The following is a 115,343-nucleotide window of genomic DNA, read 5'->3' on the forward strand; positions in this document are numbered from 1 at the left end:
CGACCCACGTGCCGCTCGCCGACGTCCTGCGCGAGCGCATCATCGACGGCGACTTCGCCCCCGGTTCACGCCTGTCGGAGTCTGCCCTTGCCGAGCAGCTGGAGGTCTCGCGCAACACGCTCCGCGAGGCCTTCCGCGTGCTCGCCGAGCAGGGGCTGGTCGAACACGTGCCCCACCGCGGGGTCTCCGTCGCGGCGCCGGGCATCGCGGACGTCATCGACATCTACCGCGCGCGCCGCGTGATCGAGTGCACGGCGCTGCGGCAGTCCGAGCCGGAGCATCCGGCCGTGCAGCTCATGCGGGACTCGCTGGCGGATGCCGAGGAGCACCTCCCCGCCGAGGACTGGCGGCGGGTGGGCAGCGCCAACATGGCGTTCCACGATGCGATCGTCGCCCTCGCAGACAGTCCGCGCCTGGCGCGCACGTATCGCGACGTCGCTGCCGAGCTGCGCCTGGTGTTCCTCGAGATCGACGATCCCCGCGCCCTGCACGAGCCGTTCGTGCGCAAGAACCGCGTCGTACTGAAGGCGCTGCTGGAGCGCGGTCCCGCGGCAGCCGCCGACGAGCTCGAGCGCTACCTGCTGGCATCCGAGCGCACGGTTCTCGGCGCGTTCACCCGCATGGGGAAGGCGTAGCCGAGCGCATCGGCCTGCCTCACCCCTGACGAACGGACAGCCTTCCCCTCGACGAACGGACAGCCTCCTTCGGACGATCGGAGGGGTCCTCACCCGCGGTCCAAGTCGACCCGCCAGACCGCCATCCAGTTGCTTGACAGGGTCCAGAAACCCTCGTTACGTTGAGCGGGTTTCGGAGCCGACGGTTGTGCAAGGAAGCTCGCCCACTCCGGAGCCCGTCCGCCAACCAGGCGAACGGAATCGCTCAGTACACAAGGAGCACTGCATGCGAATCAACAGAAGAATCGCGCTCGCCGCCACCGCGGCAGCCGCACTCAGCCTCGGCGCGGCCATCCCGGCAGCCGGAGCGACACCCACCGCCGACTCCGGCATTCCGACCTACCAGGAGTTCGCGTCATCGACCTATCGCGATATCGACGGCGGCTACGTCGTCAACGGCGACGAGTTGATCTCGGGTCAGGGCGAGCTGCACACGTTCTACGACCAGCTCCTCGGCTCGGACTCGCTCAACGAGGGACTCATCGTCAACACCGTGGGCGGCGTCGATGACCGGTGGTCCGACGCTCAGGTCGGAAACCTCACCTATTGCGTGAGCACGAAGTTCGGCACCCGCCACGACGACATCGTCGCCGCGATGACGAGTGGCGCGGCCCTCTGGGAGTCCGCCTCGTCGAAGATCGACTTCGTGTACGTGAGCAGTGCCGACGGCAGCTGCACCACGCGCAACAAGTCGGTCCTGTTCTCGGTCGAGCCCGTGAACACGTCGCAGTACATCGCGCGGGCGTTCTTCCCGAGCACGCCGGACCGTCAGATGAACGTCCTCGTCGACGACTCGATCTGGTCCTCCGGCTCCTGGACGCCGACCAACATCCTCGGACACGAGCTCGGTCACACGCTGGGCTTCCGCCACGAGCACACCCGCCCCGAATCGGGCACCTGCTTCGAGGACAACAACTGGCGACCGCTGACGGCGTACGACTCTTCGTCGATCATGCACTACCCGCAGTGCAACGGCTCGTCCGATGACCTGTCGATGACGAGCACCGACCGCGCGGGCGTCGTCGCCCTCTACGGAAACTGAGACAGCTCGCCACAGAGTTCGCTGGGCCCGGTCGTGTTCTCGACCGGGCCCAGCGTCTGTCCGATGGTCAGGCCGCCGGCGCCGATCCCCGCACGACGAGCTCCGTCGGCAGAATCGTCAGGGGCGCGGGATGCTTGCCCGCGAGCTCATCGATGATGAGCCCTGCGAGCATCTCGCCCTGCAGGAACATCGGCTGGCGGACGCTGGTCAGATCGGATGCGGCGGCGAGTGCGGAGTCGTCGAAGCCGATCACAGCGATGTCCTCGGGCACCCGCAGTCCCGCCGATCGCAGCACGCCGATCGCACCGCGCGCCATCAGATCGCTGGCGACGAAGACGGCATCCGGTCGCTCGGGCTGCGCAAGAAGCCGCTGCGCGGCATCCGCTCCGCCCTGCTCGCTGAAGTCGCCGTCGATGATCCCGGCCGGCTCCAAACCCGCCTCGTTGAGGGCCGCGAGGAATCCGTCGCGACGGTCCACGCTCACCGCCATCGTCAGCGTCCCGGTGATCGTCGCGATCCGCCGCCGTCCGAGAGCGATCAGGTGCCTCGTGGCATCCTCTGCTGCCTGCACGTTGTCGACGTCGACGATGAGATCCCGCTCGCGCACGCGCGCGGGGCGGCCGCCGAAGACGACGGGCACGGCGTCGGCGATGCGCTCGACGAACGAGTCGCTGGCGTGGTGCGAGACGATGATCGCCGCGTCCACGCCGCCGTTGCGCACGAAGCTCGTCATCTTGTCGCCCGGGTCATCGCTCGCGATCAGCAGGTTGAGGATGTAGTCGGACGAGGCGAGGCGGCTGCTGATGCCCGCAACGACGGATGCCAGGAACGGGTCGCCGAAGAACCGCGTGGTGTCCTCGGGGACGACCAACCCGATCGCATGGGTCTGTCTGCTCGCGAGCGAGCGCGCGGCCCGGTTCGGCGCATAGTGCAACTCGGCGATGGCCTTCTGCACGGCGGCGAGCGCCTCAGGACTCACCGCGGTCGATCCGTTCACGACGCGCGAGACGGTCGAACGCGAGACACCGGCGACGGCGGCGACCTCTTCGATCGTGGAACGGGGCATCGTCCAGGCCTTCTCGGGTGAGCTCAGATCGCCCGGGCGGCGATGATGCGAGCGTACTCCCGACCGCTCTGCTTGATCGTGCGCTGCTGCGTCTCGTAGTCGACGCGCACGATGCCGAAGCGCTTGGCGTACCCCCAGGCCCACTCGTAGTTGTCCATCAGCGACCAGTAGAAGTAGCCGCGCACGTCGGCGCCCTGCTCGACGGCATCCAGCGTCGCCGAGACGTGATCGCGCAGGAACGCGACTCGATCGGCATCCGCCACCTCGCCGTCCTCGCTGACCACGTCGTCGTAGGCGACGCCGTTCTCTGTGACGTACAGCGCCACGCCCGGCGCGTACTCCTCGCCGACGCGCACGAGCAGACGGGTCAGCCCCTCGGGCTGCACCTCCCAGTCCATGTCGGTGCGCGGCAGGCCCCGCTCGACCCAGTGGATGCCCTCGTTCGAGGGGAACGGCGACGCGGTCTCGCGCTGCTGGCCCTCGGTCTCGTGCGGGTTGCCCTCGGCATCCGGCTGCGGGTGACCCGACAACAGCTCGCCGTGGTAGTAGTTGATGCCCAGCGCGTCGAGGGGGCTGGAGATGACGTCCAGATCCTCGGGGCGGACGGCCTCCTGCCAGTCTGCGACGGCGGCCGGATCGACCTCGCGGATGTCGCGCACGATGTCCGCCGGATAGGCGCCGCGGAAGATCGGGTCGAGGAACCAGCGGTTGAACTGTCCGTCGATGCGGCGTGCGGCGTCGACGTCGAGCGGGTCGGCCGGGTCGGCGGCATCCGCCACCGTCAGGTTCAGAGTGATGCCGAGGTCGAGCTCGGGGGCGCGCTCGCGCAGCGCCTGCACGGCCCGCCCGTGGGCGAGCAGCAGGTGGTGCGAGGCGAGCAGGCCGTCGCGGATGCTGGTGCGACCCGGCGCGTGCACGCCGGCCGTGTACGAGAGGAACGACGAGCACCACGGCTCGTTCATGGTGGTCCAGTGCTGCACGCGGTCGCCGAGGGCGTCGTGCACGCTCAGCGCGTAGTCGACGAAGCGGTCGGCGATATCACGGTCGGTCCAGCCGCCCTGCTCCTCGAGGGCCTGCGGCATGTCCCAGTGGTGCAGTGTCAGCCACGGCACGATGTCCGCGGCCAGCAGCTCGTCGACGATGCGCTTGTAGAAGTCCAGGCCCTGCGCGTTGACGGCGCCGCCGTCCGGACGCACCCGCGACCATGAGGTCGAGAAGCGATAGGTCTGCAGCCCGAGTTCCTTCATGACCGCGACGTCGTCGGCGTAGCGGTGGTAGTGATCGCAGGCGACGTCGCCGTTGTCCGCGTTCACGACCGCGCCCGGAACCCGGGCGAAGGCATCCCAGATGGATGCCGTGCGGCCGTCTTCGAAGGCTGCGCCCTCGATCTGGTACGCAGCGGTGGCGGCGCCGAACAGGAAGCCCTGGGGAAAGGTTCGCGTCATCGTGCCATCATCTCATCTTTTCGCCTGGTGTGGGAGCGCTCCCATGCCAGCGATCGACCATATGGCCCACGGAGACGTCAGCACCGCGGGAGGATGCCGCGTTCCTGCAGCGCGCCGAACCAGCGACTGAAGGATGCCTCCGTGTCACGGACGCCGTGAAAGCCAGCATCGTGCAGCTTCACCGTGCTCATCAGTGCGGGAGGCGGCGGCTCCTGTGCCCCGGCAGCGAACTGGAAGTCCGCGTATCTGTGTGACCGGCCGACGAGCTCTGCAAGTGTTAGTGGCCGCAGACTGTGCCGTGCGACGATCTCGTCCCACAGCGCCTCGCGATGCAGCAGGTACTCGGACACCTTGAAGCGGTCGTCCTCGCCCTGCTCGACTCCCAGGCTGGCCGCGAAGGAGGGCCAGAGGTCCCTCCAGGTGAAGACCTCGCCGTTCGAGATGTTGAAGCACTGGTCGCGCGCGGTGGCCGCGCCTCCAGCCCACACCAGGGCGTCGGCGAGCACCTCGACGTCGAGAGCCTCAGCCACGTACGACGGCCCGCCCGGATAGGAGAAGGGCAAGCCCTCGGCCGCGCGGATTGCCGCGTACGCGCCGATCACCGGCGGGAGGTTCATCGCCACACCGTGGGTCGGACCGACGACCAGCGGAGGCCGGAAGATCGTCCAGCCGTAGCCGTTACGGGCGGCATGCTCGCGCCCCCAGTCCTCCTGCAGCCAGTAGAAGTTCTCATGCGGGTCTCGCGGTTCGCGCTCACGCGACGGCACTCTGATCGGATGCAGATGCGCCCCGTACGCCTTCGTGCCCTGAAGCCACGAGACGTGCTGCACGCTTCCCGCGGCGACCAGCGGTACGAGCGCGCTCGCGAACATCTGCAGGTTCGTGCGCATCTGCCCCTCGTCTCGCCAGCCCCGCACGAGATCGGGCAGTTCGTGCACGGCCGCGTAGACGATGTGCGTCACATCGGAACGGCCGGCCAGTGCCTCGCGCGTCGCATCGGCATCCGTCAGATCCAGCGAGATGTGCTCGACGAGCCCCTCGCCCATCAGTTCGGGCGATCGTCGGGAGACGGCGAGGACCTGCTGCCCTGCCGCGGTGAAGGCATCGCATGCGGCGGCTCCGACGAGCCCGCTCGCACCGAAGACGGCGACGGTCATGATCAGTCCTCGTCGAGGTGCACGATGGACTTCACGATCTGTGCCGTGGCGATCAGCTTCTCACCGACGCGCACCGTCACGGTGAGAAAGGCCGTGTTGCGACCTCGCCGCACGATCTCGGCCCGGATGCGCACTTCGGAGCCGATCGGAACCGGTCGCATGTACGAGATCGAGAGCGAACTGGTCATGATGACCTCGTCGTCGCTCAGCGTCGGGAACATCGCATACGCGGCCGCGCAGTCGATCGAGGTCGCGATCATGCCCCCGTGCAGCATCAGCGAGTTGTTCGCGATCGGGCGCTCGCAGACCAGCATCAGACCGGCATCCGGATTCCCGGGCTCGGCCTCGCGCAGGCCCATGTGCTCATGGATCGGTGTGCGCAGGAGGACTTCGAGGTCGTGGTCCTGGCGCATGGGCCGCAGGCGGGTTCCGGTCATGACGACACCGTGCGCGCCAGCAGCGCATCGTACGCGAGCGCATCGGTGAGACCTGCCAGCCGGTCGGCGACGGACGCGCGCTTGACCGCCATCGCGCCCGCGGTGTCGATCACCTCGACATCTGCATCGACGACGAGGCCTGCCGCGATCGACTCCGCGCGTGACAGCGTGCGTCCCGTGTACGCGAGCGCCGCGGCGAAGGCGGGCGAAACCGCCGTCGCCAACAGCCGGAAGGCACCGGTGGCGAGCGCGGTCGCGCCGCCGCCGGTCGAAAGGGTGGCGCCGGCGGATGCCACGACGACATCGGCCGCCAGCACGAGGGCGACGCCGAATCCGGTGACCGCGCCGTCGACGGAAAGCGCGACCGGGGCAGGGTGACTCATCAGCGACAGGGCCAGTGCGTGGAAGTCGGCGGCGGTCTCGTCTGCGGCGAGCTCATGCTGCCAGGCTCCAGCCGCACCTCGGATGACGACGGCCTCGCGCGCCTTGGCTGCACTCTTCAGCTCACCGGTCAGGCGAGCACGTGCCTCACGGTCGAGGGATGTGATGTCGATCGTCTGCATGATGTTCCCTTTCACTTGCCCGTGAAGACGGCGCGGCGCTTCTCGAGGAACGCATCGATGCCCTCGTAGTGGTCCTCGGTGGACAGCAGGATGCCGAGCTGCGCGCGTTCGTAGTCGAGTGCGTCCGAGATGCCGGTCTCCTCCGACCTGCGCAGTGCCGCCTTCGCCGAGCGCGCGGCGACGGGGCTGTACTTCGCGATCCGCTCGGCGGCGGCGATCCCCGCCTCGACGACGAACTCCGCGGGCACGACCTCCGCGACCATGCCGAGGCGGCGAGCGGTCCAGGCATCGATGTTCTGCGCCTGCAGCACGAGCTCGGCGGCCTTGTAGCGACCGGCGACCCGAGCCCAGCGCTGGGTTCCGCCGGCGCCGGGGAGGATGCCGAGGTTGATCTCGGGCTGCCCGAGGATGGCGTTGTCGGCGGCGATCACCAGGTCGCAGCTCAGCGCGATCTCGCACCCGCCGCCGAGCGTGTAGCCGGCGATCGCCGCGACGCTGGGCTTCGGGAACTGCATGATGCGTGCGAAGGCCTGCGAGCGCCTGGACGCCATGTATGCGGCCGGGGTGTTGGCCCGAAGGTCGCGGATGTCGGCACCCGAGGCGAACAGCTTCGGTCCACCGGTGAGCACCACGGCACGCACCTCGGCGTCGAACTCCGCATCATCGAGCGCCACCACCAGCCCGTCGAGCACTTCGTTGCTGAGCGCGTTGCGCTGGGCCGGCCGATTGATCGTGACGACGAGCACGCTTCCGTGCCGCTCGGTGAGCACGGGCTGATCAAAGGTTTCCTCGGTCATGGTCCTGTCCTTCCTGGACGGTCAGTCGTCTTCCACGACGATCAGGTTCATCTCGGATGCCGCGATGACGGCACCCGATGCGTCTGCGAACACCGTGCGGATAACGGTGAACACCAGGGCCCCGCCGCTGCGCTCGCGTCGGTCGCGGCTGATCACCGCGGTGCGCGCGATGAGGCGCTCGCCGAGGGCGAATGCGCGTGCGACAGTGATCGTCTGCTCTCCGTGCAGGGCTGGGCGGTCACTGGCGACCCAGTCCGCGCAGTCCCTGACCGGGTACGGCCGTCGGATGCCGTCGTTCGCGTCGTCGTCCGGCAGGAAGCCGACAGCGGTGAGCATGAACGGGTAGGTGGGCACGGCGAAGCGGGCGCCGACGGCTTCCTTCACTGCGGTGAGCGTCGCGGGCGTCGGGGAGACCGCGACTTCCGCGACGAGCTGCGCGCCCTCGGGAAGCCGCAGCCTTTCGGCGTCGACCTCCGCGCTGTACTGCAGCGACACGGCATCGCGGCCGTCCCCCCGCGTGACCCGCGCAGAACCCTCACCGTCGACGTGCAGCGTCCCGACGTCGCCGACCGGCAGTGGCGCGATGAACCGTGCAGCCAGCGTGTACGCGTCGTCGGGGACATCCAGCTGTCCGGCCGCCCAGCCGAGCACGAGCATGCCCTGCGCGATGGCACTGTCGAGGCCGCCGGCTCGGGCCGCCTCCTCATCGAGATGGATGGGATTGTCGTCTGAGGATGCTGCGGCGTACCGCGCGATGCTGTCGTGATCGAAGAGCATCGTCGGATCCGCGATGGGGGTGATCTCCACGCAGCGCGCATCGCCGACATGGATGCCGTCGGGGCGCACCTCGATCTCGGATCCCACCGGCACAGGGGCGACGAAGCGCACCGAGACGGCATCGGCGTCCAGCGCCTCGATGGCCAGGCATGCCAGCAGGTGCCCGTGCGCGATCGGGACGCCGAATCGTGTGCTCGCCGCGTACTCGGGGTCGGTGTGCAGCGGATTCGCGTCCGTCGTCAGCTCGCCCCACCGCGTCAGCAGTTCGGCGTCGATCATGCTGCCGCCTCCCACCGGATCACGAAGCGCACCCGCGACGGGCTCGCGTCGACTCCCGGCGTGCGCAGATCCACATCGAAGGTGACGACGGCTCTGCCGGCCCTGTCGGTGCGGGTCCGCACATCGCAGCGGTGCTCCGTCGTCCCGCCGGGCTGCCATCCATCACCGGCGGCGCTGTCGATCCCGAGCAGAACACCGCCCGGTGGCAGCGACCGCCCGCGCGCGAAGGCCCGTCGCGCCTGCGCGATAGCGAGCCCAGCGGGCTTGGGTGCGTCGGTTCGGAGCAGCCGGGCGTACTCGGCGACGTCCACCGGGTCATCGCGGACCCAGGCGCCGTCCGTCGAGAGCTCAGCCGTCATCGCGATCACTTCCGGAAGGTGTCGACGTACGCGGCGAGCGCGGGCTTGGTGGCCGCGGAAGCCTGCGCCCATGACTCGAACTCGAGGGTGGTGGCGATGTCGCTCTTCGCGGCGATCTCGACGGCAGCCTTGATGTCGCGGGTGAGCTGCGAGTCGATGGCGGACCAGCGCGAAGCGAGCTTCATCGCCTCTGCCATCGGGTCGTCCGCGAAGACGGTCGCGACCCCCGCATCCACAGCCTGCTGAGCCTTGACGTTGCCGCCGTCCAGCAGCATCTTCAGCGCCTTGTCCTTGCCCATCGTCTGCACGAGGAACCAGGTGCATCCGCCGCCTGGATGCAGACCGATGCGCGAGAACGTCGCGGCGAAGACCGAATCGGGCCCGGCGACGCGCACGTCGCACACCATGGCGAGGTTCAGCCCTGCTCCCACCGCGGGTCCATGCACTGCCGCGATCACAGGCACGCCCAGATCGCGGATCGACAGGAACGACGCGTAGACCTCGTGCAGGTCGTCGCGGAGCTGTGCGACCGAGCGGGAGGTGTCGCCGAAGATGGCCGGCATGTCGGCGCCGCCGCAGAACGCCGACCCCTCGCCGGTCACGATGACGGCGCGGGTACCGGGATCCGCCTTGACGGAGCTCACCGCGTCGAGAAGATCCGCGCACAGCTCCGGAGCGAGGATGTTGCGGCGGGCGGGGTCGTTCAGCACGATGGCGCGAACACCGTCGTCGTAGGTGTCGATGCGTACCTTGCTCATCGCGTCTCCTCTGCAGTGATCCACGCCCATACGGCGTCCTCGTCCTTCGCCAGCAGCTCGAGACCGAGCCCCCGCTGCCATGCCGCAGCCGTGCCGGCCTCATCCCGCCACGCCCAGATCCGTCGGGTCGAAAGGTGAAGCGGATGCTCACGGGTGATGCCCATCGCGGCATGCAGCTGATGGGCGCTGCGCGCGCCGAGCGTCGCCGCCGTATCGAGCACGGCACGGGCCGCCGCCACGCGGCTGCCTGCATCCGCCCGCCCTGCGCCCACGGCGGCGACGGCCTCGGCCACCGCGACGCGCGCCAGCACGAACTCCGACAGCAGCTCGGCGAACAGTCCGGCGACCGCCTGGAACTTCAGCAGCGGACGCCCGAACTGCTCGCGGGTCGTGATGTGCTCATACGATTGGGCGCACGCTGTCTCGAGCGCCCCGATCGAGGCGACGGCGCGGAAGAGCGCGAGCTCGGCATCCGTCGCGGCGTCTGCGAAGACGACGTCGACAGCGGCCCCGTCGAGCGTGAAGGTGTCGCGCGGCTCTCCGGCCAGGTTGCGGCCCGGCGTCCATGCACCGGCGTCGGCTGGCACGAGCGCCCAGACCTGCTCGCCCTGACTGACCGCCGAGACCAGCACGTGCGCGGCCTCCCGACCCCACGGCACCCGCGGGATGCTGCCGCTGATGACGCCGTCGACGATCGTCGCATCGCCCCCGCCGGCCACGGTGACGAGTCCCAGGGCATCGAGGCCGGTCCGTCCGGCGCGAGCCAGAGCACGAGTCGCGGCGATGCTCTCTGCGACCGGCGCCGAGACGGCCGCACGCCCGAGCGCCTCGATGATCTCGGCGGCGTCCGACAGCTCGCCGCCTTCACCGCCGACGGCCTCGTCGACGGAGACGCGCAGCCAGCCGACCTCCGCCATCGATGCCCGCAGCTCCGCCTGGTCCTCGGGCTCGCCCGCCTGGCCGTCGAGCATCTCGTCGGCTGCGGATCCGACCTCTCCGCGCTGCCTGCGGATCTCCGTGAGCAGCGCGGGCGCTCCCCGGGAGACGAGTGTCTTCAGCACCTCTGATGTGCCACCTCGGATCGTGAACCCTGGCGAGGACAGGATGCCACCGGCGAGCAGGGCGGCAAGTCCTTCGCCGTCGGGGTCCGGCTCGACCGGGGTGACCTCGCGCGCGAACTCGACAACGGCCTTCTCGAACGCCGTGCCCAGATCCTTCTGCACCGCGGCATCCGTCACGGGCGATCCGCCCGCATCGATGTCGAGCGCGACCCGCACGGCCATGGCCCGCAGCGCGGCGAGGCGCGCGTACACGCGGCCCACTGCCATGGCCGATGCCTGCCCCTCCGGCGAGGCGGCGAGCTCATCGCGCGCCGCGGCCAGCAGCGGGTAGGTGCTCATGACCCGCTCGATGCCGCCGCGCTCGAGCGACAGCTGGCTGGTGACCTGGGTCCAGCCGTTGCCGATCTCACCGAGTACGTGATCGTCGTCGACGAAGACGTCGTCGAACGTCACCTCGTTGAAATGGTGCTCGCCGGCGAGATCGAGGATCGGACGCACCTCGACGCCGTCCGCCTGCATGTCGACGATGAACTCGGACAGGCCCTCGTGCTTGACCCCGGACTTGTCCGTGCGGGCGAGCACGTAGGCGTGGGTCGCGTGATGCGCCTGGCTGGTCCAGATCTTGCGCCCGGCGATGCGCCATCCGCCGGCGACTCGTGTCGCCGTGGTGCGCACCGAGGCGAGGTCGGAGCCGGCCTCGGTCTCGCTCATGCCGAGGCAGAAGACCAGCTCGCCGGATGCGATGCCGGGCACGTAGCGGCTCTTCGCGACCTCGGAGCCGTAGCGCAGGAGCGACGGTCCGATCTGGCGCTCCGCGATCCAGTGACCTGCGACGGGGGCGCCGGTGCGCAGGATCTCCTCTGTCACCACCAGGCGGGCGATGCCGGGCCGGCCACCTCCGCCGACCTCCTTTGGCCAGGTGATGCCGAGCAGCCCGCGGCGACCCATCTCGCGGCTGAACTCAGGATCGTACGAGCGCAGCCAGGAGTCGCAGGTCGGGACGAAGCCCCATCCGGTGATCAGGTCGCGCACGCTCGCGCGCAGATCCTGGGTGTCATCGATCATGGTCACTTCTCTGCTCCTTCGTTCTCCAGCGCTCTGGCTGCAACCTGATATCCGCGTCGCGCAGCTGACTCGAGCACCGCTCTGGCCACCTGACGCTCCTCGTCGGTCACAGCCTGGCGCTGCGTGAACCGGGACATGTCGGCGCCCAGACTCTCGACGTGCGCGAGGAAGGCAGCTGCACCGGGCGTCTCTGCGACCTCTTCGACATGCAGGTCCTCACCCAACCGCACGATGCCCCATCGCGTGTGCAGCCGGACCAGTGTGTCCGGTCCGGGCGCCGCGGTGACGTGCTCGACCGCGCGCTGGAATCGCTTGAGGTCGGTGGCACCGGTGAGCAGCACGAGCTCGCGGGCCGAGGCTGCGATGTCGGGGGCTCCACCTCCACCAGGGAGGCGCACCTTCGGGTTGTCGCGGCTCTCGCCGATGAAGGACGAGTTCACCCGCCCGTGGATGTCGACATTGCTCGCGTCGAGGACGACGCGATCGAAGTGCCGCCCGCCCGCGAGCAGGACGGCGGCGGAGTCGCCGAGCCAGCTGTAGGCGTTCGCGTAGGCGGCGTAGTCGGTCGTGCTGGTGGGCACCTCGTCCCCTGCAGCCCACGTGGCGACGCCTGCTTCGAAGACCTGGGAGAACGGCGAGCCGTCGAGCGCGTGCGCGACCTGCCCGGCGAGCACCGGCCAGTGGAACCCGGTGAACACCCAGCCGCCGCGGCGGAACTCTCGCGCAGCACGCACGAGGAAGTCGATTGCCGTCGCATCGCTCATCGTTCTGCTCCCTTCACGCGGTCGAGCCATTCGGTGAAGCCCTCAGCGGTCTTCGAGTGGTCGGCGTAGTCGATGTAGGCGCCGACGTCTCGCCCGTACCTTCCGACCGCGCCATCCGGCGCGACCGCGCCCGGCTGCACGACGACGGCGTCGAACAGGTAGCCGGGAAGGGTCACCCCGTGGGCGCGCACGTCGGCGGCATCCGTCAACTGCTCGACCACCAGCACGGCGGCGCGGGATGCCGCAGCCGCGACGGGCACCTCGCTGACGGGACCGTTGATCCAGGCGTTGCCGTCCGGGTCGCAGCGGTCGGCGTGCACGAAGGCGATGTCGGGCGTGATCGCCTGGACGACGTTCGCCGAGCCGAATCCGGTGGTCACCTGCTCGACGCGTCCGCGGCTCCAATCCTCGGTGAGGAAGCCCGTGCCCTCCAGCCCCGGGAAAGGCATGAACGGCACGCCCCACGCGCCCGCGGTGAGCGCTGCAGTGAACATTCCCAGGCTGACTTCGTGAAACGCCACCGGGGAACGACCCGACTCGGCCAGTCGCCGGAAGTTGTATGCCGCGAACGGGCCGACGGGACTCCAGCAGTGCCCGAACGTGGCCGACGCCGCGACGCCGGCACCGATCAGCTGATCGAGCAGGATGCCGCCCGAGCCGATGATCATGTCGAGTTCGCGGCGCTGCTGACGGATGATCTCGTGGCCGACCGCGAACAGCTGGGAGCCGAAGTTGCCCAGGTAGACCGAGTCGCCATCGTGCACGTGAGTGCGCACGGCGTCGTCGAGCTTCAGGACGGGAAGACTCATGCGTACGCCTCCGGAAGCATGTGCAGTCCGGGCCCGATGTGCGCCCCGCCGTCGATCTGGATCAGCTGCCCGGTCATGAGCGCCCCGGCGGGGCTGGCGAGGAAGGCGACCAGCTCGGCGACCTCTTCGACACTGGTCGGGCGGCGCATCGGCGTGGCTTTTGCCACCAGATTGCCGAGCACATGCATGCTCGCCTCGTCGCTGAGCGCGCTCGTCACGACGGTTCCCGGACCGAGGCAGTTGAGTCGGATGCCCTCGGTCGCCCATTCCAGGGCGAGGGACCGCGTCATGCCCAGCACTCCGGCGCGGGCGGCGATGGAATGGGTCATGCCCATGCCTCCGCGCTCGAGACCCGACAGCGAGATGTTGACGACGCTGCCGCTGTTCTTCGCCAGGAAGCGGTGGGCCTGCTTGGTGATGTGGAACACCGCAGTGAGGTTGAGGTCGATGACCGAGTTCCACCCGTTCGCGGAGATCTCATCCGCGGGGGCGAAGAACTGTCCACCCGCGTTGTTGAACAGATGATCGATGCCGTGCGTCTCCCCGACCTCCTCGACGAGCGCGGTGACCGCATCGTGATCGCGCACGTTGACGGCGCGCGCCTCGAACCGGTCGGGTTCTGCCGCAAGTGATCGCGTCTCCTCGAGACTCTCGAGGTGACGCCCGGCGCCGGTGACCCGGGCGCCCAGTTCGATGAGGCGCAGCGCCGTGGCACGGCCGATTCCGGAGCCGGCTCCTGTGACCAGGGCCGACAGGCCTTCGAGCGCGCCGTCGCGCAGTACGCGCCCGGAGTTCTGTGCTGCACTCACGCGATACTCTCCTTGTTCGTTTCGTCGGTCATGGCATCGCGGCGGGGAATCCGACCGCCTGAGAAGGTGACGGGGAACTGCGGCACGGCGCGGCCAGTGGCGGCGATGTCCGCGACCGCGCCAGGCCGGTCGGCGTGCAGCGCGGCGAGCGCATCGTCGACTGTGCGAACCGGCGCTGCGGCGACGCCGATGCCGCGCATGGTCTCGAGCACCTCGTCCGCCGTGCGCCGCGACGCCCATTCGGCCAGGGGCTGCTCGAAGCGCGCTCGGTCGCCGAGGCGCTCGGCCAGCGGGCCGTCCGGCGCGCTGCTCAGCATCCGCACCTCGTCCCAGGTCTTGTCGAGTCCCGCATAGATGTACACCGGCCCGTCTGCCGCTTCGAAGACCGTGGACGGAGCGGTGGCGATGTCGCGGCTGCCGCTGCCCACCGGGGGCGGAGCGCCGTCCGAGACGGTCAGCGTCGCCGGACCGCACAGGGCGCTGAGCGCGACCTCGATCATCGGCACATCGATGAGCATGCCTCCGCCGCGCGCCGCATCTGTGAGCGCCATCGCCGTGGAGATGCCGGCATACAGACCGGTGAAGACGTCCGTCGGATAGCCCGAGGAGATGCGTGCAGAGCCGTCGGCATCCGCATTCAGCATCGCGAAGCCGCTGTCCGCCTGCACGACCGCATCCAGTGCCGTACGCGGATCGTCGATGCCGTACGCCGAGACGATGGTGACGACCAGGCCGGGGTGGCGCGCGTGCAGCGTCTCCCAGTCGAGGCCGAGCTTGGCTCGCGTGCGCGCTGCGAAGTTCATGATCACCGCATCGGCGTCATCGAGCATCCGCTCGAGTTCGGCCCGCCCCGCGGCATCCGCGATGTCGAGTCGGATCGACTGCTTGCCGGTGTTGTACTGCCGGTAGTAGACGCTGCCCTCGCCGGTGTCCCCCAGCAGGCGTGACGGGTCACCGCGAAGCGGCTCGACCTTGATCACATCGGCGCCGAAGTCGGCGAGCAGCTGCCCGCACGCGGGGCCCGCGATGTATTGACTCAGATCGATGACGCGTCTGCCTGCCAGGGGTCTCGGGGTCATCGCTCCGCGCCCGCGTTCTCTCGCCGCATCAGCTGCGAGGGTCGGTATCGGCTGTCGCCGAACGCGGCGAGCATCGACCTGAGTCCGGCATGGACCTGCTGCACGCCGACCCTGTCGGTGTATTCGAAGGGCCCGCTCGGGTGGTTCATGCCCAGCCGCAGTGCGACGTCGACATCCGCCTTGCTCGCGGTGCCCTCCTCCACCAGGAAGGACGCCTCGTTGGCCATGCAGTTCGCGAGGCGATCCGCGACGAGACCGGGGAGCGCCGGCACCCGCACGCTTGTCGCGCCGAGCGCGGCGAGCACGAGTTCGACGCCCCGTCCGGGCACGACTCCGGCGACCGCATCATCGACGACCTCGACGAACGAGCCGTGGATGCGAGCCCACTCCGCGCCCGCGGGAAGCACCTCGAGCCATCCGGCATCCGAGCTGTCGACGACCACCGGACCGGATGACGCGAGCTGCGCGACCGCCTCGATGTCGGCCTCGGTGGGAGGGAGATGGCAGGAGTACACCGTGACGTCGGCCGCGCCTGCGGACTGCTCCGCGGCGCTGGGGCCGGCCCACGCGATCGAGGCCTGTCCCGACGGCGCCGGGCGGGTGACCCGCTCGATGGCGGCGCGGGGCTTCTCGACTGCGTAATCGTAGAACCCGCGACCGGCCGCACGGCCGGTCATGCCGTTGCGCACCAGTGCTCGCACGCCCGGGATCGGACGGTACTTCGGATCGCCGAACTCGCGCAGGGCGGTCTCGGATGATCCGAGGTGGGTGTGCAGCCCGGTGAAGTCGAGCAGCGTGATCGGGCCCATCGGATGGCCGAGGGCGCCGGATGCCGCGGCATCCACGACAGCCGGTTCGACACCCTCCGCGACCAGGAGCTGTGCCTCGTAGTACAGCGGCCGGCAGACACGGTTGACGATGAAGTTCGGGGAGTCCGCGCACGTCACCGCGGTCTTGCCCACTGCCACGACCAGCTCGACGAGCCTCGAGACCACGGCCGGGTCGGTACCCGCTCCGCGAATGACCTCGACGAGCTTCATCTTGGTGGGCGGATTGAAGAAGTGCATCCCCGCGACGCGAGTCGGGTCGCCGAACTCCTTGCCCATCTCGCCGACGCTGAGCGAGGAGGTGTTGCTGGCCACGATGAGCCCGGCAGGAGCCGCCGCAGCGACTTCCTTGAGCAGCGCCGCCTTGGCATCCATCCGCTCCACGATCGCCTCGATGAACAGATCCGCGTGCGCGACAGCCTCGGCCAGCGGGGCACCCGAGACCGCGACGACAGCGCCGTCGGCGGCCGACTCCGCAGCGATGGCGTCGACGCCGCCCTGGGTCAGTTCGGGGGTCATGTCCGAAACGATGACGTTCGCGCCGGCCTGAGCGAACACGCGTGCGATGCCCCGCCCCATCGGGCCCATACCGGCGACGGCGACCGTGAGGCCTTCCAGCGTCATCAGCTCACCACTTCGATGACGGTGGCGATCCCCTGACCGCCGCCGACGCACAGGCTCGCAACACCATAGCGGGCGCCGCGCGCACGCAGCTCGTGCACGAGCGTCCCGATGATGCGGTTGCCGCTCTGACCGGTCGGATGCCCGAGCGCGATGCCGCCGCCGTTGACGTTCACCTTCTCAGGGTCCAGCCGCAGTTCGCGCACGTTCTGCACGATCTGGGCGGCGAACGCCTCGTTGATCTCGAAGAGGTCGATGTCGGCGATGTCGAGCCCGGCCTTCGCGAGCGCCAGTGGGATGGCGCGCGTCGGGCCGATGCCCATCATGGTCGGGTCGACGCCGACTGCCGCCATGCCCAGAATCCGGGCCAGTGGCGCCGCGCCCGTGCGCTCGATGTAGGAGTCGCCCGCGACGACGATCGCCGCGCCGCCGTCGGACATCTGCGAGGAGTTCCCGGCGGTGACCGTTCCCCCCTCGACGAACGCCGGAGCAAGCTTCGCGAGCCTTTCGATGGAGGTGTCGGGGCGGTGGGTCTCGTCCTTGGCGAGGCTGCCATGATCCGTCTCGATCGGGACGATCTGGCTGTCGAAGCGCCCGGCATCCCAAGCCGCGCCGAGACGCTGGTGGCTGCGCAGCGACCATTCGTCCTGCGCCTGACGATCCACACCGAAGGTCTTCGAGATCTTCTCGGCCGTCTCGCCCATGCTCATCCCGCTGATGGGGTCGCTGCCGCCGTCGCGCCAGCCGTCGATCAGGGTGATGTCACCACGGCGCACGCCCTCCCAGCGCAGCGTGTACGGCGCCAGGTAGGGCATCGTCGACATGCTCTCGCCCGCGATGGCCAGGTTCACCTCGGACTCGCCCAATCGGATCGACTGGGCGGCGAGGCCGACAGCCTTCATCCCGGAGGCGCAGGCCATGTTGATCGTCTGCGCCGGAGTCTGCTCGGGCACGCCGGCCTTGAACGCGGCCTGACGCCCGGGGTTGGTGGCATTTCCCGCCTGACGGCAGTTCGACATCACGACCTCGCCGAGTTCCGCAGCATCCACTCCCGCTCGCTCGAGAGCTGCGGCACCGGCGATGCCCCCCAGTTCGACGACGCGCACGTCGCGCAGCGAACCGCCGTACTTCCCGTGCGGCGTGCGCACAGCGCTGAGAATGTAGACGTTCTCACTCATGATGTTCTCTCCTTCGAGTACGGGACGCGCAGTCGCTCAGGCGGTGACGACGCGTTTGGATTTATGGGTGCTGCGCTCGATCGAGCCGTACGGGACGGCTTCGACGACGCAGCGCACCGTGAGTTCGGCGCGGATCGCATTCTCGAGACGATGTGCTGCGTCTGCGTCATCCGCCGGCAGCTCGGCGCGCAGCTTGATGCCAGTGGCGAAACCCGTGTTCGGGTCCTTCATCGAGTCATCCAGCACGATCTGGTGCTCGCCCGAGGCGCCGGGGAACTTGCGCACGACGGCTTCGACCGCACTCGGGAACAGGTTCACCCCGCGGATGACCAGCATGTCGTCGGCACGTCCGCGCACCCCACCTGGCAGACGTGAGAGGGTGCGTCCGCAGGCGCACGGCTGCGAATCCCGAACGACGACATCGCCGGTCCACCAGCGCACGAACGGGGTGGCCTGCTTGTCCAGGTGCGTCAGCACGAGCACGCCGGGCGTGCCGTCGGGCACGGGTTCACCGGTCTCGCCGTCGACGACCTCGGCCAGTGCGAAGTCCTCGGCGATGTGACCGCCGGACTGCTCCTCGCACTCCCAGGCGATGGGCTGGAACTCCAGCGAGCCGTAGCCGTCGAACACCTTCGCGTTCCAGGCGCGCTCGATGAAGGCGCGGGTCTCGGGAACCGCGCCGCCCGGCTCGCCGCCGACCTGGATCCGCCCGACGCGATTGCCCGACAGCGGGCGACCCAGCCGTTCGGCGGTCTCGGCCAGGTGCAGCATGAACGACGGCGTGCCGCTGACGGCGGTCGTGCCGTAGGTCTCCATGACGTCGATCTGCCGCTCGGTCTCACTCGAGCCTCCCGGAATCACGGTGGCCCCGATGCGCGCATACGCGTTGGCGACGCCGAGTCCGCCGACGAACCACGCGAAGCCGAACAGCACCTGGTAGATGTCATCGGCCCGGATGCCCTGGCTGTAGGCGGATCGTGCGTACAGATCGCTCCAGCGGTCCAGATCGGCGTTCGTCCAGCACACCGGCGTCGGGGCCGAGGTGGTGCCCGAGGAGAAGTGCACCCTGGCCACGTCACGAAGAGGCGCGGCCAGCATGGAACCCCACGGCGCGTCCTCGCGCAGGCTCTGCACGTAGTCGGTCTTGCTCACCGTCGGAAGAGAGCGGATGTCGTCGAGGCTGCGGACGCTGCGGGGGTCGAACCCGGCATCCGCCCACTGACGGCGGTAGAACACGCTGTTCTCCCCGACGTGGACGAGCTGCGTGCGCAGCTTCTCGAGCTGGAGCTCTCGCAGGCGCTCGCGGTCGAACGTCTCGACCTCATGCCAGTAGCGTTCCGAATGCGGGTGACCAAGCGTCATTGCCTCTTCCCTTCTTTCCTCTACGCGGAGACCGCGCGAAGAGCTGTATCTCTGTAGAAAGCCGCGATGCGCGACATCTCCTCATCACTGCTGGCGCCCGGCCGGAACCACATGGGGATCCAGTTGAGTGAACCGAGCAGCGATTTCGCGGCGAGCGACGCGTCCGTGACGGCGAACTCACCCGACTCGATGCCCGCCTGAAGCACGGTGACGAATCGCGACTCGTAGCGACGCCGCAGCGCGATGATGGCATCCGTCGTCTCCCGGTGCGAGAGCAGTTCAGGCGCGTTGCGGTACTGCACGAGCTGCACGGCAACGCGCTGCGAGTTGGACGCCTGCATCATCGCCAGCGCGTGACTGTGCACCATGCGACTCAGCTGCTCGGACGGAGGCACGCTGTCGTCATCCGCCACCGGGTCGATCATCGCGAGCAGGTCCTGCATCCCGTGGAAGGCGACATCGAGGAACACCTCGGCCTTGCCCCGGTAGTAGTGATACACGCGCCCCTTCGTCGATCCGAGGGCGTCGGCGATGCCGTCCATGCTCGTCGCATTGAACCCGTGCCGGACGAACTGATCGGCGGCCGCCTTCAGCACCGCCTCCCGGCCCTCCTCTGCCGGGCCCGGTCGCCACAAGCGCGTCTGCTGTTCCTGCACCATCTCTGTGCTCCCCTTCAGGCTCATTGCACGAATGCGAGGGGTCGGATCGGTGACCCTGTTCCCCCGCGGATCGGCAGCGGCGCCGCGATGAAGTAGAACTCGAACGCCTCCGCATTCGCCAAGGGTGCCAGGTTCATGGCCTCCATGATCGGAACGCCGCTCTCGACCAGCAGGTGAACATGCACCGGCAGCGTGGGCGCGGGCATGCGCTCGAACGCGACAGTGTCCGCTCCGGCCGCACGCACGCCACGCGCGGTGAGCCACTGCGCTCCGCTGAGGGTGAGCCCCGGAGCACCGGTCTGCGTGCCGAGGAAGGCCGCGTTGTCACTCCAGAGCTGATCCCATCCATAGCGGAAGAGCACGATCGAGCCGGGCTCGGGCGCCTGACGATCCGCGAACCAGTCCTCCAGGTGCGCATCCGTCACCCCGTCCTCCGGCACCGTGTCCCGGCCCCACAGCAGCGTGAGGTCCACCAGATGCCCGGGCCCGAGGACCGGAGCCATCTCGTGGATGGACTGCACGGCGACGCCGTCCGCGTAGGACTGTCCGACGGTGATGTCGTGCCCGCCGTACACTTTGCCCAGCTTCGACACATGCGCGAAGCCGTCCATGTGCGTGCCGACGTGCCCGCTTGTCGTGATCATCTCAGCAGCGGCCGAGACGCCCTCGGGATACATGACCTCGCCGTGCTGCTTCGTCAGCGAGAACGAGTACGGCGGGTGGTTGGGGTGATGGGGGATGCCGGTGTGCAGCTGGTGCGACAGGTCGTACACCTTCTGCTCGCCGGACGCCGGCCATTGCACGGCCAGGTCCCAGCGATTGGCGAACTCGGCACTCATTGCTCTGAGGCCTCCTTCTTGATGAAGCGTCCGAGCACCAGCCGCTGGATCTCCGATGTGCCCTCATAGATCTGCAGGATCCGCTGATCCCGGTAGAGGCGTTCTGCGCGCGTGGGCTTGCAGAAGCCGTCGCCGCCGAACACCTGGACGGCGATGTCGACGGCGGCATGCGAGGCCTCGCTGGCGTACAGCTTCGCCATCGCTCCGAGCACGGCGACGTCTTCGCCGCGGTCGTATGCGGTTGCCGCCTCGGTCGTGATCATGCGCGCAGCGGTGAGCTGAGTGGCCGAGTCCGCGATGGGGAAGGAGATGCCCTGGTTGTCGATGATCGGCGTACCGAACGTGTGCCGGCGCACAGCCTCACGGCTGGCCTCGTCGTATCCGGCGAGGCCGACGCCGACGGACTGCGCGGCGACCGAGATGCGGCCGGCGTTGAGAGTCTGCATCGCGAGTCGCATACCTCGGTTCAACTCGCCGACCATGTCCTCGTCGCCGACCAGGGTGTCGAGCTTGAGGTTGCTGGTCTGGGTGCCGCGGATGCCCATCTTGTCCTCGAGGTGATCGATGACGACGCCCTCAGCCTCCTTGTCGACCATGAAGGCGGTGATGCCCCTCGCCCCGGCAGCCGGGTCGGTCAGAGCGAACGCCACGTAGTAGCGGGATGCCCCACCGTTGCCGATGAAGATCTTCTCGCCCTTCAGCCGCCACTTGTCGCCCTCGCGGGTGGCGGTCGTCTTGATCTCAGCCGCATCGCTGCCTGCACCCAGCTCGGTCAGTGCGAAGCTCGTCGCCTCGCCCTGTGCCATCGCCCGCAGGTACTTGTCCTTCTGGGTGTCCGTGCCGACGAGCACCAGGGGCGTTCCGCCCAGTGCATAGGCGGTGAGGATGGCGCCGGTCGACGCGCAGCCGCGTGAGATGCGCTCGATCACGGCGCAGGTGGTCGCGAACGATGCACCCTGCCCGCCGTACTCCTTCGGGACGAAGATCCCGGCGAGGCCGGAGTCGACCAGCAGCTTCACGCTCTCCCACGGATAGCGCTGGTCCCGGTCGAGTTCTTCGGCGAGCGGCTCGAAGTGCTCGACCGACAGCTCCTCTGCGACGGCCAGCCACTTCGCTGTCTCCTCGTCGGCTTTGGGCTCCCAGATCACGGTCATTTGATGTCTCTCTTTCTTGACGGAAGTCATGGTCGTTCCTGGCTGAGCACGGTCCGCGCCGGCGGGCCGTCACTTGCCGGCTCCGTCGCCTTTGGTCGGTTCATCGCAGCCGCGATCGCACGGAACCACCCGGCCAGGCCGTCCTTGGAGGTCAGAAGCACCAGTGCCAGCACTCCGCCGAGGACGATCTTGTCGATGTCGCCTCCGAAGGAGAAGTGCTGCTGCTGCACGACCAGGATGGCCGTCGCGAAGAGCGGTCCGAACAGGATCCGCTTGCCCGGAAGGATCACTGCGGTCAGCATGAGCAGCAGGAAGAACTGGTCGAGCAGGTCCGGGCCGACGTATGCCCGCTGATAGGCGTAGAGCCAGCCGGCCAGGGCACTCGCGGGAGCCGACAGCATGAAGACCAGTACCCGCGTCTTGCGTCCGTCGAAGCCCATCGTCGCGGTGAGCTCCGGGTTCAGGTGAGTCATGCGCGATGCGAGGCCGAGCCGCGAGCGACGGAATCGGGCGACGGCGTAGAGCACCACGGCCAGCGCGACGAGCGCGACCGGATAGAAGGCCGCCGCGCTGCGCAGCTCCATGCCGCCGATGCTCAGGAACGGCATGCCGACCAGGCCGTCCGATCCGCCGAACAGCGGAACGTTGGTGACGATCGCCGACGCGATGATGGCGGAGGCGTAAGTGACCAGGGAGAACACGAACTCCCTGGTGCGGATCGTCACCATGCCGAGCAGCAGGGCGATCGCCATCGAGATCAGCACGGCGACGATCAGCGACAGGAACGGGTCCCACTCCGCCTTGATGACCAGAAGCGCGGTCGTGTAGGCGCCTGCGGCCCAGAACACGGTCTGTCCGAGGCTCACCTCGCCCAGGTCGGAGAGGATGATGTCCATCCCGTATGAGGCGATCGCGAAGATCGCGATCAGCGTGAAGGTCGTGTAGATGCGGTTGCCGCCGCCGAAGGCGATGGGCAGCACGAACATGGCTGCGAACACCACGACGGCACCGATGACATGACCGAGCGGGGACGTCAGGAACTTCTTCATGCCCTCACCTTCAATCCCTGGGGGCGAACGACGAGGATGACGAGCATCACTGCGAACGCCGCGGCCATGGCGTACGCCGGAGAGACGTACGCGCCGAACAATGCGATGAACAGGCCGAGCCCGATACCTGCCACGAGACCGCCGATGATGCTTCCGATACCCCCGAGCACGACCACGAGGAACGTGATGATGACCTCTTCGAAGCCCATCGAGGTGAGGATCGGATGCCGTGGCCCGATCAGTGCGCCAGCCAGCGCCGCCGAGGCGACGGAGAACACGAAGACGCCGGCGTACACCTTTGCGGGATCGATGCCGTAGAGGCGGGCGAGGAACGGATCCTCGGCGACTCCGCGCACCATGCGCCCGACGCGGGTCTTCTCCAGCACGAACCAGGTGATCGCATAGAGGGCGACCGCGGCGATCACGATGAGCACCTCCTGCATCGTGACGTAGGTGTTCAGCACGTACAGCCGCTGCTTCATCGATTCGCTGGCGATCTGCTGCGGGTTGCCTCCGAAGAGGATCGACGAGCCGCCGGTGATGAGATAGCCGAATGCCAGCGTCACGAGCATGAGGTTGACGAGGTTCTGGCCGATGACCAGCTTGCGCATCATCACGTACAGGACGAACCCGACCAGGCCGACGACGACGAGCGCGATGGGCACCGCGATGAAGTACGGAAGCCCGAGGGACGACATGCACCACCAGGTGACGAATGCGCCGATCATGTACATCTGGCCGTGCGAGAAGTTCACCAGGCGGGCTGCGCTGAGCAGCACGGTCCAGCCGACTGCGAGCAGCGCATAGCCTGCGCCGAGCGCAACGCCGTTCACCAGTTGAGTGAGGAACTGGATCATGATTCCTTCAGCCCTCCCAGGTAGGCGCTGACGGTGCGTTCGTCTTCACGCATCTCGTCGGCGGTTCCGGAGGCGAGGATCCGCCCCTGTTCGATGAGTGACAGCCGGTCGGCGACCTCGAGCGCAGCACGCACGTTCTGCTCGACGAGAAGGACCGCGAGTCCGCCCTCGGCGAGTTGCTTGACGTGCGCGAGCACCTCCATGACGAGCTTCGGAGCGAGCCCCACGGAAGGCTCGTCGAGGATGAGCAAGGTGGGGGCGGCGCGCAGCGCGCGGCCGATGGAAAGCATCTGACGCTCACCACCCGACAGCGTGCCCGCCTGCTGAGATGCGCGCTCCTCCAGCCGGGGGAACAGCGCGTAGATGTCATCGACGGAGTAGGTCCGGCCGGCCGTGTTCTGGGCCCGCACCATCGAGAGGTTTTCGTACACCGTCATGTCGCGGAACGCGCCGCGCATCTCCGGGACGAGCGCGATGCCCTGACGTGCGCGCAGGTCGGCGCGCATCCGGGACACGTCCTCGCCCATGAATCGCACGGTGCCGCCGACCTTCGGGGTCGCCCGCGACCATCCTGCGATCGCATTCACCAATGTGGACTTGCCTGCACCGTTCGCGCCTGCGATGGCCAGCAGCTCGCCGGGGGCGACGGTCAGACTGATGTCCGCGACCGCGACGGAGTGCCCATACCTGACGGAGATGTGCTCCGCTTCAAGAACATTCGTCATGCTGTCTTTCCTAGATAGGCCTCGAGTACGGCCGGGTCCCGCTGAACCGCAGAAGGGACGCCGTATGCGATGGTGTTGCCGCGGTCGATCACCAATACCCGGTCGCAGACCTCTGTGACGAGATCCATGTGGTGCTCGATGAGGACGACGGCGATGCCTTCGTCCCGCAGACGCCGCAGCAGGCGTGCGAGAGCGCGCATGTCATCACCGCCGATCCCCGCACCCGGTTCGTCCACCAGGAGCACGTCCACTCCGGCGCCGTATGCCACGACGATCGACAGCATCCGCTGCAGTCCGTGCGGCATGTCATCCGGGAGCATGCCGTGGTAGAGCTCTTCGATCCCGAAGGAGACCAGAAGCTCGCGCGCCGATTCGGCGCGGCCCCGGCGGCGGCGTGCCTCCTTCCACGGGAGCAGAGTGCTCTCGAGCAGCGAGGACGACGAGGATCCGTCGCTCTGGAACGCCGACATGGCGTTCTCGAGCACGGTCAGCTCTCCGAAGAACGAGTTGTTCTGGAAGGTGCGGCGAAGACCGCGTCGAGACAGCTCCTGGGTGGATGCCCGGTCCATCGGCCGCCCGTGAAGCAGCACTGAGCCGGTGCGCTTCACGGACGCCGTGATGCCCGCGAAACTGCTGCTCTTGCCCGCACCGTTGGGTCCGATGATGCCGAGGATCTCTCCCGCGCGCACCTCGAAGGTGAGGTCCTGCAGCGCGGTGAACGCGCCGTACTTGACGGTCAGTCCTTCAACGCTGAGGGCGGCCGGCGCCTCGGCATCCTGTCCGAGTGCGCCGCTCTCCGCCAGGGATGTGCCGGACGCCATCGCCTTACTCCTCCCAGATCTTCTCGGGAATCTCGATCTGGTCGAGAACCGTGATCTCCTGCGCGGAGACCTTGAACGCGTACATCGGGAAGATCTGCTGCCCCTTCTCGGTGAAGCTCACATCGCCGAGGATCGTGTTCTTGAAGGAACCGCCGTGGATCTCGTCGGCGACCTTCTGACGCTCTGCGGAGCCGGCGGCGGTGACCGCCTGTGCCCAGACCTCCACCGACTGGGCCCCGAGTGCCGCGAACTTGTCGGGGGTCGCGCTGTTGTCCGCTTCGAAGCGCTTCATGAAGGTGACGTTGCGCTCGTAGGATGCCCAAGGCTCGGCGTCCGGGAAGTACAGATCCGCCGAGATGGTGTCGACGGCATCCGCTCCCGCGGTCTCGACGACGGTGTGAGACACGGTTCCGGTTCCGGCGAAGTACGGGAAGCCGATGTTCGAGGCGCCCAGTTGCTGCATCAGCGCGGGCTGGCCGGAGGACTCCGCTGCATTGGCGCTGTACACGGCGTCGGGCTTGGCCGCGAGCACGTTCGAGATCGCGACGCGGAAGTCGGTGTCGGTGTACTCGAACTTCTCTTCCGCGACGACCTCGACATCGCTGGGCAGGTTCTTCTTGACGAAAGCGCCGGCGTCGAGGCCGTAGGCATCGTTCTGCAGCAGCATCGCCACGCGCTTGGCTCCGACTGTGTCGGACAGGTACTTGGCCGCGGTGTAGCCGCCGATCGCGTTGCCCGCGTTCATGCGCACCGCCGTCTCGTCGGCGCCGCCCAAGATGCTCGCGTTCTGCGGGATGCTGGTGATGTTCAGCACGTCGGCGCGTACCGTGATGGGCTGGATCGCGAGCGTGACGGGGCTGTTCCAGCCGCCCATGATCACGTCGACGCCTTCGTCGATCAGCTCGGTGGCCATCGAGACGCCGGTCGCCGGGGTGCTCTGGTCGTCGCGGGAGATGACCTCGATCTTGCGACCGTCCACGCCTCCCTCGTCATTGATGATGTCGACCTGCGCCTGGACGCCTTCCAGAACGTTCTTGCCGTTCGGTCCGGCCGCGCCGCTCAACGGCACGAGCACACCGATCTTGAGCGGCTCGCCGTCGCCGGCACCCGGGCTTTCCGTCGATGCGCTGCAACCTGCGAGAACCATCGTGGACGCGAGAGCGATTATCCCTACTCCGCGGTAAACGTTCGCCAACTTCATTGTCGTCTCCTGATGCTAGGGGGCAACCTACTACGGCGTAGGTTGTCGATAGATGCAACCATCGCAGGTGGACACGCGTTCGTCAACCCTGGGTTGAATCACCCCTGACCCAGCCCGCACGGAATGATCGAAAGCCGGTCGGCTACGCTGGCCAGGTGAATCCCGAACTGGCCCACGCCGAGTCATTGATCCGCTCGATCCCGGACTATCCGTCACCGGGAATCCTGTTCCGGGACATCACCCCGCTGCTGGCGGATGCTGCCGCGCTGAACGCCACCACCCGTGCGCTCATCGAGCCGTTCGCGGGCACCTTCGACGTCGTCGCCGGAGTCGAAGCCCGCGGCTTCATCCTCGCCGGCGCGGCAGCCATCACGGCGAACACGGGCTTCGTGCCGATCCGCAAGGCCGGCAAGCTGCCGCAGCCCGCGGCATCCGTCGACTACGCACTCGAGTACGGCACCGCGACCATCGAGATGCACGATGACCTGCCCGAGGGCACCCGCATCCTTCTGATCGACGACGTGCTCGCCACCGGCGGCACGCTCGCCGCGGGACGCAGGATCATCGAGCAGCTCGGCTACACGGTCGCCGGCGTCAGCGTGCTGTTCGAGATCGCCGGCCTCGGCGGGCGCGAGCTGATCGGCGACGTGCACACGGTCTTCCGCTCCGCCTGATCCCGCGTCGACTCAGAAGTGTCAGGACAGGGTCAGGACGCGGCCGGCGGCATCGCGAGGTCGGGTGGCGCATCGCCGCGCTCGATCGCCGCGCGGATGGATACCGCGGCATGCGCCAGGCTGCTCACCGCGACGAGCTGGCGCGCGCGGGCGTTCACGGCGAGCAGCATCCGCCTGGCCACCTCATCCGGCGACCCCATCGGACCGAGTGCTGCGACGTTGCGGCCGGCCAGCGGCTCCAGCGCGTCGGCATACTCCATCAACTCGTCCACCTCGTAGTCCAGCCCGACCTCCGCGGCCTGGGCGAGTGCCGCGACGAGCCCATGAACCGCCGCGCCCGGATATCCGCGCCAGTCCCGCCGTCTCATCAGCTCGAAGGCACGCTCCTGGTACTCGGCGACATCCGCACCATCGGGTTCCGAGGGGACCTCGAGCGCGAAGGCCTGACAGGCATTCATGACCTCGAGGACCGACACGTCCTCGGCATCGATCACGTCCGTCAGCGACCGGATCTCGGCGACCGACGCGCGGTACACGTCCCGCAGCACGAGGATCAGTCGCGCCCGATCGAGGTGGCGCTGCTCGTAATCTGCCGTGGTGCGGTTGCGCAGCCGACCGGACGGCATGATGCCCACCCTGATCCAGTGCTTCAGCGTGGTGGTGCTCACGCCGCTCTCCCCCGCGAGCTGTCTGAGCTTCACGTCCGCCCCTCCCGTCGCACGGAATCCGTTCCCCTGACATGTTGGAGAGCGAACCCTCGTCGCACTCTCCACGATGCGCAAGCTGTGCGAAGACTCTAGCGTGCTTATGCACGGGTCTCTCTCACCCGCGGGGGGACGCGCGTGAGAGTCCGAGGGCTGGGGAATCCTCGAATGTGTCCGGGCGGGGTACTGAGGGGTGCGAATCCGCCCGGGCACAACTCCGTCGGCGCCGCTGACTCCGGACGATCCCGCTCACCCGGATCGCCTAGAATCTCAGGTATGCCCACCATCGTCGTCGACGTCATGCCCAAGGCCGAACTTCTCGACCCGCAGGGGAAGGCCGTCTCCGGAGCCTTCGCCCGCCTCGGCGTCGAAGGCTTCAGCCAGGTCCGCATCGGCAAGCGCTTCGAACTCACCGTCGACGGCGAGGTCACCGACGAGGTGCTCGCGGAAGCCCGTCGTCTGGCCGAGGACGTGCTCTCCAACTCCGTGATCGAGGACGTCGTCGGCATCGAGGTCGCGCAGTGACGACGCGCATCGGGGTCATCACGTTCCCCGGTTCGCTGGATGATCGCGACGCGCAGCGCGCCGTGCGCATCGCCGGCGCCGAGCCGGTCGCCCTGTGGCACGGTTCGCACGACCTCGAGGGTGTGGACGCGCTCGTGCTTCCCGGCGGGTTCAGCTACGGCGACTACCTGCGCTCCGGTGCGATCGCTGCGCTGTCGCCGATCATGGCCGAGGTGAAGGATGCCGCGGCATCCGGCATGCCCGTCCTGGGCATCTGCAACGGATTCCAGATGCTCGTCGAGGCGCACCTGCTGCCGGGCGGGCTGATCCGCAACGACCACCAGCACTTCGTGCGCCGGGACCAGAAGCTCATCGTCGAGAACGCCGACACGGCCTGGACCAGCGATTTCGAGCAGGGCCAGGAGATCGTCATCCCGCTGAAGAACGGCGAGGGCGGCTACATCGCCGCCGACGACACGCTCGACCGGCTCGAGGGCGAGGGCCTGGTGGCGTTCCGCTACGCGGGCGTGAACCCGAACGGCTCGCTGCGCGACATCGCCGGCCTCACGAACGAGCGCGGCAACGTGGTGGGGCTCATGCCGCATCCCGAGCACGCCACCGAGCCCGGCTTCGGGCCCGACACGAACCACGCGATGCGCTCCGGGATCGACGGGCTGGGATTCTTCACCAGCGCGATCGCCGCAGTCGCCCGCGCCGCCGCGTAGTCGCCCTCCCCTCTCCCACTCCGCACTTCCACTCCTGACACCGCCGCACGCGCGTGCTAGTTTTTACGTCGTCGCGCCCGGCGATCCCGGGCAAGTCACAAAGGAGTGAACGTGAGACGACGTACCCGCGGCCTCATCGCCGCAGCAGCATCCGGAGCCACCCTCATCGCCGGAGCCTTGACAGTACCGGCGGCGACAGCCTCGCCGCCCGCTGACGACGGCCCCACCTCGGAGGGGACCTCCGTCCAGCGGACCGACAACCGTCCGGGCCCGCTGACCGAACGTCAGAATGAACGACGCAAGGCCGCCCAGCGCCTGATCCTCTCGGGCAAGGCCGCTCCCGATGAGGGCGGGGCCGTCGCGCTGAACGCCGAGGGCGACAAGTACTACCAGGCCACGCTGACCGGCACCGGCCGACTGTTCACCATCCTGTCCGAATTCGGCGATCAGGGCAGCGGCAAGCTCGGCACCACGCCGGGGCCGCTGCACAATGAGATCCCCGAACCGGATCGCACCCTGAACAACAGCACGCACTGGCGCGCGGACTTCAACCGCGACTACTACGAAGACCTGTTCTTCGGCGACGGCGACCCGGCCACTTCGGAGCAGTCCTTCGCCGACTTCTACTCCAAGCAGTCCTCGGGCGCCTACACGGTCGCCGGCGAGGTCGGCGACTGGGTGAAGGTACCCGGCAACGCGTCGTCTTACGGCGACAACGCCGTGGAGGACCTCGGCGGCACCTGGCAGTTCATCACCGACTCCGCGAACGCCTGGTACCAGGCGCAGCTGGATGCCGGCAAGAGCGTCGACGACGTCATCGCCGAACTGAAGTCGTTCGACGTCTGGGACCGCTACGACCACGACTCCGACGGCGACTTCGACGAGCCGGACGGCTACATCGACCACTTCCAGGCCGTGCACGCCGGCGAGGGCGAGGACGCCGGAGGCGGCCTTCAGGGTGAGGACGCCATCTGGTCGCACCGCTGGTACGTGAACCAGGACGACTTCGGGGCAACCGGACCTGCGGGCGCGGAGTTCGGCGGCACGCAGATCGGCGACACGGGCATCTGGATCGGCGACTACACCGTCGAGGCCGAGAACGGCGGACTGGGTGTGTTCGCCCACGAGTTCGCCCACGATCTGGGCCTGCCGGACTTCTACGACACCGCCGGTGGCGAGAACTCGACCGCGTTCTGGACGCTGATGTCGAGCGGATCGTGGCTGGGAGACGGCACCGTCGACATCGGCACGACTCCGAACTACATGGGCCCGTGGGAGAAGCTGCAGCTCGGCTGGCTGGACCACGCGGTCGTCGATCCCGGAGCGAGCGGCGACTTCACGCTGAGTCCGGCGGCGCGTCAGCAGACCGGCCAGGAGCAGGCGCTGGTCGTGGACGTGCCCGATGCCGTGACGACCACCCGGATCGTGGAGCCCGCGGGCGGTCATGCCTGGTGGACCTCGAGCGCGGACGATCTCAACACCACGCTCACCCGCACGCTCGATCTGAGCGCCGTGCGCTCCGCGACGGTGACGGCGAAGGCCTGGTACGACATCGAAGCAGGCTATGACTTCCTGCGCGCGGAGTACTCCACCGACGGGGGCGAGAACTGGACGGCCGCCGGCAAGGCGCTGGACGGCAGCTCCAGCGGGCGCTGGACGAATCTGCGCTACACGGTGCCGGGCGGCAGCGCCGACACGCTGTTCCGCTTCCGGTATCAGAGCGACGCGGGTGTTCATCTGGCGGGCGCGTTCCTCGACGACATCGTCGTCAAGAGCGGCGGCACCACGCTGCTCAGCGATGATGTCGAGGGCGGCGAGAACGGCTGGACCGCGGCAGGCGGATTCGCCATCAGCGACGGCACGCAGACCTCGAGCGGCGACCGGTACTACCTGGCCGAGAACCGCACATACGTCGACTACGACGCCACACTCGAGACCGGTCCGTACCAGTTCAGCGAGGGCCTGACCCGGCCGGACTGGGTGGAGCACTTCCCGTTCCAGGACGGGCTGGTGGTGTGGGCCATCGATGAGTCGTACGACGACAACAATACGATCGACCACCTCGGTCACGGCCTGGCCCTGCCCGTCGACGCCAACCCGGTGCCGATCATGTACCCCGATGGGACGATGCCGAGCAACCGGCGCCAGCCCTTCGACGCCGCGTTCGGCCTGAACCCGCTCGACGCGGTGAGCCTGCACAAGCAGGTCACGGTCGGCAAGGGCAAGAGCGCGACCATCGAGACGCTGGCCGCGAGCTCGACGCCCGGCATGCAGAACCCCACGTTCAGCGACCTGGACACGCATGCCTTCTACGACGAGACGAACCCGCTGGGCGGCGTGCTCGTGGCCGGACACGGCACGACAATCACCGTGACCGGGCAGACCACGGGCGGCACGATGACGGTCTCGGTGGCCAACCCCGCCGAGTAGTCGCAATCGCACACGAGTCGGGCCCGTCCCTTCGGGGGCGGGCCCGATCTCTGCGCGGACGACGTCGGATCAGATGCCGGCGGGCGGCCAGACGCCGATGATCACGGCCATCACCAGCACGGTGACGAGCTCGTGCGCGATGTTCAGCGTGGTCAGCTTCGTCGAGCGTCCCTCGAAGGCGTCGTGCGTGATCAGGCGCGCTGCGGTGAAACCCGCCCAGAGGGTGACCGCCGTAACGATGGCCGCCCAGAAGTAGGAGCCCTCGTAGAAGTGCCAGGCGATCGATGACGCACCCGCCAGCACCCAGGCGGTGATGAAGCTGACGATCACCGTCGTGATCATGGGCCACAACGGTCCGCGCGACGGCTTGTCGAGGTCGACACCCGCCAGGCCCGCCCATCGCGTGCCCATGACACCGCGGGCGTACCAGATCGCCCCCACGATCATGCTCGACACCGTCGCGACCAGCACGGCCCAGTAGTTGATCTCCGGAACAGTCATGGGAGCCTCCTTGCTCTGGCCCTCAGGCTACTCGCGCGCTCCACCGGCTGACCAGCCTTCGCTCGGGCGGTCAGGCGATCCGGTCGGGCATTCAGGCGATGCGGCCGGGCGGTCAGGCGATGCCGCCTCCGTCGACCACGAGCGCTGAGCCGGTGACGTACGATGCGTCATCGCTGGCGAGCCACACGACTGCGGCAGCGACCTCGCTGGGCTGACCCATCCGGTTCAGAGGGCGCTCGGCGGCCTCGGCGAGGAAGCCGGCCTGGTCCTGACCGAGCTGCTTCGCCTCGTCGCGCAGCATCCCTGTATCGACGTCGCCGGGGTTGACCGAGTTGACGCGGATGCCATCGGGGCCGTGATCGATGGCCAGCGCGCGGGTCATGTTCACGACTGCCCCCTTCGAGGCGCAGTACGAGATCGCCTGGCCGCCGCCCTTCAGGCCCCAGCCTGAACCCGTGTTGACGATCGAGCCGCCGCCGTTCGCCTTCATGACCGGCACGACGTGCTTGCACATCAGGAAGATGGCGCGCACGTTCACGCCGAAGACGCGATCCCACTCCTCCACCGTGGTTTCGACGGCGGTGGTGCGGCGGATGATCCCGGCGTTGTTGAAGACCACGTCGACACCGCCGAAGACCTCGTCCGCAGTGGCGACCACACGGATGATGTCCTCTTCGCTGGAGACGTCGGCGGCGATCGCGATGGCGGTGCCGCCGGCTGCCCGGATCTCCTCGGCGACCGCCTCGGCGGCCTCGGCGTTCAGATCGACCACGGCGACCGAGGCGCCCTCGGCGGCGAACGCGAGGGAGGTCGCGCGGCCGATTCCGCCGGCACCTCCGGTGACGATGGCCTTCTTGTTCTCGAGTCTCATGGGATGGTTCCTTCCGGGGTGAATCAGGGAGTGGTTCAGAGGTCGGTGTCGGGGGCGGCGACAGCGTACAGGCTGGTCGTCGCGACCCCGGTGACGATGCGGATGTGGCCGGAGAGGCGGGCATCGATCTCCGCATCGCCGGTCTCCACGATGAGCGGCAGCCCGTGCAGGTCGATGAGCTTCTGCTCCGGGGCGACGACCATCAGCGGGTCCTCACCGAGGGCGCGGATGACGGACGCGGACAGCTGCTGGTTCCCCCGACCGAGCAGGAAACCCTGCCCGCCGATCACGGTGACGACGGCCTGTGCGGGACCCTGTGCGACCTCGGCGAGCAGCTGCTGCTCGCTGCCGGCGGCGAGCAGCAGGCGTCGGTCGAGGATCACGTCGACGCCGAGCGGAGATTTGCGGATGCCGAGCTGACGTGCGATCTCGGCGGTCGTGCTGCCGGGCCCGAGCAGGTAGCGGGTGTCGGGCCGCATGCGACGCACGACGCCCCGTGCTGCCGCCGCCACGGCGGCGACCTCGGATGTCGGAGTCGCCGCTTTGCGCGACTGCGTGCGCCCGATCCGGAACGGCACGCGCAGCATCCCGTGCAGCACGGGATCCACACGGGCGTGGCGCATGGCCACCTCGTCGACGTCGAGCACCTCGCGGTCGGCGGTGGGCAGGACGCCGTCGATCCACTCCGCGGCGAGCGCTCCGGCGGCGCGGGGGCTGACCGCGAACACCGGCGAGTACATCTTCACTCCCGCGGGGATGCCGAGAACGGCCGGCGGCGCAGCAGCCGTCCGTGCGAGCCCCGCCGCGGCATCCCGCAGCGTGCCGTCACCTCCGGCCACGAGGATCAGGCCGGCTCCGGCGGCGGCCAGCGCCGCGACTGCGGCCGACGTGTCCGCGGCAGCCGTCATCCCGGACGACGGACCGGATTCCGTCGAGTGCACCACCCAGGGCACGAGGCCCGCCGAGCGCACGGCATCCGCACCCATGGCGTCGGCCGCCGTGGCGATCACGAGGGACGGACGCCGCGCGGCCAGCACCTGCATTGCGATTCTCGCCCGCTCCCGCGCGCGGGAGTGCGCGCCGCGGGCCACCGCGAGGCGCTGCACCTCCGCGCCGTCGGAACCGGCCAGGCCCGCGGGCCCGCCGATTCCGGCGACGGGGTTGACGACCAGCCCGATCACGACGCGGCAGCCCCCACCGGCGTGCGCTGCGCGACCGCATCCGCCGGGATCTCGCCGAAGTACTTGCGCCGATAGGCGCGCCAGGTGATCGCCCAGCGCTCGGGGTCATCGAGATCGTCATGGTGGGTGTGGTGCACCGTCTGGTTGTGCGGTGCGGTGCGCACGAGCTCGGGATTGTCCCGCGCCTCCTGCGCCACCTGGGCGAGCGCTGCGACGTATTCGTCCAGCTCGGCCTTCGAGTAGCACTCGGTCGGTTCGAGCGTGAACGGCTGCGGCACGATGTAGGGGTGGTGGCTGGTCCAGTAGTGGAAGCCGTAGTCCGCCATGCGGATACCGATCTCCTCCGAGGAGATGCCGGTGTCCTCGAACAGCTCCTGCCATGAATACCGCACCTGCTCGATGCGTCGGCGGCCGACCGCGTACGGGGCGGACGCACCGGGGATCTCCAGCACCTTCTTCATCAGGTAGTTGTTGTTCAGCACCGCGATCTGCGAGGCCGTCAGCATGCCCTCGGCACCGAGCGACATGATCCACGCGTACGCCCGCACCACATGCAGGATCACACCGTGAGCGGGCGCGACGTGCCCGATCGACAGCGCACCCGGCTCACGCACGACGAACCGGCCGTCGACCTGCTCGACGCGTTGACCGGGCAGGAACGGTGCGAGCGCGGCGCTGACCGCGTTGGCCGCGGCCCCCGGCCCGCCGGACCCGTGCGGCGCAGCGAACGTCTTGTGCAGGTTGAACTGGCAGACGTCGAAGCCCGCGTCACGGGCACGGGTGATCCCGAGGATGCCGGCGGCGTTGGCCTGGTCGTACGAGGCGAGTGCACCCACGGCGTGCGCCGCATCCACCCACTCCTTGATGGCGGGGTTGTAGATGCCGGTGTCCTCGGGGTTGGTGACCATGATGGCCGCCGTGCGCTCGGACAGAGCGGCCTTCAGCGCGGCCAGATCGGGGTAGCCGTCGGCATCCGGGTAGACGGTGATGATCTTGTAGCCGGCGACCTTCGCCGCTGCGGCGTTGGAGGGGTGGCTGAAGATCGTGGTGATGATCTCGTCGCGCTGCTCGCCCTCTCCGCGGGACTCGTGATAGGCGCGGATCATCGCGACGTTGGTCCAGATGCCGGCCGAACCGCCGGGGGATGCCAGCGACACCGAGTCCATCCCCGAGATCTCGGCCATCAGCCGTTCCAGCCGCCAGATCATCTCCAGCGCGCCCTGCGTGTCGGCGGGGTCCTGCGCGGGGTGGAGAGCGCGCAGCTGCGGCACCTCGATGAGCTGGTCGTTGATCTTCGGCGAGTACTTGATCGTGCAGGTGCCCTGACCGATGTCGACGTTGAGGTCGGATCCGAGGTTCTCCTGCGACAGGCGCAGATAGTGCTTGAGCACGCGCATCTGCGCGATCTCCGGCAGGGCCGGGGCGGCGGGTCGGCGCATGCCCTCCGGGAGGGCTGCCACGACATCGCCGACGGCCGCGCGGACGGCAGGCTCGACAGGGATGATCGCGATGCCGCGCTCCCCCGGCGTGGACAACTCGAACACGATGGGTTCGTCCCAGCTGGCCTGTTGGAATCGGCGGGGGCTGTTCTTCGGTGCGATGGGAAGGCTCACTTCGACTGCTCCTTGCTGAGGTCCTGGGCGATCACGGCTGCGACGGCAGCCGCGAGGCGGTCGATGTCGGCGGCGGAGGTGACGTCGGTGACGCAGACGAGCAGCGTGCTCTCGTCGACGACCACTCCGGGCTCGATGCCCTCCCGACGCAGTGCGTCGACCAGATCCGCGGCTGCTGAGTGCTCGAGGCGCACGGTGAACTCGCGCAGGTGCAGCGCATCGTCGCCGAGGCGGATGCCGGGGATCGCGGCGAGGCGCTGCTGCGCGTAGCGGGTGCGGGCGAGCAGCAGCTCGCCGTGCTCGCGCATTCCCTCCGGACCCATCAGTGACAGGTACACGCCGGCGGCGATGCCCCACAGGGCTGCGGCCGTGCCGACCCATTCCTTGCCCTCCTCGCGCTGGGCGAAGGAGGTCCGCTCATAGGCGACATCGCCGAAGCCGTACTCTCCGGCGACGTCGGTGGACTCCAGGCCGAACAGCCGCGAGGGCATCTCCATCACGAATCGCGGGTCGTCGTGCACGGCGATGAACCCGGCGTGGGCGCCGCCGAACCACTGGTGCAGGCCCAGCGACTGGATGTCGCCGGTGACGATGTCGGCGCCCTGCATGGCGGGCGGGGTGAGCACTCCGTAGCCGACCGGGTCCGTCCCGACGACGACGACCGCGCCGGCCGCGTGCGCGATCTCCGCGATGGCCGCCAGCTGCGCCTCGACCGCGCCGGTGAAGCTCGGGGTCTCCACCCACAGGGCCGCGACATCATCGGTCAGACTCTCGCGCAGCGCACCGAGGTCGGCGGTGCCGTCGCGGGTCGGCACGAGCTCGACGGCGAGGTCCGCCCTGGTGTAGTCGACGACCTTGGAGAGCTTCTCCGGCAGAACGTCGCTGAGCGCGAGCACGCGGCGGCGGCCGGTCAGACGCCCGGCCATGGCCAGACCCGTCGCGGTGGCCTGGTAGCCGTCGTAGGTCGGCACGTTCACCACGTCCATCGCCAGCAGCTCGGCCATCAGAGACTGGTACTCGAACAGCGCCTGGAAGCGGCCGTGATCCTCGTAGGGCTCGCCGGCGTAGGCGGTGAGGAACTCGCTGCGGCGGATCACCTCGTCGACGACCGCCGGCACGTAGTGGTTGTAGGTGCCTGCGCCGAGGAAGCTCAGACGCTCCTCGGTGCTGCGGTTGCGGCCCAGGATGCCGCGGACGTGGCGCGCCAGATCCTGTTCGGCGGGCAACGGTGCCGGCATGTCGAGCGGGCGGCGCAGGCGCAGCTCCTCCGGGACGTCGGCGTAGAACTCCTCGACGGACGCCGCATCCACGGCGTCGAGCATGGCCTGCTTCACGGCGGGAGCCGTGTTGGGGATGTACGGGTGGACGAATGCTTCGGTCACGGCATCCTTCATTCGTTGGGAGCGGTCAGGGAGATGAACGGGACGGACGCCGCGTGCGGCGACGCGATGACGGCTGCACCGTAGCCGCCGAGTTCGACGACACCGGCTGCATCCGCCCCGGTGAGCAGGTCGACGCCCGATGCCGGGAGCGCGAACGCGACCGGAGCGGTGCCGTGGTTGAGCAGGAACGTGTAGTCCGTGGTGCCATCGGTGCGGGTGACGGCCTCGGCATCCACGTCCACGTGCCTGCGCGCGGGGAGTCCGGCGCTGCGCAGCACGTCGCGGAACACGGTCAGCATGCCTTCGGGTTCGAGCATGGTGCTGACGTACCAGGCGGAGCCGGAGCCGACGGTGCGGCGGGTGATCGCCGGGCGCCCCTCGAGCACACCGGATGCATGGACTCCACGCACCTCGACATCGGCGTCCGCCTCGATCCACTCGGCCCAGCAGGGCACGTCGATGGTGTCGCCGTCGTAGAACGCGCGTTCCACGACTCCGTCGGCGAGCGGCCACTGCTCGTCCACCTCGATGCCGAGCAGATCGCGCAGCGGGCCGGGCGCTCCGCCCTCGTGCACCTTCTCGGTGGCGTCCACGACGCCGGAGAACGGACCGACCACGACGTGTCCGCCGTTCTCGACGAACGCGCGCATCGCGTCGGCCTGGGCCTGGTCGGCGATGTAGAGGTTGGGGACCACCACGACGTCATATTCCTCGAAGGGACCGGCCGCGCGGACTGCGTCCACCGCGTGGCCGAGCGTGTGCATCGCGCGGTGCCACGCGCGGGCCTGGTCCGCCCACTGCAGTCGCTGCGACGGCAGCGACTCGACCGCGCTCGACCCCCACCACGAGTCCCAGTCCACGACCAGCGCCACACGGGAGCGCACCCGGGTGCCCCGGACCTGCTCGAGTCGCTTGAGCTCGTTGCCGAGCGCCTTGGTCTCCTGGAAGCTGCGGGAGCGCTCGCCGCGATGCCCGAGCATCGAGGAGTGGAACTTCTCCTGCCCGTATCTGGCCTGGCGCCACTGGAAGAACATCACGGAATCGGAGCCGTGCGCGACCGCCTGCAGGCTCTCGACGCGGATCTTCCCCGGGGCCTTGGGCACGTTGACGTCGCGCCAGCTGGTGGCGCTGGCCGATGACTCCAGCAGCAGCCACGGGCGGCCGCCCTTGAGCGAGCGCATCAGCCCGTAGTTCAGCGCGGCCCCGACGTGGGAGGCGGGGTCGGCGGGCTCGGGGTAGGCGTCGTCGGTGACGATGTCCTCGCGCGCGGCGAAGTCCCAGTAGTCCAGGTCGCGGAACATGCTCATGAAGTTGGTGGTGACGGCGATGTCGGGAGTGACCTCGCGCAGCACGTCGATCTCGAGCTGGAAGAGCTCGAGCATGGCATCCGAGGAGAACCGCTCGAAGTCCAGCAGCTGCGTGGGGTTGATCGGACCCGGCGCCGTGCGGGGCACCTCGATGTGATCCCAGGAGGTGTAGCGCTGACCCCAGACGTTCACACCCCAGGCCTCGTTCAGACCGTCGAGGTCGCCGTAGCGGTCTGCCAGCCAGCGACGGAAGTGCCGGCTCGACTCCGAGCACCAGCAGCGGGAGACGTGGTCGCCGTATTCGTTGGAGATGTGCCACATCGCAAGGCCCGGGTGCTCGCCGTAGCGCTCCGCCATCGCACGGGTCATCCTGGCCACGTTCTCGCGCCAGATCGGAGAGGAGGGGCAGTACGTCTGCCGGGAGCCGAACTCGAGGCGGCGCCCCTCGGCATCCCAGGGGCCCATCTCGGGGTGCGCGCGCAGCAGCCAGGACGGCGGGGTGGCCGTCGCCGTCGCGAGATCGATGCGGATGCCTGCCGCGTGCAGCAGGTCAAGGACGCGATCGAGCCAGCCCCAGTCGTACACGCCGGGCTCCGGCTCGAGCTGCGGCCAGCTGAAGATCGGCAGGCTGACCATCGTGACGCCCGCCTCCTTCATCAGGCGGATGTCCTCGTGCCAGGTCTCCTCGGACCACTGGTCCGGGTTGTAATCGCCGCCGAAGGCGAGAGCGTCGATCCGGACTTCCCGGACGCGCTCATCGTCGCGGTGCTGGGTCACGGGGGCTCCTCTCTGAGACTGATGGACAACAGAACACTGTCCAATGTATTCTGTATACAGTAAGCGTATGGCGTAAGCGTCGGAGGGTCAAGCTCTAAGCTGACGCTGGGAAAGGGATTCATCACTATGGCCATCGAGCGCAAGAACCTCCGTTCGCAGGTGCGGGACGAACTGCTCGCGCGCATGCGCACGGGCCTGGCGAAACCCGGAGCCAGCATCAACGAGGTGCAGCTGGCGGCCGAGCTCGGCGTGAGCCGCACACCCCTGCGCGAGGCCCTGATCGCGCTGGAGTCCGAGGGACAGATCACCAGCGAGAACGGCAAGGGCTTCCGGTTCGTTCCGCTCAGTGCCGGCGAGTTCGAGGATCTGGCACCGGTCATGGCCGCGCTGGAGAGCCTGGCGCTCGAGCTGTCCCCCGTCGACGAGCTGAAGAAGGTCGGCGAGCGTCTGGTCGAGCTGGCGGATGCGTTCACCGACGAACTGGTCGAGCACCGTCTCGTCATCAGCCGTGACGACGAGTGGCACGCCGTGATGCTCTCGGCCTGCCCCAACAAGCGCCTGCTCGACGTGATCGAGAGCGTGCGCGGGTCGTTCCACCGCTACGAGTCGCTGCTTGTCGCCGAGGACGTGAAAGTCGAGCGCGTGGCAGCCGAGCACGCCGAGATCGCCCGCAACATCGCCGCCGGTGACATCCCCGCCGCCGCCGAGGCGCTGAAGGCGAATTGGATGCACGGCATGCGCCGCATCCTCGACAACTCCTCCAGCGCCTACTTCACCGCCTGATCGCGCGGCGGCGCCGTCAACCCTTGACCGCACCGCCGAGGAGACCAGCGACGAACTGCTTCTGGAAGATCAGGAACAGGATCAGCAGCGGCAGCGTCGCCAGCAGCGAACCCAGCATCAGTCCGGAGTAGTCCACCCGGCTGAGGCCGATCATCGTGTTCAGCGCGACGGGGATCGTGTACTTGTCCTCGGTGTTGAGCATGAGCAGCGGCCAGATGAACGAGTTCCACTGGCTGATGAACGTGTAGATGATCAGCGCCGCGAGCTGCGGGCGTGCGACGGGGAGCACGATGCGGTAGAACGTGCGCAGCTCCGACGCCCCGTCGATGCGGGCGGCCTCGACCAGCGTGTGCGGGAAGTCCAGGAATCCCTGCCGCATCAGGAAGATCCCGAACGCATTGGCCAGGAAGGGCACGATCAGCGCCTGGTACGAATCGATCCAGCCCAGGCTCGCCATCATCTGGAACAGCGGCACCAGCAGCACCTGCATGGGGATCATCATCGTCACGAGGATGACGCCCAGCAGCACGCCCCGGCCGCGGAAGCGGTAGGTCGCCAGGCCGTAGCCGCACATCACGCTGATCGCGGCGCTGAAGACCGTGTAGAGCACGGCGACCAGGACGCTGTTGAGCATCACCTGCCCGAATCCGATGGACTCCTGCAGTCGGGCGAGGTTCTGCCAGAACTCCCCGCCGGGCAGCAGCGGCAGAGGGGTGACGAACAGGTCGCTCGTCCGGTGACTGGAGGCGATGACCATCCACAGGAAGGGCACGAGCGACAGGATGCCCGCACCGATCATCAGCAGGTAGACGGGGCTGCGCAGGATGATCCGTCGGGCCAGCGGCTCACCGCGCCGGCGATCCGGCATCCCGGAGCGTCGGTCCCTTCCGGTGGTGATCAGCTGAGTGCTCACGGCTTCTCCCTCATGATGCGGAACTGGACCACCGCGATGATCCCGGTGAGGATGACGAGCATCCAGGCGATCGCGCTGGCGTAGCCGAAGTCGAACTGCTGGAAGCCCATCTTGTACAGGTACAGGACCGGGGTGAGCGTGGCGTTGTTCGGCCCGCCGCCGGTGAGGATGTAGTTCTCGTCGAACAGCTGCAGCGCGCCGATCGTGGAGGTGACGCTGGTGAAGATCAGCACCGGACGCAGCTGCGGCACGACCACATGCCGGAAGGTCTGCCACCTGCCGGCGCCGTCGATGCGCGCGGCTTCGTACAGCTCCGGTGCGATGGCCTGCAGCCCGGCGAGGATAATGACCATGTTGTAGCCGGTCCAGCGCCAGGTGATCGAGGCGATCACGGCGACCCGCGACCACCACTCGTTGTTCAACCAGTCGATCGGGGCGGCTCCGAGCAGCCCGAGGAACTGGTTCAGCAGCCCGCCGTCGGTGGTCATGATCACGCGGAAGACGACCGAGTAGGCCACCAGCGTGGTTATCGCGGGCAGGAAGACGATGAGCCGGAAGCCCGCGCGGAAGCGCAGCCAGGACTGGTTCAGCAGATAGGCGAGCCCGACGGCGAGGGCGATCATGATCGGCACCTGCACGATCAGGATGAGCCCGGCGTTGAACAGACTCTTCGCCACGAGCGGGTCGCGGAGCATCCGCGTGTACTGGTCGAGGCCGACAAAGGTCGAGACCCCGCCCTGCGTGCGGTAGAAGCTCTGCAGCAGCGACACGACCAGGGGGTAGGCGAAGAAGATCGCCATCAGCGCCGTGGCGGGCAGCGCGAACCACAGGCCGGGTCGGTGCATGCGCGCGGCGAACAGACGCCCGGATCGGGATGCCCCGGATGCCGGAGCGCCCTGTCGGCTCTCCTCCGCCCCGCCGCCGCGACCTTCGTCGGCACCGAGGCCGCGGCGGATGCCGCGACCCCGGGTCGTGCTCTGGAGGGTCATGTCAGCCGGCGACCTTCCGACCCGTCGAGTTGGCGATCTGCGCCGCGGCGTCGTCGAGCGCCTTCTGGGGGTCCTCGCCGTTCAGCACCGCTGCGGCGACGGCGTTGGAGACGGCGTCGGATGCCACCGACTGGTCGGAGGTGAACGTGATGGACGGGATCTGCGGCGTCAGCTGGGCGAACGTCTGGAACACCTGCTGTCCGCTGAAGTACTCGCTGGCCTGCTGGAAGTAGTCCGACTGCAGGGCCGGCAGGTGGGCAGGGAAGAGCCCCTCGTCCTTCATCATGCTCGCCTGGTTGTCGGTGTCGGCGAGCACGAAGGCCATGAAGTCGGCGGCCAGCTGCGGGTTCTTCGCCTGTGTCGGGATGGCGAGTCCGGAGCCGCCGTTGTTCGAGGTGGGTGCTCCGCCCGCCGCGAAGACGGGAAGGTCGCGCACGGCGTATTTCCCGGCGAGCTCGGGCGCTTCGCCCTCGAGCGTGCCGATCCACCAGACGGCCTCGGGTGTGACGGCGGAGTCGCCGTCCTTCGCGCTGGTGACGCTGGCATCCCAGCCCTTGGCGTTCTTGATCAGCCCCTTCTGCTGCATGGTCTGCAGCAGAGTGAGTGTGCGCACCGCCTCGGGCGAGTTCACGGTGATCTCACCGGCGGCGTCGAACAGGCCCTGCCCCTGCTGCTGCAGCATGATCGAGAACGGTCCACCCGAGGAGAGGTCGGCGGTCAGCAGCGTGTGGCCGGTCTTCGCCTTGATGGCCTCACCGGCCGCGACGAGATCGTCCCAGGTGGTGATGGATGCCGGATCGATGCCGGCGGAGGCGAAGTAGTCCGTGCGGTAGAACAGCCCCACCGTGCCGGAGTCCCAGGGGGCGACGCGCAGCGCGCCCTCGGCATCCGTTCCGGAGTGCCACTTGAACGGGTCGAAGTCGGCCTTCGCGTCGCCGAACACGGGCGTCAGGTCGGTGAAGCCCTTCGGGAACTGCGTCAGGTAGCTCTGGTTCTTGTCCGTCTCCAGCGTGATGATGTCGGGCAGCCCGGTGCCGGCCTGAAGCCCGACGGACATCTTGTCGTAGGCGTTGTCGTAGCCGATGTCGACGACATCGATGGTGGTGCCCTCATGGGTCTTCTCGTACTCCGCGCCGAGCCGCTTGAGAGCCGTCGCCGCGACGTCCCATGACCAGATCGTGATCTCGCCGGTCGCCGTGGCGTCCTTCTCGAGTTCGGCGCCGCCTGCAGCGGGTGCACCTCCGCCGAATGCACATCCCGACAGGGTGAGAGCCGCCGCCGCTGTCAGGGCTGCGGTCCACATCACACGTCGCTTCATCATGACCTCCTTGTCACACGTAATTGAATATTGAATACAGTACACGCATGGCGACGTGCCCGTGCCGACGTGACGCGCTCAGGTGAGGGCGACCGCCAGGTCCACGAACAGCGCGGCAGACCACCCGAAGGAGGTCGTCGCCCGCTCGGCCTTGAATCCGGTGAAGGGGTTGTAGTACTCGTGCGGGCCACCGCCGTGCACGACGAGGCGGGCGGTCTGCTCGCGGAGCTCGCGGGCGCGCTCCGCGTACCCCGAGAGCTCGAGCCCCTCGGCCACCAGGACGCTGGTGTTGATCCAGACAGGTCCGCGCCACATCCTCTCGGGAGAGAAGTCCGGGTCGTCGGCGGCGACGGTCGGCAGGCCCCAGTCCAGGCCGTAGCGGGCCGGGTCGTCGACGGCGTCGCGCAGGGCGTCACGGATGCCGTCCGGCAGCGTTCCGGTGCGCAGCGGCATGAGTCCCACGACGGTGTCGGAGCGGATCTCCTCCCCCGCCCCACGGGCGAGGAAGCGGCCGGTATCGGCATCCCACATCCCGTTCAGCAACTCCTGCGTGCGCTCCGCGCGGGCGAGGAAGCGGTCGGTGTCGGCATTCGGCTCGTAGCGACCGAGCAGAGCGGCGATCTCGCGGTCCTGGCAGACCAGATACGCGGCCAGGTCGGGAGCGGCCGTGGGGATCGGGCCGTCGAAGATCGGACTGTCATCCAGACCGGACGAGTACGGATGCCCGTACTCCGGCATCCCGTCGCCGTCCAGGTCCGAGACGGCGAACCACCAGTCCTGCGATCGGATCACCCGCCCCAGCTGTTCGCGGGCCCAGTCCGGGCGGTCCTCCGCCTCCAGCACCTTGCGCAGCGCCCAGGCCGCGAGCGGCGGCTTGGTGAGGGGCACCGGCTGCGACGGGTCGGCGATCTGCGAGCCCGCGCGACGCAGCGTCGCCCGGTCGCTCTCGGGCAGGTCGTCGCTGGTGGCGAGGATCCCCTCCTCGTGCACGACGTCGGGCAGCTGCCCGTCAGCACCGGGGAAGCGGAAGGCGATGTCCAGCTGCTCGCGGGCGAGCTCCGGGTCGCCGTGCCGCAGGCCGACGGCGATGAAGTATGCGTCCCACTGCCAGAGCCCGACGTAGCCGATCTTCGACGGCACGACCGCGCGCGCGTCACCGAGGGCGGGCAGCTCGACGATGTTCGCACCGAGCACCCACCAGCAGAACGCGGTCATCTGCTGCAGGTCCTCGCGCACCCGAGGGCAGCGCGCGAACCACTCCAGCCACAGCCGCTCGCTCTCGGCGAGCGCGGACTCGTGATCGCCCGGTTCGATCGCGATCGAACGGTCGGGTGCGATCCGGATGCGGATGCCGCCGCCGGCGAGCGGATGCCGCTCCACCCGACCGTCCCGATGCCGCAATGTCGCGTGTACGCCGTCGCTCCCCGCGACGCTCAGGGCAGCCGGACCGTCGAAGGCGAGGGTGGCGACGGCCGAGCCGGTCTCCGAACCGAAGGCGATCCGGTGCGGCTGCACGTCGCGGACCGGCAGCACGGCACCGGCGGCATCGGTGACCGTCACCTCATCCAGCACGCGGCAATCCTCGAGGCGTCTCTCGTACTCCGAGGTGTGCACCCGCACCCCGTCGTCGGCGCGGAACACCAGCACGCGCGAGCGCGGCAGGGTGAACGGCGCGGTGACCAGGTCGAGGTGGCGTCCGGCGAGGACTGCGAGCCGGGCGGCATCCGGCATGTCGGCATCCGTCATCTCAACGGCCGCCCAGACCGGACGCGGCCATGCTGTTGAGGATCTTGCGCTGGCCGATCACGAAGACGATCAGCATCGGGATCGTGGCGATCGCGGATGCCGCCATCACCAGCCCGTAGTTGATCGACCCGTGCTGGCCCTGGAACGACGTCAGCAGCAGCGGCACGGTGAACAGGTCCGGCGAGTTCAGCAGCACCAGCGGGAACAGGAACGCGTTCCACACGCTCAACGCCGTGATGATCGCCAGCGCCGCAAGACCGGGCCGCAGGTTCGGCAGCACGATGCTGAAGAAGGTGCGCAACCGGCCGGCGCCGTCGACCAGCGCCGCCTCCTCGAGCTCCTTCGGCAGCGAGAGCACGAACTGTCGCATCAGGAACACGGCGAACGGGTTGGCGATCATGCCCGGCACGATCAGGGCAAGGTGCGAATCGACCCAGCCGAGGTTCGACATCAGCAGATAGAAGGGGATCAGCGTCACCTGTGCAGGGATCATCTGCGTCGCCAGGAAGACGATGAACAGCACCTTGCTGCCGCGGAATCGGATCCGCGCGAAGGCGTACCCGGCCATCGACGCGGTGATGAGAGTGCCGACCACCACCAGCGCGGTGATGTACGCGCTGTTCAGGTAGGCCTGCCCGAACGGGACGGCATTCCAGGCATCGGCGTAATTGGAGACCGTCCATGGGTTGGGCAGGAACTCCAGCGGATTCTGCAGCAGCTGGGGAAGCGTCTTGAGCGAGGTCAGCAGCATCCAGATGAAGGGGAACACCATCGAGATGCCGGCCCCGACGAGAAGTATGTGCAGCACGACGGCACCGGTGCGGCGCCGCCCGGCGCCGCCGAAGCGGCGCGGGTGCGTGCCGGGGGCGACGATCGCGATCGTCGACTCCGTGGGCGGAGACTGACGCCCGTCGGTCAAGCGTGGTGTCGTGGTGCCGCTCATGCGGGATCATCCTCGTAGTGAACGAACTTCTTCTGAGCGGCGAACTGGATCGCGGTGATGACGAGCGTCAGCACCAGAAGGATGATGCTCGCGGCGCTGGACGGACCGAACTCGAATCGCCCGAAACCGAGATCGTAGATGTGGTAGACGATCGTGCGGGTCGCGTTGTCGGGGCCGCCGCCGGAGACCAGCACGTAGACGATGTCGAAGGTCTGCAGCGACGAGATGAACGCGATCACCGACGAGAAGAACACGATCGGCGAGAGCAGCGGAAGGCGGATGCTGAGCATCAGCCGCACGGCGCCCGCGCCGTCGATGCGCGCGGCCTCGATGACCGAGGGCGAAATGCTCTGCAGCCCGGCGAGGAAGATCACCACGTTCAGGCCCAGCGAGGACCAGATGGTGACGATGCACACGGCGAGCAGGGCCAGCCTGGGGTCCTGCAGCCAGTTCGGCGGATCGATGTGGAAGATCTTCGCGATGGTGGTGGAGAGCACCCCGTCGACGCGGAACATCTGCTGCCAGATCATCGCGATCGCGACGGTGGCGGTGACGACCGGGGAGAAGAACAGCACGAGGTACAGGGCGCGCGTCTTCAGCCGCTCGAGGGCGACGGCGACGATGACCGCCAACCCCAGACCGATCGGCACGGTGACGACGGCGATGATCAGGGTGTTGAGGATGGATCGTCCCAGCAGCGGATCCTGCAGCTGCGAGATGAAGTTGTCGAAACCTACCCAGCTCAGCTCACCGAGCCCGTCCCAGTGGGCGAAGGCGAGCACCAGGCTGGCCGCGAACGGCAGGACCACGAACAGTCCCATCCCGATCAGCTGCGGGCCGACGAAGGCGTAGCCCCACAGCCGGTCGCGGCGACGCCACGCCGCCTCTCGACGCAGGGGTGGGGCGGATGCCGCAGGGGTCGCCTGCGGCATCCGCTCCTCGGTGAGCTGAGTCACTCTTACTTACCCGACCGTTCCTTGACGAGCGTCGCCACGCTGTCGAGGCTCTGCTGAGCGTCGGTCTTACCCTCGTAGAGCTTCTGGAACTCCTCGGCGACAGCGACGGGCAGCCCTGGCACGCGCGCCTCGGCCGGGTAGTCCTCGAATCCGATGTCGCGCATGTCGAGGAAGGTCTGCGCGTGGGCGGGGTAGCCGTCCTCGAGCACGACCTCGTCGGCGCCCTTGATCGACGGCACCGCGTTGCCGCCGCCCTTGAGGCGGAAGACCTGGCCCTCCGCGGAGAGGAACTCGGTCCAGAAGGTGAACGCAGCATCCTCGACCTTGGTCTTGCCGTTGATCGCGAGGAAACTCGTCGCGACGCCGGTCGGCGCGGGCTCGCCGTCGGGCGTGGGCCAGCGCACGATGTCGTACGCGTCCTCGACCCCGGCGGACTTCACGGTGCCGATCGTGTAGCGCCCCTGCACGAAGAATCCGGACTTGTGCGTGACGAAGACACTGTCCGCACCTGCGCCGTCGGGCAGGGTGTCGGCGACCACGAAGGTGCCGTCCTGGAACAGGTCGCCCAGCTGCTGCATGGCGGCCACCGTGTCGGCATCCGTGTTCCCGACGAACTCGCCGCTGTCACTGTACGGGGCGTCGACACCCTGCGAGGACAGCCAGCTCCAGTGCGTGGCCCAGTAGTTCCAGAACATCGACCCGGTCAGCTTCGCGTCGTGCAGCTCTGCGTTCATCTCGAGGAACTTCTCAGTGGTCCATTCGCCGTTCTCGGCGAGGGTGGCCGGATCCTCGGTGACACCCGCCGCCTTCAGCGCCTCCTTGTCGTACCAGAGCACGTCGGGGTTGGAGTCGTTGGGGGCGGCGTAGATCTCATCGTCGTGCTCGGCGGCGCCGAACAGGCCGGGGAAGAAGTCATCGACCTTGGTCTTGCTGTTCTCCGAGTTCATCAGCGTCTTCAGCGGCATGAGGCGCTTGGAGTCGACGAACTGGCCGATCATGTCATCGCCCACGTAGAACACGTCGGGTGCCGTGTTGCTGGTGAGCTGGGCGAGGAGCTTTGAGTGGTAGTCGCCGTAACCGGCAACGGGCTGGAACTTGACTTTGATGTCCGGGTGGCGCTTCATGAAGTCTTCGTTGAATTCCGTGTACCGGGTGAGTTCGTCAGGCGTTCCCCAGGTCGACCACACGACCGTGGCGTCGCCGTTCGCGTCGACACCGCCGCCGCCTGCTCCCCCACCGCTGCATGCGGCGAGTCCCAGCGTCAATGCGCCGACGGCGACGCCTGCGAAGTACTTCAGATTCTTCGAGCGGGACATTCCGCCACCTCTCTTTCGTCATTGGAAGAGCCGGTCTCCCGGCGCTGTTCGATCTCTCAGTATTCTGTATACAGAACACAGAGATGTCAATATCCGTGACGGAGCCGAGACGTTCGTACCGTTGTCTGGGACTGCGAGCCCCATCACTCGCACGGACTAGGGTCGAGGTGTGAGCCTCCTCGTCACCGTCCCCACCGATCGTGTCGCCGCTGATATCGGCGCCCTGCCCGCAGACGTCGATCTTCGCGTCTGGGACCTGAAGTCGCCTGCCCCGGCCGAGCACATCGACATCGTCGTCCCGCCGTACATGGGTTCCACCGGCTCGCTGGATGCGCTCGAGGGGCTGAGCATCCGCCTCGTGCAGAGCCAGTCGATCGGGTACGACGGCGTCGCCGACATCCTCCCGTCCGGCATGCCGTTCGCGAACGCGGCCAGTGTGCACGAGCCGTCGACGGCCGAGCTCGCGGTGGGCATGATGATCGCCGCGCAGCGGCAGATCCCCCGTTTCGTGCGCGCGCAGGATCGCGGTGAGTGGGCGCCGGTCTTCGCAGAGAGCCTGGCCGACCGTCGAGTGCTGCTCGTCGGATTCGGCGGAGTGGGCAAGGCGATCGCGCAGCGCCTCGCGCCCTTCGAGGTCACCATGACCGCCGTCGCGCGCAGCGCGCGGACCGAGCGCGTCGAAGGCATCGGAGACATGGAAGTGCGCGGCATCGATGAACTGCCGACGCTGCTGGCGGATGCCGAGATCGTCGTGCTGAGTCTGCCGGGCACCGCCGAGACCCGCCATCTCTTCGACGCCGAGCTGATCGGTCGGATGGCACCAGGCGCACTGCTCGTCAACGTCGGCCGCGGGCCGCTCATCGATACGGATGCCCTCCTCGCCGCGCTGGACGACGGCCGCATCCGCGCCGCGCTCGACGTGTTCGAGCAGGAACCGGTCCCCGCAGGGCATCCGCTCTGGTCGGCCCCGGGCCTGCTGATGATCCCGCACGGCGGCGGCGCGTCCACGGCGATGAACCCGCGCATGGCGAAGCTGATCCGCACCCAGATCGAGCGGATGCTGGCCGGAGAGCCGCCGGTGAACGTCGTCATCCCCGGCTGAGCGGCGCGCGGCATCCACTCGCACCTCGCTTCTGAAGGATGTCTCCACTTCTGAAGGTCGTTCAGGGCGCCAGCATCCTCCAGAACTGCATTCGTCCTGAAAACGCGCCGCGAACCGCATCCGCCACGTCCGGATCGAACCGTTTCGATCCCTGCACTACCGCTACTGCAAGCGCTTACAGTAGCCTGGTGCCATGGCACAGCTCGAGCAGATCGCGTCTCCCGGTTCCGAATGGTGGCGCAGCGCCGTCATCTACCAGATCTACCCCCGTTCCTTCGCGGATGCGTCCGGTGACGGCGTCGGCGATCTCCCCGGCATCACCAGCCGGCTCGACGATCTGAAGAGCCTGGGCGTGGACGCGATCTGGCTGAGCCCGTTCATGACCAGCCCGCAGAAGGACGCCGGTTACGATGTCGCCGACTACCGCGACGTCGACCCGCTGTTCGGCACGCTCGCCGACTTCGACGAGATGCTGAACGCAGCGCACACCCGCGGCATCCGCGTGATCGTCGACCTGGTCCCCAACCACTCCTCCGACCAGCACGTCTGGTTCCAGCAGGCTCTGAACTCGGCTCCCGGCAGCCGTGAGCGCGCCCGCTACGTCTTCCGCGACGGCCGCGGCGAGAACGGCGAGCTGCCCCCGAACAACTGGGAGAGCGTGTTCGGCGGCGGCATGTGGCAGCGCGTGACCGAAGCCGACGGCACCCCCGGCCAGTGGTATCTGCACATCTTCGACGCCACCCAGCCCGACTTCGACTGGACGAACGAAGAGGTGCGCGAGGAGTTCCGCAGCATCCTGCGCTTCTGGCTCGACCGCGGCGTCGACGGCTTCCGCGTCGACGTGGCGCACGGCATGGTGAAGGAGGCCGGCCTTCCCGACTACGCGCCCGTCGCCGACGCCGACTCCATGGGTGGCGGCGAGCAGAACGTGCCGTACTGGGGCCAGGACGAGGTGCACGACATCTATCGCGACTGGCACAAGGTGCTCGGCGAGTACGACGGCGACCGCGCCCTGTGCGGCGAGGCGTGGCTGCCGACCCTCGAGAAGACCGCCCTGTGGGTGCGGCCCGACGAGATGCACCAGACCTTCAACTTCCCGTACCTGATGACGCCGTGGGATGCCGAGGCGCTGCGCGTTGTCATCCGCGAGTCCCTCGAGGAGTTCGGCAAGGTGGGCGCGCCCAGCACCTGGGTGCTCTCGAACCACGACGTCATCCGCCACGCCTCGCGCCTGGCGCTCACCGCCGACAGCCCGCAGGGCGAGGGCATCGGCCCGAAGTCGGTCGGCAAGCCCGACCCGGCCATCGGCCTGTCACGCGGTCGCGCGGCCACGACGCTCATGCTCGCCCTGCCCGGGTCGGCGTACGTCTACCAGGGCGAGGAGCTGGGCCTGCCCGAGGCGATGGAGATCCCCGACGAGTTCCGTCAGGATCCGACGTGGTTCCGCACGAACGGCGAGCGCTACGGTCGCGACGGATGCCGCGTGCCGCTGCCCTGGACGGCATCCGGCGACGCCTATGGCTTCAACGACACAGGTGCCTCCTGGCTGCCGCAGCCGGACGAGTGGGCGCGCTTCGCGCGAGACGTCGAGGAGGCTCAGCCGGATTCGACGCTGAACCTTTACAAAGCCCTGCTCGCCGAGCGACGCGCGCGCTCGCTGGGCTCCGGCTCCCTGGTCTGGGATGACGTGGATGCCGCAGCCGTGGCGTTCCACCGCGGCGACCTGCACGTGGTGGCGAACCTCGGCTCCGAGCCGATCGAGCTGGGCGATGGCGTGACCTTCGTCATCCGGAGCGAGCCGTTCGCCGGCACCGCGCTGCCGCCGAACACCGCCGCCTGGTTCACCCGGGCCTGACCAGAACCCGTCTATATGGCGCAAACTGCCCTGATTCGCGAGAAACTGGGGCGGTTTGCGCCATATAGACGGGCAGTGATGGGAGGAAGGGGCCGACATGGTGAGCATCGATGAGGTCGCCAAACTCGCAGGAGTCTCGACCGCGACCGTGTCGCGTGCGCTCAGCGGCCGCGGACATGTGTCGCCGGCCTCCCGCGAGCGCGTGCACATCGCCGCCGAGGCCCTCGGCTACGTCGTCTCCTCACGGGCGTCCAGCCTGGCATCCGGCCGCACCCAGAACGTGGGTGTGATCGTGCCGTACCTGGACCGATGGTTCTTCAGCACGGTGCTCTCCGGTGCCACCACCGCGTTGATGCGCGCCGGCTACGACATCACGCTCTACAACATCACCGCCGATGCCGCGGTGCGGCACGAGGTCTTCTCCACCTTCCTGCGCCGGCAGCGGGTGGATGCCGTCGTCGCCGTCTCGATCGAACTGGACGCGGACGAGACCGATCAGCTGCTGGCTCTCGGCCTGCCCGTGATCGCGATCGGCGGCCCGCATCCCCGGTTGCACACGCTCAACGTCGACGACACGGCCATCGCCCGGCTCGCCACCGACCACCTGCTCGCGCTCGGACACCGCGAGATCGCGCACATCGGGGCGAACCCCGAGTTCGACATCGACTTCCACATCCCGACCCAGCGGCGGCTCGGCTTCGAGCAGGCGCTGGCGGATGCGGGGGTCGTCCCGAACCCGGCATTCCTGGAGCCTGCGGACTTCACGGTCGACGGGGGTTTCCGTGCCGCCAAGCAGCTGCTCGGCAGACCGGGCCCGCGGCCGACGGCCATCTTCGCCGCGTCCGATGAGATGGCGATCGGCGCCATCCTCGCCGCACGCGACCTGGGCTTCCGGGTACCGCAGGATCTCTCGATCGTCGGCATCGACGGACACGAGCTGGGCGAGTTCTTCCAGCTGACCACGGTCGACCAGTTCCCGATGGCGCAGGGCGAGCGTGCCGCCGGTGCGATCCTCGCTCAGCTCGAGGGCGTGGATGCGCCGGTCAGCGGCGACCTGCCCTTCGAGCTCATCGTTCGCGGCACGACCGCCCGCCTTCAGGAGCCGTAACCGCGGTCCGCCCGCCGCGGGTGAGATCTCGCCTCACAGGACGGTGAACTCCGCCGCCAGCAGATCCTCCTCGCGCGACGACGGCCCCACGAGCAGCGTGAAGTCGCCGGCCTCGACGACCCGGTTGCCGACGGCGTCCACGATCGTGCACGCGCTCACCGGCAGCTCCAGCGGCACCTGCACCGACTCCCCCGGCTGCACGGTGACCTGCCGGTAGGTCTTCAGTTCGCGCACGGCCCAGCTGACCGAGGTCACCTCGTCGCGCACGTACACCTGCACGGTCTCGGTCGCCGGTCGCGCGCCGGTGTTGGTGAGGGTGACGGATGCCGAGATGACGTCGTCCGCCCCGAGCGCCGTCGACGCCAGCGTCAGGTCCGCATACGCGACGGTCGTGTACGACAGACCCTGCCCGAACGCCCAGGCCGGCGCCTGACTGAGGTCGGCGTAGCGGTCGCCGTGCTGACCGCGGATCTGGTTGTAATACGTCGGCTGCTGTCCGGCGTGTCTGGCGAACGAGATCGGCAGCCGGCCGGACGGTTCGATGGCGCCGGTGATCAGCTCGGCGATCGCCCGACCGCCCTGCATGCCCGGGTTCGCGGCCCAGATCACCGCGGCGGCGCGCTGAACGGATGCCGGCAGCACCAGCGGCTTGGATGCCATCAGCACGACGATCACCGGGGTGCCGGTCTCCACGAGCGCGTCCAGCAGCGCGATCTGCCCGCCGATGAGCTCCAGCGTCGCGGTGGAGCGCCCCTCACCGTAGAGTCCGCGGGCGTCTCCGACGACGGCGATCACGGCATCCGCGTCACGGGCCGCGGCGACCGCCTCGGCGATCTGCGTCGCATCGGCAGGGACGGGCCGCACCACAGGCGGGCGCGGCTGACCGTCGGGCCAGGTGGCACCCGCGGGGTCGGGCTCGAGGGTGAGGATGTCGGCGCCACGCGCGTGCACGACCTCCCACGGGGCGACGTCGCGCATCCCGTCGAGCACGGTCGTGATCATCTCGCGCGGCTGACCGTCCAGCCAGCCGGCCTGGCCCGAGCCGCCTGCCCAGTCGCCGAGCTGCTCCTGCGCGTCATCGGCGAGTGGACCGACCACGGCCACCCGGCCGGTGTGCTCCGGCGAAGGAGACCCGCCATGCGGGGCCGGCGAAAGGGGAAGCGTCCCGTCGTTCTCGAGCAGCACCAGCGAGCGGCGGGCGACCTCGAGGTTGAGGTCGGCATGGGCGGCCTGACCCACCACGGCCTCGAGACCGTCCTGCGGCATCCGCGGGTCCTCGAACAGCCCGAGCTCGAACTTCAAGGTGAGGATTCGGCCCACTGCCGTGTCGAAGTCTTCGGATGCCAGCATCCCCCGCGCCACGGCCTCCAGTGCCCCCTCGAAGAATCCCGGCGTGTTCATGACCATGTCGTTGCCGGCCTTCACCGCCGCAGCGGCCGCGTGCGCGTAGTCGGGCTGCACGTGCTGCTCCCATACCATCCGCCCGACGTTGTCCCAGTCGGTGATGAGAGTGCCGGTGTAGCCCCACTCGCCGCGCAGCACGTCGCTGAGCAGCCAGTCGTTGACCGTGATCGGCACGCCGTCGGTGCTCTGGTAGCCGAGCATGAAGGTGCGGCAGCCTTCGCGAGCGACCCGCTCGAACGGCGGCAGGAACCACGAGCGCAGCTTGCGGCGCGAGATGTCCGCCTCGCTGGCATCCCTTCCACCCTGCGTCTCGGAATAGCCGGCGAAGTGCTTCGCCGTGGCGAGGATCGCCGTCGGATCGTCGAGACCGTCGCCCTGATAGCCGCGCACCATCGCTGAGGCGAGCTCGCCGATCAGGTGCGGATCCTCGCCGAACGTCTCGTTCACGCGGCCCCAGCGCAGGTCGCGCGCGATGCAGAGCACAGGCGAGAACGTCCAGTGGATGCCGGTGGCCGCCACCTCGACGGCGGTGGCGCGGGCCACCTTCTCGACCAGGGAGGCATCCCACGACGCGGCCATGCCGAGCTGGGTCGGGTAGATGGTCGCACCGGGCCAGAACGAGTGGCCGTGGATGCAGTCCTCCCCGACCAGCAGCGGGATCCGCAGACGCGTCTGCAGCGTGAGTTCCCCCGCCGCGAGGATGCGATCGGGCGAGGTGTGCAGGATCGACCCCACGTTGCGCCGCAGCACGTGGTCGGCGAGGTCGTCGCGTGCATCGAGCTGGAGCATCTGCCCGACCTTCTCGGCCACGGTCATGCGCGAGAGCAGATCGGCGACGCGGTCGGGTATCGGGAGGGACGCGTCCTGGTAGGGGGCGCGGGTCGACGTGGTGGAAGTGCTCAACGTACAGGTTCCTTCGGATCGTTCTCGTATGTCTGCGGTGCACTCGAGGTGCGCGCGGCGGAGGCCGGGTCTGGCCGCACGACGGTGACCGCGTCGTTCACGTCGAGCCCCTTCTTCTTCATGGCGCGCGCCCGCTCTCCCGCCGACCGCAGCCGCGGGTTCACGTACTCGTCGATGCCGAAGTTGATCAATGCGAGGGCGACGCCGATGAAGGCGATGCACAATCCAGGCGGCAGGTACCACCACCACTGGTTCTGCCGGAAGGCACCCTGCGCCGACGCCCAGTTCAGGATGGTTCCCCAGTTGTAGGTGTTCACCGGGATCACGCCGATGTACGACAGTGTCGTGAGTGTCAGGATGGCCGCGGTCACTGTGCCGACGAAGCTCGCGGCGATCAGCGCCATCAGGTTGGGGAGCATCTCCACCGTGATGATGCGCCGGAGCGGCTCGCCATTGGCGCGGGCCGCCTGAATGAAGTCCCGGTTTCGCAGCGACATGGTCTGCGCGCGCAGCACACGACCGCCCCACGCCCACCCGGTGATGCCCAGCACGGCCGCCACCAGCCACAGCGGCGGGTCCTCGAACATGGAGGCGACGATGATGATCAGGGGCAGGCCTGGGATCACCAGGAACACGTTCGTCAGCGCCGACAGCGATTCGCTGCGCCAGCCGGTCAGGTAGCCGGCGATCACGCCGATGGTGATGGCGATGACGGTGGCGATGATCGCCGCGAGGAAGCCGACGACGATGATTCCGCGCGTGCCGTGGATCACCTGGCTGAGCACATCCTCACCGATATGCGTCGTGCCGAGCCAGTGGACGGCCGACGGCGGCTGGAAGCGTGCGGTGTTGTCGACCTTGGTGGGCGGGTACGGTGCGATCACATCGGCGAAGATCGCGACGAGCACGAAGAAGCCGAGGATCACGAGCCCGGCGATCGACTTGCCGTTGCGGAACATCGCGAAGGCCGAGACGATCCGGGTCCAGAACGACGCCTGACGCGGTTCGTCGAGAGGCTTTGCGGTGCGCACGGTGAGCGTGGCGTTCTCTGCGGGAGGGGTCATGGCTCAGGCCTCCGTCTGGCGGGTGCGCGGGTCGAGGAAGGCGTAGGCGAGGTCGGCGAGCAGGTTCGCGACCAGCACCGACAGGGTGATCACGAGGAACACGCCCTGCATGAGCGCGTAGTCCTTGGCGTTCGTGGCGTCCAGCAGCAGCTTTCCGACGCCGGGGTAGCTGAAGACCATCTCCATCACGATCGTGCCGCCGACGATGAAGCCGATCGACAGCGCGAAGCTCTGGATCTGCGGCAGCACCGCATTGCGGGCGGCGTAGCCCCACAGCACGCGCCTGTTCGGCATCCCCTTGGCCTGCGCGACCATGATGTAGTCCTCGTCGAGCACCGTGAGCATCATGTTGCGCATGCCCAGCATCCATCCACCGAGCGAGGCGATCACGATCGTGATCACCGGCAGCGCGCCATGGTGGATGACCTGGCCGACGAACTCGAGCGTCCATTCCGGCCGCACGCCCACCCCGTACGCCTTGCCGATCGGGAACCAGCGGAGGTTCACCGAGAAGGCCGCGATCGCCAGCAGGCCCAGCCAGAAGTAGGGGATGGTGCTGAGGAACGTGGTGATGGGCACGAGTGCGTCCAGGCGGCTGCCTCGACGCCAGCCGACGACTGCGCCGCCGATGGTGCCGATCGCGAACGAGACGATCGTCGCGAAGCCGACCAGGCCGATCGTCCACGGCAGGGCCTGGCTGATCACCTCGGTGACGGGGCGCATGCCGTGCAGCAGCGAGATGCCCAGATCACCGCGCAGCATCAGACCCCAATAGTCGAGGTACTGCTGGATCAGCGTCTTGTCGGTGTCGAGGCCGAGCAGGGCGCGCAGCGCATCGGCCGCCTCCGGGGAGACGTTGCGGTTGCGGGCGAGGTACTGGCTGACCGCGTCGCCCTTCATCATCCGGGGCAGGAAGAAGTTGATCGTGATCGCCGCCCACAGGGTGAACAGGTAGAACAGGGCGCGGTTGGCGAGGAAGCGCCACGGCACGCGCGATCGGCCGTGGGCGACGGTCGCGGTGGTGCCGACCTCGAGGGCATCGGCCCGGGGGTGCTCGATGTCGGCGAGCTGGGGTTCGACGGCGGTCATCGCGCACCTCCTGCGGTGGACGCACCCTTCGACGCGTCGCTTCGCTCCTTGCTCAGGAACCAATTCTCCGGGTCGGGGGATGCCGCACGCAGCTCCTGCGTGTACGCGTTCTGCGGGTTCAGGATGACGTCGTCGGCTGGGCCCTGCTCGACGATGCGGCCCTGGTTGAGCACGATGATCTCGTCGCTGAAGTGCCGGGCCGTGGCCAGGTCATGGGTGATGTAGAGCACGCCGAGGCCCTCCTCGCGCTGCAGGTCGGCGAGCAGGTTCAGCACGCCGAGGCGGATCGAGACGTCGAGCATCGAGACCGGCTCGTCGGCGACGAGGAGTCGAGGCCTGGATGCCAGTGCGCGGGCGATCGCGACGCGCTGGCGCTGGCCACCGGAGAGCTCGTGGGGGCGGCGGTCGATGACGGCATCCGGGATCAGCTGGACCCGCTCCAGCAGCCGGCGCACCTCGCGCTCGGTGTCCTTCTTCGGCACGACGTCGTCCAGGCGCAGCGGACGCTCGATGTGGTACCGGATCGAGTGGTACGGATTCAGCGACGCGAACGGATCCTGGAAAACCATCCGCAGCTGCTGGCGGTAGCTGCGCAGTCCCCGGCCGCGGCGCGGGATCGGAGTGCCGTCGAGCCGGATCTCGCCGCTGGTGGGCGTCTCGAGCTGGGTGAGGATCTTCGCGATCGTCGACTTGCCGCTGCCGGACTGGCCGACCAGTCCGATGGTGCGGCCGGATTCGAGGGTGAACGAGACATCGTCCAGGGCCTTCATCCGGCCAGCGCCGCGGACGTTGTAGATCTTGCTGACGTGGTCGAATTCGAGGATGCTCATCGGACCACCACTCCTCTCTCGCCGGTGAGGCGGGGGAAGGACTCCAGGAGCCTGCGGGTGTACTCGTGCTGCGGGTCGTTCCAGATGCGCTCGGCGCTCTGCATCTCGACGATCTCGCCCTCGCGCATGATGGCGATGCGGTCGCTGATCTCCAGCAGCAGCGGCAGGTCGTGGGTGATGAAGATCACCGAGAAGCCGAACTCGTGACGCAGCTGGGAGATCTGACGCAGGATCTCGCGCTGCACGAGCACGTCCAGTGCGGTCGTCGGCTCGTCCATGACCATCAGCTGGGGGCGCAGGGCCAGCGCCATCGCGATCATGACGCGCTGGCGCATGCCGCCGGAGAGCTCGTGCGGGAAGGAGCGGATGCGGTCGCGCCCGACCTTCACGATCTCCAGCAGCTCCTCGACCTCGGCGCGGCGCTGCCGACGGGTCATCTCGGGCCGGTGCACCTCGAAGACGTCGGCGAGCTGCGAACCGATCGTGGCCACTGGGTTGAGGGCGTTCATGGCGCCTTGGAACACCATCGAGATCTTGTCCCACCTGAAGCGTCGCATGTGCTCGGCGTCCAGCTCGTTGACGTCGATCCTCTCGCCGGACGCGTCATGGAACACGACGCTGCCTCCGGTGATGACCGCGGGCGCCTTGAGCAGACGCTGCACGCCGTACGCGAGCGTCGTCTTGCCGCATCCGCTCTCGCCGGCAAGGCCGAGGATCTCGCCGCGCTGCAGTTCGAGGGTGACGTCCTTGACGGCCGCCACCGGCGGATCGACGTCGTACACGACCGAGAAGTCGCGCACGGAGAGCAGGGGTTCGGGCATGGGTTTCGCTTTCAGGCCGGGACGGATGCCGAGGGCAGGGGGCGGGGGCGCTCCACGCGCGGGGGCGCGCAGAGCACCACCCTGTCATCAGCTCGCCGGCTTCAGCTTCGCGAGGATCTGCACGATGCCGGGCTGCGTCGGATCACCCGACGCGTACTGGTCATCATCCGACGGCCAGCCCACGTAGTTGCGGGTGTTGAACTCACCCAGCAGCGGGTGCGCGCCCAGCGGGATGGCGGGGACGTTCTCGACGAACGCCTTCTGCATCACGGCGACCGCGGCCTGGCGATCCTCGTCCGATGATGCGTTGGCGTAGGTGTCCAGAGCCTCGGTCACGGCCGGGTCGTCGAAGCGGCCGAAGTTGAACTGCGCCTTGTCATCGACGATCCACTTCGGGTCCATCGTCGAGGTGTACAGGCCGTACGCGTTGCCGGTGTCCTCGAGCCAGTGGATGATCGCCTGGAACGTGCCCTCCTGGCGAGCGGCATCCCAGCCGCCCCAGTCGGGCTGGTCGACCTTGACCTCGATGCCGAGCGCTTCGTTCAGCTCCTCGGCGATCAGCGCCTGCTCGGTGTTCCAGTCGCTCCAGCCGGCGGGAACCGAGATGGAGAACGAGACGGCCTCTCCGTCGGGGTCGACGAGCTTCTTGTCCTTCCACGTGTAGCCGGCCTCGGTGAGGATCTGCTTGGCCTTGTCGACGTCGACCTCGTAGTTCGCGTCCTTGTACTCCGGGACGATCTCATCCGAGAGCAGGTCGCCGAGTCCGGTCACGTTCCAGACTTCGTCGCTCGCACCCTCGCGGGCGATGTCGACGTAGGCGGCGCGGTCGATGGTCCACGCCAGCGCTTCACGCAGCGCCACGTTGTTGAAGGGCTTGGTCTGCAGGTTCATGAACAGCGTGCCGGCGCCCGCGGTCGGTGACACGAGGAACTGATTGTGCTCATCCGCGGCGAGGTAGCTGTCCTTGATCTGCGGGATGAACGCCTGCGCCCAGTCGGCCTCGCCGGAGACGAGAGCGGTGGTGAGGGCGGCGTTGTCGCCGTACGAGACGTAGTGCAGCTCGGGCACGGTCGGCTCGCCGCCCCAGTAGTCCTTGTTGGCGGTCAGCGTGACGGACTCGGTCGACCAGTTGTCGAGCACGTAGGGGCCGGTGCCGACGGCGAGGCCCTCACCGGTGAGCGGGTCGGTGTTCGGGTCGGCGATCTTCTCCCAGATGTGCTTCGGGACGATCGGGGTGTGCAGCACGCGCGACTGGGCGGTGTACTTCGAGTCGCCGAACTTCAGGGTGATCTTGTCTCCGTCGACGGTCGCGCCCTGGTACTTCAGACCGGAGGTGTCGCTGAGCTTGCCGCTCAGGAACTGATCGAAGGTGAAGACGATGTCGTCGCCGGTGAAGTCCTCGCCGTCGCTCCACTCCACGCCGCTGCGCGGCACCACGGTGAGTTCGGTGTAGTCGTCGTTCCATTCCACGGACTCGGCCAGCCACGGGGTGGTGCCGAGGTCGCCGGTCGGGTTGACGAGCGCGAGAGGCTCGAAGATGACCTTGGCATAGCCGTACTTCGATGCCGAGGAGTCACCCAGATACGGGTTGTGCGACTCGGTCGTGATGGCGCCGTCGGGCTTGGCGATCGTGAGGGCGGCGCCGGGCGTTCCGGTGTCGCCCTTGTCGCTGGACGCGGGCGCGCATCCGGCGAGGGCGCCGACACCGAGGGCGGCGATCGCGGTGAACGCGAGTACTGATCTGCTGAGCTTCATTGCTTCTCCTAGGGCACTGGTCTTCGTGTCGGGGGGTGAGCGGCTTCGCTCGGGCGTGACATTCACTTACTGGCAAGAAAGTGAATTGTGAGAAGATTACCTACTGGTCAGTAAGCTTGCAACCGGAAGTCACCAGACCGTTACACTCGCCGAAGGAGGAATCGTGGCCAACGACACCCCGCGCACCCGCGCCGCGCAGCACAAGCGCATCGAGATCCTGAAGGCCGCGGTCGAGATCTTCGGCAGCAAGGGGTCGACCAACGGAACCCTCGCCGATGTCGCTGAGCAGGTGGGACTCACGCACGCCGGGGTCCTGCATCATTTCGGCTCCAAGCAGAGACTGCTGCTCGAGGTGCTCGCCTATCGGGACCAGGCGGATGTCGCCGAACTCGCCGAGCAGCACATCCCCGGGGGACTCGACCTGTTCCTGCACCTGGTCCGCACGGCGTACGCGAACGCGCGCCGCCCTGGCATCGTGCAGGCCTACACCGTGCTTTCGTCCGAGTCGGTCACCGACGGGCATCCGGGCAGGGAGTATTTCGAGGATCGCTACACGATCCTGCGCGGGGACGTGTCCGAGGCGTTCGGGCTGCTGTGCGCCTCGGAAGGCGTCACGGATGCGGATGCCGTCGCGGCGGCATCCGCATCGATCCTCGCCGTCATGGACGGGCTGCAGCTGCAGTGGCTGCTGCACCCGGAGGTCATCGACCTCGGCGCGACCAGCGAGTTCGCCATCCGCGCGATCGTCAATGGAGTGCTGAGACCGGGCCCGGCCCTGGAGTCCTACCGGCGACCCTGAGCGCAGGCGGTTCAGGCGGCGAGGGCGCGCGGCGCGACGCGGGACAGCGTGAGGTGCAGGAGCATCGTCGCGGCGAGGACCAGCGCGGACACCGGCACCAGGCCGTCGGCGGGGAGTCCGGATGCGAGCAGCGCACCGCCCAGCATCCCACCCAGCGCCGAGCCGAGCTGCATGCCGCTGCCGTTCAGGGCGAGCACGAGCGACATGGATTCGGGGGCGAGGTCTCCCAGGCGGGACTGCAACGCCACGCCCGAGCCGCCGTTGAAGAACGCACAGCAGAAGAACCACACGAAGGCGGCGACGGCGCCGCCGACCCCGGGCAGCAGCAGCCCTCCGGTGCCGAGCAGTGCGACGCCGATGAGGATGCCGATGATCAGCGTGATGACGTGGACCGGGTCGAACCGGTCGGTGGCACGACCGGAGAGGATGTTGCCGATCAGGCTGACGACGCCGTAGCCGAACATGGCCGCGATGATCGGAGCACCCTCGCCGATCCGGGGCCCGAAGATCAGGGTGGCGTAGGTGAAGCACAGGTAGCTCGCGCACATGATCCCCGTCGCGACCAGGATCGACCCGATCAGCGCGGGGCGTCGAAGCGGGCGCAGGGTCTCGCGCAGCGAGAGCGCGGGCAGATGCAGTCGCGGCACGTTGATCAGGATGCCGACCAGCGCCACCGCCCCGACGGCACTGACCAGATACAGCGGCAGTCGCCAGTCGTCCAGTCCGATGATGAGACCGACGGGCACGCCGAGCGCGGTGGCGGCGAGGAAGCCGCCGAGCACGAACGACAGTGCGCGTCCGCGCCGTTCGGGGGCGGTCTTGGCGAGCACGTAGGCGCTGACCACGGCGCTGAGCAGGGCGCCGCCGATCGCGGAGACGATGCGTCCGGCCATCGCCTGCGCGTAGGTCGGCGCGACGGCGACCAGCAGATTCCCGACGATGAAGACGGCGAGCGATGCCGCGATCACACCCTTGCGCTCCCAGCCTCCGGTCAGCGCACTGAGGACGGGACCGGCGACGGCAGCGGTCAGCGCGAAGATCGCGACGAGCTGCCCCGCTGCGGCGTCGGAGACGTCGAGATCGAGCGCGATCTGCGGCAGCAGACCCGCCAGCACGTAGCCGTCGATGCCCATCGAGAACGTCGCCGTCGCGAGCCACAGCAGCGCGCCGAAACCGGCCGGGCGCGTCTCATCCTTCTGCACTGATCAATCAAACCAGAGCGGAGCGCCTCGGCTTCACCGGCATCCGCCCGCAGACGCAGAACCGGCCCGGACTGTGCAGTCCGGGCCGGTTCAAGTCGCTGTATCAGAGCGGGCGGATGTCCATCGCCTGCATGCCCTTGGGGCCGCGCTCGGCTTCGAATTCCACCTTCTGGTTCTCGGTGAGCTCCTTGAAGCCCGAGCCCGAGATCGCCGAGAAGTGGGCGAAGAGGTCGGCAGAGCCGTCATCGGGAGCGATGAAGCCGAAGCCCTTCTCCGAGTTGAACCATTTCACAGTGCCAGTGGCCATGTGTTTCTTCTTCCTTTTGTGTTGGCCGTCGAGACGGCCGTAAGCGCCGCACCGGAACGTCCGGTGGGCACGATTCCCGTGAGACGGGTACGTATGGGGCGATCGCAGGCGCCGGATCCGGCGAGCGAAGCGCGTGGGGCGATGGTGACTGTCGCCCCGGGGTGAGAGAGATTCACCGGGCCTCCGGAGTGGAGGACATGCCAGCGTATCACGTCTACCTGCGAGAGCGACTTTCGCAGGGACTAGGCTCACCCCCATGAGCATCGATCTCGAAGCGCTGTACGTCGATCTGCACAGCAATCCCGAGCTTTCGTTCCAGGAGACCCGCACCGCCGGCATCGCCGCCGCGCATCTGCGGGAGCTGGGCCTCGACGTGCAGGAGGGCATCGGCAGGACCGGCGTGGTGGGCGTGCTGACCAATGACCCTTCACTTCGACTCGCTGACGCTCGCTCAGTACAGGCGACGGGCTCAGGGCCCCGGGGGCCCGTGGTGTGGGTGCGCGCCGACATGGATGCCCTGCCGGTCACCGAGGAGACCGGACTCCCCTACGCGTCCACCGCCGTCGGCGTCGACCCCGATGGCGAGACGGTCGGCATCATGCACGCCTGCGGGCACGACATGCACGTGACCGCGATGATCGGGGCGGTCGAGCGGCTGGTCGCCGAGCGCGATCAGTGGTCGGGCACCCTCGTGGTGATCATCCAGCCCGCCGAGGAGTACGGCGAGGGCGCGCGCGCCATGCTCGACGACGGCGCCCTGAACCGATTCCCCCGACCCGATGTCGTGCTCGGTCAGCACGTCGGCCCGCTGCCCGCCGGCGTGATCGGCGTGCGCCCCGGACCGCAGATGTCCGCATCCGACGGGCTGAAGGTCGTGCTGCACGGCCGTGGCGGCCATGGCTCGCGCCCGGAGTCCACGATCGACCCGATCGTGATGGCCGCGTCGACGATCATGCGCCTGCAGACCGTCGTCTCCCGCGAGGTCGCCGCCGGCGATCCCGTCGTCGTGACGGTGGGATCGGTCCACTCCGGCACGAAGAACAACATCATCCCGGCGGATGCCACGCTGCAGCTCAGCCTGCGCTATCCCGACGATCAGCAGCGCGAGAAGGTGCTCGAGAAGGTGCATCGGGTGATCCGGGCCGAGTCCGCCGCATCCGGGGCCGAGCACGAGCCCGACATCACGACGCTGCACACCCTGCCCGCGACGATCAACGATGCGGATGCCACCGCCCGGGCGGTGGCCGCCTTCCACGCCGCCTTCGGCGAGCAGGCCGTGATCGACCCGGGACTGATCACCGGCAGCGAGGACGTCTCCTGGTTCGCGCGGGATGCGGGCGTGCCCCTGGTGTTCTGGTTCTGGGGCGGCGTCGATCCGCAGCAGTTCGCCGCGGCGACCGCGAAGGGCACCCTCGACAGCGACATCCCCACCAACCACTCGCCGTTCTTCGCACCCGTCATCCACCCGACCATCGAGGTCGGGGTGACCGCGATGGTGGCCGCCGCCCGGGAGTTCCTGGCCTGACGCGGGCGCCTCAGGCCTCGATCACCCGGTGGTTGATCTCGAGGGCCTCGCGGTGCAGTCGCTCCATGCGCTTGTCGAGCTCCTGGGCGGCATCCGAGGCATCCGTCAGGCTCTGCACGAGGTGCGCAGGAACGCGTCCGTCGAACTTGTAGTGGATCTTGTGCTCGAGGCTGGCCCAGAAATCCATCGCGATCGTGCGGAACTGCACCTCGACGGGCACCGCGACCGGCCCCGTGGACAGGAAAACCGGCACCTCGACGATGGCGTGCAGGCTGCGGTAGCCGTTCGGCTTGGGGTTGGCGATGTAGTCCTTCACGATGCGGACGGTCACGTCGTCCTGCGTGGTGAACAGGTTGAACAGGCGGTAGACGTCGCTCTCGAAGCTGCAGGTGATGCGCACGCCGGCGATGTCGGTGATCTCGGCACGGATGCTGTCGAAGTCGGCGTCCACGCCGCGGCGGGCCACCTTCTCCACGATGCTGTCCGGCGTCTTCAGCCGGCTCTTGACGTGCTCGATGGGGTTGTACGCGTGCATGTGGGTGAACTCGTCGCGCAGGATCGAGATCTTGGTCTCGACCTCGCGCATCCCGAACTCGTACTCGCGCAGGAACCGCTGAAACGCATCGCGCAGCTGCCTCGCCTCGGCGATCGCGGCATCATCGACGGGGACCGTTGTCATGCTCCCGACGTTACGCGCGGGTGATCGGAATCGGCTGGGCATCCGCGTGATTCCGCCGCTGTTACGCGACGCGCGAACGCCTGCCGATTCAGGCCTGCGAGGGCTGCGGGGCGTCGGATGCCGGAGGCACCGGCGGCGCGACCGGCGCATCGGCCACCGGCGGCGCGACCGGCGCATCGGCCACCGGAGGCGCGACAGGAGCATCAGGCACCGGAGGCGCGACAGGAGCGTCGGCCGCAGGCGGCGGAACGGGCGCACCGGCCACAGGCGGCGCGACGGGCGCTCCATCCACGGCACCGTCGTACTGCGGAACCGGCTGGTACCCCTCGCCCTGTGCGGCCACGCCGTGCGTGGCGGGATCGGCGGGGTCGTACGCCACGGCCGAGCCCTGCGCTCGCACCTTCGACGCCGCGATGAAGTACTGCACGACGCTGACCACCGTCAGGATTGCACCCGCGGCCAGCGGATACCAGAAGATGCGGAAGGAGTACTCTCCGTTGGCGTCGGGCTGGGCGAAGGCCACCTGGAAGAAGGTGATCGCGGCGCCGACCACGAAGAGCCCCGCCCACAGCACGACCATCCAGCGCATCTTCTTCAGCGACGACTGGGTGATGTTGCCCTTCTTGTCGGTCTTGGGCTGCAGCAGACCCTCCTGCTTGCGGGTGAGCAGCGCGAAGATCAGCGCGAGCACGAGCAGCACGACGGCGACGATCAGCACGATCAGCCAGCCGATGTAAGTGGGGTCGCCTGCGGTCTTGAGGTAGCCGTTGAACTCGTCGACGGTCGTGGAGTACGCCTCCAGCGCCGCGTTCAGGTCGTTCTCGCCCTGGGCCAGGGCATTCTCGTCCTGGGCCACGATGGCGGCGGAGATGGCATCGGAGCCGGATGCCATCTTGCCGGCGTGCCCGGCGAACTTCGTGGCGTAATCGGCCACGGCGGCGTCGGCCCGGTCGGCGATCCCGGAGAAGTCGGACTTCGCCGTGTTCGCGGCCGAAGTGAAGGCGTCCGCGGCGGCAGCTACCTCTTCGAGCGAGGTGGACTGATCGGAGTAGACCGTGCCGAAGGCGTCCACCGCGATGCTGAGGGCCTCATCGACCGCGATCAGATCGTCTGAGGTGTCGGCCCAGGCCGGGGCCGCGGCTCCCACGAGAAGCATCACTCCCGTGACGATGGCCACCAGGGCCAGGCGCGCGCGCTTCGCGATAACAGTCATTCGGAGTTCCCCCTCAGCCCGCTCCGCGGGTCGTTCATGTCGCGGCTGTCACCGCTCGAACAGTCTATGGGAACCCTGGGAGGATGCTGAAGCCGCGCAGCCGTCAGGCGTCGCGCGAGCGCCAGAGCAGCCAGACGAAGTACGGCGCGCCGATCAGCGCGACCACCAGGCCCGCCGGCAGCTGAGCGGGGGCGAGCACAGTGCGGCCGATGGCATCCGCCACCCCGACGAGCACGGCCCCGAGCAGCACGGCGACCGGGATCACGCGCGTGTGACGGGCGCCGACCAGCGCCCGTGCGGCGTGCGGGGCGACGAGCCCGACGAACCCGACCACGCCCACCGCCGAGACGCTGAGGGCCGCGAGCAGTGCCGCCGCCGCGAGCAGGGCGAGGCGGGTGCGCTCCAGGCGGATGCCGACCAGACGGGGCGTGTCCTCATCCATCGCCAGGATGTCGAGGTCGCGACGCTGCATGAGCACGAACGGCAGGGCGATGACCAGCACGACCGCCAGCGGGACGACCTGCTCCCAGATGCGCCCGTAGGTCGTGCCCGAGAGCCAGGTGTAGATCTTCGGAGTGTCCCAGGGGTTCGCGCGCAGCAGCACGAACGTGGTCAGCGCGGTCGTGCCGTACCAGACGCCGATGCCGATCAGCACGAGCCGGTCGGCGCTGAGCCCGCCGCGCCACGCCAACGCGTAGACGAGACCGAAGGCCAGCAGTGCGCCGACGATCGCGGCGACGAGCATCCCGAAGGTGGATGCCGCGGCGCTGGTCACCACGAGCACCGCACCGAGTCCCGCGCCGCCGGTGATGCCAAGGAGTCCGGGCTCGGCGAGCGGGTTGCGGCTGACCGCCTGGGTGATGGTTCCGGCGAGGCCGAGCGCGGCGCCGGCGAGCACGGCCGCGACCACGCGCGGCGCGCGCTCGTCGAGGGCGAAGGAGACCAGCGGGGGCGCCTGATGCTGGAGCCAGAGCAGGATGTCACCGGTCAGCAGCGGGGTGGCGCCCACCAGCATCCCGATCAGGATCACGGCGGCGAGCACTGCGATGCCGACGATCACGACGATGCGGAAGCGGCGAGCGCTGCGCACGCCGAAGCGGATGCTGGGCGGCCGGCGGGTCGGTCCGGCATCCCGCAGTCGGCGGGCCATCACGATCAGCACCAGGGCGCCGAGCAAGGTGGTGGCCACGCCGGTCGGCACGGCGATGGCGCCCTCGGCGCCGATGATCGCGCGCAGCACGGCATCCGCTCCGATGACCACTATCGCGCCGATCAGGCCGGTCGCCGGGATCAGGAGCGCGTGCCGGCCGAGAGCCGGGACAAGGCGCGACAGCAGCCGGGCGAGCACCGGCGCGCAGAGGCCGACGAAGCCGATCGGTCCCGCGAGGGTCACCGCCGCGGCGGTGAGCAGCACCGACAGCAGGATGCCGATGATGCGCGTGGAGCGGATCGGCACACCCAGTGAGGAGGCCGTGTCGTCACCGAGGGCCAGCACGTCCAGCCGGCGGGTGAGCGCGAAGGCGAGCGCGATGCCCACCACGATGACGGGCGCGGCGCGCAGGAACGAGTCGATGCTCAGCTGCGAGAGACTGCCGCTGCCCCACGCGAACAGACCCTTGGTCTCCTCGTCGAAGAGCACCAGCAGCGTGGAGGTGCCGGCCTGCAGCGCGAGCGCGAGCGCGGAGCCGGCGAGCACGAGCCGGGTGGTGGAGGATGCCGCGCCGCCGGCGAGACCGAGGACCAGACCCGCGGCGAACAGCCCGCCGCCGACAGCGACCACCCCGGATGCCCAGAACGGGATGCTGATCCCGAACGCGGTCACCGCGGTGATCGCGAAGTACGCCCCGGCGGTGACGCCGAGCGTGTCGGGCGAGGCCAGCGGGTTGCGCGCGAGCGACTGCATGAGCAGACCCGCGACGCCCAGGGCCAGCCCGACGGCGACACCGGCGGCGAGCCGCGGCAGACGCGAGCCGAACAGGATGTCCGGGTTCGCGAACACGGCACCGCTGGTGCCCTGCGTCAGATGCCAGGCGGATGCCAGGACGAGCACGACCAACAGCCCGACGAGCGTCCACACGGCGACCGCCGTGCCCCCGCGACGGTCGGTCGTGGACACTACGGGGGTCGACACGCCGGATGCAGACCGAATCACGGCATCCGGTTCGACATCTGGCGTGTCGGCCCCCGATCCGTATGCGGAATCGGGGGTCGAGCCGGGCGCGCGATCGCTCACTTCGTGATGACGTCCACGTACGCGTCGACGATCTGCTCGGCCGAGCGCGGTCCGCCGAAGGTCCAGATGCCACCCGGGAACGCGTGGATGCGGTTCTCCTCGACGGCGGGGATGGATGCCCAGGCCGGGTTCTTCTTCGCGGCGTCGATGAAGCTCTCCGAGTCGGGGTCGGCGGTGCCGGTGTGCAGCAGCATCGCGTCGCCGATCGTGGTCATGCCCTCGATGTCGGTCTGCCCGAGGCCGTAGGCCGCGTCGACCTCGCCGGTCCAGGCGTTCTTCAGCCCGAGCTCCTCGCCCAGCTCGCCGATCAGCGACCCCTGGCCGAACGGGCGCAGCGAGACGTTGCCGCCGTCCACCCAGCCGTCGAAGAACACGAAGGGCGCATTCTCGAGCGAGGCGCCGGTGACGGCCTTCTTGCCCTCGGCGAGCTTCGCCTCGAACTCGTCCTTGACGACATCGGCGCGCTCGCTGCGGCCGGTGGCCTGGGCGATCAGGTCGAAGGTGTCGAGCATCTGCGTGATCGGGTCCTTCGCATCGGCGCCGATCGTCGCGAGCACGGGCACGCCGTACTTCTCCAGCTGGGCGATGATCGCATCGTCACGCGTGTACGCCTCGACGATCACCAGGTCGGGCTCGGTCGCGAACAGCGCGTCGAGGTTCGGCTCCTGCCGCGTGCCGACGTCCTTGACGTCCTTCGGCAGCTCCTCCGCGGTGTCCCAGGTGCGGTAGCCGTCGGCATCCGCGACTGCCACCGGCGTCAGGCACAGCGAGAGGACGTCCTCGACCTGCTGCCACTCCAGCACGGCCACCTTCGTGGCGGGCTCGTCCAGCTTCACGGTGCGACCGAACGCGTCGGTCAGCTCCACCGGACCGGTCGAGGTGGTCGTGCTGTCGTCGGCGCAGCCGGCTCCGCTCGCCGTGGACGTCTTCGCGTCGGTGGTCTTGTCGGGCGCGGCCTGGGTGGTTCCGCAGGCGGTGAGCGCGAGGGTCAGTGCGCCGAGAGTCGCGAGGGCGGCGAGGGACTTCTTCATCGGTGGGGCTCCGGGGTTCGGGGTCAGGAGATCAGGAGGGATGTCAGGCGGACGATGTCAGGCGGAGAGGGCGGCGAGCGCGCGACCGGCGCGGTCGTGGTGGCGTCCGCGCGGCGCGACGTGGACACGGCCGGTGCGGCCGTCGATGCTCGCCTCGATCGGCAGACCGTACACGTCGGTGAGGTTCTCGCTCGTGAGCACGGCGGCAGGTGTTCCGGCGGCGTGCACGCGGCCCCGGTTCATGAGCACGACCTCGTCGGCGATGGAGGCGGCGTGCCCCAGGTCGTGCAGCACCACGCCGACGGCGGTGCCGCGATCGGCGAGATCGCAGATCAGGTCGAGCGTCTCGATCTGGTAGCGGAGGTCGAGGTGGTTGGTGGGCTCGTCGAGTAGCAGGATGCCGGTGCCCTGAGCGAGTGCGGTGGCCAGCCACACGCGCTGCAGCTCACCGCCGGAGAGCTCGTCCACGGCACGGTGCGCCATGGCATCCAGCCCCGTCAGCTCCAGCGCATGCGCGATGGCCTGCCGATCGGCATCCGTCATCCCCGCGAACCTGCCGCGGTGCGGGTGACGACCGTAGGCGACGACGTCGTGCACTTCGAGGCCGGAGGGGTGCGGGCGCGACTGCGAGAGCATCGCGACCGTGCGTGCGAACTCCTTCGCTGTCAGCGCCGCCGCGTCGCGGGCGCCGCCGGCCCCATCGATGCGCACAGTGCCGGAGTCGACTTTGTGCAGCCGTGCCAGCGCGCGCAGCGCCGTGGACTTGCCGCTGCCGTTCGGTCCGATCAGCGCGGTGACCACACCAGGGCGCAGGTGCAGCGACATCTCGTGCACGACTCGGGTGCGTCCGTAACTGAGCGCGAGCGCCTCGCCGTGCAGTTCGTCGGCGTGCCCTTCGGGAATATCCGTGATGGTTCTCACGTTAGGAGAGCCTAACCTATGCTGGAGTGGTGAGCCACCACCCGTACCGGACCTTCCGCACCACCGTCGCGCGCATCGACCGCCTCTCGCCGAGCTTCACGCGCATCACTCTGGCGGGTGACGACCTGACGCACTTCGGCACCGATGGCCTCGACCAGCGCATCAAGCTGATCGTCCCGCTCGCCGACGGCACGGTCACCGACGTCGGACAGTTCGACGAGAGCCAGAGCATGACGCAGTGGTACCGGCGCTGGCGGGAGCTGCCCGACGAGCAGCGCAACCCGATCCGCACCTACACGATCCGCTCGCCGCGACCGGTCGACCGCGAGATCGACATCGACTTCGCGCTGCACGGCACCGACGGTCCGGCGTCCGCCTGGGCCACGGACGCGCAGGTCGGCGACCCGCTGTTCGTGGTGGGCCCTGACTCCCGCTCCGAGGAGCCGGCCGGCGGCATCGAGTGGAAGCCGGGCGCCGCGACATCCGTGCTCATCGCGGGAGACGAGACGGCCGCGCCGGCGATCTGCTCGATCGTCGAGTCGCTGCCCGCGGACATCACCGGCGAGGTGTGCATCGAAGTGCCGACCGAGGCGGATGCCCTGCCCCTGGCCGCACCGGAAGGCGTGCGGGTGAGATGGCTCGCCCGCAGCGGCGCCGCGCACGGCGTGCGGCTCAGCGCCGCCGTGCACGACTGGGGACGCCAGCGCAGCGCGGCATCCGCTGCGGTCGATCTCGCGGAGCCGGGGGACGACGAAGTGCTCTGGGAGGTTCCGGATGCCGTCGCCGGCGGCGAGTACGCGTGGCTTGCCGGCGAGGCCGGAACCATCACAGCGCTGCGCCGTCACCTGGTGCGCGACCTCGGCATCGACCGCCGCTCGATCGCCTTCATGGGCTACTGGCGACAGGGCCGCGCCGAGGGCGCCTGACCCCTGCCCACCCTCCCCGAGTCACGATTCGCGCAGCGGGATTGCACGGCGTCGTCCGCAGGCGTAGTGTCCTCCGTCGTGACACATGACGGTCGCGAGAATGCGGATGCCCCGCCGCTCGCCAAACGCATCCTCATCGGCGAACCGCTGACGACGGAGCAGGTCAACGACCAGCTCCTCCCCAAGCGCATGGCGCTGCCGATCTTCGCATCCGATGCGCTCAGCTCGGTGGCCTACGGGCCGCAGGAGATGCTGATGATCATGCTCATCGGCGGAGTGGCCTTCCTCGCGCTCAGCCCCTGGGTCGCAGCGGCGGTCGTCGTGCTGCTCGTCGTGGTCGTGCTGAGCTACCGGCAGCTCATCAAGGCCTACCCCTCGGGCGGCGGCGACTACGAGGTCGCGTCGAAGAACCTCGGCGAGGTGCCAGGCGTGGTCGTCGCGGCGGCCCTGCTCGTGGACTACGTGCTCACGGTCGCGGTGTCCATCGCATCCGGTGTCGACAACATCATCTCGGCCCTCCCGGGTGCGAACCCGTGGCGGGTGGAGCTGGCGGTCGGCTTCGTCGTCCTCATCGTCGTCGTCAACCTCCGCGGCGTGCGCGAGGCATCCACCCTCTTCGCCGTCCCGACGTACGTCTTCATCGGATCGGTGGTGCTGATGATCGCGACCGGCCTGATCCGCACCTTCCTCGGGGATGCCCCGATCGCCGAGAGCTCCGCCTACTCGGTGCAGACCGAGAACATCAGCCAGGCGGCGATCATCCTGCTCGTGCTGCGCGCATTCTCCAGCGGATGCTCCGCCCTGACCGGCGTGGAGGCCGTGTCCAACGGGGTGCAGGCGTTCCGGCTGCCGAAGATCGGCAACGCGCAGAAGACGCTGACCCTGATGGGCTCGATCGCGGCCCTGCTGTTCGCCGGGCTGACCGCGATGGCCCTGATCACCGGCGTGCACTACGCCGAGAACCCCTGCGACCTGCAGGGCTTCGACTGCACGGGGCCGCAGCCCAGCCTGATGGCGCAGATCGCCACCGCGACCTTCGGCGGCGGCAGCATCCTCTTCTTCATCATCCAGGCCGCGACTGCCTGCGTGCTGCTCCTGGCCGCCAACACCGCGTTCAACGGATTCCCGCTGCTGGGTGCAGTGCTCGCCCGCGACGGCTATGCGCCGAAGGCGCTGAACACCCGCGGCGACCGGCTGGTGTTCAGCAACGGCATGATCCTGCTCGGCATCGGCGCCGTCGCGGTGCTCGTCGCGTTCCAGGCGAACCTGACCAGCCTGATCCAGCTGTACATCATCGGGGTCTTCGTGTCGTTCTCGCTCGGTCAGATCGGCATGGTGCGCCACTGGAAGCGGCTGCTGCGCGAGACGCAGCATCGCCTGCTCGCCGAGGTCGCCGCGGAACGCCGCTCCGCCCACATCGGACTGGTGATCAACAGCCTGGGCGCCGTGATGACCGTGGCGGTGCTGGTGATCGTGACGATCACGAAGTTCACCCACGGTGCGTGGATGGTGTTCTTCGCGATCCCGGTGCTGGCCCTGCTGATGCTGGGCGTGAAGCGGTACTACCGCGACGTGGAGCACGAGATCACCATCGACGACACCACGCACTTCGGCTCCAGCGGCGACGTCGCGATCGTGCTGGTGAGCCGGCTGCAGAAGCCGGTCATCAAGGCGCTCGACTACGCGATCGCCGCGAAGCACGAGAAGACCGTCGCCCTGCACATCGCCCTCACCCCCGAGGACGGGAAGGTGCTGCAGCGCGAGTGGCAGCAGTACGGCATCCCGGTGCCGCTCGTGATCGTCGACTCCCCGTACCGCACGTTCGCTCAGCCCGTCGAGCACTTCATCCGCCAGTACCGCGAGAAGCACGGGCCGTGCGTGGTGACCGTCTACCTGCCGCAGTACATCGTCGGCCACTGGTGGGAGTCGGTGCTGCACAACCGTCGCGCGCGCCGCATCGCGAACCAGCTGATGATGGTTCACGGCGTGACGATCACGCTGGTGCCGTGGCTGCTGGATTCGTCTGAGCTGATCTACGGACGCCGCTCGCGTCCGCTGCCCGGGCAGGAGCGCGCCGGACGACCGCTGGCGCTGTACGGCGCCCCTCCGGCGGGTCGACGTGCACAGCGCCCCGCGGGTCCCCCCGACGAGGGCTGAGGCCGGCGCGGTCTTCCCCCCCTCCTCCGCCGGGCCACCATCGAACGCGCGAGCCACCACGCAGATCACACACATCTGCTTGGTGGCTCGGCGATTGCTTGGTGGTCCGGCGCGGATCGGTGCCGACTACGCTGACGAGATGTCGCTCAGCACCGTCGCCTGGCCTCTCCGCACCGCACGTCTGGAGATCCGTCCGCTCGCGGACACGGATCTCGACGCGATGTGGGAGTTCCGTCGCCTGCCCGAGGTCAACCGGTGGCTGGGCCGTGCACCGGCCACGCGCGAGGCGTTCCACGAGACGTACTCGGATCCCGCGCGCCGCGCGATGACGTTCGTGATCGTGCTTTCGGATGCCGGTCACGCCGCGCCCACGATCATCGGCGACCTGATGATCAAGCTCGAGGATGCGTGGGCTCAGGCGGAGGTCGCCGAGCAGGCGGCGGGCACGGAGGCCGAGCTGGGCTGGGCGCTGGCCCCCTCACACACCGGTCAAGGCTTCGCGATCGAGGCGGTGAGCGCCGTCATCGACCTCTGCTTCGGCCCGCTGGGGCTGCGCCGAGTCCACGCCGGATGCTTCGCCGACAACGAGCCCTCATGGCGGCTGATGGAGCGGCTCGGCATGCGCCGGGAGGAGTTCAGCCGCCGCACGGCGCTGCATCGCTCCGGCGAGTGGATGGACGGCCTGAACTACGGCCTGCTCGCCGAGGAGTGGCCCGTCGGGCGCTGACGCGGCCGGCCTCGCCGCACCCGGCTGATTCACCGAGCCACCATCGAAATCGCGAGCCACCAAGCAGATGACGCATATCTGCTTGGTGGCTCGGCGATTGCTTGGTCGCTCGGCGCGGGGCGGCGGGCGCGTCAGCGGGCGACGACCCGCTCGGGGCGCAGGTCCAGACGGCGCAGGGTCTGCGCGTTGAGCGCCACGACGATCGTGGACAGGCTCATCAGCACGGCACCCACGGACATCGGCAGCACGAACCCGAACGGTGCGAGCACGCCGGCAGCCAGCGGCACCGAGATCAGGTTGTACCCGGCCGCCCACCACAGGTTCTGCGTCATCTTGCGGTAGCTCGCCTGCGACAGCTCGATCACCGAGACGACCGAACGGGGGTCGTCGGATGCCAGGATCACACCGGCCGAGGCGATCGCGACATCCGTGCCGGCGCCGATCGCGATGCCGACGTCGGCCTGGGCCAGCGCGGGCGCATCGTTCACGCCGTCGCCGACCATCGCAACCGTGCGGCCCTCGGCCTGCAGAGCGGCGACCTTCGCGGCCTTGTCCTCGGGGCGGACGCCGGCGAAGACGCGGTCGATCCCGAGCTCGGCGGCGACCGCCTGTGCGACGGCCTCTGCGTCGCCCGTGATCATCACGACCTGCACGCCGCGCCGGTGCAGCGCGGCGACGGCTTCGCGGGACTCGGCGCGGATCTCGTCGGCGAGCTTCAGCCCGCCGATCACCCGTCCGTCTTGCACGACGTGCAGGATGATCGCGCCGTCGGTGCGCCACTGCTCGGCATCCGCGACCTCCTGCCCGCCGATCTCCGAGAGCAGGTGCGGACCGCCGACGCGCACCTCATGCCCGTCGACAGTGGCGGTCACGCCGACCGCGGGCGACGAGGAGAAGCCGGTCGCGGTCAACTGATCACTGGGTCCCTGAGCCCGTCGAAGGGCGGATGCCGCGCGCACGATCGCCCTGGCCAGCGGATGCTCGCTGTCGGCCTCCGCGGCGGCGGCGAGCGCGAGCACGGCATCGGCGGACCAGCCATCGATCGGCGAGATGCCGGTGACGGTCGGCTCGCCCTTGGTGAGGGTGCCGGTCTTGTCGAAGAGCACGGTGTCGACGCCGCGCATGCTCTCCAGGGCCAGCCGATCCTTGACCAGCACGCCGGCGCGGGCCGCGCGTTCGGTGGCGATCGAGACGACCAGCGGGATGGCCAGGCCAAGTGCGTGCGGGCAGGCGATCACGAGCACGGTGATCGTGCGGATCACGGCATCGTCCGGGCTGCCGAGCAGCGTCCAGACCAGGGCGGTGAGGATGCCGGCGCCCAGCGCGAACCAGAACAGCCAGCCGGCCGCGCGGTCGGCGAGCCGCTGGGCGCGGGAGCTGGAGGCCTGTGCGTCTGCGACGAGCTTGCGGATGCCCGCCAGCGCGGTGTCATCGCCGGTGGCGGTCACCTGCACGCGCAGTCCGGAATCGGTGGCGACCGTGCCCGCGGTGACGGTGTCGCCGATGCCGCGGCTGACCGTGCGCGATTCGCCGGTGAGCATGGACTCGTCGATGTCGGCGCGACCGTCGACGATCCTGCCGTCGGCGGGGATGCTGCCGCCGGGGCGCACGATCACGATGTCGCCGAGCCGGAGATCGGCCGGGCTGACCTTCACCACGTCGTCGCCGTCGACGCGCTCGGCCTCATCGGGCAGCAGCGCGGCGAGCGAGTCGAGTGCGGAGGTGGTCTGCGCGAGCGAGCGCATCTCGATCCAGTGGCCGAGCAGCATGATCACGATCAGCAGCGCCAGCTCCCACCAGAACTCCAGTTCGTGGTGCAGGATGCCCAGGCTCGCACCCCAGGAGGCGAGGAAGGCGACCGTGATGGCGAGGCCGATCAGCAGCATCATCCCGGGCTTGCGCGCCTTCAGCTCGCTGACCGCGCCGGTGAGGAACGGACGGCCGCCCCAGACGTACATGACCGTGCCGAGGATCGGCGCGATCCACCGGGCCCAGTCGGGGACCGTGTAGCCGAGGATCATCGCGAACATTCCGCTGAACGCGACGACGGGGATCGCGATCAGCAGGTTGATCCAGAACAGGCGCCGGAACTGGCCGACGTGGTCGCCGTGACCGCCATGGCCTGCGTGGTCTGCGTGCTCGCCGTGGCCAGAGTGGTCCGCATGGCCCGCGTGCTCGCCGTGACCGCCGTGGTCCCCGTGCTCCCCGTGCTCCCCGTGCTCCATCCCCGCACCTGTCCGGGAGGAGTTCTCCCCCTCGGGAGGAGCCTGGTGCCCGGAGTGTCCTCCCATCAGGGAGTTCTCCTCCCGAGCGTGCGAGTCAGGGGACTGCTCGGCGTGTGTGTGCGGGTCCATGGGATCCTCCTCGGCGTCTCATCAGCATCGCTGTCATCCGATGCAACTCGAATACCCCCCTGGGGTATTCCCGCTCGAGGTGCGAGGCTCAGCGGAACGAGCGCAGGCGCAGGCTGTTGCCCACGACGAACACGCTCGAGAACGCCATCGCGGCACCAGCCAGCATCGGGTTCAGCAACCCGAGGGCGGCGAGCGGGACGGCCGCGACGTTGTACGCGAAGGCCCAGAACAGGTTGCCCTTGATGGTGCCCAGCGTGCGCCGCGAGAGGCGGATGGCATCGGATGCCGCGCGCAGATCTCCGCGGACGAGGGTGATGTCGGATGCCTCGATCGCGACATCCGTGCCGGTGCCCATCGCCATGCCGAGATCGGCCTGTGCGAGCGCGGGCGCGTCGTTCACGCCGTCGCCGACCATTGCGACGACCCGGCCCTCTGCCTGCAGTCGCCTGACCACGGCGACCTTGTCTGCCGGCAGCACCTCGGCGTGCACCTGCTCGATGCCGACCTGAGCGGCGATGTGGCGTGCGGCCGCCTCGTTGTCGCCGGTGAGCAGGATCGGGGTGATGCCGAGCTTCTTCAGCGCGGCGACGGCCTCGGCGCTGGTGGGCTTGACCTCATCGGCGACGACGATCATGCCGCGGGCGGCGCCGTCCCAGGCGACGAGCACTGCGGTCTGCCCGGCCGCCTCGGCATCCGCCTTCGCCGCCAGCAGTTCTGCGGACGGGTGGCTCGCCCAGTCCTCGAGCAGCGTCTGCCGCCCGACGATCATGGCGTGCCCGTCGACGATGCCGCTGACTCCGCGCCCCTCGAGGTTCTGGAACGACTCGACGGCCGGCAACACAGTGTCGTCGCCCGGAGCATCCGACGGCGCGCCGGCGTGTCCGCCGACGACATGCTGCTCAGCGCCCGGCAGCTCCGGACGACGAGACGGGCTCTCGGCACGCAGCCCGACGGCACGCGCAGCGGCGGAGGCGATCGCACGGGCGATCGGGTGCTCGCTGGCGTGCTCCACGGCTCCGGCCAGGTGCAGCAGCTCCGCGGCATCCGTGCCCTGCTCGGGGATGACGGCGACGACGCTCATCCGCCCCTCGGTGACGGTGCCGGTCTTGTCGAGGACGATGGTGTCGACGCGGCGGGTGGATTCGAGGATCTCCGGGCCCTTGATGAGGATGCCGCGCTGCGCGCCGCGCCCGGTGCCGACCAGCAGAGCGGTGGGCGTGGCCAGCCCGAGCGCGCACGGGCAGGCGATGATGAGCACGGCGACGGCGGCGGTGAAAGCGGTGGCCGCCGGGAATCCCAGCATGAACCAGACGGCCAGCGTCACGAGGGCGATGCCGATCACGATCGGCACGAAGACGCCCGAGATGCGGTCGGCCAGGCGCTGCACCTCGGCCTTGCCGGTCTGGGCATCCTCGACCATGCGCGCCATCTGCGCGAGCTGCGTATCGGAGCCGACCCGGGTGGCGCGCACGACCAGCCGGCCGCCGGCGTTCACGGTGGCGCCGACGACGGCATCCCCCGCGCCGACCTCGACGGGCACGGACTCCCCGGTGATCATCGACCGGTCCACGGCCGACGAGCCGGAGACGACCATGCCGTCTGTGGCGATCTTCTCGCCGGGGCGCACGACGAACTCGTCCCCGACCCGCAGGTCGGAGATCGGGATGCGACGCTCGGTCTGGGTCCCTGAGCCGGTCGAAGGGCGCAGCACCCCGACGTCCTTCGCACCGAGCTCCAGCAGCGCACGCAGCGCCGCACCGGCCTGCCGCTTGGCCCGCTTCTCGAAGTACCGGCCGGCGAGTACGAACATCGTGACCCCAGCGGCGACCTCGAGATAGATGTTCGCCGCGCCGTCACCGCGCTCGAGCGTCCAGCTGAACCCATGCGTCATCCCGGGCATCCCGGCTGTGCCGAGGAACAGCGCATACAGCGACCAGACGAATGCGGCCGAGGTGCCGAGGCTGATCAGCGTGTCCATGGTGGCCGCGCCGTGGCGCAGGTTCACCCAGGCCGCGCGGTGGAAGGGCCAGGCCGCCCACACGATCACGGGCGCCGCGAGGGTCAGCGACAGCCACTGCCAGTAGGTGAACTGCAGCGCCGGGATCATCGCCAGCAGGATGACCGGCACACTGAGGACGATCGACCCGATCAGCCGGTGCCGCAGCGACCGCAGCTCGGGATCCTCGGCATCCTCCCGATCCTCCGAAGCGGGCGCGGCGGGCAGCGCCGCCGTGTATCCCGCATTCTCGACAGTCGTGATCAGCAGCGCCGCATCCATCGGCCCGTCGACCGTGACCTGCGCCTTCTCGGTCGCGTAGTTCACCGTCGCCGTGACGCCGTCGAGCTTATTGAGCTTCTTCTCGATGCGCATGGCGCAGGATGCGCACGTCATCCCGCCGATCTCAAGATCGACGCGGGACGGCAAGGCGGTGGTCATGACATGGTTCCTCAGGACAGGCGGATGCGGGCGTGCGGATGCTCAGGCGGCTACGGCCCGGTAGCCGGCCTCGTCGACCGCAGCGATGACGGCGTCCGCGTCGACGGCGGATGCCGCGGTGACGATCAGCCTTCCGGTCTGGGCGCTGACGTCGATGCCCTCGATGCCGGCGATCTTCTCGACCTCTTCGCGCACGGACATCTCGCAGTGCCCGCAGGTCATCCCGGTCACCTGGAACTCGGTGGTGGTCATGGTCTCTCCTCACGCTGGGGGTACCCGATCGGGCCCTGTTCCGAGCGTACCCCGGAATACCCCCCTGGGGTACCCGTTCCGTGAACTTTCTCCGAAACGGACCTCAGCGGGAGAGAGCGTCGACCTCGCTGCGGTACCGCGCCGCCGCCTCGTTGCGTGTGGCGACCCCGAGCTTGCGCAGCACTGCGGAGACGTGCACGCTGACCGTCTTCACGCTGATGAACAACCGCTCGCCGATCTGCCTGTTGCTCAGCCCCTCGGCGATCAGCGAGAACACCTGGTTCTCACGAGCCGTCAGGCTCGCCACCCCTTCGGTAGCCTGCGAGGTGGCGCCGGTCGCCTCTGCGAGGGCGGCGACGTCGCGCTGCAGCCCGGCGTGCTCGTACTCGGCGGCCAGCGCGCCCGCCTCGACCAGCAGAGCGGATGCCTCGACCCGATCGGCCCGATCACCGTCGGAGACCAGTGTGCGGGCGAGCTCGCATCTCAGGACCACGCGGAACACCACGGGCATCTCACCGCTGTCGGCGGTGGCGATCCCCGCCCGGAGCGCCTCCGGGCTCGCGCACAGGAGTCCCTCCAACAGGGTGTCCCATCCCGCGGGATGCAGTGCCGGCGGGATCTGATCCCATGCCGAGCGCACCCGGCCGGCCAGTGCCGCAGCATCCGACTCCCGCCCCTCGGCACGCAGCATGCCGACGACCCATCCGCCGTCGAGCAGGACGCGCGCCCTCTGCCCGAGGGCGGGGCCGGTGTCGTCGAGCATCTGCGTCAGGACCGACACCGCGCCCTCGGCGTCTCCGCGGCACAGCGCCAGGCTGATCTCGGTGCGCCACAGCGAGTACCGCACCTGCCGTTCGACCTCGGCGATCTGGTGCATGCGCGGGCGCCATTCCTCCATGATCGCGTCGGCCTCGCCGAACCGCCCGCGCCAGGCCAGCGCTCGCACGCGCGTCGCCGTCGTGTACGCACGGAAGACCCGATGCGTGCGGAAGGTGAGGTCCTTGGCGAGCAGCTGCTCCACCCGGGCGATCTGGCCCAGTTCCAGCAGCGGCTCGGCCCGGTTCTGTGTGAGGATCGACCCGCTGGTGCGCTCGATGCCGAAGCGCCTGGCGTCGTCGACGCCGCCTTCGGCGAGCTGCACCGCCGCGCTGTAGCGCCCCAGGTTGTACAGCGCGTCGGAGTAGTTGACCCGGTACCTCAGCTGAGCATCCACGTTCACGGCGTGCGCCCAGGCCGTGCGGAAATCGGCGAACCCCGACTCGAGGTCGCCGAGATGCACCCGACTGTTGCCGCGCAGGTTCGCCGCCACCGAGACGGAAGCATCGTCGCCGGCGGCCTCAGCCAGGCGGAACGCCTCGTCGGCCAGGCGGATCGCATCGTCGAAGCGCCCGACGATCATGTACCGCGCTCCGAGCAGCACCAGCAGTGCGGCGTGCAGCCGCGGCTCGTCGACGCCGCGCGTCTCGTACTCGGTGAGCGCCTCCTGCAGGGTCTCGATCTGCTGCGGTCTGCCCAGACTGGTGAGATACGTGCCGCGGTCGCGCAGCAGCCGCACGAGCACGGCCGGGTCGACGGTCTCACGGTCGACCTCGTCGAGGGCGATGTTCACCACCATCAGCGCCCGTTCCCCATCGCCGGCGTTGCGGAGGATCGAGCCCAGGCGCCCGAGCAGCGCAACATGATCTATGCCGGTCGCGTCCTCGGCATCCGCCACCTGATCCCACAGTTCGAGGGCGAGTTCGCCGAAGCGTGCGGCTGTCGAGAAGGCGAAGCTGCGGCGCGAGCGGTCCATCGCCGTGATGGCGGCGAGCAGCGCCCGCCGAGGATCGTGCGCCTGATGCCAGTGGTTCGCGAGGGCCGATTCCTGGCATCCCTCGCATCCCGAGGCACGTTCCTCGAGCGCCTCGGCGTAGGCGCGATGCAGCCGCGACCGCTCGCCGGGGAGCAGGTCGTCGTGCACTGCCTCGCGCAGCAGAGCGTGTCGGAAGTCGTACGTGTCGTCGGCGCGCACTGCCAGGATGGCGACGTTCACCGCCTCCCGGATGCCGGCGTCGAGTCGATCATCGGGCAGGTCGACGAGGCGGGCGAGCAGTTCGTGGTCGATCGGCCCGTCCGACCCGGATGCCGTGCGCACGACCCGCCGCGCATCGTCGCCGAGCGAGTCATAGCGCGACAGCAGCACGTCGCGCAGCGTCTCGGGCAGGGGCCCGAGGGCGTTGCAGGAGAGCTCCTCGATGAAGAACGGCACCCCTTCGGCGCGCTCGCGCACCCGCTCGAACGCGGCATCGTCCACCGGACCCGTGAGTGCCTCGACGAGTGCACGGACCTCGACATCGCCGAGCCGCTGCAGGGTGATCCGATCCATCAGCCGCGCCCGCTCGGATTCGGCGAGGAAGGATCGCACCGCCGCACCGCGGCGGACCTCGTCGACGCGGCAGGTGATGACGAACAGGATGCGGGAATCGGCGAGCGCGCGCAGCAGGAACGACAGCATCGCGATGGTGGCGTCGTCGGCCCAGTGCAGGTCTTCGATGAGGATGACGACGGGACGGGCGGATGCCGCGGCCTCGAACAGCGTCGCGATCGCCTCGCGCAGTGCTTCGGGTGAGGTCTCGCCGCGCTCGACCGGTTCGCCGCCGAGTTCGGGCAGCAGCAGTCGCAGCGCACCGCGGGCGGGGCCGGCCGCCAGGGCGGTCGGATCGTCGAGCATGTCGAGCAGCCCGCGCAGAATCGCCGGCAGCGGCCCGTAGGCGGCCGGTGCGACCGCGTAATCCAGACACCATCCGACGACCACTGCGGCGTCGACGGAGGCACGATCACGGAACTCGCGCAGCAGCCTGCTCTTTCCGATGCCGGCCTCGCCGGCCACCAGCACGGCGCCCGCTTCTCCCGCGAGGGCACGCTGCAATGCGGCGTCGAGCCGACTCGACTCGACGTCGCGTCCCACCATGTCTGCGGTCGGTGCGATGACGGACATGCGTTCATCGTGCCACCGACCGCCGACATGGTGGGCGAGAACTGCCTGGGTCACGCCTCCACCGTGCGGCGGCGCCTCACGGGGACGACGTGCCGCAGCATCCGAAGCACCCGCGGCATCCGGCCGCGCCGACGCGGGACGAGACGCTCTGGCTGCTCCCGTGCGATGCGCATGCGCTCGAGCAGCACGGTCTGGCGCTCGAGCTCTGCCTGGTTCACGCGGGCGACGAGGTAAGGGTTCGCGTACATGGGGATCTCCTTCTTCCGACGAACTCCACGCTCGTCGCTGAGGTGTCCCCTCGACATCGGACGAGTTCCCTATCTTCCGGATCGGGCACCTCAGATCATCGGGGTGCGGGCACGTCGCGCCGCTCGTACGCGCTCGTGGATGCGCGAATGTCAGCGCTACTCAAAGGATGAAACACATTCGTTACAGGACTAGTCACAATCAGTTTGTGAGCGCAAACATTCTGGGGTTTAATGACATCCGGGCCACTTTCCCGAATCGCGGTCCACCACCCTCAACCTGAACTCAACGGGGAGCCGCAGCAATGACATCCACCCGCATCATCCGCACCGCCGCCGTCGTCGCCGTCGGAGCCGTCTCGGCCTTCGGCCTCGCCGCCTGCAGCAGCGCCGACAGCGCCCCCGACTCGGTCTCGTCGGGCAAGCCGGTGACCATCGAGTACATGCACCGCCTCGACAACGGCACCGACATGGCCACGGTCGCCGAGATCGCCGAGCGCTGGAACGAGGAGAACCCCGACATCCAGGTCAAGACGACCAAGTTCGACGGCGCCGCCACCGACATGGTCCTCAAGCTGGAGACCGATGTGAAGGCCGGCAACGCCCCGTGCCTCGCACAGGTCGGCTACTCAGAAGCACCCCAGCTGTATGTGAAGGGCCTGCTGGAGGACGTCACCGCCGAGGCTGAGAAGTACGAGTCGAACTTCTCAGCGGGAGCCTACGCCGGCATGCGCGTCGGCGACGTCGTCGTCGGACTGCCGCAGGATGTCGGCCCCCTGGTCTACTTCTACAACGCCACCGCGTTCAAGGAGCTCGGCCTCGAGGCTCCCGCGACCATCGAGGACCTGGCCGCGGACTCGGCCACGGCCGCCACCGCGGGCAAGTACGTCACGGCGTTCACCGCCGACGAGGCCACGCACTGGCTGGCCGCGCAGTCCGCGGCCGCCGGCGACACCTGGTTCAGCACCAAGGGCGACAAGTGGGTCGTGGATGCCGAAGGCACCGGCTCGCAGAAGGTCTCGACCTTCTGGCAGGATCTGCTCGACAAGAATCAGACGCTCAAGGCGGACCGCTGGGGCGAGCCGTTCACCGTCGCGCTCAACGACGGCAGCCTGATCGGCCACATCGGCGCGGCATGGGAGGCGGGCTTCCTGCTCGACTCGCTCGACGGCACCCCGTCCGAGGGCCAGTGGCGCGTCGCCCAGCTGCCCGACTTCGGTGCGGGTGAGATGACCGGTCCCGACGGCGGCTCCGGCGTCGCGGTCCTCAAGGGCTGCGACCACCCGGCCGAGGCCATGAAGTTCAACAACTGGTTCAACACCCAGATCGACGACCTCGCCTCGCAGGGACTCGTGGTCGCCGGCAACGGCGCCCCGAAGAGCAGCGAGAAGATGCTGCGTCAGTTCGGCGGCCAGGACGTCCTCGGCGAGCTCGCCACTGCCACGGCGAACATGAACCCGGACTTCCCGTACGCACCCGGCTTCTCCACCCTGTCGGCGATGACCGAGACCGCCGCAGGCGTGACCGCCGGTGACAAGAAGGTCGCCGACATCTTCACCACGGCCCAGAACACGGCCATGAAGGCGCTGACGGACCTCGGTCTTCCGGTCGCCGAGTAACCCCCGCTTCACGCACGCAGTGCCGGCGGAGGACACGACCCGTGTCCTCCGCCGGTGCCGTTTCGAAAGGTGAGATGACGCAGTGAGCACCGAGACCATCAGCAGGAGCCTCCGCACCCGGGGCTTCCGCGCACGCCAGGAGTCCCGCACGGGCTGGCTGTTCATGGCGCCGTTCGCGGCGCTGTTCCTCATCGTCTTCCTCGTGCCGATCATCATCTCGGTGCGCGCGGCGTTCTTCTCCCAGAAGCCCTCCGGCGGCGGACTGTTCGGGGGCGGCGAACTGGTGGACACCTTCGTGGGCTTCGACAACCTCGCCGCGGCCGCTTCCAACGAGGTGTTCTGGATCGGCATGGGACGCGTCGTGCTCTACGCCGCGCTCCAGATCCCGGTGATGATCATCGCGGCCCTCGCCCTGGCACTGCTGCTGGATTCTTTCCTCGTGCGGCGCCCGGCCTTCTTCCGTCTGTCGTTCTTCCTGCCGTTCGCGATCCCCGGGGTCATCGCCGCGATGATCTGGCTGTACCTCTACACGCCCGAGGTCTCGCCCTTCATCCCGTTCCTGCCCGCCGGCGTGGACTTCATGGCTCCGGGCACGATCCTCGCCTCGATGGCGAACATGACCACCTGGACCTACACCGGCTACAACATGCTGATCTTCCTCGCAGCTCTCCAGGCCATCCCGCGCGAGCTGTACGAGGCCGCGCGCATCGACGGCGCCGACGGCTTCCAGATCTCGATGCGCATCAAGGTGCCGATGGTGCGCGGGGCCGCGCTGCTGGCGGTGCTGCTGTCCATCATCGGCACGATCCAGCTGTTCAACGAGCCCGTGATCATGGAGGGCGCCAACTCCTGGATGGGACTGGACTACACGCCGATGATGCTCACCTACAACTCGATGATGGGTGAGATCTCACCCTCGGGCAGCGGCCCGGCATCCGCGTATTCGCTGCTGCTGGCCGTGATCGCGGGCCTGCTGGCCGTCGTGTACGCATTCGCGCAGCGCAGGAAGGCATCCTGATGAGCACCACGACCTTGATCGCCTCGGCCACCTCGGCCATGAAGAAGCGTCGCATCGCGGCATCCGCCGACCTTCCGCCGCGTTCCATCGCCCCGGGACCCGTGGCCCGCACCTTCGGGATCATCGCCCTCGTCGTGGCGATGCTGTACTTCCTCGTGCCCGTGTTCTGGGTGTTCGTCGCATCCACCAAGAGCAACGCCGACCTGACGAACACCTTCGGCTTCTGGTTCGCCGAGTGGAACCTGCCCGCCAACTACGACAGCCTGATGAACTGGACGCAGGGCAACTTCTGGCGCTGGGTCGGCAACTCCGTGCTGTACTCGACGGCAGCGGGCGTGATCGGCACCCTGTTCGCCGTGATGGCCGGCTACGCCATCGCGAAGTTCGCCTTCCCCGGCAAGAAGATCGCGGTCGCCGTGATCATGGCAGGGCTCCTGCTGCCGGTGGCTCTGCTGACCGTACCGCTGTACATGGAGTTCCACGCCCTGGGGCTCACGAACACGATGTGGGCGATCATCATCCCGTCGGCGGTCTCCCCGTTCGGCGTGTTCCTGGGCATGGTCTATGCCGAATCGTCCGTGCCGACAGAACTGCTCGAGGCCGCCCGCATCGACGGCGCGAGCGAGCCGCGGATCTTCTTCACGATCGCGCTGCGCCTGCTGAGCCCGGCGATGGTGACGATCTTCCTGTTCGTCTTCGTCGCCACCTGGAACAACTTCCTGCTGCCACTGATGATGATCTCCAGCGCCGAGCTCAAGCCGGTCACGCTCGGCCTGTACGGCATGATGAGCTACTTCGCGCCCGAGAAGGGCGCTGTCATGCTCGGCGCGCTGCTGGGCGTCGTGCCGCTGATCATCCTGTTCTTCACCCTGCAGCGCTACTGGCGCAGCGGACTGGCTGCCGGCGCCGTCAAGGGCTGAGGCGCGAACGGCGCGCCCCCGGCCCGCGCCCCCGCGAGAAACCACATTCCGCACGAAAAACCACGTCCTGCATGATTTCTCATGAAGGACGTGGTTTTTCGCGGTTCGGGAGCGGATGCTAAGACCCGATGAACTCCTCGGCGGGGCCGAAGGACGGCTGCTCGCGGATCTCGACGCTCGCGCCGAGCCGGTCGGTGTCGAGCACCACGATCTCGTTCGCACCCTCGCGCCACAGCGGTGCGGGCGCGTAGAGGGTCTCCTGCGGGCCGCGCTCCCAGTAGCGGCCGAGCAGGAAGCCGTTCAGCCAGACCATGCCCTTCGCGCCGCCGGGGAACGCCAGCCAGGCGTCGGCCGGGTGCGGGACGTCGAGTGCTGCGGTGGCGATTCCGGCAGCATCCGCCGCGGCATCAGCGACCGGGCTCGGAACGGCATCACCGAGGATGCGGTGATCCCAGCCGTGCACGAAGCGGCGACCGCCGATGACGACGCCGTGCAGGATGCCCTTGTGCTCCCCCACGAACGGGCCGTAGTTGATGCGGCCGAGGCTCTCGACGAGGATCGTCAGCCGGCCTCGTCCGCCCGCTGCGGGCAGGTCGACCTGGTGCGCGCCGTCGTGCTCGAGCGTGCCGAGGCGCACGTCGTCGAGGTAGATCGTGGCGCGGTCGCGCAGACCCAGGATGCCGATGGTCGTCGCCTCCGGGAAGGAGATGTCCGACTCGTAGGAGACCAGGCCATCCTCGGCACCGAGCTCCTCGAACGTCGACGGTGCAGGCGTGTGCGCGGCGACCGGCATCGAACGCACGGCATCGAGCAGGGACGCGGTGGCGATCAGGGCAGCGCTCGCGGCGGGCTGGAAGGTCGGCGCCGCCGGAAGCTCCGGCAGCCCAGCCGGGTGGAACGGCGCGAACGCCTCCCGCAGGGCGTGGAACTTGGCGTTCACCGTGCCGTCCTCGCCGATCGGAGCGTCGGAGTCGTAGCTGGTGACGGTGGGCTGAATGCGCGTGCCGTCGTGGTTGGCGCCGTTCCAGAACCCGAAGTTCGTGCCGCCGTGCGCCATGTACAGGCTCACCGAGCCGCCGGCGTCGAGAAGCTCCTGGACCGTCCCGACCATGCTCGCCGCCGAGCGCACGTGGTGCTGCTCGCCCCAGTGGTCGAACCAGCCTCCCCACAGCTCGCTGCACATCAGGTGCTGCCCGTCGCGGCACAGCGCGACGGCCGCCGGGACTCCGGTGCCGAACGTGAAGGTGCCCATCACGCCGGGCACGCTGCCGTGCTCGACCATGTCGGAGGTGGTGCCGTCGGCCGTGGTGAGCATCTCGACCATGCCGCGCGAGACCAGCCCCGCGCGCAGGTGCGCCAGGTAGTCGGCGTCGCTGCCGAACGAGCCGTACTCGTTCTCGACCTGGATCAGACGGATCGGCCCGCCGTTCGCGGCCTGCAGCGGAGCGAGGAGCGGGATCAGCCGGTCGTACCAGGCATCCACCGCGGCGAGGAACACGGGGTCGGAGGTGCGCAGCGCCCGGGTGCGTGCCGACACCCAGTGCGGGATGCCGCCGTTCGACCATTCCGCGCAGATGTATGGGCTGGGGCGCACGAACACGTCCAGGCCGAGCTCGCCGGCGATCCGGATGAAGCGCGGCAGGTCGCGCCAGCCGGTGAAGTCGTACTCCCCCTCCACGCGCTCGTGGAAGTTCCAGGCGACGTAGGTGTCGACCGTGTTGGCGCCCATCCGCTGCGAGTCGACGCAGCCGGTCCTCCCACTGGTCAGGATGCACCCGGAAGTAGTGCACTGCTCCGGAGAGGATGCGGTGCTCCGCGCCGTCGCGGAGGATCCTTCCGTCACGCCAGGCGAGAGAGGGGGATGCTGAGGTGGTCATGTATCTCCAGTGACAAAATGTTTGCGCTCCCATTGTGGCATCATCCGGGAGAATGAGCCAGGCGGGACTCGTCGCTAACATGGCCTCATGTCTCCGCTTCATCCCTCCGACGATCGAGCCCCCAACCAGGTCGACGTCGCACGTCTCGCCGGCGTCTCGACGCAGACGGTGTCGCGGGTGATGTCCGGCCAGCAGAACGTGCGCCCGGAGACCGCCCGGCGCGTGCTGGCGGCCGTGGATGAGCTGGGCTATCGCGTGCACGCGGCGGCCGCCTCGCTGGCATCCGGTCGCACCCGCATCCTGGGCCTCATCGTCGTCTCCACCGACCGCTACTCGACCGCCGCGCTGAGCGTCGGCATCGAGCAGGCCGCCGCCGCCAACCGGTACACGGTCACCACCGCGGCCGTCTCCGACCATGCCTCCGATCAGGCCTTCATCGACGCCTTCGACCGTCTGGAGCGCCAGGGCGCGGAGGGCGTCATCCTCAGCGTGCCCGTCGAACTCGGCAGCGCCGCGATGCGCCTGCGCACCGCCCGCACACCGTCGACCCGCACCGAGCGCGCAACCCTCGACCCGGAGGCCCCGCTCATCGTCGATCAGGGCTCCATCACCCGTCTGGCCGTCGAGCACCTGCTGGATCTCGGCCACAAGACCGTCTGGCACGTGTCGGGCGACCCGCTCTGGCTCGAGACCTCGCAGCGCCAGCAGGCCTGGGAGCAGGTGCTCACCGAGCACGGGATCACGCCGCCACCGGTGATCCCGGGCGACTGGACCCCGGAGTCGGGATACCGCGCCGGGCGGACCATCGCGGCGATCCCCGAGGCGACCGCGGTGTTCGTCTCCAGCGACGAGATGGCCTTCGGACTGATCCGCGCGCTGCACGAGGCCGGGCGCAGCGTTCCCGACGAGATCTCGGTGGTGAGCGTCGACGACATCGCCCTCGCCGCGTTCGCCTCCCCGGCGCTGACGACGGTGCGCCAGCCCTTCGAGGCGATGGGCCGAGCCGCCGCCCTGCGCCTGATCACACAGCTCGAGGGCCGCGCCACCGAGGACGAGATCCCCGACGTGACCCCCGAGCTCATCGTGCGCACCTCGGCGGCGCCGCCGCGCGCCTGAGACGCGGGCGTCCGCGTCCGATCGTGACACCCCGCCCGCTCCTCAGACGACGGAATACGCTGGAGACATGTCATCCATGACCGCTCCCGAGGCCCTCGCCGAGCTCGCCGCGCTCGAGGACCCGAAAGCCCGTACCGTGAACGAGCGGCACGGCGATGCGCACGGCGTGAACCTGTCGAAGATGCGCGCGCTGGCGAAGCGGATCGGGATGTCGACCGAGTTCGCGCGCGAGCTGTGGGCCACCGGCGATGTGGCCGGTCAGCTGCTCGGGCTGCTGATCGCGAAGCCGCGGGAGCTGTCGGCGGACGAGATCGATCAGATGGTGCGCACCACCCGCAGCGCGAAGGCGCACGACTGGACGGTCAACTACATCGCCAAGAAGTCGCCGCTCGCCGAAGAGCTGCGGTTGCGCTGGTTCCACGATGCGGATGCCGATGCCCGCGCGGCCGCCTGGTCGCTGACCTCTGCGCGCGTGGCGAAGGATCCTTCCGGGCTGGATCTGGACGGGCTGCTGGATCGCATCGAGCGCGAGTTGCGCGATGCTCCGTCGCGCGAGCAGTGGGCGATGAACGAGACGCTGGCTTACATCGGCATCCACCACCCGGCCCTGCGCGAGCGCGCCCTGGAGATCGGCGAGCGTCTGCAGGTGCTCGCGGACTACCCGACGCCGCCGAACTGCACCTCGCCGTTCGCCCCGCTGTGGATCGCCGAGATGGTGAGCCGCCAGGGCTGAGCCGGGGCGCGGCTGAGCCGGCGCGCGGCTGCGCAGGTCGCCGTCGCGCGCGCTGGGCGCTGCGCGCCACGCGCCACGCCATCCGCCACGCCAGCGCGCCATCCGTCGCCCGCCGCGCCACCCGCCACCCGCCACCCGGCACCCGCCGCGGATGCGGGATGCCGGGGCGTGCGCTCAGTGGTGGAAGAGGCGCAGCCCGGTCGTGACGAGGTCGATGTCGTGCTCGGATGCCGCGGCGGCGACCTCGTCGGAGCGGGTGGATCCGCCGGGCTCGACGATGGTGCGCACGCCGTATTCGGCGGCGTGGTCGACGTTGTCGCGGAAGGGCAGGAAGCCGTCCGAGACCAGGGTGACGTCGTCGAGCTTCTCGGCCCATTCCTCGCGCCAGGTGCGCTCGTCGTAGCGGGCGGATGCCTCGGCGCCGAAGAGCTCGGTGAACTCCGCCTGCTGGGAGCGGGTCATCTCGGCGCCGGCGAAGCGGATCTGCCAGTTCAGGCGGTCCTGCCGCCGCATGCCGTCGACGAGCGGAAGCTCGCGGACGAACGGATGCCGTCGCAGCCACCACACGCGCGCCTTGTCGCCGGCGAGGCGCACGCAGTCCACGCGGTTCTGCTGCCCCGCGCCGATGCCGATCGCCGCACCGTCGCGCACCAGCACGACGGAGTTCGACTGGGTGTAGCGGGCCGTCGCCATGCCGAGCAGCGCGTCGCGGCGGCGGGTCTCGTCGAGCGCACCGGCGGGGAGCGCAGCAGCGAGATCGGCGGCATCCCGATCCTGCTCGATGATCGCGCCCAGCACCTCACGACGCTCGCGCGCCGGCGGCTGCCAGTCGGTGCCGGCGTCGAAGATCAGGAACCCGCCGGACTTCTTCGCACTCAGCGTCGCGACCGCGCCCTCCTCGTAGCCGGGGGCGATCACGGCATCGCAGATGACGGTGCGCAGGAACTCTGCGGTCTCGGCATCCACCGGGCGCGACAGCGCCACCACGTCGCCGAACGACGACTTCGGGTCTGCGTCGCGAGCGCGCACGTACGCGGAGATCAGGCTGTCGGCGGCGGCATCCGGGGTGCGCCAGGTCTCGGCGGCGACCTCGTCGACGGCACCGGCGAGCGCGGCGCCGGCGGGCGAGACGTGCTTGAACGACGCGGCGGCGGGCAGGCCACCGGCATCATCGGCCTCGCGCACGAGCGCGAACGCGTTCAGGGCGTCGAGGTAGTTGATCAGCGAGGGTGCGCCGCCTATGACGGCGGGGCCCCCTTCGACCGTGGCGGACTGGTGCGGATTCATCCCGTAGCGCACGGGTACTCCCATCTGTGATGGGCACCCAGGCGGACGATGCCGTACTTGCGCTCCCTGCCGGTCATCCGGCTTCGCCAGTCGCACCTCCAGGATACCGGGCGCCCCGCCCCCGCCACGCGGATGGAGAACGTCGGCGCGAGGGCCCCGGAACCCGCACATTCCATCCGTGACCGCGGCGCGCGGATGGAAAACGTCGGTGCGAGAGACCGCGAACCCGCACTTTCCATCCGCACGCTGTCAGCGTGGATCAATAACGTCGCTGAACGGGCTCGGGAACGTGCACTTCTGATCCACGCCAGCAGGGCGCAGCGGCGCCGACCTCACGGATGGAAAACGTCGGCAGGAGGCCCGCGGAACCCGCACTTTCCATCCGCACCGGGTCCGAGGAGATGGAGAACGTCGCCGGGGAGGGCCGGGAAGCCGCACTTTCCATCTCTGCGCCGGCGGCGGCCGTACAGCCCGCGTGCGGCGGCAGCCGCGGCCAGGGGCTCAGCGCAGCGGGGACCGGCGGGCGGAGGGGCGCGAGACGTCGGGGGCGAGGATGCCGAGCAGCTGGACGAGCGTAGTCAGCCACAGCAGCACGAGCCCGACGACCACGGCCTCCAGGGCGGCGACCGAGAGCACGCGCAGCCCGAACGCGAGGACGACCGCGATCACGATGAGCGCCACGAGCACGATCGTGAGCACGCGCAGCATCCGCAGCTCCGCCATCAGCACCGTCACCATGATCACCGCCGCGAGCAGCAGAGCGAGCGTCGCGAACGCGGCGATCGCGTGCGGGATCGGCACGCTGTCCAGCGGCAGCAGGCCGACGGCAGCAAGCGCGAGCCCAGCGCCTGCCCAGGCGATCACGACGGCCGCGATGCCGCGCAGCGCGTCATCGCCCAGCATCCGGTGCAGATCGCGGCCGAGGTACGAGCCGGTGGTCGCGATCAGAAGTCCTGCGATGAGCACCGTGCCGTTGAACGCCCAGCCGCCCGTGCCGATGCCGAGCTGCGAGAAGCTGCGTTCCCACCAGGCGGTGTCGGTCGCGGTGAGCATCGCGAAGAGGGTTCCGATGATGAGGAAGGCGAACAGCAGGGCGGCGAGGTCGCGGGTGCGCAGGCGGATGCCGGCGTCGAACGCCATCCTTCCGCCCATCGCGGATGCCACCGCGGTGAACACCCCGCCGCCGACGGCCGGCAGCTGCAGCCCCTGGAGCCCGGCGGCCAGCACCTCTCCGGCCAGCAGCACACCCAGACCGGTGACTGCGGCGAGCGCGACCGTGACCGCGACGGCGCTGATGTTCGAGACGACGGCCTGCCAGCGCGGCATCGGCGCGGTCTCGCCCGGCCGATGCATGCGCGTGCTGACGATGAACGCGACCGCGGCGATCAGGCCCGCCACCACGGCGACCGGCATGATCACCGACCCGTCGCCGCTGAACGGACGCGCCGCACCCCACAGCACGGCGGTGCCGGCGAGCAGGCCGAGCGCGAAACACGCGGCGGTGGCCCACAGCATCCGCCGCTGCTCGCGCAGCATCCGCTCGACGTCCATGCCCTTCATCGAACCACGCCGCGCCGACATACGCTGGAGGCATGAGCACGCACATCGCCGCAGCGCCCGGACACATCGCCCCCATCGTCCTGTTCCCCGGAGACCCGCTGCGGGCGAAGTGGATCGCCGAGAACTTCCTCGAGGATGCGACGCTGTACAGCGAGGTGCGCGGGATGCTCGGCTTCACCGGCACCTGGAACGGGCACCGCGTCTCGGTGCAGGGCTCCGGCATGGGCCAGCCGTCCATGGCGATCTACGCCAACGAGCTTTTCGACTCCTACGACGTGCAGACCATCGTGCGCGTCGGTTCGTGCGGCGCGCTCACCGAGAAGGTGAAGGTGCGCGACATCATCATCGCCAACGGCGCGAGCACGGATTCCGGGATCAACCGGGTGCGCTTCCACGGGCTGGACTATGCGCCGGTCGCGGACTTCTCGCTGCTGCGCGCAGCCGTCGAGGCGAGCGAGTCGCTCGAGCTCGCCGACACCGTGCACGTGGGCCAGCTCTTCTCCAGCGACCAGTTCTACAGCACCCGCCCCGAACTCACCGCGCCGTTCGTCGAGCACGGCATCCTGGGCGTGGAGATGGAGGCCGCGGGCCTCTACACGCTCGCCGCCTACTACGGGCGCCGAGCCCTGGCGATCTGCACGGTCAGCGACCACATCGTCACCGGCGAGGAGACCACGGCGCTGGAGCGCGAGCAGACCTTCGGCGACATGATCGAGATCGCACTGCGCGCCGCGACCGCCTGAGCACCGCCGGCCGGGTCAGGACTGCCGGACCGACCCAGCTGCGAGTTCGTCCGAGTGGGGCGGATTTGCCCCGACTCGCGACACCGCGATCGCGGCGGAGGTGAGCGCCGTGTCCAGCGCGCTCGTCACGAGCTGCGCCGGGATCGGCGCACCGCCCGCGATGAGTCGGTCTGCGCCGTCGCGGAGCAGGCCGAACAGCAGGCCCGACATGAACGCGTCACCGGCACCGATCGTGTCCGCGACGGTCACCGGCAGTGCGGGGCGCTCGTACACGACGCCGTCGACCAGCGCGAGTGCGCCCTCCGGACCGCGGGTGACGACCGCGAAGCGGGTGCCGCCGTCGGCGAGCTCGCGCAGCACGTCGGCCGGGTGCTGTCCGGGACGAAGCCAGGCGGCGTCCTCATCGCTGAGCTTGACGATCTGAGCCGAGGCGGCGAGCGCGAACACTCGGTCGGCGGCGGCGGGCCCGATCACGGCGGCTCTGATGTTGGGGTCGAAGCTTCGCACGGTTCGGGCGGGAGCGGCTCGAAACGCCTCCAGCAGCGCGGACGATGCGGGCTCGCGCAGCGCGCCGATCGAGCCCGTGTGCACCAGCTCGTACTCGTCGATCGCGGGAATCGGGATGTCGCCGTGCAGCCGGAACGCATACTCCGCCCTGCCGTCCGCGTCGAGGTCCACGGATGCCGTCCAGGACGGGCCCTCGCTCCGCGTGCCCGCGCCGAGCTGAACACCGTCGGCGGCGAGGTGCGCCCGAATGAGGTCACCGTGCCCATCGGATCCGATCCACGCATTCAGCTCCGACGGATACCCGAGCCGGGTGAGACCGACCGCCACGTTCATCGGCGAGCCGCCCGCGTGACTCTCCCCACCGACGACGACGTCGACGAGGGCCTCGCCGACGACCGCGATCCGCGTCACACGGGACTCCCGTCTCCCGCATCCGCGAACAGCGCCCGAGGCGCACGCGCGGACAACTCATCCACCTGGACGGCGGCACCGATCGCCACGAGCTCCACGTGCGTGATCGCGGACCCGACCAGATCGGTGAGAACGGCGGCCCCGCCGTCGGCGAACACCTCGATCGATCCTCGCCCGCCGCCCGCGCCGTCCACCCAGATCTCCGCTTCCAACAGGTCGCGGGTCGCCAACGGCATGCGCTCGACGCTGCCGAAGGAGGCCGGCATCCCGGATGCGCCGACCGTCCGGTCCAGGCTCAGCTCGCCGTCGGCGAATCGCAGAACGGCCGAGGGCCCCTGCTCACTGCCGAAGCGCAGCTCGACGGCGGCTCCCCGGTCATCCGCTGCCTCATCCACGCGCAGGCGCACGCGCAGTCGCACCTGCGGTGCGAGGGCGAGCTCGAGCGGCGATCCAGTCAGGACCCGCTGTGTCGGGGCCTGATCATCCGGGTCCGTGACCGGACCGATCGGCGTCTGCACCAGGCGGATCCGTCCCCCTCTCCGCGAGAGCGACAGCCGGCGCGCGATCGTCATGGCACCGCGCTGAGGGCTCGCAGCATCCACCGGCAGCAGACCCGCGTAGTCCCAGTTGCTCATCCATGCGATCAGGATCCGCTCCTGGTCGGGCAGGCCCGAGAACGTCACGCCCGCGTAGCAGTCCCGCCCGTGGTCGAGCCAGTCGCACGCTTCCAGCTCGGCGCGGGAGTTCTCCCATCCTCGGCCCGATGCCACCGCCGGACCCGGCTCGTCGGCGACGAAGCGCACGCCGTCGAACGAGCCGACCACGTACTGCGTCCCGGACCCGCCGGCGATCCCGCCCGGGTTGAGGCTGATCAGCAGCACCCAGCGCACCTCGGACGGATCGCCGTCGACGGCGAGCGGGAACAGGTCAGGGCACTCCCACACCCCACCGGTCGCGCCGCTCGGCCCGTAGTCGGACAGGAAGGTCCACGCCTTCAGGTCATCGGAGCGGTACAGCACGACACGACGTTCGAGCGCCTCGACGGCGATCATCACCCAGTACTCGCCCGCCGGTCCCGAGTAGCGGAACACCTTCGGATCACGGAAGTCCGCCGACCCGCGGTCGAGCACCGGATTGCCCGGGTACGGCGTCCAGGTGAGCCCGCCGTCCGTGCTCGACGCGATCCCCTGCGTCTGGTGCCGACCGGGCTGGTCGGCGAGGGTGAACACGGCGACCAGCGGCGGAACACCGCCCGCGCCGAGCCCACTCGTGTCGTGCTCGTCGTACACCGCCGAGCCCGAGAAGATCTCATGCTCGACCGTGTACCGGATGGCGACCGGATGCTCCTCCCAACTCACGAGATCAGGACTGGAGGCGTGCCCCCAGCTCATGAAGCCGTGATCGGCTCCGTGCGGGTTGTACTGGTAGTAGAGGTGGTGGACTCCGTCGTGGAACACGAGTCCGTTCGGGTCGTTCATCCAGTTGCGTGCAGGACGGAAGTGCATCTCTCTCATTTCCCGGTTCCGGCGGTCAGGCCCTCGCGCAACGGCTTCTGCCCGAAGACGAACACGATCAGCGCTGGGATCATCGAGATCACGACGCCCGCCAGCACGGTGGACACGCTTCCCGTGCCGAGGTTGCCCTGCAGCGTGACGAGGCCGAGTGGGAGGGTGAAGTTCTGCTCGCTGATCGTGAGGATCAGCGGCCGGAAGAACTCGTTCCAGTGGTAGTTGAACGCCAGGATGCCGACGATGGCGAGGCCAGGAGTGGCGAGCGGCAGATAGATCCGGAAGAAGGTGCGCCACGGTCCCGACCCGTCGATCTGGGCGGCCTCGCCGAGCTCGACGGGCAGGCCCAGGAAGTACTGCCGCATGAGGAAGGTGCCGAATGCGGTCGGAAGAGCCGGGATGATGAGTGCGAGCAGCGTGTCGGCGACTCCCATGCCGCGCACCAGCATGAACACCGGGACGATGATCACCTGCAGCGGCACCATCATGGTCGCCAGGATCAGTCCGAACAGGAGCTTCTTCGCGCGGAACTCGTACCGTGCGAACACGTAGCCCGCCATCGCCGCACTGAGCATCTGCCCTGTGGCGATGAGGAGCGTGACGAGCACGCTGTTCCAGATGTACAGCCAGACCGGGATCTTCGTGAAGACGTCGGTGAACGCCCCGAACCCGAACGAAGTGGTGTGCGTGACCGCGTCGGACGGTGTGAGCGCAGTGATCACGGTCCAGATCACGGGGCCGAGCGTGAGCGCGGTGGCGACGATCAGCACCACGAAGGTGCCGATGCGTCCGAGAGCGAACCCGCGACTGCGGGAGAGAACTGCTTGAGTCGACATGTCTGACCTCACCCGTAGAAGACGAAACGCTTGCTGAGCTGGAACTGGATCCCTGTGACGAGCATGATGAGCAGCGTCAGGATGATGCCGACCGCGGACGCGCCTCCGAAGTCGAGCTGTCGGAAGGCCGATTCGTAGATGACCATGACCGCGGTGCGCGTGTCATCGCCGGGACCTCCGCGCGTGAGCACGTACGGCTGGTCGAAGATCTGCAGGGCGTTGATGATCGCCATGACCGTCGCGACCAGCATCGTGGGGCTGATCAGCGGCAGCGTGATGTGCTGGAACCGCGCCCACCCGGTCGCGCCGTCGATGGACGAGGCCTCGTACACCTCCTGCGGCACCGCAGCGAGCCCGCCGAGGAAGAGCAGGAAGGTGAACCCGAAGTTCTGCCACACGTAGACGAGGAGCACGACGACCTTCGCCCCCAGCCCGGTCGTGAGCCAGCCGATCTTGCCGACGCCGAGCAGACCCAGGAACTGGTTCACCAGCCCGAACTCCTGGTTGAACAGGTACGCCATGACCAGTGACACCGATGCGGCCGAGAGGATCAGCGGGAAGAACAGCGTGGAGCGGAAGAACGCCCGCAGCCAGGCCGGCATCTTCGACTGCACGAGCACGGCGAGCAGCAGTGCGACCGCCAGCTGGAGTGCCACCGCGACGATCACGAAGCCGATGGTGTTCAGGAACGACACCCGGATCGTCGGGTTCGTCACGGCCCGCACGAAGTTGTCGACGCCGACGAACTCCGGCGCGGTGATGATGTCCCATCGGAAGAAGGCCAGGACCACCGACGCGATGATCGGGATGAAGGTGAACAGCCCGAGACCGATCACGGTGGGGGCGAGGAAGACGGCGATGAGCGCACGGCCTCCTCCGCGCTTGGACGCGCCGGAGCCGACGGCTCCCGGTGCGGAGATGGCGGCGGTGGTGGGGACGGTCGTGGACATCAGCGTCCCTTCAGGGCGAGCTCGAGGTCGCGCTGCATCGTCTCCAGGCCCGAGCGGACTCCGCTGCGGCCGTTGGTGATGGTGCCGACGACGTTCTTGATGAGGGCCTGTTCGACGGCGGCCTGCTGCGGGGGCGCCGGGATCGGACCGGTGGTCGGGAACTCGTCGAGGGTGTCGTAGAACACCTTCCAGTGAGCAGGGCCGACACCCGCCCCGTAGAGCTCGTCGTTCAGTGAGCGACGTGTGAGGGACGAGTCCGGCTGGGGGTGCGCGGTGCGCATGCCCTCGACCGAGACGCAGTACTTCAGCCACTCCCACGCCTCATCCTTGCGGCGCGAGGTCTCCATGATCGCGTATCCGGCCGCACCGAACTGGTGCCGCTGGCTGCGCATCTTCGGGAAGAACGAGACGTCGTAATCGTCGTTCGCGAAGCCCGCGTCCGCGAGCCCCTTGACCCAGAATCCGCCCGCGGGCGTCATGCCGACGGAACCGCGGGAGAACAGCGCGACCAGTTCGTTGCCGCCGCCCTGCGCGGGATTGGCCGCGAGGCCCTCGGATACCATGCGCTGCATCACCTCGAAACTCTCGATCGTGCGCTCGTTGAGGGCGTCGGCGTTCTGCCACAGGTAACCGCCCCCGCGCGGCTTCTCGTTCGGATAGAACTGCTTCCAGAACCAGTCGCCGCCGGTCGCCTTCTCCTCGGTGAGGATGCTGGTGTCGTTGATGTACAGCCAGGGGACGATCCCTCCCCACAGTCGGTTGTTCCAGAAATAGGGCAGGAAAGGCGGCTGCCCGGACTTCTTCATCGCCTGCGCCACGCTGAAGAAGTCGTCGAGGGACCAGTTGTCGGCTGGGCGCTCGAGCCCGGCCCGCTCCAGCGCCTTGGTGCTGTAGTAGACGTTGGCGGCGTTGAAGTTGTCCGGCAGCTGGAACAGGCTGCCCTGGTACAGGAACGCCTCGATGAGCGATGGATGCACATCGTCGAAATAGTCCTTGATCTCCGCCGCGTCCCGACGGACGTAGTCGTCCAGAGGGTGAGCCATCCGGGAGGCGAACAGCTGCGCACCCTCGGTCGCGACCGTGACGACGTCCGGAGAGGTGCCGGCCGCGACCATGGTCAGGATCTTCGCGAAGTAGTCGCCCCAGTCCGTTCCCTGGATCGCCACGATCCGCACCGGGATGTCGGGATGCTTGCGCTGGAAGCCGTCCACCAGGCTCTGCCGCGCCGCCGCGTCCTGGGCTGTGCCGAGGAGCGCGACCGTCAGTGCGTCGCTCCCTCGCCCTGGTATGTCCGCGCCTGTGAGTCGCGGCCAGGAGATCGCTGTGCCGACGATACCGAGTCCCAGCGCTCCGAGCATCATGCGTCGTGAGATGTCAACCACGTCGTCGCTCCCTTCGATAGTTGCTGAATTGATTCAGCAGAGGCAGATTAGCAACCTGCATCCGGTCCGCGCAAGACTGATGCTGAACTAATTCAGCATCAGTCGGGAGAAGGGCCCTCGGATCGGTAGGGTGGAGGGATCGTCGAGCCGACCGGCGCGACCACCGAGGGAGACGCCATGACCCAGCCACGTCCCGGCAAGCGTCCCACGATGTCCGACGTCGCGGCGCGCGCGGGGATGTCCAAGACCGCCGTGAGCATGATCCTCAACGATCGACCGGACTCTCGGCTCTCCGCCGAAGCGGCCGCGCGCGTGCGCGCCGCGGCAGACGAGCTCGGCTACCGACCGAATCCCGCCGCGCAGAGCTTGCGCCTCGGACGCACGGGCACGATCGGATTCATCTCGGACCAGGTCACGATCACGCGATATGCGTCCGGCATGATCCGCGGCGTGCTGGAGGCCGCGAAGGCTCGGGAGCGCACGGTGCTGATGACGGAGACCGGCGGCAGCGACGACCTGACTGTCGCCGTCCAGGAGATGACCGATCGACGGGTGGACGGCATCGTCATAGGGCTCATGGCCGCTCGGATGATCGATGTCCCGAAGATCCCTCATGGCGTCCCCGTCGTCCTCGTCAACGGCGTCTCCAGCGCCGACCATCCGAATGTGCTCCCCGATGAGCACGCCGCGGGCGTCGCCGTGGCGGAGCATCTGATCGAGCGCGGCCACCACCGGATCGGGATCATCGGGGACCTCCCCCAGGTCGCGGGAGACCTGCGACGTTCCGCCACGATCGCCGAGCGCTTCGCAGGGCTGGACAGCGTACTCACTCGCGCGGGCGCCGATCTGGTCCGCGTCGACGTCGACGGCTGGCGTCCTGAGGTCGGGTACGAGGAGCTGCACCGGATGCTCGACGCACATCCCGACCGCACCGCCATCATCGCCGGCAACGACAACGTCGCGTTCGGCGTGTACCAGGCGATGGCCGAACGTGGGTTGAAGGTCGCTCAGGACGTCTCGGTGGTCTCCTTCGACGATGAGGAGCTGGCGAGTTTCCAGAGGCCGGGCCTGACCACCGCACGTCTTCCGTACGAGGAGATGGCTCGCCGCGGCATCGAGATGCTCATCGGTGAGGCCGAGCTCGTCCATGAGAGAGTGCAGATGCCGCTCATCGTGCGCGACTCCGTGCGCAGGCTGCACTGAGGCGCTCACTGCGCGGATGCAGCACCCCACCCGGCTACCGTTGACGCATGCGCTTCTCCGCGATCCGCTCGGCCCGGCGGGCACCCCTGCTGCAGGTGCTGAAGTCTGCCGCGGCCACGATCGCTGCCTGGCTGCTGGCAGGCTGGCTGCTGCCCGGCCCACTCCCGGTGTTCGCGGCGATCGCCGCGCTGCTGGTCGTGCAGCCGAGCGTCAACCAATCACTGTCCAAGGCGCTGGAGCGCAGCGCCGGAGTGATCCTCGGCGTCGTCATCGCCGTGCTGCTGACGATGGTGCTGGGCCCGCAGAGCTGGGTGGTGCTGGCCGCCGTGGTCGTGGCGATGCTGATCGCCTGGGCGCTGCGCGCCTCGACCGGCGCCGCCAACCAGGTCGCGATCTCGGCCGTGCTGGTACTGGCGCTGGGTGCGTCGAATCCCGACTACGCGCTGGACCGCATCATCGAGACGCTGATCGGCGCGGCGATCGGCTTCGTGGTGAACGTCCTGATCGTGCCGCCCGTGCTCGCAGCCCCGGCCCGGCGCGACATCGGGATGCTGGGCCGCGAACTCGCGGCGTCCCTCGACCGTCTCGCCGACGCCCTGCTCACCACCCGCACCGCAACCCCAATTGCAGGAGCTGATGCTGCAGGTGCGGCTGCTGCGTCCGATGAAGGATGCCGCGGAGGCATCCCTCATCGCCGGCGAGGAGTCCCTCGCTCTGAACCCGCGCCGGTCCCGGCACCGCGACGACCTGGTCGGGCTGCGCACGCTCTTCGAACGCCTCTCCCCGGTGACGACGCAGGTCATCGGCATGACGCGGGCGTACTTCGATCACTACGACGACTCCCTGGCCGAGGACCCGGCCGTGCGGGCGATCGCCGAGCAGTTGCGCCGGGCCGGTCACGACGCCCGGCTCGCGGTGCAGGCGGCGGATGCGACGGAGCCGGATGCCATGACCTCGGCCATCCCGGCGCTCACCGCGCCGCTTGTGGTGCGGCCGCCGGCATCCGATCACTGGATCCTCGTCGGCTCGCTGATGGAGGACCTGCGCCGCATCCACGGCGAGCTGCGCGACGAGACCTGACCCCGGGCCCGCGGATCACGCGCGTCAGGCGGCGGCGCGCAGCACGTGGCTGCGGGCGTGGGCGACCGCGGCGTCCAGGTCGTCGAAGAGATGGTTCTGGTGGCGCAGTGAGCGCAGCACGCCGACGTGCTCGGCGAGCTTCAGGTGCCGAGGCTGGATGCCCTTCACGAGCACCGTGATCCCCCGGCGCTCGAGCGATCCGATCATGTCGGTGATCACCTGGGCGCCGGTGGCGTCGAGGATCTGCAGCTGCGACATGCGGATCACGACCACCTCGATGTCGCGCAGCGTGCTGACGCGCTCCATCATCCGTTCGGCCGCGCCGAAGAACAGGGCGCCCTCGATGCGGAACACGGCGATCCGCTCGTCGCCGGGCTGTGCCGCCCCGGGAAGCTCCTCGCGGTGCACGCCGCTGGCCCTCGCCAGCTGCCGCAGCGCGAAGAATCCGGCCGCGAGCACACCGATCAGCACGGCGTAGATGAGGTCGACGCTGACGGTGACGATGGCGGTGACCACGAAGACCACGGCATCCGCCCGGGTCGATCCCATCACGGCGCGCACGGTCGTCGGGGCGACCATGCGGCAGGAGGTCACCATCAGCACGCCGGCGAGCGCCGCGAGCGGGATGCGCGAGACGACGGATGCTCCGACCAGCACGATCGCGAGCAGCAGCAGGCTGTGCACGATGGCGGCGCCCCGTGTACGCGCTCCGGCACGGATGCTGACCGCGGTGCGCGCGATGGCGCCGGTGGCGGGCATCCCGCCGAAGAACCCGGAGGCGATGGATGCCAGCCCCTGTCCGACCAGCTCGCGATCGGCGTCGTAGGGGCCGGTGTCGGAGATGCTCGCGGCGACCCGGGCTGCGAGCAGCGATTCGATGGCGGCGAGCGCGGCGACGGCCGCGGCGGGACCGATAAGACCGGTGACCGTTCCCAACTCCACCGCGGGCAGCACCGGCGCCGGAAGGCCGGAGGGCAGCTCGCCGATCACGTCGACGGGGAGGTCGAGGAGCACGGCGAGGAAGCCGGCGACCACGATGGCCACCAGCGAGCCCGGGAACTTCGGTGCGACCCTGAGGCCGATCAGCATGATCGCGACGACGAGACCCACGAGCATCAGCGACCAGCCGAGCTTCGGCCAGGAGGCGGTCATCAGTGACTGCACGGCCGCGATCGCGGCGTTGGTGCTCTCCCCCGGCCGAGTCCCCGTCGCGGTCGGCACCTGCTGCAGGAAGATGATGATCGCGATGCCGAGGGTGAACCCTTCGATGACGGGCCACGGGATGTAGCTGATGGTGCGGCCGAGCCTCAGCACGCCGGCGAGGAGGACCAAGATGCCGGCGAGAAGGCAGATCAGCGCGAGAGCGCCAGCGCCCTGTGCAGCCAGGATGGGCGCGAGCACCACGACCATCGCCCCGGTGGGCCCGGAGACCTGCACGTTCGAGCCGCCGAAGATCCCGGCGACGATGCCGGCGATGATCGCGGTGACCAGGCCGCTCTCGGCTCCCGCGCCCGAACTGACACCGAAGGCCAGTGCGAGAGGCAGGGCGACGATGCCGACCGTGACGCCCGCGAGCAGGTCGCCGCGCCAGGTGCGCGGCACCGCCCGGTAGTCGGTGCGGGAGGGGAGCAGCGAAAGCAGCGCGCGGGGATTCACGCGCGTACCGGGATGTCGGGGAGCCCGTCGCGCTCGACGAGCTGCTCCCGGGTGGTCTCGAGAACCTCCCCGAGCAGGGTGCGCGCGACGCGCAGCAGATCGGCGACCTCGGGGTAGGCCAGCCGGTAGAAGACCAGGCTGCCCCGACGCTCGGATGCCACAAGACGGTTGCGACGCAGCACGGCGAGGTGCTGCGAGACGTGCGAGGCCTCGAGCTCGACCACATCGAGGAGTTCCGAGACGGATGTCTCCGGCGTGGCCGACAGCACTTCGAGGATGCGGATGCGGATGGGGTGCGCCAGGCCCTTGAACAGACCTGCCTTCACTTCGTACAACGGGCGGTTCAGGTTGCTCAGCATCCGCTCTCCTTCTCCCGACAGTAGCGATGTGATGAATTCATCATATCGCGATACCATGGCAGGCATGACCGACTCCCTTCCTCTCTGCCCCGAGTGCTCGAGCGAGCACGCCTACGAGATGGGCGCGCTGCTCGTCTGCCCGATGTGCGGGCACGAGTGGTCGCCGACCGCGGCGTCGGAAGAAGCGGATGCCGACGCCGAGCGGGTCGTGAAGGATGCCGTCGGCAACGTGCTCGCCGACGGCGACACCGTGGTCGTCACCACCTCGATCAAGGTCAAGGGCTCGCCGAAGGACATCAAGGTCGGCACGAAGGTGCGCGGCATCCGCCTCATCGATCCCGTGAACGGCCACGACATCGACTGCAAGGTCGACGGCTTCGGCGCCATGCTGCTGAAGTCGAGCCTCGTCAAGAAGGCCTGACGCCGGGTCTTCACTCCTGAGCATGGGCACAATGCCCCATACTCCGCGGGCTCGCGCGTTGCTACGCTCGGCCCCGGGGAGGGGTGGAGATGTCGACACCGAATGCTGCACGTGGCGTCACGCTGCTGGTGACATTGTCGATCGTCTGCGCCGTGCTGCTGATCGCGACCGTCACGTTCGGGGTGAGCACCCTGCTGGTGTCGAACGCCGCCGCGCGGCCCGCACCGACATCGACGAAGAGCCCGAAACCGACGGAGAAACCCGCGGATGCCGACCGCGTCGTGCAGGGGCGCGAGGTGGAAGTCGTCTCGGACCTCGATTTCGGGTACTTCTTCATGTCCACCACCGATGCCCATGGCTACACCGCGCTGTACTCGCAGATAAGCAATACGGATGCGAAGCGCGCTGCCACTGCGTTCTTCGACGTGAGTCTCTACGACGAGGACGACACGCTGGTCAGCCGCTGGAGCGCGAACGCATACCTCCTCCCCGGCCAGGCGACACTCTTCTTCAGCGTGCTGGCCGAGAACATGCTCGATGTCGCATCGATCCGCGTCGAGCAGACCAGCTTCGAGCTCGACGCCCCGATCGTGACGGGAACCGTGGTGCTGGACGAGATGCGCGGTGGCGACGGCGGTGTCGTGGAGGGCACGTTCACGTCGACGCTGAGCGCACCTGCCGAGTACACGGAAGTCGCGATTCTCGGCACCGTCGACGGTGAGGTGTTCGCCCTGTGCACAGACTTCGTCGACGTCCCCGCGAACGGCACGTTCACCGCCCGCTGCACCCTGGAGCCCACCTCGAGGAACGAACCCGAGCCCATCGGCGACTTCCCCGACGAGGCCTTCTTCTCGGCCTTCTACACACTGGACACCCCGCTGTGAACGCGCTCGAGCCGGTGAGCGGGTCCTCCGCAGTGCCTGGACGGGGCATCCTGATCGCCCTCAGCATCGCCGCGCCGGTGCTGCTGTCCACGACGGTTCTGTTCGGCACCATGCTGCTCACCGCGATCGGTGCCCGCGCAGAGGCCGTCGCCCCTCCCACAGCATCCGACACTCCCCCCTCTACGCCCGACCCGAAGGCCGAACCCGCAACGGTGCACCGCATCCCGATCACCGTCGGAGAGACGCCACTGGACTTCGGCACCTGGGTGGCGGAACCGTGGGAGGACGGAGAGGTGAGCCTGTTCGTCCCGGTGACCAACGACTCCGCCACGCAGGCGGTGACGATCTTCTACGACCTCACCGCCTACGACGCCGACGGCCGCATCCTGGACCGCGCGATCGCGATCGCCGACCTCCTGCCGGAATCCGCGCAGATCATGAGGGTGGGCACGGTGCGCGCCGATCCCGACGCCGTCGCATCGCTGGTCCTGGAGCAGACCGACATCGCCGCCAAGGCGTCGCCTTTCACAGGCTCGGTGACGATCAGCGGGATCGAAGCCACGGATCCGCAGTTGGGCGAGATCACCGCCACGATCGCTTCGACGCTCAGCCCGACACCGGAACGCGCGGACTTCCAGGCCGCCGCGTTCGTCGACGGCGAGATGATCGGTGTCTGCGACACCTCGGCGGAGCTCGCCGCCGGGGGCAATGCCGAGTCCTGTCATCTGCGACCTGTCTCGAGTGGCATCCTTCACGGCGAAGACCTGATCTTCCAGTCGATTCCGGAGGATGCCGAGCTGCGGGCGTTCCTGCACGTCGACTTCGAGCTCGACTAGGCCGGACACCTCCGCCCGAGGTGAAAGGTCCGCCCGAGGTGAAAGGATCGAGACATCATGCTTCTCGATCCCACTCCCGTCCGCGGTTCCGATGCGGATGCCGTGTACACGGCGTTCGTCGAGTGGGCGGAGTCGACCGGCATCAGCCTGTACCCCGCGCAGGACGAGGCGGTCATCGAGATCATGTCCGGACAGAATCTCATCCTGTCCACGCCCACCGGCACCGGCAAGTCATTGGTCGCGGTCGGCGCGCACTTCGCCGCCCTCGCCGAGGGACGCCGCACGTTCTACACGGCTCCGATCAAGGCCCTGGTCAGCGAGAAGTTCTTCAGCCTGGTCGACATCTTCGGCGCTGAGAACGTCGGAATGATCACGGGCGACTCGTCGGTCAACGCCGATGCCCCGATCGTGTGCTGCACGGCCGAGATCCTCGCGAACCTCGCGCTGCGCGAGGGCCCGGACGCCGATGTCGGCCAGGTCGTGATGGACGAGTTCCACTTCTACGGCGACCCCGACCGCGGCTGGGCCTGGCAGGTGCCGCTGCTGACACTGCCGCAGGTGCAGTTCGTGCTGATGTCGGCGACGCTCGGCGACGTCACGGATCTGGCATCCGATCTCTCCCGGCGCACGCAGCGCGAGACCGCGGTCGTCACCGGCGTCGAGCGGCCGGTGCCTCTGCACTTCTACTACGAACTGACGCCGATCCACGAGACGATCGACGACCTGCTCACCACCGGGCAGGCGCCGATCTACATCGTGCACTTCTCTCAGGCTGCGGCCATGGAACGGGCGCAGGCGCTGGCCAGCGCGAAGGTCGCCACCCGTGAGCAGCGCGATGCCATCGCCGAGCTGATCGGCGAGTTCCGCTTCACGACCGCGTTCGGCAAGACCCTCTCCCGGCTGCTGCGGATGGGCATCGGTGTGCACCACGCCGGGATGCTGCCGAAGTACCGCCGCCTGGTCGAGCAGCTCGCTCAGCGCGGGATGCTGCGGGTGATCTGCGGCACCGACACCCTGGGCGTCGGCATCAACGTGCCGATCCGCACGGTGCTGCTGACGGCGCTGACGAAGTTCGACGGGCAGCGGATGCGGCAGCTGAACGCCCGCGAGTTCCACCAGATCGCAGGGCGCGCGGGCCGCGCCGGATTCGACACCGCGGGAACCGTGGTCGCGCAGGCGCCGGAGCACGAGACCGAGAACGCCGCCGCGATCCGCAAGGCGGGCGACGACGTCAAGAAGAAGCGCAAGATCATCCGCAAGAAGGCTCCGGACGGATTCGTGTCCTGGGGCGAGCCATCCTTCCGCAAGCTGATCGATTCCGAGCCCGAGACCCTCACCTCGCACATGCAGATCACCAGCGCGATGATGCTGAACGTGATCGGTCGCGGCGGCGACGTCTTCGCCAATATGCGGGCACTGGTATACGACAACCACGAGCCGCGCGCCAAGCAGCGCCTGCTCGCCCTGCGGGCGCTCGGGATCTACCGCACGCTGCGGGAGTCGGGGATCGTGGAGGACGACGCCGACGGCATCCGTCTCACGGTCGACCTGCAGCCGAACTTCGCACTCAACCAGCCGCTGTCGCCGTTCGCTCTGGCCGCGTTCGAGCTGCTGGACCCGGATTCTCCGCAGTTCGCGGTGGACATGATCTCGATCGTGGAGTCCACTCTCGACGAGCCGCGCGCGATCCTGTCGCAGCAGGAGTTCATCGCCCGCGGCGAGGCGGTCGGTGCGATGAAGGCCGAGGGCATCGAGTACGACGAGCGCATGGAGCTGCTCGAGCAGATCACGTATCCGAAGCCGCTGGAGGAGCTGCTGTCGGCGGCGTTCGAGACGTTCAGCGCCGCGCAGCCGTGGATCCGCGACTTCGAGCTGCATCCGAAGTCCGTCGTGCGCGACATGTACGAGCGGGCCATGTCGTTCGGGGAATATGTCGCGTTCTACAAGACCGCCCGGTCTGAGGGCGTCGTGCTGCGGTATCTCTCTGATGCTTTCCGCGCGGCCTCCCAGACCATCCCCGCGCACCTGAAGACCGAAGACCTCCGCGATCTGATCGAGTGGCTCGGCGAGCTGGTGCGGCAGGTCGACTCGAGCCTGCTGGACGAGTGGGAGGAGTTGATCTCCGGGTCCCTGAGCCTGTCGAAGGGCGATGGCGACGAGCCCGTCGTCCCGCCAGCCCCGAAGCGACTCACCTCGAACGTGCGGGCGTTCCGGATCCTGGTGCGCAACGAGCTGTTCCGCCGGGTGCAGCTCGCCGCCCGTGAGGACCAGGACGGACTGGAGGCCCTGGACCCGGGCTTCGACGGATGGTCGGACGCATTGGACGCGTACTACGCCGAGCACGACGAGATCCTCACCGGCCCGGATGCCCGCAGCTCCGCACTGCTGCTGATCGAGCAGGCCAGCTCTTCCTGGACGGTGCGTCAGATCCTGGACGACCCCGCGGGCGACCACGACTGGGGCATCACCGCGACCGTCGACCTGGCGGCATCCGACGAGGCCGGTGAGGCCGTCATCGCCGTGACGGGCGTCGACCGGCTGTAGGCCGACTCAGGCCTGCATGACGGCGAGGACGTTGCCCGCCGGGTCGCGGAACCACGCGATGTCGGGCCCCTGCCCGCCACCGCGCACGATGCCGCGCTCATCGGACGGGAACTCCTCGTCGCTGTAGATCTTGGTCTGCACGCCGCGGGCGATGAGGTCGTCCACCGCCGCGTCCACGTCCGCCACGGGGAAGTTCAGGATCGTGAAGCTGGCCGGCTCGTGGTTCGGCTTCCCGTAGATGAGGATCGATCCGCCGCTGGGCAGCCGCAGGTCGAGGAACCCCATCGGGTTGTCGCTGACCTCGAGTCCGAGGGTCTTCCCGTAGAACTCGCGAGCAGCATCGATGTCGTCGACGCTGAAGCCGCTGAACGCGCGATCCGCTGTGAAAGCTGTCATGCGTCCAGCATCCGCTCCCTCATCCCCTATGTCGAGAGCTGGTCTCCTCCGACCCTCGCCCGCGCAGCATCCGCTCGCCCATCTCGCCGAGCGCTCGTCGCACCTCTTCTCCCTCGAGCACCTCGAACTCGATGCCGCTCATGCCGATGTAGAGCGCGAACTCCTCCGGCGTGCGGGCACCGGCGGTGAGGATGCTGGTGCCGGCGACGTCGTCCACGACCTGCGCGATCGTCGCGTCGAAGTGCTGAGACACCTCAGCGGCGGGCGCGTGCATGCGCACCCGCGCGCGGATCGGATAGGGCGCCGTCGTGATGCTGTGCGTCGTGAACCGCCGCAGGGCGTCGTCGGGGATGTCGCGCAACCCGAACTCCTCGCGCAGCTGAACCGGACGCCTCAGCCGGTCCACCCGCAGCGTGCGCCACGCTTCGCGTTCGATGTCCCAGGCGACGAGGTACCAGCGCTCTGCGGTGTGCACGATGCGGTGCGCCTCGACGACCCGCTGGATCTCGGCACCGTCGTGGCGGGTGTAGTCGACGCGCAGCCGCCGGCGCGAGGCGATGGCAGCGGCGAGCGCGGTGACGACCTCGAAGTCGATGTCCTGCCCGGCCCGCACGAGCGGCACCATCGCCTGCTCCACCTCGACGATCTGGCGGCGGGTCGACGGTGACAGCGACTGCTCCAGCTTCGCGAGCGCGCGGGCCGAGGCATCCTCCATCCCTGTCACCACGCTCGTCGCGGCGGCACGCAGCCCCACGGCGATCGCGACGGACTCATCCGGGGCGAGGGTGAGCGGCGGCACCTCGGCGCCGACGCCGAGCCGATATCCGCCGTGTCTGCCCCGGGTGGCTTCGACGCCGTACCCGAGCTCACGAAGGTCGTCGATGTCGCGGCGCAGAGTGCGATCGCTCACCTCGAGGCGCTCGCGCAGTTCGGCGCCGCTCCATTCCCTGCGCACCTGCAGCAGGGCGAGCAGAGCGAGGGTTCGTCCGGTGGTTCGAGTCATGCACCCAGCCTGTTTCAGTATCAGGTCATATTGTGGCCTCTTAGGCCGGAAAGCTGAAGTCATGAACACGAACCTGATCCAGCCATTCCGCATCGAGGTCGCCGACTCCGCGGTTGCCGATCTGCGGCGCCGACTAGACGACGCGCGGTTCCCGCAGCCCCTCCCGGTCGACGACCGCAGCACCGGCATCCCGTCGGTGGAGCTGCAGGCTCTCATGACCCGCTGGGCGCAGCACGACTGGCGCGCGACGGAGGCGCGGCTGAACGCACTGCCCCAGATCATCACGAACATCGACGGCCAGAACATCCACGCCGTGCACGTGCGGTCGACGCATGCCGATGCGATGCCGCTGCTGCTCATGCACGGCTGGCCCGGGTCGTTCCTGGAGTTCGAGGCACTGATCGGGCCGCTCACCGATCCGCTCGCACACGGCGGCGCAGCATCCGACGCCTTCGATGTCGTGATCCCCTCGCATCCCGGCTTCGGCTTCTCGACACCGCTGGTCGGCGCGGACTGGAAGCGCAGCGACATCGCGGTCGTGATGCTCGAACTGATGACGCGGCTCGGCTACGAGCGCTTCGCGATCCAAGGCGGCGATATGGGGGCGGGTGTCGCGCCCGAAATGGGGCGCCTCGCACCCGACCGGGTGATCGGCATCCACGCGAACGGATCGCTCGGCTCCTTCGTGGGACAGGTCGACGACGAGACGGCTGCGGCGCTCACACCTCTGGAGCACGATCGGCTGCGCCGGGTCGGCGAGTTCATGCAGCGGGAGTTCGGCTACATCTCGATCCAATCGACACGACCCGCCCTGATCGGTGCGATGCTCGCCGACAGCCCGGTGGCGCAGTTCGCATGGATCCACGACAAGTTCCAGGCGTGGACGCATCCGGCGCACACCCCCGCCGCCGACCTCGTCGGCGAGCGATTCCTGTTCGAGAACGCGGCGCTGTACTGGCTCACGGCGACGGGCGGGACGGCCGCATACGTCGGGTACGCGCAGGATGCCGGATGGGGTGCCGTGCCCGAGAACTCGGGAGTTCCCACCGCGGTGATGGTGTTCGCGCACGACGTGGGACTGCGATTCGCGGAGGAGAAGTCGAACACGATCGTGCGCTGGACCGATGTCGATGGGCGCGGCGGGCATTTCGCCGCACTGGAGGAGCCGCAGATGCTGCTGGCGGACGTGCGGGAGTTCTTCGCGGGACTTCGGTGAGATGAGGAGGACGGCGATCGCAGCCGTCCTCCTCATCGACCGGCGTGCGAGCCGGTCCTGGACCGAACAGGCCGCAGCACCAGCGGATCGAACAGCGCCCGCGCTCCGGCGCGCATCAGCAGGGCGTGCGCGCCCAGACTCGCCGCGATCACGACCGCTACGACCAGGGGCGGTTCGATCACGGCGAGCACGGGACCGCTGAACACCCAGCCGTCCACGTCGCGCAGCATCCGATCCACCAGGGCGAGCGGGATCATGTGGATCACGTAGATCGGCAGGGTCCGCTGTCCCACCCAGCGCAGCGGCGCGGCCACCGGCTCCCACCGATCGACCAGCGCGCAGATGCTGACGCCCGCGGCCACCGCCAGCGTCGACAGCAGGGTCCACACGCCGAACCACTCCCGAGCATCCAGCAGCGAGACGAGCACGAGCCCGGCGACATAGGCGGCGGCGAGCGCCACGGCCGTCCGCCGACCGGGCCGGCGCTCGGCGAGGCGGCGCACCTGCGGGCGCAGTCTCAAGCCGGCGAGGAAGAAGAACACGTTCTGCACGACCTGCCACAGGTTGCCCCAGTCGGGCAGGGCGCCCGCGGCGGCGATCGCTGAGATTGCGAACGCCACCGGCAGCAGCACGGCCGTCGGCACACCGCGCGTGATCCTGCCGATGACGAGGTACAGCGCGAGCGCGAGCAGGTACCAAAGATTGGTCGGGCTGACCGTGAGGTTCAGCAGCAGCCCGCCGAGATCGGTGGCCCGCGCGGTGTCGAACTCGGGGCCGGCGACGGCGAGCGCGAACGTCTGGATCACCACCCACAGCACGTACAGCAGCCCCAGCCGCAGCGCCCTCTCGCCGAGCCGCGTCCGTTCCGGCGCGAGCACCACCCCCGCGGCGAACATGCCGGAGACCAGGAAGAACAGAGGCATCCGCAGCGGCAGCAGCTGTGCACTGACGAGCGTCCACAGCTGCGGGATGCCGTCGGCCCCGCTCCACGGCAGATGGGAGCTGTGCTTGACCACGACGTGCCAGAGCACCACGAGGATGATGCAGACGCCCTTCACCACGTCGGGCCATCCCTCGCGCTCGCGCGTGCTCATGCGCGTGCCTGTGCCCGTGCCCGCGCAGCGGCTGCTGCCCCCGCTTCGGCGAGCGCCGACCGCACCATCCGCGTGACGAGCTCGCCGTATTCGATGCCTGCGGCCGCGAACATGCGTGGCACCTGGGACTGCGCGGTCAGCCCCGGCATCGTGTTCACCTCGTTGAGAACGAGCCCGTCGTCGGTGAGGAAGAAGTCGACCCGCGCGACGCCCGCGCACCCCAGCGCATCGAACATCCGCAGTGCCGCGGTCGTCACTGCGGACCGCTGGCCGCGTGTGAGGTCGGCGGGCACGATGAAGTTCGCCGAGCCGTCGTACTTCGCCGTCGTGTCGAACAGTCCGGCGTCGCTCGCCGTCCGGATCTCCAGCGGCGGGGCCGCCCACCGCACTCCGCCCGCCTCACGCAGCACCGCGACGTCGATCTCCCGCCCGCGCACCACCTCCTCGATGAGGATGCGGTCGTCGTACCGCGCCGCCAGCCGCAGTGCGTCCTGCAGCTGCGCGGCATCCGTCGCCAGACTCACACCGAAGCTCGAGCCCTCTGCGACGGGTTTCACCACGACGGGCTCCTCGAACTCCACCTCGCCGATGTCGGCGCGTCCGATGAGCCGGGCGCGGGCGGTGCGGATGCCGACGGCCTCGGCCACGAGCTTCGTCGCCCACTTGTCCATCCCGATCGCGCCGCCGCGCACCCCCGAGCCCACGACCGGGACGCCGGCCAGGCCGCAGAGCGCGGCGAGCGCGCCGTCCTCCCCGAGCGGACCGTGCACGACCGGGAACACGGCATCCGCACCCGCCAGCACGGCCAGCGCGCCCTGCAGCGACCGCGCCGGCGAATCGGCGAGCAGTCCCGCGGTGCCGGCCCAGCATCCGTCGCGTTCGATGGTCAGCTCATCGACCGCGAACCCGCTCTCGCGCAGTGCGGCGGCGACGCCGGCCGCACCGGCCAGTGAGACCTCGTGCTCGGCGCTCTGCCCTCCGCCGATCACCACCACCCGGATCATGCGACGCTCCTGACCACGCGGGCGCCGATGCCCGTGACGATGGTGTGCGGGATGGTTCCCGCCCAGTCCGCCCACTCCTGCACGCTCGGCGCCGCACCACCCGGCCCGAAGATCGTGGCGATGCTCCCCCGGGCATACGCCGTGTCGCCCGTGTCGACGACGATCTGGTCCATCGAGACGCGGCCGACGATGCGGTGCCGGCGTCCGGCGATCTCGACGGATGCCGTCGGCGACAGCTCTCGCGGGATGCCGTCGGCGTAGCCGACCCCGATGACCGAGAGGTGCGTGCGCCGGTCGGTCACGTAGGCGCCGGCGTAGCCGATCGGCGTGCGTGCGGCGACCTCGGAGCCGTGAACGACCGGTGCGGTGAATCGCCCGGCCTGGGCCAGTGCGCTCCGTCCCACCAGTGCACTCCGTCCTGCCGGGTCGATGCCCACCAGACCTGCGCCGATCCGCACCAGGTCGAAGCGGCTGGCCGGGTCGTGCAGGGCGGCCGCCGTGGCTCCGAGATGCGTCACGAGCGGGGCGAAGCCGGCGCGCAGCGCCGTGTCACGGGCGTGCTGCATCCGCATCACCCACGGCAGGTTCGCCCGCGGGTCGGCGAGGTCGGCCTGCGGCAGATGCCCCATCACCCCGACCACGTCGATCCGGCCGGCGTCGCGTCCGCGCCTGGCCAGACGCAGCAGCGCCGGCAGATCCTGCACCGGGCAGCCGCCGCGGGCCATGCCGGTGTCGAGCTGCAGGTGCACGCGCACCGGCATCCGGGCGTCGTCGATCAGCTCGGCGAGCTCGTCCACCGATCCGACGGCGACGTCGATCCGCGCGGTGGCGGCGAGCGCCGCGTCGATCCCGGACGGATGCAGCCAGGCCAGGATCGGCGCCGTGATGCCCGCGTCGCGCAGCCGAGAGCCCTCCGCGATGTCGGTGACGCCCAGCCACTCGGCTCCGGCATCGAGGGCCGCGGATGCCACGGCGAGCGCCCCATGTCCGTAGCCGTCTGCTTTGACGACGGCCATGACCGGGCCGCCGGCGCGCATCCGACGCACGTTCTCGGCGACGGCATCCGGCAGCAGCTGCAGCGTGGGAGCTTCGAATCGTGTGCGGTGCTGCGCGGCCGGCATCCGCTCCTGGGTGATGGTCGTCATGGTCATCGCCTCCGCTCGGTCGGGTCGGCGTACATGCGCGGGCAGCCGTCGGTCACGGCATCCGCCCGCAGCTCGAAGTGCCAGGCCTCGTTGGCGTAGATCCGGCACAGGCCGAACTGCGCGCCATGACGTCCGAGCCATTCCGCCGCCTGCCAAGGACCGATGTCGGCCGCTTCTCCCGTGACGTGCTCCGAGGTGTCGGCCGTGGCGACCCAGCGCGCAGCCTCCTCGGCGGAGCCGTACTTCGCCACGGCCTCCTGCAGCAGCTGCCGCTGATAGGCCGGCGAGCGCCATCCGCTGTTGAGCCGCAGCTGCACGCCGTCGGATGCCGCCGCCCGCGCCGCGTTCTGCAGCGCCTCGCGCAGCGCGTCGTCGAGGCCGGTGACCGCGGGCACGTCGTCGAACACGCTCACGCGCACCCCGTCGCCGATCAGTCCGTCGGACACCGTGACGGCGTCGGCATCGTCGGCGCGGGCGTCTGGGGCGTCGGCGGGGGCGGGCGCGACAGCGGCGGAGTCGGAATCGAGCGAGGGCGCGGCGGCGGATGCCGTCGACAGCGACTGCTGCACGGTCAGGAGCACGACGACGAGAGCGATCGCCAGCACGGTGACGACGGCCGTCACCACCCGACGGGAGGAAGAGGTCTTCATGTCCTCCATCCCAGTCGGGCGCGTGTTGCAGGCCCGTATGCGATTCCCGATATGTTTCCGATATGCGCCGGTGCGTAGGATCCATCACATGCGTGTGCTGATCGTCGAGGACGAGCCCTATCTCGCGGAGGCCATCCGCGACGGGCTGCGGCTCGAGGCGATCGCCTCCGACATCGCCGGCGACGGCGACACCGCTCTGGAGCTGCTGAGCATCAACTCCTACGACCTCGCCGTGCTCGACCGCGACATCCCCGGTCCTTCCGGCGACGAGGTCGCCGCCTGGATAGTGGAATCTGGCAGCGGCATCCCGATCATGATGCTCACCGCCGCCGACCGGCTCGACGACAAGGTTTCGGGCTTCGAGCTGGGCGCCGACGACTACCTCACCAAGCCGTTCGAGCTGCGCGAGCTGGTCATGCGCCTGCGTGCCCTGGACCGGCGGAGGGCGCACTCGCGTCCGCCGGTGGTCGAGATCGCCGGGCTGCGACTGGATCCGTTCCGCCGTGAGGTGTTCCGCGACGGGAAGTACGTGGCGCTGACCCGCAAGCAGTTCGCCGTGCTCGAGGTGCTGGTCGGCGCAGCGGGCGGGGTGGTCAGCGCGGAGGAGCTGCTCGAGCGCGCGTGGGATGAGAACGCCGACCCGTTCACGAACGCCGTGCGCATCACCGTCTCGGCGCTGCGCAAGCGGCTCGGCGAGCCGCGGCTGATCACGACGGTGTCCGGTGTCGGCTACCGGATCGAGACCGACGGATGACGCAGCCGGCCGGGCGCAGACGGCGCGGGGTCAGCGCCCGCATGAAACTCACGCTCAGCTATGCCGGCGCGTTCGGCATGGCAGGCGCGCTGCTGGTCGCCGCCGGCTGGGCAGTCGTCCTGCTGCGCAGGTTCTTCGGGCCGCTCGACGAACTCCTGCACGCCGCGATCCCCTGGCAGGTGCGGCAGTTCCTGATGGAGTTCATCGTGCCCGGCTCGGTCATCGTGATCGTCCTGCTGACCGGCTTCGGGTTCCTGATCGGCTGGTTCGTCGCCGGGCGGATGCTGGCACCGCTCACCCGCATCGGGGAGGCCGCCCGCCTGGCATCCCAGGGCTCGCTGTCGCACCGGGTCGCGCTGGAGGGCAAGGGCGACGAGTTCCGCGACCTTGCGGACGTCTTCGACACGATGCTCGAGCGCCTCGAGGGGCACATGGCCGAGCAGCAGCGCTTCGCGGCGAACGCCTCGCACGAGCTGCGCACGCCGCTGGCTATCATGCGGACGCAGATCGAGGTGGCGCAGGCCGATCCCGACCGCGACGTCGATGCACTGCTGGCGCGGCTGCACCAGGTGAACGGGCAGGCGATCGAACTGACCGAGGCTCTGCTGCTGATGGCCCGAGCCGACGGTCAGGCGTTCGAGCGGGCACGGGTCGATCTGTCGCTCCTCGCCGAAGAGGCCGTCGAGACGCTGCTCCCGATGGCCGAGCGCCGCGGCATCACGATCGAGTCGAAGGGCGACCCGGCGCATGTGACCGGCTCGCCGGCGCTTCTGCAGCAGCTGATCACGAACCTCGTGCACAACGCCATCGTGCACAACCTGCCCGCCGCCGGGATGATCGGCCTGCGC

The 115,343-nt window shown here is 69.0% G+C and carries 103 protein-coding genes and 2 pseudogenes (2 of these 105 cut by a window edge); 31 read left to right on the forward strand and 74 right to left on the reverse strand.

What is annotated here, in order from left to right:
* Nucleotides 1-635, forward strand: partial view of a GntR family transcriptional regulator gene (locus QF046_RS09625; protein ID WP_307369123.1) — the 3' portion only. Its footprint begins 4 nt before the window's first position; 635 of the gene's 639 nt are visible here — the last part of the coding sequence; its start codon lies beyond the left edge, outside the window; the stop codon is at nt 633-635.
* A gap of 265 nt (nt 636-900) precedes the next feature.
* Complete coding sequence (locus tag QF046_RS09630; RefSeq protein WP_307369126.1) at nt 901-1,716, forward strand: M57 family metalloprotease; 816 nt, start codon at nt 901-903, stop codon at nt 1,714-1,716.
* A 67-nt stretch (nt 1,717-1,783) separates the two neighbouring features.
* On the opposite strand, the gene QF046_RS09635 is transcribed toward QF046_RS09630, so the two are convergent.
* From QF046_RS09635 to QF046_RS09755, 25 genes are all read right to left on the reverse strand, one after another.
* The gene (locus QF046_RS09635) at nt 1,784-2,782 is read right to left on the reverse strand and encodes a LacI family DNA-binding transcriptional regulator (protein WP_307369129.1); all 999 of its coding nucleotides are present in this window, start codon (nt 2,780-2,782) and stop codon (nt 1,784-1,786) included.
* 23 nt (nt 2,783-2,805) lie between these two features.
* Complete coding sequence (locus QF046_RS09640) at nt 2,806-4,227, reverse strand: glycoside hydrolase family 1 protein (RefSeq protein ID WP_307369131.1); 1,422 nt, start codon at nt 4,225-4,227, stop codon at nt 2,806-2,808.
* 77 nt (nt 4,228-4,304) lie between these two features.
* Complete coding sequence (locus tag QF046_RS09645) at nt 4,305-5,384, reverse strand: NAD-dependent epimerase/dehydratase family protein (RefSeq protein WP_307369133.1); 1,080 nt, start codon at nt 5,382-5,384, stop codon at nt 4,305-4,307.
* A gap of 2 nt (nt 5,385-5,386) precedes the next feature.
* Nucleotides 5,387-5,821 (reverse strand): PaaI family thioesterase, encoded by a 435-nt coding sequence (locus QF046_RS09650; protein ID WP_307369135.1) that lies wholly within the window; start codon nt 5,819-5,821, stop codon nt 5,387-5,389.
* Nucleotides 5,818-6,384: an enoyl-CoA hydratase-related protein gene (locus tag QF046_RS09655; RefSeq protein WP_307369137.1), complete on the reverse strand. Its 567-nt coding sequence runs from the start codon at nt 6,382-6,384 to the stop codon at nt 5,818-5,820. The genes QF046_RS09650 and QF046_RS09655 overlap by 4 nt, the downstream gene beginning before the upstream one ends.
* An 11-nt stretch (nt 6,385-6,395) precedes the next feature.
* Nucleotides 6,396-7,181 (reverse strand): enoyl-CoA hydratase/isomerase family protein, encoded by a 786-nt coding sequence (locus QF046_RS09660; RefSeq protein ID WP_307369140.1) that lies wholly within the window; start codon nt 7,179-7,181, stop codon nt 6,396-6,398.
* Nucleotides 7,182-7,202: 21 nt separating this feature from the next.
* Entirely contained in the window at nt 7,203-8,237 is a 1,035-nt protein-coding gene (locus QF046_RS09665) for a MaoC/PaaZ C-terminal domain-containing protein (RefSeq protein WP_307369142.1), read from the reverse strand.
* Nucleotides 8,234-8,596, reverse strand: coding sequence for a hypothetical protein (locus tag QF046_RS09670; protein WP_307369144.1), 363 nt, complete (start codon nt 8,594-8,596; stop codon nt 8,234-8,236). Before QF046_RS09670 ends, QF046_RS09665 begins: the two co-directional genes overlap by 4 nt.
* A 5-nt stretch (nt 8,597-8,601) precedes the next feature.
* On the reverse strand, nt 8,602-9,354 hold the full coding sequence (locus QF046_RS09675) for an enoyl-CoA hydratase (RefSeq protein ID WP_307369146.1): 753 nt from the start codon (nt 9,352-9,354) through the stop codon (nt 8,602-8,604).
* A complete protein-coding gene (locus QF046_RS09680; RefSeq protein ID WP_307372802.1) occupies nt 9,351-11,480 on the reverse strand; it encodes an acyl-CoA dehydrogenase family protein in 2,130 nt (709 codons plus the stop codon). Before QF046_RS09680 ends, QF046_RS09675 begins: the two co-directional genes overlap by 4 nt.
* 2 nt (nt 11,481-11,482) lie before the next feature.
* Nucleotides 11,483-12,244: a hypothetical protein gene (locus tag QF046_RS09685; RefSeq protein WP_307369148.1), complete on the reverse strand. Its 762-nt coding sequence runs from the start codon at nt 12,242-12,244 to the stop codon at nt 11,483-11,485.
* Nucleotides 12,241-13,053 (reverse strand): CoA-transferase, encoded by an 813-nt coding sequence (locus QF046_RS09690; RefSeq protein ID WP_307369150.1) that lies wholly within the window; start codon nt 13,051-13,053, stop codon nt 12,241-12,243. The genes QF046_RS09685 and QF046_RS09690 overlap by 4 nt, the downstream gene beginning before the upstream one ends.
* Complete coding sequence (locus QF046_RS09695; protein WP_307369152.1) at nt 13,050-13,862, reverse strand: SDR family NAD(P)-dependent oxidoreductase; 813 nt, start codon at nt 13,860-13,862, stop codon at nt 13,050-13,052. The genes QF046_RS09690 and QF046_RS09695 overlap by 4 nt, the downstream gene beginning before the upstream one ends.
* Complete coding sequence (locus tag QF046_RS09700) at nt 13,859-14,941, reverse strand: CaiB/BaiF CoA-transferase family protein (protein WP_307369155.1); 1,083 nt, start codon at nt 14,939-14,941, stop codon at nt 13,859-13,861. The genes QF046_RS09695 and QF046_RS09700 overlap by 4 nt, the downstream gene beginning before the upstream one ends.
* Nucleotides 14,938-16,392: a 3-hydroxyacyl-CoA dehydrogenase gene (locus tag QF046_RS09705; RefSeq protein WP_307369157.1), complete on the reverse strand. Its 1,455-nt coding sequence runs from the start codon at nt 16,390-16,392 to the stop codon at nt 14,938-14,940. The genes QF046_RS09700 and QF046_RS09705 overlap by 4 nt, the downstream gene beginning before the upstream one ends.
* The gene (locus tag QF046_RS09710; RefSeq protein ID WP_307369159.1) at nt 16,392-17,567 is read right to left on the reverse strand and encodes a thiolase family protein; all 1,176 of its coding nucleotides are present in this window, start codon (nt 17,565-17,567) and stop codon (nt 16,392-16,394) included. Before QF046_RS09710 ends, QF046_RS09705 begins: the two co-directional genes overlap by 1 nt.
* A gap of 36 nt (nt 17,568-17,603) precedes the next feature.
* On the reverse strand, nt 17,604-18,929 hold the full coding sequence (locus QF046_RS09715) for a phenylacetate--CoA ligase family protein (protein WP_307369161.1): 1,326 nt from the start codon (nt 18,927-18,929) through the stop codon (nt 17,604-17,606).
* A 20-nt stretch (nt 18,930-18,949) separates the two neighbouring features.
* Complete coding sequence (locus QF046_RS09720) at nt 18,950-19,612, reverse strand: TetR/AcrR family transcriptional regulator (RefSeq protein ID WP_307369164.1); 663 nt, start codon at nt 19,610-19,612, stop codon at nt 18,950-18,952.
* On the reverse strand, nt 19,609-20,427 hold the full coding sequence (locus tag QF046_RS09725; RefSeq protein WP_307369165.1) for a cyclase family protein: 819 nt from the start codon (nt 20,425-20,427) through the stop codon (nt 19,609-19,611). Before QF046_RS09725 ends, QF046_RS09720 begins: the two co-directional genes overlap by 4 nt.
* Nucleotides 20,424-21,581, reverse strand: a complete 1,158-nt coding sequence (locus QF046_RS09730; protein ID WP_307369168.1) for an acyl-CoA dehydrogenase family protein — start codon at nt 21,579-21,581, stop codon at nt 20,424-20,426. The genes QF046_RS09725 and QF046_RS09730 overlap by 4 nt, the downstream gene beginning before the upstream one ends.
* Nucleotides 21,582-21,607: 26 nt before the next feature.
* Nucleotides 21,608-22,630 (reverse strand): branched-chain amino acid ABC transporter permease, encoded by a 1,023-nt coding sequence (locus QF046_RS09735; RefSeq protein WP_307369170.1) that lies wholly within the window; start codon nt 22,628-22,630, stop codon nt 21,608-21,610.
* Nucleotides 22,627-23,487 (reverse strand): branched-chain amino acid ABC transporter permease, encoded by an 861-nt coding sequence (locus QF046_RS09740; protein WP_307369172.1) that lies wholly within the window; start codon nt 23,485-23,487, stop codon nt 22,627-22,629. The genes QF046_RS09735 and QF046_RS09740 overlap by 4 nt, the downstream gene beginning before the upstream one ends.
* Nucleotides 23,484-24,212 (reverse strand): ABC transporter ATP-binding protein, encoded by a 729-nt coding sequence (locus QF046_RS09745; RefSeq protein WP_307369175.1) that lies wholly within the window; start codon nt 24,210-24,212, stop codon nt 23,484-23,486. Before QF046_RS09745 ends, QF046_RS09740 begins: the two co-directional genes overlap by 4 nt.
* On the reverse strand, nt 24,209-25,033 hold the full coding sequence (locus QF046_RS09750; RefSeq protein ID WP_307369178.1) for an ABC transporter ATP-binding protein: 825 nt from the start codon (nt 25,031-25,033) through the stop codon (nt 24,209-24,211). The genes QF046_RS09745 and QF046_RS09750 overlap by 4 nt, the downstream gene beginning before the upstream one ends.
* 4 nt (nt 25,034-25,037) lie before the next feature.
* Nucleotides 25,038-26,180, reverse strand: coding sequence for an ABC transporter substrate-binding protein (locus QF046_RS09755; RefSeq protein WP_307369181.1), 1,143 nt, complete (start codon nt 26,178-26,180; stop codon nt 25,038-25,040).
* 209 nt (nt 26,181-26,389) lie between these two features.
* Between QF046_RS09755 and QF046_RS09760 the strand changes: the two genes are divergently transcribed.
* Nucleotides 26,390-26,908, forward strand: a complete 519-nt coding sequence (locus tag QF046_RS09760) for an adenine phosphoribosyltransferase (RefSeq protein WP_307369183.1) — start codon at nt 26,390-26,392, stop codon at nt 26,906-26,908.
* Between the two features lie 32 nt (nt 26,909-26,940).
* On the opposite strand, the gene QF046_RS09765 is transcribed toward QF046_RS09760, so the two are convergent.
* Complete coding sequence (locus tag QF046_RS09765) at nt 26,941-27,609, reverse strand: MerR family transcriptional regulator (RefSeq protein ID WP_307369185.1); 669 nt, start codon at nt 27,607-27,609, stop codon at nt 26,941-26,943.
* A gap of 279 nt (nt 27,610-27,888) precedes the next feature.
* Between QF046_RS09765 and purS the strand changes: the two genes are divergently transcribed.
* The 3 genes from purS (at nt 27,889) to QF046_RS09780 (ending at nt 31,271) form a co-directional block, all read left to right on the forward strand.
* Complete coding sequence (gene purS / locus QF046_RS09770) at nt 27,889-28,137, forward strand: phosphoribosylformylglycinamidine synthase subunit PurS (RefSeq protein ID WP_307369187.1); 249 nt, start codon at nt 27,889-27,891, stop codon at nt 28,135-28,137.
* Complete coding sequence (gene purQ / locus QF046_RS09775; RefSeq protein WP_307369188.1) at nt 28,134-28,841, forward strand: phosphoribosylformylglycinamidine synthase subunit PurQ; 708 nt, start codon at nt 28,134-28,136, stop codon at nt 28,839-28,841. Before purS ends, purQ begins: the two co-directional genes overlap by 4 nt.
* 111 nt (nt 28,842-28,952) lie before the next feature.
* On the forward strand, nt 28,953-31,271 hold the full coding sequence (locus QF046_RS09780; protein WP_307369190.1) for an immune inhibitor A domain-containing protein: 2,319 nt from the start codon (nt 28,953-28,955) through the stop codon (nt 31,269-31,271).
* 69 nt (nt 31,272-31,340) lie between these two features.
* On the opposite strand, the gene QF046_RS09785 is transcribed toward QF046_RS09780, so the two are convergent.
* The 6 genes from QF046_RS09785 to QF046_RS09810 form a co-directional block, all read right to left on the reverse strand.
* The gene (locus tag QF046_RS09785) at nt 31,341-31,772 is read right to left on the reverse strand and encodes a DUF1761 domain-containing protein (protein WP_307369192.1); all 432 of its coding nucleotides are present in this window, start codon (nt 31,770-31,772) and stop codon (nt 31,341-31,343) included.
* Between the two features lie 112 nt (nt 31,773-31,884).
* Complete coding sequence (locus QF046_RS09790) at nt 31,885-32,643, reverse strand: SDR family NAD(P)-dependent oxidoreductase (RefSeq protein ID WP_307369194.1); 759 nt, start codon at nt 32,641-32,643, stop codon at nt 31,885-31,887.
* Nucleotides 32,644-32,678: 35 nt separating this feature from the next.
* Nucleotides 32,679-33,824, reverse strand: a complete 1,146-nt coding sequence (locus QF046_RS09795) for an ATP-NAD kinase family protein (protein WP_307369196.1) — start codon at nt 33,822-33,824, stop codon at nt 32,679-32,681.
* Complete coding sequence (gcvPB, locus tag QF046_RS09800; protein ID WP_307369198.1) at nt 33,821-35,437, reverse strand: aminomethyl-transferring glycine dehydrogenase subunit GcvPB; 1,617 nt, start codon at nt 35,435-35,437, stop codon at nt 33,821-33,823. The genes QF046_RS09795 and gcvPB overlap by 4 nt, the downstream gene beginning before the upstream one ends.
* Nucleotides 35,434-36,819, reverse strand: a complete 1,386-nt coding sequence (gene gcvPA, locus QF046_RS09805) for an aminomethyl-transferring glycine dehydrogenase subunit GcvPA (RefSeq protein WP_307369200.1) — start codon at nt 36,817-36,819, stop codon at nt 35,434-35,436. Before gcvPA ends, gcvPB begins: the two co-directional genes overlap by 4 nt.
* An 8-nt stretch (nt 36,820-36,827) precedes the next feature.
* A complete protein-coding gene (locus tag QF046_RS09810) occupies nt 36,828-38,903 on the reverse strand; it encodes a beta-galactosidase (protein WP_307369202.1) in 2,076 nt (691 codons plus the stop codon).
* Between the two features lie 126 nt (nt 38,904-39,029).
* On the opposite strand from QF046_RS09810, the gene QF046_RS09815 reads away from it, so the two are divergent.
* Complete coding sequence (locus QF046_RS09815) at nt 39,030-39,686, forward strand: GntR family transcriptional regulator (protein ID WP_307369204.1); 657 nt, start codon at nt 39,030-39,032, stop codon at nt 39,684-39,686.
* Between the two features lie 16 nt (nt 39,687-39,702).
* Here the strand turns inward: QF046_RS09815 and QF046_RS09820 are convergent, their stop codons facing one another.
* From QF046_RS09820 to QF046_RS09850, 7 genes are all read right to left on the reverse strand, one after another.
* Nucleotides 39,703-40,599 (reverse strand): carbohydrate ABC transporter permease, encoded by an 897-nt coding sequence (locus QF046_RS09820; RefSeq protein ID WP_307369206.1) that lies wholly within the window; start codon nt 40,597-40,599, stop codon nt 39,703-39,705.
* Nucleotides 40,596-41,588 carry a carbohydrate ABC transporter permease gene (locus QF046_RS09825; protein WP_307369208.1) on the reverse strand — a complete coding sequence of 331 codons (993 nt, stop codon included), beginning with the start codon at nt 41,586-41,588 and terminating at the stop codon, nt 40,596-40,598. The genes QF046_RS09820 and QF046_RS09825 overlap by 4 nt, the downstream gene beginning before the upstream one ends.
* Before the next feature lies 1 nt (nt 41,589).
* Nucleotides 41,590-42,909, reverse strand: a complete 1,320-nt coding sequence (locus QF046_RS09830) for an ABC transporter substrate-binding protein (protein ID WP_307369210.1) — start codon at nt 42,907-42,909, stop codon at nt 41,590-41,592.
* A 75-nt stretch (nt 42,910-42,984) separates the two neighbouring features.
* Nucleotides 42,985-44,652 (reverse strand): amylo-alpha-1,6-glucosidase, encoded by a 1,668-nt coding sequence (locus QF046_RS09835; RefSeq protein WP_307369213.1) that lies wholly within the window; start codon nt 44,650-44,652, stop codon nt 42,985-42,987.
* A 1-nt stretch (nt 44,653) separates the two neighbouring features.
* Complete coding sequence (locus QF046_RS09840; protein WP_307369214.1) at nt 44,654-45,595, reverse strand: carbohydrate ABC transporter permease; 942 nt, start codon at nt 45,593-45,595, stop codon at nt 44,654-44,656.
* Nucleotides 45,592-46,551 carry a carbohydrate ABC transporter permease gene (locus QF046_RS09845; RefSeq protein WP_307369216.1) on the reverse strand — a complete coding sequence of 320 codons (960 nt, stop codon included), beginning with the start codon at nt 46,549-46,551 and terminating at the stop codon, nt 45,592-45,594. The genes QF046_RS09840 and QF046_RS09845 overlap by 4 nt, the downstream gene beginning before the upstream one ends.
* 2 nt (nt 46,552-46,553) lie before the next feature.
* Entirely contained in the window at nt 46,554-47,867 is a 1,314-nt protein-coding gene (locus QF046_RS09850; protein ID WP_307369218.1) for a sugar ABC transporter substrate-binding protein, read from the reverse strand.
* A 169-nt stretch (nt 47,868-48,036) separates the two neighbouring features.
* Between QF046_RS09850 and QF046_RS09855 the strand changes: the two genes are divergently transcribed.
* The 3 genes from QF046_RS09855 (at nt 48,037) to QF046_RS09865 (ending at nt 51,932) form a co-directional block, all read left to right on the forward strand.
* Nucleotides 48,037-48,969 (forward strand): 2-hydroxyacid dehydrogenase, encoded by a 933-nt coding sequence (locus QF046_RS09855; RefSeq protein ID WP_307369220.1) that lies wholly within the window; start codon nt 48,037-48,039, stop codon nt 48,967-48,969.
* Nucleotides 48,970-49,162: 193 nt separating this feature from the next.
* Entirely contained in the window at nt 49,163-50,824 is a 1,662-nt protein-coding gene (locus QF046_RS09860) for a glycoside hydrolase family 13 protein (protein ID WP_307369222.1), read from the forward strand.
* Nucleotides 50,825-50,921: 97 nt separating this feature from the next.
* Nucleotides 50,922-51,932: a LacI family DNA-binding transcriptional regulator gene (locus QF046_RS09865; protein WP_307369223.1), complete on the forward strand. Its 1,011-nt coding sequence runs from the start codon at nt 50,922-50,924 to the stop codon at nt 51,930-51,932.
* Between the two features lie 33 nt (nt 51,933-51,965).
* On the opposite strand, the gene QF046_RS09870 is transcribed toward QF046_RS09865, so the two are convergent.
* The 6 genes from QF046_RS09870 to QF046_RS09895 all read right to left on the reverse strand — a co-directional run bounded on the left by QF046_RS09870 (nt 51,966) and on the right by QF046_RS09895 (nt 59,798).
* The gene (locus QF046_RS09870) at nt 51,966-54,239 is read right to left on the reverse strand and encodes a glycoside hydrolase family 3 N-terminal domain-containing protein (protein ID WP_307369224.1); all 2,274 of its coding nucleotides are present in this window, start codon (nt 54,237-54,239) and stop codon (nt 51,966-51,968) included.
* Complete coding sequence (locus tag QF046_RS09875) at nt 54,236-55,303, reverse strand: ABC transporter permease (RefSeq protein WP_307369225.1); 1,068 nt, start codon at nt 55,301-55,303, stop codon at nt 54,236-54,238. The genes QF046_RS09870 and QF046_RS09875 overlap by 4 nt, the downstream gene beginning before the upstream one ends.
* Nucleotides 55,304-55,306: 3 nt before the next feature.
* On the reverse strand, nt 55,307-56,392 hold the full coding sequence (locus QF046_RS09880) for an ABC transporter permease (RefSeq protein ID WP_307369228.1): 1,086 nt from the start codon (nt 56,390-56,392) through the stop codon (nt 55,307-55,309).
* Nucleotides 56,389-57,222 (reverse strand): ABC transporter ATP-binding protein, encoded by an 834-nt coding sequence (locus QF046_RS09885; RefSeq protein WP_307369230.1) that lies wholly within the window; start codon nt 57,220-57,222, stop codon nt 56,389-56,391. The genes QF046_RS09880 and QF046_RS09885 overlap by 4 nt, the downstream gene beginning before the upstream one ends.
* Nucleotides 57,219-58,043, reverse strand: a complete 825-nt coding sequence (locus QF046_RS09890) for an ABC transporter ATP-binding protein (protein ID WP_307369232.1) — start codon at nt 58,041-58,043, stop codon at nt 57,219-57,221. Before QF046_RS09890 ends, QF046_RS09885 begins: the two co-directional genes overlap by 4 nt.
* Nucleotides 58,044-58,130: 87 nt before the next feature.
* Nucleotides 58,131-59,798, reverse strand: coding sequence for an ABC transporter substrate-binding protein (locus tag QF046_RS09895; RefSeq protein ID WP_307369235.1), 1,668 nt, complete (start codon nt 59,796-59,798; stop codon nt 58,131-58,133).
* A 163-nt stretch (nt 59,799-59,961) separates the two neighbouring features.
* Between QF046_RS09895 and QF046_RS09900 the strand changes: the two genes are divergently transcribed.
* On the forward strand, nt 59,962-60,597 hold the full coding sequence (locus QF046_RS09900) for a TetR/AcrR family transcriptional regulator (protein ID WP_307369237.1): 636 nt from the start codon (nt 59,962-59,964) through the stop codon (nt 60,595-60,597).
* 11 nt (nt 60,598-60,608) lie between these two features.
* Here QF046_RS09900 and QF046_RS09905 read toward each other — a convergent pair whose 3' ends face one another.
* Both QF046_RS09905 and QF046_RS09910 read right to left on the reverse strand, forming a co-directional pair.
* The gene (locus QF046_RS09905; protein ID WP_307369239.1) at nt 60,609-61,799 is read right to left on the reverse strand and encodes an MFS transporter; all 1,191 of its coding nucleotides are present in this window, start codon (nt 61,797-61,799) and stop codon (nt 60,609-60,611) included.
* A gap of 103 nt (nt 61,800-61,902) precedes the next feature.
* Nucleotides 61,903-62,106, reverse strand: coding sequence for a cold-shock protein (locus QF046_RS09910; RefSeq protein WP_307369241.1), 204 nt, complete (start codon nt 62,104-62,106; stop codon nt 61,903-61,905).
* A gap of 256 nt (nt 62,107-62,362) precedes the next feature.
* On the opposite strand from QF046_RS09910, the gene QF046_RS09915 reads away from it, so the two are divergent.
* Nucleotides 62,363-63,631, forward strand: a complete 1,269-nt coding sequence (locus QF046_RS09915) for an amidohydrolase (protein ID WP_307369243.1) — start codon at nt 62,363-62,365, stop codon at nt 63,629-63,631.
* Nucleotides 63,632-63,641: 10 nt separating this feature from the next.
* Here the strand turns inward: QF046_RS09915 and QF046_RS09920 are convergent, their stop codons facing one another.
* The 5 genes from QF046_RS09920 to QF046_RS09940 all read right to left on the reverse strand — a co-directional run bounded on the left by QF046_RS09920 (nt 63,642) and on the right by QF046_RS09940 (nt 69,708).
* Entirely contained in the window at nt 63,642-64,310 is a 669-nt protein-coding gene (locus tag QF046_RS09920; protein ID WP_307369244.1) for a GTP pyrophosphokinase family protein, read from the reverse strand.
* An 88-nt stretch (nt 64,311-64,398) separates the two neighbouring features.
* Entirely contained in the window at nt 64,399-65,523 is a 1,125-nt protein-coding gene (locus QF046_RS09925) for a hypothetical protein (RefSeq protein WP_307369245.1), read from the reverse strand.
* Nucleotides 65,524-65,626: 103 nt separating this feature from the next.
* Nucleotides 65,627-67,654 (reverse strand): iron ABC transporter permease, encoded by a 2,028-nt coding sequence (locus QF046_RS09930; protein WP_307369247.1) that lies wholly within the window; start codon nt 67,652-67,654, stop codon nt 65,627-65,629.
* A 98-nt stretch (nt 67,655-67,752) separates the two neighbouring features.
* Nucleotides 67,753-68,787 (reverse strand): iron-siderophore ABC transporter substrate-binding protein, encoded by a 1,035-nt coding sequence (locus QF046_RS09935; protein ID WP_307369249.1) that lies wholly within the window; start codon nt 68,785-68,787, stop codon nt 67,753-67,755.
* Nucleotides 68,788-68,844: 57 nt separating this feature from the next.
* On the reverse strand, nt 68,845-69,708 hold the full coding sequence (locus QF046_RS09940; RefSeq protein ID WP_307369251.1) for an ABC transporter ATP-binding protein: 864 nt from the start codon (nt 69,706-69,708) through the stop codon (nt 68,845-68,847).
* Nucleotides 69,709-69,737: 29 nt separating this feature from the next.
* Here QF046_RS09940 and QF046_RS09945 point away from each other — a divergent pair, with 29 nt between their 5' ends.
* From QF046_RS09945 to QF046_RS09955, 3 genes are all read left to right on the forward strand, one after another.
* Nucleotides 69,738-70,634, forward strand: coding sequence for a siderophore-interacting protein (locus QF046_RS09945; RefSeq protein WP_307369253.1), 897 nt, complete (start codon nt 69,738-69,740; stop codon nt 70,632-70,634).
* Nucleotides 70,635-70,712: 78 nt separating this feature from the next.
* The gene (locus QF046_RS09950) at nt 70,713-72,791 is read left to right on the forward strand and encodes an APC family permease (RefSeq protein ID WP_373425687.1); all 2,079 of its coding nucleotides are present in this window, start codon (nt 70,713-70,715) and stop codon (nt 72,789-72,791) included.
* A gap of 139 nt (nt 72,792-72,930) precedes the next feature.
* Nucleotides 72,931-73,518, forward strand: a complete 588-nt coding sequence (locus QF046_RS09955) for a GNAT family N-acetyltransferase (protein WP_307369254.1) — start codon at nt 72,931-72,933, stop codon at nt 73,516-73,518.
* A gap of 131 nt (nt 73,519-73,649) precedes the next feature.
* Here QF046_RS09955 and QF046_RS09960 read toward each other — a convergent pair whose 3' ends face one another.
* The 5 genes from QF046_RS09960 to QF046_RS09980 all read right to left on the reverse strand — a co-directional run bounded on the left by QF046_RS09960 (nt 73,650) and on the right by QF046_RS09980 (nt 81,786).
* Nucleotides 73,650-75,743 (reverse strand): heavy metal translocating P-type ATPase, encoded by a 2,094-nt coding sequence (locus tag QF046_RS09960; protein ID WP_307372808.1) that lies wholly within the window; start codon nt 75,741-75,743, stop codon nt 73,650-73,652.
* A gap of 217 nt (nt 75,744-75,960) precedes the next feature.
* A complete protein-coding gene (locus QF046_RS09965) occupies nt 75,961-78,309 on the reverse strand; it encodes a cation-translocating P-type ATPase (RefSeq protein ID WP_307369255.1) in 2,349 nt (782 codons plus the stop codon).
* 42 nt (nt 78,310-78,351) lie between these two features.
* Nucleotides 78,352-78,561, reverse strand: coding sequence for a heavy-metal-associated domain-containing protein (locus QF046_RS09970; protein WP_307369256.1), 210 nt, complete (start codon nt 78,559-78,561; stop codon nt 78,352-78,354).
* A gap of 103 nt (nt 78,562-78,664) precedes the next feature.
* Nucleotides 78,665-81,538: a helix-turn-helix transcriptional regulator gene (locus tag QF046_RS09975; RefSeq protein WP_307369258.1), complete on the reverse strand. Its 2,874-nt coding sequence runs from the start codon at nt 81,536-81,538 to the stop codon at nt 78,665-78,667.
* Nucleotides 81,539-81,588: 50 nt separating this feature from the next.
* Nucleotides 81,589-81,786 (reverse strand): hypothetical protein, encoded by a 198-nt coding sequence (locus QF046_RS09980; protein WP_307369260.1) that lies wholly within the window; start codon nt 81,784-81,786, stop codon nt 81,589-81,591.
* A 302-nt stretch (nt 81,787-82,088) separates the two neighbouring features.
* Here QF046_RS09980 and QF046_RS09985 point away from each other — a divergent pair, with 302 nt between their 5' ends.
* The 3 genes from QF046_RS09985 to QF046_RS09995 all read left to right on the forward strand — a co-directional run bounded on the left by QF046_RS09985 (nt 82,089) and on the right by QF046_RS09995 (nt 85,340).
* Entirely contained in the window at nt 82,089-83,402 is a 1,314-nt protein-coding gene (locus tag QF046_RS09985; RefSeq protein ID WP_307369263.1) for an ABC transporter substrate-binding protein, read from the forward strand.
* A gap of 82 nt (nt 83,403-83,484) precedes the next feature.
* Nucleotides 83,485-84,420, forward strand: coding sequence for a carbohydrate ABC transporter permease (locus QF046_RS09990; RefSeq protein ID WP_307369265.1), 936 nt, complete (start codon nt 83,485-83,487; stop codon nt 84,418-84,420).
* On the forward strand, nt 84,420-85,340 hold the full coding sequence (locus tag QF046_RS09995) for a carbohydrate ABC transporter permease (RefSeq protein WP_307369267.1): 921 nt from the start codon (nt 84,420-84,422) through the stop codon (nt 85,338-85,340). Before QF046_RS09990 ends, QF046_RS09995 begins: the two co-directional genes overlap by 1 nt.
* A 118-nt stretch (nt 85,341-85,458) precedes the next feature.
* Here the strand turns inward: QF046_RS09995 and QF046_RS10000 are convergent, their stop codons facing one another.
* Both QF046_RS10000 and QF046_RS10005 read right to left on the reverse strand, forming a co-directional pair.
* Nucleotides 85,459-87,069: a beta-galactosidase gene (locus QF046_RS10000; RefSeq protein WP_307369269.1), complete on the reverse strand. Its 1,611-nt coding sequence runs from the start codon at nt 87,067-87,069 to the stop codon at nt 85,459-85,461.
* 46 nt (nt 87,070-87,115) lie between these two features.
* Nucleotides 87,116-87,319 (reverse strand): annotated as a pseudogene (locus QF046_RS10005) (hypothetical protein); the annotation flags it as partial.
* On the opposite strand from QF046_RS10005, the gene QF046_RS10010 reads away from it, so the two are divergent.
* Both QF046_RS10010 and QF046_RS10015 read left to right on the forward strand, forming a co-directional pair.
* Nucleotides 87,305-88,333, forward strand: a complete 1,029-nt coding sequence (locus QF046_RS10010; RefSeq protein WP_307369272.1) for a LacI family DNA-binding transcriptional regulator — start codon at nt 87,305-87,307, stop codon at nt 88,331-88,333. The pseudogene QF046_RS10005 and the gene QF046_RS10010 overlap by 15 nt on opposite strands.
* 67 nt (nt 88,334-88,400) lie before the next feature.
* Nucleotides 88,401-89,066 carry a DNA alkylation repair protein gene (locus tag QF046_RS10015; protein WP_307369274.1) on the forward strand — a complete coding sequence of 222 codons (666 nt, stop codon included), beginning with the start codon at nt 88,401-88,403 and terminating at the stop codon, nt 89,064-89,066.
* A 174-nt stretch (nt 89,067-89,240) separates the two neighbouring features.
* Here QF046_RS10015 and QF046_RS10020 read toward each other — a convergent pair whose 3' ends face one another.
* Together QF046_RS10020 and QF046_RS10025 are read right to left on the reverse strand one after the other, a co-directional pair.
* On the reverse strand, nt 89,241-90,365 hold the full coding sequence (locus tag QF046_RS10020) for a hypothetical protein (RefSeq protein WP_307369276.1): 1,125 nt from the start codon (nt 90,363-90,365) through the stop codon (nt 89,241-89,243).
* A gap of 489 nt (nt 90,366-90,854) precedes the next feature.
* The gene (locus QF046_RS10025) at nt 90,855-91,913 is read right to left on the reverse strand and encodes a DUF998 domain-containing protein (protein WP_307369277.1); all 1,059 of its coding nucleotides are present in this window, start codon (nt 91,911-91,913) and stop codon (nt 90,855-90,857) included.
* A gap of 32 nt (nt 91,914-91,945) precedes the next feature.
* Here QF046_RS10025 and deoD point away from each other — a divergent pair, with 32 nt between their 5' ends.
* Entirely contained in the window at nt 91,946-92,656 is a 711-nt protein-coding gene (deoD, locus tag QF046_RS10030; protein ID WP_307369279.1) for a purine-nucleoside phosphorylase, read from the forward strand.
* A gap of 15 nt (nt 92,657-92,671) precedes the next feature.
* Here deoD and QF046_RS10035 read toward each other — a convergent pair whose 3' ends face one another.
* Genes QF046_RS10035 through QF046_RS10055 form a run of 5 tightly spaced genes read right to left on the reverse strand, consistent with a single transcriptional unit; the run spans nt 92,672 to nt 98,250 of the window.
* Nucleotides 92,672-93,574 carry a carbohydrate kinase gene (locus tag QF046_RS10035; RefSeq protein WP_307369281.1) on the reverse strand — a complete coding sequence of 301 codons (903 nt, stop codon included), beginning with the start codon at nt 93,572-93,574 and terminating at the stop codon, nt 92,672-92,674.
* Nucleotides 93,571-95,079: a glycoside hydrolase family 32 protein gene (locus QF046_RS10040; RefSeq protein WP_307369283.1), complete on the reverse strand. Its 1,509-nt coding sequence runs from the start codon at nt 95,077-95,079 to the stop codon at nt 93,571-93,573. The genes QF046_RS10035 and QF046_RS10040 overlap by 4 nt, the downstream gene beginning before the upstream one ends.
* A gap of 5 nt (nt 95,080-95,084) precedes the next feature.
* Nucleotides 95,085-95,918 carry a carbohydrate ABC transporter permease gene (locus QF046_RS10045; RefSeq protein WP_307369285.1) on the reverse strand — a complete coding sequence of 278 codons (834 nt, stop codon included), beginning with the start codon at nt 95,916-95,918 and terminating at the stop codon, nt 95,085-95,087.
* 8 nt (nt 95,919-95,926) lie between these two features.
* Entirely contained in the window at nt 95,927-96,868 is a 942-nt protein-coding gene (locus QF046_RS10050) for a carbohydrate ABC transporter permease (protein WP_307369287.1), read from the reverse strand.
* Complete coding sequence (locus QF046_RS10055; protein WP_307369289.1) at nt 96,868-98,250, reverse strand: extracellular solute-binding protein; 1,383 nt, start codon at nt 98,248-98,250, stop codon at nt 96,868-96,870. Before QF046_RS10055 ends, QF046_RS10050 begins: the two co-directional genes overlap by 1 nt.
* Before the next feature lie 177 nt (nt 98,251-98,427).
* On the opposite strand from QF046_RS10055, the gene QF046_RS10060 reads away from it, so the two are divergent.
* The 3 genes and pseudogenes from QF046_RS10060 to QF046_RS10070 all read left to right on the forward strand — a co-directional run bounded on the left by QF046_RS10060 (nt 98,428) and on the right by QF046_RS10070 (nt 100,533).
* On the forward strand, nt 98,428-99,453 hold the full coding sequence (locus QF046_RS10060) for a LacI family DNA-binding transcriptional regulator (RefSeq protein ID WP_307369291.1): 1,026 nt from the start codon (nt 98,428-98,430) through the stop codon (nt 99,451-99,453).
* 47 nt (nt 99,454-99,500) lie between these two features.
* A pseudogene (locus QF046_RS10065) lies at nt 99,501-99,896 on the forward strand (aromatic acid exporter family protein); the annotation flags it as partial.
* 193 nt (nt 99,897-100,089) lie between these two features.
* Nucleotides 100,090-100,533 carry a hypothetical protein gene (locus tag QF046_RS10070; RefSeq protein WP_307372916.1) on the forward strand — a complete coding sequence of 148 codons (444 nt, stop codon included), beginning with the start codon at nt 100,090-100,092 and terminating at the stop codon, nt 100,531-100,533.
* 24 nt (nt 100,534-100,557) lie between these two features.
* Here the strand turns inward: QF046_RS10070 and QF046_RS10075 are convergent, their stop codons facing one another.
* Together QF046_RS10075 and QF046_RS10080 are read right to left on the reverse strand one after the other, a co-directional pair.
* A complete protein-coding gene (locus tag QF046_RS10075; RefSeq protein WP_307369293.1) occupies nt 100,558-102,189 on the reverse strand; it encodes a SulP family inorganic anion transporter in 1,632 nt (543 codons plus the stop codon).
* Complete coding sequence (locus QF046_RS10080) at nt 102,186-102,548, reverse strand: metalloregulator ArsR/SmtB family transcription factor (protein ID WP_307369296.1); 363 nt, start codon at nt 102,546-102,548, stop codon at nt 102,186-102,188. Before QF046_RS10080 ends, QF046_RS10075 begins: the two co-directional genes overlap by 4 nt.
* Before the next feature lie 64 nt (nt 102,549-102,612).
* Here QF046_RS10080 and QF046_RS10085 point away from each other — a divergent pair, with 64 nt between their 5' ends.
* The 4 genes from QF046_RS10085 (at nt 102,613) to QF046_RS10100 (ending at nt 107,233) form a co-directional block, all read left to right on the forward strand.
* Nucleotides 102,613-102,969, forward strand: coding sequence for a zinc ribbon domain-containing protein YjdM (locus QF046_RS10085; protein ID WP_307369298.1), 357 nt, complete (start codon nt 102,613-102,615; stop codon nt 102,967-102,969).
* A gap of 89 nt (nt 102,970-103,058) precedes the next feature.
* Nucleotides 103,059-103,853: a hypothetical protein gene (locus QF046_RS10090; RefSeq protein WP_307369300.1), complete on the forward strand. Its 795-nt coding sequence runs from the start codon at nt 103,059-103,061 to the stop codon at nt 103,851-103,853.
* The gene (locus QF046_RS10095) at nt 103,850-104,689 is read left to right on the forward strand and encodes a hypothetical protein (RefSeq protein ID WP_307369302.1); all 840 of its coding nucleotides are present in this window, start codon (nt 103,850-103,852) and stop codon (nt 104,687-104,689) included. The genes QF046_RS10090 and QF046_RS10095 overlap by 4 nt, the downstream gene beginning before the upstream one ends.
* 57 nt (nt 104,690-104,746) lie before the next feature.
* Complete coding sequence (locus QF046_RS10100; protein ID WP_307369303.1) at nt 104,747-107,233, forward strand: RNA helicase; 2,487 nt, start codon at nt 104,747-104,749, stop codon at nt 107,231-107,233.
* 6 nt (nt 107,234-107,239) lie between these two features.
* Here QF046_RS10100 and QF046_RS10105 read toward each other — a convergent pair whose 3' ends face one another.
* Nucleotides 107,240-107,629, reverse strand: coding sequence for a VOC family protein (locus QF046_RS10105; RefSeq protein WP_307369305.1), 390 nt, complete (start codon nt 107,627-107,629; stop codon nt 107,240-107,242).
* 19 nt (nt 107,630-107,648) lie between these two features.
* Entirely contained in the window at nt 107,649-108,632 is a 984-nt protein-coding gene (locus QF046_RS10110; RefSeq protein ID WP_307369307.1) for a YafY family protein, read from the reverse strand.
* A 61-nt stretch (nt 108,633-108,693) separates the two neighbouring features.
* On the opposite strand from QF046_RS10110, the gene QF046_RS10115 reads away from it, so the two are divergent.
* On the forward strand, nt 108,694-109,848 hold the full coding sequence (locus QF046_RS10115; RefSeq protein ID WP_307369309.1) for an epoxide hydrolase family protein: 1,155 nt from the start codon (nt 108,694-108,696) through the stop codon (nt 109,846-109,848).
* 32 nt (nt 109,849-109,880) lie between these two features.
* Here QF046_RS10115 and QF046_RS10120 read toward each other — a convergent pair whose 3' ends face one another.
* The 4 genes from QF046_RS10120 to QF046_RS10135 are packed head-to-tail and all read right to left on the reverse strand — an operon-like array spanning nt 109,881 to nt 113,741.
* Nucleotides 109,881-110,942 carry an acyltransferase family protein gene (locus QF046_RS10120; protein ID WP_307369311.1) on the reverse strand — a complete coding sequence of 354 codons (1,062 nt, stop codon included), beginning with the start codon at nt 110,940-110,942 and terminating at the stop codon, nt 109,881-109,883.
* Nucleotides 110,939-111,946: a D-alanine--D-alanine ligase gene (locus tag QF046_RS10125; RefSeq protein ID WP_307369313.1), complete on the reverse strand. Its 1,008-nt coding sequence runs from the start codon at nt 111,944-111,946 to the stop codon at nt 110,939-110,941. The genes QF046_RS10120 and QF046_RS10125 overlap by 4 nt, the downstream gene beginning before the upstream one ends.
* Nucleotides 111,943-113,091: an alanine racemase gene (gene alr / locus QF046_RS10130; RefSeq protein WP_307369315.1), complete on the reverse strand. Its 1,149-nt coding sequence runs from the start codon at nt 113,089-113,091 to the stop codon at nt 111,943-111,945. Before alr ends, QF046_RS10125 begins: the two co-directional genes overlap by 4 nt.
* Nucleotides 113,092-113,093: 2 nt before the next feature.
* Complete coding sequence (locus QF046_RS10135; RefSeq protein WP_307369317.1) at nt 113,094-113,741, reverse strand: M15 family metallopeptidase; 648 nt, start codon at nt 113,739-113,741, stop codon at nt 113,094-113,096.
* 88 nt (nt 113,742-113,829) lie between these two features.
* Here QF046_RS10135 and QF046_RS10140 point away from each other — a divergent pair, with 88 nt between their 5' ends.
* A complete protein-coding gene (locus QF046_RS10140) occupies nt 113,830-114,495 on the forward strand; it encodes a response regulator transcription factor (RefSeq protein WP_307369319.1) in 666 nt (221 codons plus the stop codon).
* Nucleotides 114,492-115,343, forward strand: partial view of a HAMP domain-containing sensor histidine kinase gene (locus tag QF046_RS10145; RefSeq protein WP_307369321.1) — the 5' portion only. 288 nt of this gene lie beyond the right edge of the window; 852 of the gene's 1,140 nt are visible here — the first part of the coding sequence; the start codon lies at nt 114,492-114,494; its stop codon lies beyond the right edge, outside the window. Before QF046_RS10140 ends, QF046_RS10145 begins: the two co-directional genes overlap by 4 nt.

The organism is Microbacterium sp. W4I4, assembly GCF_030816235.1.
Lineage (GTDB): Bacteria > Actinomycetota > Actinomycetes > Actinomycetales > Microbacteriaceae > Microbacterium.

Coding starts and splice junctions, on each gene's coding strand:
- QF046_RS09965 (WP_307369255.1), bottom strand. CDS start 78,309: ATGACCACCGCCTTGCCGTCCCGCGTCGATCTTGAGATCGGCGGGATG.
- QF046_RS10060 (WP_307369291.1), top strand. CDS start 98,428: ATGACCCAGCCACGTCCCGGCAAGCGTCCCACGATGTCCGACGTCGCG.
- QF046_RS09720 (WP_307369164.1), bottom strand. CDS start 19,612: ATGAGCCTGAAGGGGAGCACAGAGATGGTGCAGGAACAGCAGACGCGC.
- QF046_RS09885 (WP_307369230.1), bottom strand. CDS start 57,222: ATGAGCATCCTCGAATTCGACCACGTCAGCAAGATCTACAACGTCCGC.
- deoD (WP_307369279.1), top strand. CDS start 91,946: ATGAGCACGCACATCGCCGCAGCGCCCGGACACATCGCCCCCATCGTC.
- QF046_RS10040 (WP_307369283.1), bottom strand. CDS start 95,079: ATGCACTTCCGTCCTGCACGCAACTGGATGAACGACCCGAACGGACTC.
- QF046_RS09915 (WP_307369243.1), top strand. CDS start 62,363: ATGAGCATCGATCTCGAAGCGCTGTACGTCGATCTGCACAGCAATCCC.
- QF046_RS09935 (WP_307369249.1), bottom strand. CDS start 68,787: ATGAAGAAGTCCCTCGCCGCCCTCGCGACTCTCGGCGCACTGACCCTC.
- QF046_RS09670 (WP_307369144.1), bottom strand. CDS start 8,596: ATGACGGCTGAGCTCTCGACGGACGGCGCCTGGGTCCGCGATGACCCG.
- QF046_RS09995 (WP_307369267.1), top strand. CDS start 84,420: ATGAGCACCACGACCTTGATCGCCTCGGCCACCTCGGCCATGAAGAAG.
- QF046_RS09680 (WP_307372802.1), bottom strand. CDS start 11,480: ATGATCGATGACACCCAGGATCTGCGCGCGAGCGTGCGCGACCTGATC.
- QF046_RS09650 (WP_307369135.1), bottom strand. CDS start 5,821: ATGACCGGAACCCGCCTGCGGCCCATGCGCCAGGACCACGACCTCGAA.
- QF046_RS10050 (WP_307369287.1), bottom strand. CDS start 96,868: ATGTCCACGACCGTCCCCACCACCGCCGCCATCTCCGCACCGGGAGCC.
- QF046_RS09700 (WP_307369155.1), bottom strand. CDS start 14,941: ATGACCCCGAGACCCCTGGCAGGCAGACGCGTCATCGATCTGAGTCAA.
- QF046_RS10135 (WP_307369317.1), bottom strand. CDS start 113,741: ATGAAGACCTCTTCCTCCCGTCGGGTGGTGACGGCCGTCGTCACCGTG.
- purS (WP_307369187.1), top strand. CDS start 27,889: ATGCCCACCATCGTCGTCGACGTCATGCCCAAGGCCGAACTTCTCGAC.
- QF046_RS10000 (WP_307369269.1), bottom strand. CDS start 87,069: ATGGGCGCCAACACGGTCGACACCTACGTCGCCTGGAACTTCCACGAG.
- QF046_RS09920 (WP_307369244.1), bottom strand. CDS start 64,310: ATGACAACGGTCCCCGTCGATGATGCCGCGATCGCCGAGGCGAGGCAG.
- QF046_RS10080 (WP_307369296.1), bottom strand. CDS start 102,548: ATGCTGAGCAACCTGAACCGCCCGTTGTACGAAGTGAAGGCAGGTCTG.
- QF046_RS09970 (WP_307369256.1), bottom strand. CDS start 78,561: ATGACCACCACCGAGTTCCAGGTGACCGGGATGACCTGCGGGCACTGC.
- QF046_RS09710 (WP_307369159.1), bottom strand. CDS start 17,567: ATGAGTGAGAACGTCTACATTCTCAGCGCTGTGCGCACGCCGCACGGG.
- QF046_RS09705 (WP_307369157.1), bottom strand. CDS start 16,392: ATGACGCTGGAAGGCCTCACGGTCGCCGTCGCCGGTATGGGCCCGATG.
- QF046_RS09725 (WP_307369165.1), bottom strand. CDS start 20,427: ATGAGTGCCGAGTTCGCCAATCGCTGGGACCTGGCCGTGCAATGGCCG.
- QF046_RS09660 (WP_307369140.1), bottom strand. CDS start 7,181: ATGACCGAGGAAACCTTTGATCAGCCCGTGCTCACCGAGCGGCACGGA.
- QF046_RS09975 (WP_307369258.1), bottom strand. CDS start 81,538: ATGTCCGTCATCGCACCGACCGCAGACATGGTGGGACGCGACGTCGAG.
- QF046_RS10090 (WP_307369300.1), top strand. CDS start 103,059: ATGTCGACACCGAATGCTGCACGTGGCGTCACGCTGCTGGTGACATTG.
- QF046_RS10100 (WP_307369303.1), top strand. CDS start 104,747: ATGCTTCTCGATCCCACTCCCGTCCGCGGTTCCGATGCGGATGCCGTG.
- QF046_RS10140 (WP_307369319.1), top strand. CDS start 113,830: ATGCGTGTGCTGATCGTCGAGGACGAGCCCTATCTCGCGGAGGCCATC.
- QF046_RS10125 (WP_307369313.1), bottom strand. CDS start 111,946: ATGATCCGGGTGGTGGTGATCGGCGGAGGGCAGAGCGCCGAGCACGAG.
- QF046_RS10105 (WP_307369305.1), bottom strand. CDS start 107,629: ATGACAGCTTTCACAGCGGATCGCGCGTTCAGCGGCTTCAGCGTCGAC.
- QF046_RS09860 (WP_307369222.1), top strand. CDS start 49,163: ATGGCACAGCTCGAGCAGATCGCGTCTCCCGGTTCCGAATGGTGGCGC.
- QF046_RS09630 (WP_307369126.1), top strand. CDS start 901: ATGCGAATCAACAGAAGAATCGCGCTCGCCGCCACCGCGGCAGCCGCA.
- QF046_RS09675 (WP_307369146.1), bottom strand. CDS start 9,354: ATGAGCAAGGTACGCATCGACACCTACGACGACGGTGTTCGCGCCATC.
- QF046_RS09690 (WP_307369150.1), bottom strand. CDS start 13,053: ATGAGTCTTCCCGTCCTGAAGCTCGACGACGCCGTGCGCACTCACGTG.
- QF046_RS10115 (WP_307369309.1), top strand. CDS start 108,694: ATGAACACGAACCTGATCCAGCCATTCCGCATCGAGGTCGCCGACTCC.
- QF046_RS09880 (WP_307369228.1), bottom strand. CDS start 56,392: ATGACCGCCGTCGAACCCCAGCTCGCCGACATCGAGCACCCCCGGGCC.
- QF046_RS09740 (WP_307369172.1), bottom strand. CDS start 23,487: ATGATCCAGTTCCTCACTCAACTGGTGAACGGCGTTGCGCTCGGCGCA.
- QF046_RS09895 (WP_307369235.1), bottom strand. CDS start 59,798: ATGAAGCTCAGCAGATCAGTACTCGCGTTCACCGCGATCGCCGCCCTC.
- QF046_RS10085 (WP_307369298.1), top strand. CDS start 102,613: ATGACCGACTCCCTTCCTCTCTGCCCCGAGTGCTCGAGCGAGCACGCC.
- QF046_RS09745 (WP_307369175.1), bottom strand. CDS start 24,212: ATGACGAATGTTCTTGAAGCGGAGCACATCTCCGTCAGGTATGGGCAC.
- QF046_RS09890 (WP_307369232.1), bottom strand. CDS start 58,043: ATGCCCGAACCCCTGCTCTCCGTGCGCGACTTCTCGGTCGTGTACGAC.
- QF046_RS10010 (WP_307369272.1), top strand. CDS start 87,305: ATGTCTCCGCTTCATCCCTCCGACGATCGAGCCCCCAACCAGGTCGAC.
- QF046_RS09875 (WP_307369225.1), bottom strand. CDS start 55,303: ATGACCCCTCCCGCAGAGAACGCCACGCTCACCGTGCGCACCGCAAAG.
- QF046_RS09865 (WP_307369223.1), top strand. CDS start 50,922: ATGGTGAGCATCGATGAGGTCGCCAAACTCGCAGGAGTCTCGACCGCG.
- QF046_RS10025 (WP_307369277.1), bottom strand. CDS start 91,913: ATGAAGGGCATGGACGTCGAGCGGATGCTGCGCGAGCAGCGGCGGATG.
- QF046_RS09790 (WP_307369194.1), bottom strand. CDS start 32,643: ATGAGACTCGAGAACAAGAAGGCCATCGTCACCGGAGGTGCCGGCGGA.
- QF046_RS09785 (WP_307369192.1), bottom strand. CDS start 31,772: ATGACTGTTCCGGAGATCAACTACTGGGCCGTGCTGGTCGCGACGGTG.
- QF046_RS09665 (WP_307369142.1), bottom strand. CDS start 8,237: ATGATCGACGCCGAACTGCTGACGCGGTGGGGCGAGCTGACGACGGAC.
- QF046_RS10045 (WP_307369285.1), bottom strand. CDS start 95,918: ATGTCGACTCAAGCAGTTCTCTCCCGCAGTCGCGGGTTCGCTCTCGGA.
- QF046_RS09840 (WP_307369214.1), bottom strand. CDS start 45,595: ATGAGCGGCACCACGACACCACGCTTGACCGACGGGCGTCAGTCTCCG.
- QF046_RS09980 (WP_307369260.1), bottom strand. CDS start 81,786: ATGTACGCGAACCCTTACCTCGTCGCCCGCGTGAACCAGGCAGAGCTC.
- QF046_RS09750 (WP_307369178.1), bottom strand. CDS start 25,033: ATGGCGTCCGGCACATCCCTGGCGGAGAGCGGCGCACTCGGACAGGAT.
- QF046_RS09835 (WP_307369213.1), bottom strand. CDS start 44,652: ATGACGGATGCCGACATGCCGGATGCCGCCCGGCTCGCAGTCCTCGCC.
- QF046_RS10110 (WP_307369307.1), bottom strand. CDS start 108,632: ATGACTCGAACCACCGGACGAACCCTCGCTCTGCTCGCCCTGCTGCAG.
- QF046_RS09735 (WP_307369170.1), bottom strand. CDS start 22,630: ATGAAGAAGTTCCTGACGTCCCCGCTCGGTCATGTCATCGGTGCCGTC.
- QF046_RS09715 (WP_307369161.1), bottom strand. CDS start 18,929: ATGACGCTTGGTCACCCGCATTCGGAACGCTACTGGCATGAGGTCGAG.
- QF046_RS09850 (WP_307369218.1), bottom strand. CDS start 47,867: ATGTCCCGCTCGAAGAATCTGAAGTACTTCGCAGGCGTCGCCGTCGGC.
- QF046_RS09925 (WP_307369245.1), bottom strand. CDS start 65,523: ATGACTGTTATCGCGAAGCGCGCGCGCCTGGCCCTGGTGGCCATCGTC.
- QF046_RS10120 (WP_307369311.1), bottom strand. CDS start 110,942: ATGAGCACGCGCGAGCGCGAGGGATGGCCCGACGTGGTGAAGGGCGTC.
- QF046_RS09815 (WP_307369204.1), top strand. CDS start 39,030: ATGGCCATCGAGCGCAAGAACCTCCGTTCGCAGGTGCGGGACGAACTG.
- QF046_RS09960 (WP_307372808.1), bottom strand. CDS start 75,743: ATGGAGCACGGGGAGCACGGGGAGCACGGGGACCACGGCGGTCACGGC.
- QF046_RS09730 (WP_307369168.1), bottom strand. CDS start 21,581: ATGACCGTGATCTGGGAGCCCAAAGCCGACGAGGAGACAGCGAAGTGG.
- QF046_RS09910 (WP_307369241.1), bottom strand. CDS start 62,106: ATGGCCACTGGCACTGTGAAATGGTTCAACTCGGAGAAGGGCTTCGGC.
- QF046_RS09655 (WP_307369137.1), bottom strand. CDS start 6,384: ATGCAGACGATCGACATCACATCCCTCGACCGTGAGGCACGTGCTCGC.
- QF046_RS09985 (WP_307369263.1), top strand. CDS start 82,089: ATGACATCCACCCGCATCATCCGCACCGCCGCCGTCGTCGCCGTCGGA.
- QF046_RS10015 (WP_307369274.1), top strand. CDS start 88,401: ATGTCATCCATGACCGCTCCCGAGGCCCTCGCCGAGCTCGCCGCGCTC.
- QF046_RS09685 (WP_307369148.1), bottom strand. CDS start 12,244: ATGAGCGATGCGACGGCAATCGACTTCCTCGTGCGTGCTGCGCGAGAG.
- QF046_RS09755 (WP_307369181.1), bottom strand. CDS start 26,180: ATGGTTCTCGCAGGTTGCAGCGCATCGACGGAAAGCCCGGGTGCCGGC.
- QF046_RS09830 (WP_307369210.1), bottom strand. CDS start 42,909: ATGATGAAGCGACGTGTGATGTGGACCGCAGCCCTGACAGCGGCGGCG.
- QF046_RS09645 (WP_307369133.1), bottom strand. CDS start 5,384: ATGACCGTCGCCGTCTTCGGTGCGAGCGGGCTCGTCGGAGCCGCCGCA.
- QF046_RS09640 (WP_307369131.1), bottom strand. CDS start 4,227: ATGACGCGAACCTTTCCCCAGGGCTTCCTGTTCGGCGCCGCCACCGCT.
- QF046_RS09955 (WP_307369254.1), top strand. CDS start 72,931: ATGTCGCTCAGCACCGTCGCCTGGCCTCTCCGCACCGCACGTCTGGAG.
- QF046_RS10070 (WP_307372916.1), top strand. CDS start 100,090: ATGCTGCAGGTGCGGCTGCTGCGTCCGATGAAGGATGCCGCGGAGGCA.
- alr (WP_307369315.1), bottom strand. CDS start 113,091: ATGACGACCATCACCCAGGAGCGGATGCCGGCCGCGCAGCACCGCACA.
- QF046_RS09825 (WP_307369208.1), bottom strand. CDS start 41,588: ATGACCCTCCAGAGCACGACCCGGGGTCGCGGCATCCGCCGCGGCCTC.
- QF046_RS09635 (WP_307369129.1), bottom strand. CDS start 2,782: ATGCCCCGTTCCACGATCGAAGAGGTCGCCGCCGTCGCCGGTGTCTCG.